This window comes from Bacillus sp. NEAU-242-2, assembly GCF_027853835.1.
In the GTDB taxonomy this organism is placed as follows: Bacteria; Bacillota; Bacilli; order Bacillales; family Bacillaceae; genus Bacillus; species Bacillus velezensis.
In genome coordinates, this window is sequence record NZ_JAPNNY010000008.1 from 1 (window position 1) to 81,930 (window position 81,930).

The window sequence follows — 81,930 nt, forward strand, 5'->3', positions numbered from 1 at the left end:
TCCCGATCCAGAGCTCCATCGGCCCTCATGACACTCGGCATGTTGTAGCTCAGCTCTCCGCCTTTCAGCTGATTCAAAATGTACAGCCGTTTTTGCGCCGAGGAGACGGCATAGTATTCTTTTGCGTCAACGGCCGGGATAGATGTATATGCTGTGTGTTTCATTCCGGTAATCGTTTCTGCCATTTCTTCAATTGTTGGCGACCGGAACACTTCCCGCAGCGGCAGGCTGACCCCCATCACTTTGTGCAGCTTCGCCGTCAGAGTCGTTGCCCGCAGCGAGTGACCGCCGATGTCGAAGAAGTTATCTTTCACGCCGATACGCGGAAGTCCAAGCACCTCTTTCCAGATATGCGCCACCTGCGCTTCCGCCGCTGTACGGGGAGCAACGTATTCGCCCCCTGTTTGCACGCCTCCTTCTGGTGTCGGCAATGCTTTGCGGTCGACTTTTCCGTTTGCCGTGAGCGGAATCGATTCAACAAAAGCCCATTTCACGGGAATCATATAGTCAGGAAGGTTTTTGGCCAGATCTTTCCGTAATGCTGAAGGATCAGTCGCTTTTGAGACGCTGCAGTACGCGCACAATTCATTTTCACCCAAAGCGTTTTTTTGAATAAGGACGGCTGCTTCTCTCACCGCCGGGTGATTGGCCAATATGACCTCAACTTCTTTCGGTTCGATCCGGTAGCCCCTTATTTTCGCCTGATCATCAATGCGGCCGATGTATTCGATTTGCCCGTCCTCACGCAGCCTTGCCAAATCTCCGGTGCGGTACATAACGGCTCCCTCTCTGAACGGATCAGGCAAAAATTTCTCTCCCGTTAAAGCCGGGTTATTCGCATAGCCTCTCCCGGTATTTGCTCCGGAAATATACAGTTCTCCCGCAATGCCCAAGGGCTGAAGCTGTTTGTTCTTGCTGATGACATACATATTGTTATGGCATATCGGTTTTCCGATCGGCGGAAATTCAGGAATATCATCTCCCGGTTGAATGGTATACGTCGACACCACATGAGTTTCTGACGGACCGTAATGATTGTGCAAATGCAAGCCGTGGGTGCGGAGCACTTGCTGAAATAAACGGGATACTGTCAATTGTTCTCCTGCTGTAATCAAATGCTTCACACAGCGCGGAAATGAATATGCATAGCTCTCTTCGCTAAAAAGCATTTTGGCAAAAGCAGTCGGGAAAAAGACGATGTCCGTCTGATGTTTATTAATAAACGAAAACAGCTGAGCCGCGTCCCGCTTTATTGATTCCGGCACGATGTGGAGTGTGCCGCCTCTGAGCAGGGCTGAAAACAGCTCTTGATAGCAGACATCAAATGCCGGAGATGCGTATTGAAGCACATTGGTTTTGAAATCGATGCCTGAGTTTGTAAATTGGTCATACAGCAAATTGGCCATATTTCTATGTTCAAGCAGCACACCCTTCGGTTTCCCCGTCGTTCCTGATGTATAAATAACGTAAAGCAGATCCTCCGCTGTGTTTATCGTCTGCACATTGCTCCCGTCCGGTTCTGTCACCGCTTCTTCTATGAATGTGACAATCTGCGTTGCTGCCTCGGGGACTGACCGGTCTTTCTCTGTTACAACATGAGTGGAGCTGCTGTTTTCAATGATATAGCGGATTCGTTCGGCAGGATGGCTCGGATCAATCGGAACAATGGCACCGCCCGCTTTTAAAATGCCTAAAACAGCAATCGCTAATGATGGTGAACGCCCGGCGATCACAGCCACCGGCTCCTGATGCTTCACACCTCGCTTACGGAGAATCCGCGCCAGTTTATTGGCTGTTTCGTTCAGCTCTTTGTAAGAAATCTCCGCCCCTTCGTATTGAACTGCGATTTCTTGCGGCGTTTGTGCCGCCTGGCGTTCAAACATAGTATGAATCGTTTCGTATTCAGGCTTCTCTGTTCCCCCGGAAAGCGGAGTGAGCAGCTGTTCTTTTTCTTGCTGCGTCAGAAGTTCCATTTCTTCTATTTTGACAGACGGCTGCTGCAAAATTTGGTGAATGAGCTGTTCAAAATGTCCGCGAATCCGCTCTGCCTCTGATTGTCCATATTCATTTTGGTTGAAATCAAAATGAACGGTGAGTTGTTCGCCAGGGATGACAACTACATTAAAATCGTAATGGGTATGTTCTTCTATATGGAAATTCACGATATTTAAATCCGCAGCATCATGGCCCTTTTCGACTTGCTGCTCTATCGGATAATTTTCAAAGATCAGTATATGATCAATTAAGTTTTGCTTTTGTTCCGTTTGGGCCTGAATTTCGTATAAAGGATAGGTATCGTATGATTGGGAAGCCAGAGCGTTTTGTTGAACCATTTGCATCGTATCAGCAAAAGTGCTGTCCTCATCGCAGCGGATGCGAACCGGAATGGTATTGATGAACAGGCCGATCATCTGTTCTACATCAGGAATTTCCGCCGGCCTTCCCGACACGACACTGCCGAAGACAACGTCTGCGGACCCGCTGTATTTCTGTAATAAAACTCCCCATAACGTTTGGATCAACGTGTTTAATGTAACCTGATGCTGATTTGCGATCTGCTGTAATTGTTTTGTCTGTTCGTGATCAAATCGGCAGATCACATTGGCATAGGCGTATTCTTTTTGTTCATGCTGCTCTATTTTATGAAGAAGCGTGGTTTCACCTGTATATCCTTCAAGATACCCGCTCCAGTACCGCTTTGCCGCTCCCTGATCTTGGCGGTCAAGCCACTCGATATAGTCGCTGTAAGGAGCTGCCGATGACGGTTCTGGTTCCCTGCCTTCCTGTAAGGCGCGATAATGATCAAACACTTCCTTCGTGATAAGAGACAGGCACCAGCCATCCATCACAATATGATGGAAGCTCCAAATCAAATGATATTTGCGGTCTTCCATACGGAAAATCGCTATGCGCATCAGCGGATCCCGAGCCAAGTCAAATCCTTTTGCCTTATCTTCTCTTTGATAGGCTGCGATTGCATCCTCTCTCAGGTGCTCCTCTATACCACGCAAATCTGCAAAATGAATTTGCGGTGTTTGCGTTTTATAGACAATTTGTAAAGGAGTATCGTTCCAGCCGCTGTAAAAACGGGTTCTGAGCACGGCGTATGTTTCAAATAATCGTTCAAGGCTTGCTTTAAACCAATCAATCTTTAACTCTCCCTGCAAATCGAACGATGCTTGTTCAAAATAAGAACTTGAGGCCTCGTCCAGCAGGCTGTGGAAGAGCATTCCTTTCTGCATCGGAGTGAGCGGATACACGTTTTCAACCTCACCTGCATGCGGCAGTTGAATGAGGAGCTGATCCAATTCGTCAATGGACATGCCTTTTAACAAAATATCGCTTGGCGTCAGTTCCGATTGTTCTTTATGGACGCAATGCGTAATGATTGTCCGCAGGCGGCTTTGAATCGTTTCCGATAACCGCATGATCGTTTCTTTTGCGTACTGTTTGCTGCTGTAGCTGATCGTAAGCTTCAGCCGGCCGTCGGTGATCATTCCGTTTATATTCAATACATACGGTCTTTCTTGATCTCCGCTTGAGTCTGAACCGCAAGAATAAGAAGATAATTGAACCCCATGCTGCTGTAAATCTTGGTCAAACTGTCCCAGGTAGTTAAAGCTGATCTCAGGATTGAGTTTCGATGGCATTCCGCCGCTTAAGTACCTTGCTATTCCATATCCGATCCCTTTATGCGGAATTTGGCGCAATCCTTCTTTGGTCGTCTTGATATAATCAGAGATCTCTTTGCCCGGATGCGCGTGCAGCACAACCGGATACAGACTTGTAAACCACCCGACCGTGCGGGAGATATCTATATCTTGTATAATCTGTTCTCGGCCGTGTCCCTCTAAATGAATCGGAATTTGTTCCAGTCCTGACCAATGCGATATGGAAAGACCCAGAGAAGTTAAGAGCAAATCGTTTATTTCCGTGTTATAAGCGCGATTCGCTTGTTTTAATAGCAGCTCCGTTTCCTCTTTCGTCCATTCCACAGTTGCTGTTTCACTGTCTTTTGCAGTTGTATGGGTTTCATGAAAATCTTTAGGCAGCGGTTTGACTTCGGTTTGTTCGATCTTTGTCCAATATTCCTGTTCCTGTTTTATGGTTTCACTTTGCGCATATTCTGAAAGTCTCTTAGCCCATAATTGGAAAGAGTCTGTTTTTTGCGGCAGTTGAATCACTCGCCCGTTCTCGGCTTGCTTGTAGCCGCTAACGATATCTTCCAGTAAAATGCGCCATGAAATCCCGTCTATAATCAAATGATGGATGGCAATGAGCAGATGATCTCCATTTGCGCATTGAAACAACCCGGCTTTCATTAACGGCCCATCACTTAAACGCATACTGCTTTGTATCTCATCAGCTTTGGCTTCAATTGTCCGTCCCGGATCGGAATCTTCTTTCAGATTCAGGACTTCTAAGCGGTACAGTCCGCTTTGGGCGATTTCTTCATTCTGTGCCTCGCAGCCATTTTCCGTAGTCCGGAACGTCATGCGGAGCGCATCGTGATGTTCAGCAAGCTTTTGCAGGGTTTGACGAAGCTGCGTTTCCTGAAAACCTTCCGGCGCATGCAGCATGACGGCTTGATTATAATAATGCTGATCTGTCGTTATGTGATCAAAGAACCAATGCTGAATAGGAGTCAGGCTGACTTTTCCTTTGACCTCACCTTGATCGGCTATACGCAGATTCTGCTTGATATGCGGACTCAATTCTGCAATTGTTGCATATTGAAACAAGTCTTTGATTTCCATTTTGTATCCTTGCTGATTTAATCTGGAGGATACTTGAATGGATTTAATGGAATCTCCGCCAAGGGCAAAGAAATTATCAAGAATACTGACGTTTTCAGCGCCTAATACCGATTCCCAGGCAGAAACTAATATTTCTTCCGCTTTTGTTCGGGGAGCTTTATACTCTGCTCTGTCCTGCAGCTCGAAATCCGGAGCCGGCAGCCCTTTTTTGTTTATTTTTCCGTTAGAAGTTAAAGGCATTTCATCAAGCTCGATAAAATAAGCCGGAACCATATAACTTGCAAGGGTATGAGACAATTGTTTCCGGAGCCGGGCAGCCGTTGTTTGCCCGCCGCTTACGTAATATGCACACAATTGTTTAAACCCGTGGACATCCTCTCTGGCTGTAACGACAGCTTCCTTGATCGCTTCTTCTTGAAGCAGTGCCGCCTCGATCTCGCCTAATTCGATACGATAGCCTCTGATTTTCACTTGTTCATCTATTCTGCCCGCATATTCAATGTTTCCGTCCGCCAGCCACTTCGCCAAATCTCCGGTCTTATACATCTTCGCTCCGGGTTCAAACGGGTCATCGACAAATTTCTCTGCCGTTAATTCGGGACGATTCAAATATCCTCTTGCCACACCGGCGCCGCTGATATAGATTTCTCCCGGCACTCCGATCGGTGCGGGTTTCATATTCTCATCAAGAACGTAAATGCTCGTGTTTGCCGCAGCGGTTCCGATCGGTACCGATTCCCGTCTGTCCTTTGCGGCATCATAACGGTAAATCATGCAGCCGACAACGGTTTCCGTCGGTCCGTACTCATTGCATATTTCAACCCGGCCTTCGAACTGTTCATGAATGCTGCGGGCTAACCGGGTGCTTAAGTTTTCCCCGCCCACAATCATTCTTCGGACAGCCGTTTGATCGGCAATGTTCATTTCTTTCAAAACCTGCAAATGGGCCGGAGTCAATTTAATGATATCCACCCTCGGGTCCCTCACAATCGATTCAAGCAGAGCTGTTTTATCTTCTCCGTCATAGACGATGATTGCATTTCCTGTGACAAGCGGCGTGAAAATAGAAGTCACCGTCAGATCAAAAGAAATTGACGAATACAATGGGAAGTTGGCTTTCTCGCCTTTTACATAAACCTCTTTCGCCCACCAAATATAATTGGTCAAGCCTTGGTGCTCGATTAGTACGCCTTTTGGCCGGCCTGTGGAACCTGACGTATAAATGACATATGCCAAATGGCTCACATCATTTATCGGAGCAAGGTCAGAGCCATCTTGGTGATAAGAACTTTCATCATCAAGTAAAACCGTGACGCCTTCATAGGCGAGCTGTTTCCTGACGTCCCGCTGCATTAAAACGATTCCGGCTTGGGAGTCATCCAGCATATACCGGATGCGGTCTTGCGGATATTCCGGATCTATAGGGACATAGGCTCCGCCTGATTTTAAAACGGCAAGGATTCCGACCACCGATTCGATGCTGTTTCTTGTGATGATGGCTACAGGCTGATCCGTCTGGACTCCTTTCGCTCTTAACGTTCGCGCCAGTCGGTTGGCCCGCTTATTGAGCTCTCCGTACGTGAGCTGCCTGTCCTTATCAATGACGGCTGCTTGATCGGGCGTACGCTGCGATTGCTCTTCAAATAATTGATGAACCGGCGTCTGCGGAAACGGCGCGGCCGTGTCGTTAAGCGTCTGCAGAAGGGTTCTTCTTTCGCCTTCCGTTAACAATTCCGCTTGATCCACCCGGATATCCGCATCTGTCACGCCTTGATGCAGGATTTGCATGAAATGTTCCCGAACCCGCTCTATGCTTGCACGATCATACACATTTGCATTGTATTCAAAAGAGATGTTCATCTCGTCGCCCGGTATAACGGTCAAATTAAAATCGTAGTTGGTCTGTTCTTCCATTTGCACGTTGGAAATTTTGATGGATGTTCCGTTTTGGCGGCCTATGCTTTCCATATACTGATCAACCGGATAATTTTCGAATATCATTAAATGTGTAATTAAATCTTGCTTTTGCGTTGTACGCGCTTGAATATCGTACAGCGGGTGCGTCTCAAATTGTTGAGACGCTACAGCCCTTTCCTGCGCCTCTTTCATAAGCTCGGCAAACGTTGTCCCGGCTTCACACCGGAACCGGACGGGAATGGTGTTAATGAATAAGCCGATCATGGTTTCCACGTTTGGAATTCCAGCAGGTCTTCCGGATACAACACTTCCAAACACAACGTCCCGGCTGCGGTTATATTTCTGCAGCAAAACCGCCCATGCCGTCTGCAGCAGCGTGTTCAGCGTGACATGATGCTCGCCTGCCGTCCGCTTCATTTTTGAAGTGAGATCGGAGCTTATGTCACACGTCACTTTTTCAGGAACGTATCGTCCGTCTTCCGCTGCATGGTGATCCTTAGGAAGGCCGGTTTGCTCCTCATATCCCTCTAAGTATTGATCCCAATAAGCCGTGGCCTTTTTCGCATCTTGCCGGCCGAGCCATTCAATATATTGACTGTACGGAGTAATTGATGATTGTTCAGGCTGCTTTTGCTGAAGCAAGGCAAAGTAATTCTCGAATATTTCTTTTGTAATCAGCGGCAGGCACCAGCCGTCCATCAAAATATGGTGGAAGCTCCAGATAAAACGGTATGTCTTTTCATCCGTACGAAGGATGAATAGCCGCATTAACGCGCCTTTTTCTAAGTCGAACCCCCGCATCTTATCTTCTCTGGCATACTGCTGAATCATCGCTTCTTTTTGTGATTCCTTCATCTCTCGTATGTCATTGAATTGAAAACCGATTTTTTTCGTTTTGAATATAATTTGGAGCGGCTGATCCTTCCAGCCTCTGTAAAAATTCGTGCGGAAAATATCATATTTTTGCGATAAGCCGTCCAAGCTTTTTGAAAATGAATCAATCTCCAGATCTCCATGCAGATCAAACATCGTTTGCTGAAAATAAGCACCTGAATTCGGATCAAATAAGCTGTGAAACAGCATGCCCTTCTGCATCGGCGTTAATGGATAAATATTTTCCGCTTCGCCTAATTCACGCGTCTGCTCCAAAAGCTGTTCCAGTTCGTCGATTGAGATATCTTTTAACAGGATGTCACTTGGTGTGAGAGAAGTCTGCTGCCGGCTTACGCAATGCGCAATGACTTCTTGCAGACTTTCTTTCAACCCTTGGGCAAATTGCGCCATAGTAGATCTTTCGTATTGTTTGCTGCTGTAGCTCAGTGTCAGTGATAATGTCCCTTCGGCAATCATGCCGTTCAAATCAAGCACAGCCGTTCTCTCTTGATTTTCGTTCATCGATAACCCTGTGGAATATGGCGATATGCGCAAAGCCTGATGCTTCAGGTCTTGGTCAAATTGTCCCAAATAGTTAAACGATATCTCCGGATTCAGCTGCAGGCTGTCGGCTTCCGGGTGCCCGGATATATATTTGATGATGCTGTAATTCATTCCTTTATCAGGGATGCGGCGCAGCCCTTCTTTTACGATCTTGATCCGCTGCGACAGATCTTTTCCGGCTTCCATCCTCAGGACGACAGGGTACTGGCTTGTGAACCATCCTATCGTGCGGGAAATGTCAGCATCCGGAATAATCGGTTCTCTCCCGTGGCCTTCCAAATTCACGACAATGTCTTCCGTGCCTGTCCACTTGTGAACGGCCAGCCCTAACGAAGTCAGCAGCAGATCGTTGATATCCGTGTTGTAGGCGCGGTTCGCTTGTTTTAATAATTGCTCCGTTTCCTCTTTTGTCCATTGAATCGTCACTTCTTCGCTGTCACTTAATAACGATCCTTCGCTGATAGTGTCCTTAGGCAATGGCTGAGGCTTTATGCTTGAAAGCTCAGTCCAATAAGCAATCTCCTCTTTCATGTCGGTTTCCGCCACATATTTGGACAATTGATCGGCCCAGAATGGAAACGAATCTGTTTTTTGCGGGAGCTGGATCGTTTGTCCGCGTTCTGCCTGCTCATAACCGCTTGCAAAATCTTCGAGCAAAATACGCCAGGATACTCCGTCAATCAGCAAATGATGAATTGCAATCAGCAAATGATCTCCGTCCGGACATTGGAACAAACCGAGCTTCATCAATGGCCCTTTGTCTAATACCATGCTGCTTTGAATCTCATTCGCTTTATCGGCAATCGCTTGAGCCGGATCGGTTTCCCCTTTATAATTCATCACTTCCAGATGGTATAGTTCACTTTCATCTGTTCCTGTAATTCGCGGAGCGTATCCATCCGGCGTTTTTTCAAAAATCATCCTCAAGGCATCGTGATGCGACGCGATCTGTTCCATCGTCCGGCGAAGCGGAGCCTCTTTAAAGCATTCCGCCGAATATAACATGACGGCCTGATTGTAATGGTGTGCATGCGGCATGTTTTGTTCAAAAAACCAATGCTGAATCGGGGTCAGCTTGGTTCCGCCATTCACTTCTCCTTGATCAGCCACCCTGCTGACCGGCGCTACAAACTGACTAAGTTCAGCAATCGAGGGGTGTTTAAACAAATGCTTCATATCAACCTTGTATCCGGCTTGATACAATCTGGATGACACCTGAATTGACTTAATCGAATCTCCGCCAAAATCAAAGAAATTATCCAGAATTCCTATACGTTCTGCCCCTAATACTTCTTGCCAGATAGACGCCAGCAGTTCTTCTATTGTGTTCCGCGGGGCTATGTATTCGTATTCCGCCCGCGTATTTTCGTCAGCAGCAGGCAAAGCTTTCAGATCAATCTTCCCATTGGAAGTGAGCGGAATGCGTTCCAATGGGATAAAGCGGGAGGGAATCATATAATTCGGCAGTTCCCGGGATAATTCTTTTCTGAACTGCGCAGCGGTCAAAGAAGGCTCACCGACATAATAGGCATACAATTGTTTGGCCCCGTCTGCGTCTTCACGCGCGACGACTGCGGCTTCACGAACGTTTTCCAGATTGAACATGGCTGCCTCTACCTCGCCGATCTCAATCCGGTAGCCGCGAATTTTCACTTGATGATCAATCCGCCCTAAATATTCGATTCTTCCATCCGGCAGCCATCTGGCGAGATCCCCAGTTTTATACATCTTTTGACCAGGGACATGCAGATGCTCCACAAATTTTTCCTCCGTCAATTCAGGACGATTGAGGTAGCCGCGGGCCACTCCCGCTCCTCCGACATACAGCTCTCCCGGTACGCCGATCGGCTGGATTTGATGGTGCGCTCCTAAAATATAAGCTTGATGGTTGGCCACCGGGTTGCCGATTGTGATCTGTTCATCAGCGGACTGAACAGGGTGAAATGTAGATACCACGCTGTTTTCTGTCGGTCCGTATTCATTATTGATCCGAATGCGAGGCTGCAGAGAATGGAGCTTCTCAACTGTATCTGTTTCCAGCTGCTCACCGCCTACAACAACATGCTGAACATGGATGAAGTCCTCTGTGTTCATCTGTTCGATCATCGTTTTCAGAAGACGGGGAGAAGTTGAGAAATGAGTAATTCTCTCTTGTTTTATGGCATTTTGAATGGCGAAAGTTTCTTTATTCTCTTCATTAGGCAATAGGTGCAAAGTTGCCCCCGAGATGAGCGGGCCGAAGAAATTTAAAATGAACGCATCAAAAACATACGGGTACAAGACAAGCACGCGATCCGCCGGAGAATGCTTAAAAAACGCCTTCTTCCATTGGAGCGAATTCACAATGCCGCCGTGTTCAACCATGACTCCTTTCGGCTTTCCTGTTGTACCCGACGTATAAATGACATAGGCTAAATGGCTGTGTCCCGCTACTGGTGATAACAATGAGCTATCGGCATGGTATGATGTTTCATCATTCAAATCAATCTCCGGGCCATCAAAGGAGAGACTGTTTTTTAAATGACGCTGAACAAGGAGAACGTCTGCATCCGCATCATGAAGCAAATATTGAAGCCGCTCTTTTGGATATTCAGGATCCAGGGGCACATAAGCGCCCCCTGCCTTCCAAACGGCTATAATGGATACGATCATCTCTAATGAACGATCGGCGAGAATGGCGACTAACGTATCGGGTTGAACCCCGCAATTACGCAATGTTCTTGCCAAACGGTTCGCCTTCTCATTCAGTTCCCTGTACGTCAAATGGTCGTTTTTAAACTTGACGGCCGCATGCTCAGGTGTTCTTTCTGTTTGCTCTTCAAATAATTGATAGACTGTTCTGCTCCCGGAGAAATCTCTGACGGTATCGTTAAAATCAAACAATAGCTTCTGTTTTTCCGCTTCCGGTAAGATCTCTGCCGTGTGGATCGCGGCTTGAGGCTGAAACAGGATCACAGACAGCAGCTGATCCAAATGGGATACAATTTGATTGATATAGCGCTCATCGTACAGGTTGCCGTTATAAAAAAGCTTCAAATGAATCCCGTTGTTCTCCAAATCAAAGTGAAACAGCGTATCGGCTGCAGTATCTTCTTTAAATTGCAAGGAATGAATTTCGTTAAGCGAAACGACGGTATGAATCAACGGCAGATGCTCGTCATTGTATTGCACGCTCAGATGCTGAACCATTTTTCTAAACGGCAGGTTTTGATTTTTCAGAGAATCATTAACGGCTTCTTTCAGCTGTCCGAATACGGTTTTAAATGTACTCTCGTTTGAAAGCGTATTTTTTAAGAGGACAATGTTGTTAACGGCTGACTGGCCGGCTTTTTGCTTCGATACCGTCGGAATGCCAAGAATCAGGCTCGTTTGATCCGTATATTTATATAACAAGCATTCAATACCCGCCAATAAAATCAGATAGGCCGCCATATCGGAATGATTCGCCATTGTCATGATTCTTTGAGATACTTCCGGAGAAAAGGAACGGCAGATGCATTTTTCCTGGTAGCCGGTACGGGCCAACGACGCTTTATCCGCTGCTTTAAAGTAAGGGAATGCGCTTAGTCCGTCTTCTTCATCAAACAGGTTTTCCCAGTACGTTTCTTGGTTTTTAAATACCGACATTGGAGCACCTCATTTTATATAATTTAAAGAAATAATGCTTTTCCCTAAAAGTTCAATTGAATAGAATCAAGCGCGTTCTCTTCTTCCTCATTGCTGCCGCTCAATCCGATATGTTCGATTAGAATGCTTGGCTGTTCCAAAATCGCCGATAGGATGTGTAAGTAGTCGTTTGATAAAACCTCGATTCTGCTTTTCTTAAACAGTTTTTTCGAATATTCAAACAGTCCGTGATAGTTGTCGCGGTCCGCCTGAATCGACAAGGTCAAATCGAATTTCGCAACCGGATGATGAAATGGATACGGCTTGAGTTGAAGAGAATCGAAAGTCAATTCAGCATGATCGAGATTTTGCAGCACAAACATCGTATCGAATAAAGGATTGCGGCTTGAATCTTTTGGAAGATGCAGATGCTGAATTAATTCTTCCAACGGATAGTCTTGATTTTTATAGGCGTTCAGCATGTTTTCTTTTACTTCGTTTAAGTAGGCATCAAATGTTTTACGGCCCGCCGGGTGATTGCGAATGACTAACGTATTGACGAACATTCCCACGACCAGCTCTACATCCAAATGAGTCCGCCCGGCAGATGGCGTTCCTACGATAATATCTTCTTGTCCGCTGTATTTGGATAAAAGAATCGTATAGGCTGCCAATAAAATCATATACAGTGTTGCTCCTGTGTCTTCTTTCATTTGGCTTAAACGCTGTTTCAAGTGTTCTGGTATAAGAAATTCAAATGATTCGCCTTCGTAATCGCGTATGGCAGGTCTCTCATAATCCGCAGGCATATCCAGTACAGGAATATCACCGTGAAACTGATCCAGCCAATACGCTTCCTGGCTCTTGATGTTCCGTTTCTGAATGTCCGATTGCTGCCAAACTGCAAAGTCTTTATATTGAATAGAGAGCGGGTCCGGTTTGTTCCCCTCGTAGATTCGGCTTAAATCTTTCATCAGAATATTGACGGACACACCGTCAGAAATGATATGATGCATATCAACCACAAGCACGTGCCGCGCAGGTTCAATTTCAATCAGTCCGGCCCGCATCAGCGGCGGTTTGGCTAAGTCAAACGCTTTGATGAAATCAAGCACACGGTCTTCCGCTTCTTCTTCGCTTGCTTGAATCCGTTCTATCGTAAAGTCGACGTTCTGATGAATACGCTGTGCCGGCTCGCCTTCATATAAATCAAAGCTGGTCCTCAACGATTCATGACGCGCGATTAATTTTCGGAAAGCGGCGTTTAACCGTTCGGGATCGATCGTCCCTTCCACATTCATGGCACCCGTCATATTGTAAGTCAGCTCGCCGCCTTTTGTGTGACTTAACAAATACATCCGCCTCTGAGCTGAAGAAACCGGATAATATGGCATTTCCTTTGCAGCCGGAATCGGTACATATCGATTTTTGTCCATGTGTAACGCCTTGTCAGCCAATTGTTCAATGGTAGGAAACTTGAATATGTCTTTGAGAGACAGATTCACATCCAGCTCTTTGTGAATTCTGGCGGCTAAGGCAGCCGCTCGGATGGAGTTGCCTCCGAGATCAAAGAAATTATGTTTGATCCCCGCTTGGCTTATTCCGAGCACTTCCTTCCATAAATCTGTCAGTTTGGACTCCGTCTCATTACCCGGCGGAACATATTCAGCTGTCTGCTGCAGACTCGCTTCTGGTGCAGGCAGTGCCTTACGGTTTATTTTCCCGTTGGACGTTAACGGCATATGCTCCAGATGGACAAAATAGGACGGAACCATGTAGTCCGGAAGCTCCGATGACAATTGTTCCCTAAGCTGCGCAGCCGCTATAGGCTTGCCGCTTACGTAATACGCGCATAATTGTTTTAAGCCGTCTTCTTCTTCTTTCACCGTAACCGCGGCTTTTTGCACCGCTTCCGCGTTATGCATTGCTGCTTCAATTTCACCAAGCTCGATTCGGTATCCCCTGATTTTGACTTGTTCATCAACGCGCCCGATATATACAAGATTTCCGTCCTTCAACCGCTTAGCCAAATCCCCTGATTTGTACATCTTCGCTCCCGGGACATACGGGTTTTCAACAAATTTCTCTGCCGTTAAATCCGGACGGTTCCAATACCCTCTGGCAACACCCGGTCCGCTGATATATATTTCGCCGATTACCCCGATCGGAACCAGGTTTCTGCTTGCATCGGCCACATAAATATCCGTGTTGGCAGCCGGAGTGCCGATCGGTACAAATTCCCGCTTGTCCCGTTCTGCGTCGAAGTGATAAATCATACATCCGACGACAGCTTCCGTCGGTCCGTATTCATTGAAAATGTCCAGCCGGCCTTTAAACTGCTCGCTGACACTTTTGGCCAGACGGGTGCTTAAATTTTCTCCGCCGACAATCATTTTCCGTATTGCCGTGCCGCCAGCGATATTCATCTCCTTGATGACGTGCAGATGTGCCGGGGTCAATTTGATCATGTCTATTCTTGAGTCCCGCATAATCTCAGAAAGCACAGCGCTTTTATCTTCGCCGTCAAAGACAATGATGGTATTTCCCGTAACCAGCGGTGTAAATATCGAGGTCACAGTCAGATCGAAAGAGATGGAAGAGTATAATGGGAAGTTGGTTTTCTCACCTCTTACATAAACCTCTTTCGCCCACCAAATATAATCAGCCAGTCCCTGATGCTCAATGAGGACACCTTTTGGATTTCCCGTGGAACCTGACGTATAGATCATGTAGGCCAAATCATGCGCATCGCTGTCCGATTCAAGATTCGAGTGATTCTCATGGTATGAGTTTTCCTCATCCAAAAGCACAACGTCACCATCATACGGTAATTGATCCAGCAGGCTGCGCTGTGTCAACACAACCTCCGCCCTTGAATCTCTCAGGATATATTGGATCCGATCTTCCGGATATTCAGGATCAATGGGCACGTATGCGCCGCCGGCTTTCAGAACAGCCAAAATTCCGACAATCAGTTCGATCCGATGCGGGCAGATGATGGCAACGAATTGATCCGCTTGTACGCCTTTTGTCCGTAACGTCCGCGCCAATCGGTTCGCCCGTTCATTGAGCTGTCTGTACGTATACCGCTCATTGCCAAAAATAACGGCTTCATGATCGGGACTCTGTTCTGCTTGCATTTCAAACCATCGGGTTACTGTTTCGTTATGCGGACACGGCGTCTTTGTGCCATTACACTCCGTCAGCAGTTGATGCCGTTCGGTTTCAGACAGCATAGGAACGGAAGACAATGTCATCTCCGGCTGCTCAACAAGACTGTTTAAAATGGCGGTATAGTGTTTGGTGATCTGTTCAATGGTGTCTTTTGTGAATCGTCCCGGTTTATAATCAAAATGCATCTCTATCTGTTGACCGGCATCTTCGATTGTGAGCATCAAATCATACAAAGAGACCCCTGGATTTCGTTCTTTCACTTTAAATGTACATTCATTGTGCCGGATTTCATGAAATTCAATGTTTTGAAACACAAACATCGTGTTAAACATAGACTGTCCGGTTGTTTCCCGCTGCACATTTAATTTCTCCACAAGCCGGTCGAATGGATAGTCTTGGTTTTCGAAAGCGTCAAGCGTCTGCCGCTTTACTTCTTCCAGATAATCCGTAAACGTTCTATTGGCGTGCGGCTTCGTCCGGATTCCAATGGTTTGTATGAAAATACCGATGATCTTTTCGATATCCGGATGATTTCTTCCTGAAGCAGGCGTGCCAACGACAATGTCTTCTTGTCCCGTATATTTATGAAGCAGCACATTATAGGCGGCCAGAAGCACCGTATAGAGAGTGGTTTCCGCCTTTTGCGCCAAATCTTGAAGCGAACGGATGACATCCGGCTGTAAGGAGCATGTCACACGCTGTCCCTCAGAAGACCGTTCTGCCGCTTTTGAACCGTCTGTCGGCAGGTTAAGGATGGGAATTTCGTCTTGAAATTGTTCCAGCCAATATGTCTCCTGCCGCTTCATAGCATCCTCATTCAGCCGTTGGTTTTGCCATTCTGCGAAATCTTTATATTCAAATTCAATGTCCGGTAATGGTTTCTGATGATATAAAGCCAGCAATTCATTTGTAAGGATGTTGACGGAATAACCGTCCGAAATGATATGATGCATATCGATGAGCAGTTCGGCCTGCTCGTTTTCAATCTTGATCAGCTCTGCACGAACTAACGGAGCTTGGTCCAGGCGGAACGGTTTTACAAACCGGTCTGAATAGGCATCAAATTCGTCCCGGCTCATTGTCCGGACATGAACGTTAAAATCAACTTCGTTTTCAAGTTTCTGAACGATATCGCCATCTATAATGTCGAAATACGTGCGAAACGCTTCGTGCCGCTGCATCACTTGTTGAAGAGATGAGATCAGGGCTTGCTCATCGTACTTCCCTGTTATTGATATTTGGCCGAACATATTTTGCGCCAGCTGATCCGGTTCCAGTTGGTGCAGGAAATATACTCTTTGCTGTGCCGGCGATGTCGGGTAATACGCTTTTTTCTCGGCAGCCTTCATCGGGAGGTGCACGACTTTTGTTTCGTTCTGAATGAAATGTGCTAATTCCTTAACAGTCTGGTGATTGAAAAATTGTCCGATGGAAACATTTTGATGAAATGTCTTCTGAACTTTGGAAAGCATAAGCGTCGCCTGGAGTGAGTTTCCTCCCAGAGCCAGGAAGCGATCTGATCTGCCGACCCGTTCAAGGCCGAAAAGTTCCTCCCAAATCCGCGCCAGCTGCCGCTCCGTTTCATTTACCGGCGCCTCGTAGGCTTCAGTGAAATTTGCTGTATTGCTTCCTATTGAAGAGACCCGCTTCTGGTGTTCGGCATAAAGTGCTTGTAAATCATGCTGTTCTTCATCGGAAAACAGCATCATGGCGTCAAGAGGGATTGAATCTCCCTCAACCATTTTTTGCAGCAATTTTGTAAAACCCGCTCCCCACTTTTTCATGATTTCCGGACTGATGACGTTCGTATTAAAGTCGAAATCAAGAACATATTCTTGATGCGCGTCTGTTATGTTAAGAAATAAATCATACAGGGTGCATTTTACCGGGTATGCAACGGGCTCCGCTTCCGCCTTTCCGAAATGCAGCTTTCGAAAAGGCCTGTCTAAATTAAAGATAATACGCATATCCGGCACTTGATCGTGCGGAAGCTCTCTGGCCACCAGTGTCATCGGGACGGCTTGGTGCCGCATTGCAAGATTCACGCTTTCTTTCATACTGCCAAGATAACCGGTTAAAGTGCTTTCTGAAGTAGACGTGTTCTTCACCGGAATCATATTGACGCAATTTCCAATCAGATCATGCTGTTTCATATGCGATTGACCTGCAGCGGGGACCCCGATCACAAGGCCTGACTGTTTGGTAAGCCGGTGCAGAAAAAGATGAAATGCACCCAGCATCGTCACAAATACGCTATTTTTCATCTGAATGCTTAATGACCTTAAAGCCTCGCTCAATGGCCGTCCAAGCCTGACGGTACACCGGTCTCCCTCATACCCCTTCGGATAACAGACAGAAGCTGCGCTCGGCAGAATTGGCTGCTGTATCGGTTCAGAGAAATGACGCCGCCAATAACGGACCCCTTCTTCATAATGGCCGCTGTCAATCTGTGCCTGCTGCCAGTCTAAGTATTGGCGAAACGAAACATCTGCCTCTTTCGGTGAAATTGGTTTTCCTTGTACAATTGCCGCGTAGTTGCTCTCCAGTTCTTGAACAAAAACGGCGATTGACCATCCATCGGCAATGATATGATGGAACGTGAGCACAATCAGATGTTCATTGTGAGCCGCAGTAAGCACATGGATTCTAAACAAAGGCTTTTGTTCATGGAAATGCAACGGCCGCTTGGCATCTTCTGTCAGCCATTTTTGAATTTCCGACTCCCGATGTTCATGCGGGTGACCGGTAAAATCAATGACTGGTATTTCTATATTCATCCGTTCCTGCACTTGCTGTACCTCGTCATCGGGATGAATCACCGTACGTAAAGCTTCATGACGGTCAACGATATGCCGGACGGCTTGTTTTAATGGCGTATGCTGCAGTTCGCCCTCCACTTTCAGCATAATGGACTGGTTTAAAGCGGCGGAAGCTTCATTCCCGTAATGGGATGCCATAACCAACTGCTTTTGTTCAGGTGAAAGCTCGCGCGTCCCGGACTTTTTACGGCCTCCGCCATCAGGGGAATCCGGGCCTTCCGGAATAAATCCGCCTCGGCGAAGATCCTCCACCGTGTCTTTCACCGCTTGAATAATATTTTCGATATCATCTGCGGTATGCGCGACGGACAAGAAGCAGTTGCGTCCTTCCCACACATAGACACCTTTATAGTTGAGATGGTAAAAGAACAAGTCATTATCAAGCGATGAGACAAACCGGAATAAAGAACCGAATCGAACCATGCGGATAGGCACTTGCGCTAGTTCGAAGCAGCGATTCAGCTCATCGACCAAGTAGGCTGTTTTTTGATTCAGCTGCTCATACAGATGTTCTCCCTCGGTTTGTAAATGACGAAGGACGGCTAATGACATTCTCATGGTAAGCGGATGAGTATTGAAGGTGCCGGCCACAAACGTGCGTTTCGCCTCGTCTTGCGGGTAGGAATCGTCCCCATACTGCCAGGTACCCCCGTCGATCGCATTCATGAACTCAGCTTTTCCGGCAACTACCCCTAACGGCTGTCCGCCGCCGATGATTTTTCCGTAGGTCACTAAATCAGCCTGAATGCCGAACCATTCCTGTGCGCCGCCGAGACCGATCCGAAATCCGGTAATAATTTCATCCATAATCAGAGCTGTTCCGGATTGCTGCGTGATCGCCCGCAATTCTTTCAAAAATGCCCGCGGCTGCAAATCCGGTCTGCGGCTTTGTACCGGTTCCACCAGTACGGCTGCCAATTCATCACCAAGACTGCGGATCACGTCCAGCGAATCGGGATTGTTGTAATGTAAAATAATCAAATCATCCATAAAGCTCTGCAGTATGCCCGGAGCCAGCGGATTCGCAGACGCAGCTCCGCCTTTTGTGCCGGCAACCCCTAATACGCCGTCAAACGTGCCGTGATAAGATCCCGAGAACGCCACGACTTTCTTTCTTCCTGTTGCTGCCCGCGCCAAACGCAGGGCAACCATGACGGCCTCTGTTCCGGAATTATAGAAAGCGACCCTTTCCACCCCGGTACATGTGCGGATCCGGTCGGCAACTTCACCGGCGACATCTGACATCGGGCCGAGCGGAGGCAATGATGAACGGGTTGAATCATCGATAACCTGTGTAATAAAGGAAGGATGATGCCCGAAAAGGTTAACTCCGAACCCCATGGTGATATCGATATATTCATTTCCGTCAATATCCCACATTTTAGAACCGTCAGATCGTTCGGCGATAATCGGGTATACGATTTCCTTCCAATACGAACGGAAGCTGGACAAGTTGCGGTTGTTTGCATGAGCAAATCGGGTGTTGTCTGTATATTGTTTGGAACCTTTCGTTTTATCTGCGTACTTCTTGATGAAATCTTCTAAGTATTGTTTTTGCCGTGCGGTATAGTGTCCCTGATCATGCAGGTTCTGAGGCTGGAAAGGAACATAGGGTTTCGCTTCTTGAGCCGCTTTCTTTTCTGCAGTGACGGCCGGAGGCCCCTGCTTGACAGAAGGAATTGATTTCTCTTGCGCTTTAGCGTATTCTTTCTCATCGGAATGATGTCCGCTGTTTCTCAACAAATTAAAGCTATTTAATTGAGCTTGCAAGGTATCCTGAATTAATTGATTCTGAGAAGCGATTATTTTTTCGAGCATATGCTCTTGATGACCTTCTCTGCGATCCGATTCAGACTGTGCTTCTGAAATGACCTGTATTTCCTGCGCCGGAACATTCTCTTGAGGCGGAGCGGATGCAAAGGACGATGGAACGGTCTCAGCCAAGTAATCTATGACACTTTGAAGGTTGTTCATCGTATCAAAAAAACGATCCATCGGGATGTCTGCCCCAAATTCGTCCGCGATGGCTTTTTTGACCTGTGACAGCATGATGGAATCCATCCCGAGCCCGATAAAATGAGCATTCAGATCGAGTTCCTCCGCTCTGATCCCCGAAGCATTGCTGATTACAGTTTTCAAGAAGGATTCAATGTGCGCCTTCGATTGATTGATATTCAATGCCGCTTCTCCTCTCTTTTCGTCCTCGTTTAAGCGCAATTGGTCAGCTTCAGCCCAGCATCGGCTCCGTTCAAACGGATACAGGGGCAATGGCGTCTTTTGTACAGTTTCACCGGAATAAAGCGCGCGCCAATCGATAACGGCTCCTTGCACAAATAATTCGGCGGCGCGATGCAGCCATGTGATCCGTTCATCTTGCGTACGTAAACGCTGCTTAATCAGTGCGGCTGCTTGTTTATTCAGCTCTTCTTTATGAGCGGGCAGCATTTCCTTCATATTCTTGTAGCCGATGTATACACCGGGAAGGTTTCTGTCTCCCTGAATCAGGCGGGTCAGCTTATCCGATAGTTCTTGTTTACCGGATACAATCATGGCAATGCCATGATCCAAATGAGCCCTGCCCGTACTGGCTGTATAGCAAATGGACTTTAATGAAGCTTGGCTGTCATCCGATACATATTGCCGGTACTGCTGTGCGAGTTCATAGAGTGATTTTTCAGTATGAGCGGATAAAACAAATAGGTGCGGCCCATGTTCATCCTCGGGCGCATACTTACTTTGAGAAATATATTCTTCCAATACCACATGAGCGTTCGTCCCGCTAAAGCCAAATGAGCTGACTCCGCCTCGCAGCGGCTCTTCACCGGATGTGAACGCTGCAGCTTCCTGGTTTACGTAAAATGGTGAAGAGTGAAAATGAATGAGCGGATTAGGTTCATTAAAGTGCACTAACGGCGGATTTTTCTTGTGATTCAGCATGAGGACAGATTTGATCAGCCCGACGATGCCTGCCGCTTCAAACAAATGACCGATGTTCGATTTAACAGAACCAATCGCACAAAATTGTTTTTTTGCCGTATACTTTTCAAACGCTTTACAAAGCCCGTTAAATTCAACCGGATCGCCGAGCTTCGTTCCGGTGCCATGCGCTTCGATGAAAGACAGTGTTTCAGGGGCAATGCCCGCGTCTTTCCAAGCCGTCTCAATGACCTCAGTCTGAGCTGCCGGATTCGGTGCTGTAATCCCGGCGGTTGTTCCGTCTTGATTCAGCGCGCTTCCCTTGATTACGCCGTAAATATGGTCTCCGTCGCGAACAGCATCCTGCAGAGGTTTTAGCAGGACTGCGGCCGCGCCTTCACCTGTGCCAGTACCGTCTGAATCTTTGCTGAACGTTTTCGTGTACCCGTCCGAAGATTCCATATCAAGTCCGATACAGATCGGCAAGAGCGATGTCCGGATACCGCCGGCAAGAGCCATTTCACAATCGCCGGATATTAAAGATTTACATGCCATATGAACCGCGGCAAGCGATGAGGAGCATGCCGTATCCACTGTGACCGCCGGCCCTTTTAAATTTAGGAAATAAGCGATTCGGCTGGCTAACACGGAAGGGAGATTGCCCACGATATATTGATGAAGCTCCTCCGGATAATTCGCAGAAAGGAGACGTTCATAATCGTAGCCCACCTTCGAGTACCCTGCATATACCCCGACACGGCTCCCGTTCATGCTGCCGCCGGCATAGCCCGCATCTTCAATCGCATGCCATACAGACTGCAAAAACAGTCTTTGGTTAGGGTCCATAAACTGAGCCGTTTTAGGAGCTAAACCGAAAAACGAGTAATCAAAGCGGTCGATTTCATCTAAATAGCCGCCCTTCACAAACTGATTCTCATTGATTTCGCTTTGGATGGACTTTAAATAATCCGCCGCATCTTTCAGCCGGGATGCAGGGTATTCTCGAATGCTGTGCTCACCTTTTTCAAGCAGATTCCAAAAATCACTTTTCGTTGATGCTCCTGGGACATTGAGCGACATCCCGATAATGGCGATATCTTTCGGCGTCACATGGCTTGGTTTCGCTGCCGCGTCCTGCTTGATTTCAGCCCGTCTTTCAGACAGATATGCCGCTAAATCAGTGATAGAAGGATACGTAAAGAGATCTGAAACAGCAAGCTCGCGTCCGAATTTCTGTTCTATGCGCTCGGCAATCTGCGATAACTGTAATGAATTTGCTCCCATATCAAAATAACTGTCAGCGAGGTGAACCTTTTTCCCATTGAGCACATCGGAAAAGATAGACAGTAATTCCGTTTCAATTTCATGAATGGGAGTCTGTCCGGATGTTTCCGGGCTGCTCTCCAAACATTCATTGATAGCGGCAGACTCTGTTGCAAAATTCCCTGCCTCATACTGTCTGGCAAGTTCGTAGCGTTTAACCTTTCCGCTGGTTGTTTTAGGGAGTTTTCGGATCGGAAGGACTTCTTTTATGCTCCAGCCGCCCCGCTTGAGCAAATGCTTTTTTATCTCTTTGACAAGCGGTGCGAATTTTTCAGGTGATTTTTTGTAAACAACAAAGAGCACGATTTCTCCGCTTTGTGTCTTTTGATCATATACACCGCAGGCGGCAACTCTTCCTAAGTCAACCTCTTCCATTTCAATCGCGACCCGTTCAATATCGTGCGGGTAGATATTTTTTCCGTTCACGAAAATAATGTCCTTTTCTCTTCCGGTTACGACTAAGTTACCACTTTCACTAATGAATCCGAGGTCTCCCGTTTTTACCCAGCCGTCAGAAGTCAGCGCTTTTTCCGTACTCTCGGGGTTGTTATAATACCCTTGAGTCACATTGTCTCCTTTGATCTGGATATGGCCGATGATTCCGTCTTCTACTCTTTCATTTACTTCATCGGAGATCCGAAGCTGACAATAGTCAATAGGTTGTCCCACTTCGACGAATGAAGCGCAATTTTGATCCTCTTTGCTTACTTTTACAGCTCTTTCACCAAGATTTAAATAGTCACGATGCAAATAAACGGGAACGAATTCTTTACCTAATTTAGAGAATGCTGCGCCGACCGACGCTTCCGCTAAACCGTAAACATTCAAAATGGCGGATCTTTTCAGATTGAATACTGCGCATCTTTTCAAAAATTCGTCACAGAGCTCCGGCAATATCGGTTCTGCACCGTTTGCGATGACCTTGATGTGGGATAAATCCCAGTCTGGTTCGTTTTTCAGAAATTTAAGGAAGTAGTTGTACCCGAAATTTGGAGAGGATAGAATACTGGCTTTATGTTCATGAGCTTTTTTCATCCAAAGAATAGGTCTGCGAATAAATAATTCTGTAGGCATTAGATTTTGATTGATTCCGGTTATGAAGGGAACAAGGTGGCAGGCGATGAGCCCCATATCATGCGTTAAAGGCATCCATGATAAGAAAGAGTCTTTCGAATGAACGGCTAGGGCATTCCCAATGGCGCACGTGTTATGTATTAAGTTGTGATGCGTTAACATGACTCCTTTTGGATCTCCTGTCGATCCTGAAGAAAATTGGATAAAGGCGAGTTCATCCGCATCAGGTTCATAAAACGAAGCGGGGTAATCGTAGGTTTGATCTTGAATGATGTCAGATTTTTCGTTTAATTGATGATGGAAATCCTGTAAATCGTGTTCTGCAGCATATTTCTTTATTTTGTCCAATACTTTTTCAGAGGCAATCAGAAACGGGTGATTTAATATGTTCCAAATGCGCCAGACCTTCAGCTTATGGTCATCATCTTCTCCGATACTGACCGGCACCGGGATCATTCCTCCTAATATACAAGCCCAAAAAGCAACGACAAATGATTTGTTTTCTTGGATTTGAAATACGATTTCCTGCTTCGGCTGAATGCCGATATGCTGTAAATAGCCAAGATACCCTTGCGCCTCTTCAAACAATTGGCGATAAGAGACAACCGTCTCGTTTTTATCGGATTCGATAAAACGGATCCCGCGGTCAGAGATATTGCTTCTTTCCCGAATGACATCTACTAAGGTTTGGAATTGACTGGTATACATAGGTCCCCTCCTGGGCGCTTTATTTTAAAATCCGCAATTCTTCCCAATCCGGAAGCTGTTTAGCCTCGCAAATTAATTTGCATAAATGGATCGAATGTTCGAGCTCTTGTTCTGAGAGCTCATTTTCATGTCTTTCCATTCTCTCTTTCAGCTCTTGGATTTGCGTAAATAATGCCGTCGTCATATTGGAATAAGCCGCTGAATCCTTGTTGTAATTTCGCGCAATGACGGATTGAATCATCAATTTATTCAGTTGTTTTTTGCGTAAACGGACAATATGTTTCTTTCTTTCTGCTGAATTGGAAAGCAAGTGAACATCAGATGTCTGTCCTAAGGGATAAGGTACAATGTGATTCGTTGTTTTTCTCAGCAGACCGGCTAAGACATTGTTCGGACCCATTTCGATGACTTCCGTCACTCCGTGTAAAAGCAAGTAATGCATCGATTCCGTCCATCTTACCGGCATCGTCATGTGCTGCTCGAGATGTTCGCTGATCGAATTTCCGCTGCTGTAAGGGCGTGCAGTGACATTTGAAATGATCGGCCATGCGGCATCCCGGAAGGAATACCGGTGTAATACAGTCTGGAATTGTTCAGATGCTGATCGTATCAGCGAACTGTGAAAAGGCGCACTGACATTCAAATAAGTGTATGCCGCTCCCTTTTCCTCCGCCATCTTGATGACACGTTCCACAGCTTGCCGGTGTCCGGAAATCACATGTTGCTGTTCTGAATTCATGCAGGCTACTCCTGCCGGAAAGTCTTCCGTCGACACTTTCGAACATATTTCCTGCAACGTTTGAAGAGAGAGGTGAGTCACGGCGGCCATCGTCCCCTGCTGCTGAGAATCCGCATTCTGCATAAGAATTCCCCGCTGCCTTACAAGTGTAACGGCATCCTGAAAAGAAAGGGCGCCGGCACAGACAAGCGCTGAATATTCGCCTAAGCTATGACCTGCCAGGAAGCGGGGCTTCACCCCTATTTCCTGCATATACACTTGAAAAGCAATAACACTGACCGTTAAAATAGCGGGCTGCGCGTTCATTGTCTTTGTCAATTCATTCATATCTCCGTTAAAACACAGTTTTTTTACATCCAAGGAGATCGCATCGCTCGCTTCTTCAAACAATCTCTTTGCGAGCACAAAATCATTCCAAAATTGTTTGCCCATTCCTACAAATTGAGACCCTTGTCCAGGAAATAAAAAGGCAAGATTGTTCATGAGATTCCTCCGATCATATTGAACAGAAATACAATATCCTACAAATTATCCCTTTATCTAACATCCTAGCATGATTATAACAAATGTGTATAGAATACTTTCGGAGGAGTTATTGTTCGATTTTACAAACGAATTAGATATATTTATTCATAAAATAAAACATGAGGGTTTCACCGAAAATCAGTCTTAAAGAGAGATGATGAAAAGCCGGAGTGGAGCCTGTTACCGGCTCTTCTTCACTTAGGACGAGCTCTTCATGTTTCATATGTTTTAGGGCTATTGGCATTATTGTGTCAGAAATTACATATTTTCTGTTTATTGTAAAAATTCATTTGTATATCTGTGAAGGATTGTAAACTGATGGCGTTTGATTATAAATGCGGTGCAAGAGATGGATCTGGTGAGGAAAATCTGCAAGGACAAAATACGCCGCAGAACAAGTAAATGACCCAGCCCGGATACCGATTGACGCAGTGAATCGGCCTATTGAGTGAACAAGGTTTTCAGGCATAAAAAAACAGCCGTTCAGAGCGGCTGTTTTTTAAATAGTACAAGAACTATTGAGCGGTATACCCGCCGTCCATGACTACGGCCTGACCTGTGACCCCTTTTGCTTTGTCGCTGGCCAAAAATACGGCGTAATCAGCGATTTCTTTCACTGACAGCAGCCGTTTTTGGGGAACGAGCGGAAAGATGACGTCCTCAAGCACCCGCTCGTACGGTACATTCCTTGTTGCGGAAATGTCCTTTAATTGATTGCGGACAAGCTGAGTGTCCACATATCCCGGACAAAGCGCATTGACGGTAATGCCGTCAGCCGCGCCTTCAAGTGCACCGACTTTCGTTAAACCGATGACGCCGTGCTTGGCGCTGTTATATGCCGCTTTCCCGTGAAAACCGATCAGCCCGTTGACAGACGCCATATTAATGATTCGTCCGAATTGATGTTTTTTCATAATGGGGAATGCATGCTTCATTGCGATAAATGGCGCAGTCAGCATGACACGAATGAGCCGTTCAAACTGTTCGGTGGGAAATTCCTCGATGGGCGCGACATGCTGAATGCCCGCATTATTCACAAGGATATCGAGACGTCCGAATTGTTTCTCGACCGTCTGCAGCATGTCGGCCACTTGCTTTTCATTTGTTACATCGCATGTGATGCTGACTGCCTCACAGCCTTCATCTTTAAGTCCTGCCGCCGCTTCTTTCCCCGCTTGTTCGTTTACATCAGAGATGATGACGGCTGCTCCTTCACGGGCGAATTCTCTTGCAATTTCAAGCCCGATTCCTCCGGCTGCTCCTGTTACAACGGCTGTTTTTTCAATAAGCAATGAATCCATGGCGGCACCTCCTCATTTTGGTCTGACCCCGTTTTTTAACGACTGGCTGACAGTAAAATGACCTTCTGTTTTCTCAAAGACCTCCTCCATTGTTACACCTTCCTGCAGTTCGGTGAGCGTCATACGGCCATCATGAAAATCGAATACAGCCAAATCTGTGATCAGCCGATCGACCACCTGCCTGCCGGTTAAAGGCAGCGTACATTCCGTTCTCACTTTAGATTCCCCATATTTATTAACATGCTCCATAATGACAATAATCCGTTTTGCTCCGTGCACCAGGTCCATGGCGCCGCCCATTCCTTTGATCATTTTTCCGGGGATCATCCAGTTCGCCAAATCTCCCCGTTCGGACACTTCCATCCCGCCGAGAATCGCTACATCAATGTGGCCGCCGCGAATCATGGCAAAGGATTCGGCACTGTCAAAATACGAGGCTCCCTTTACCTCGGTAATGGTTTCTTTTCCCGCATTGATCAGATCGGGGTCCTCCGTTCCTTCCGCCGGATAAGGCCCGATCCCGAGCAAGCCGTTTTCAGACTGAAGCAGGACGTTATAATCATTCGGTATCTCATTGGCTACAAGCGTCGGCATCCCTATCCCCAAGTTCACATTCATTCCGTCCTTTATTTCCTTTACAGCCCGTTTGATCATTCGTTTTCTGCTATCTCTCATTCTGTCAGCCTCCTTTATCATGCTTGCCGGACGGTGCGGCGTTCAATCCGTTTTTCATGAATCCCGCCAAGCAGCACGTGCTGCACAAAAATACCCGGCGTATGAATTTGATCGGGATCAAGCTCTCCGGCATCGACGATTTCTTCAGCCTCTGCAATCGTCACTTTGCCTGCCATTGCAGCGAGCGGATTGAAATTTCTCGCCGTCTTTCTGAACATCAGGTTGCCCAGAGGATCGGCTTTCCAGGCCTTTACGATGGCGGCGTTCCCTGTAATCCCTTTCTCCAGAAGATAGGTGCGCCCGTCAAATGTCTTATGTTCTTTTCCCTCGGCTACTGATGTTCCGACGCCCGCAGGTGTATAAAACGCCGGAATGCCCGCCCCTCCCGCGCGAATTCTTTCTGCGAGCGTTCCTTGGGGCACCAATTCGACTTCCAGCTCTCCGCTTAAAAACTGCCGTTCAAAGGTTTTGTTTTCTCCGACATAGGATGCGACCATTTTTTTGATCTGCCGGTTTGCAAGCAAGAGGCCTAACCCCCAATCATCAACACCGCAGTTATTACTGACAACGGTCAAGTTTTTCACGCCGCTGTCCCTGATCGCGAGAATTAATTGTTCCGGAATGCCGCACAGGCCGAAGCCTCCTGCGATGAGGGTGTCTCCGTCCTTGATCAGTGCAGCAGCATCTTTATAAGAGTCCATCACTTTTCCTTTTCCCATATTCGTTTCCCCTTTCTGTTTTGGCTACACAAGGCCCGTCAGACTGTAAATGGCGATGATGACAAACACAGCGGCTGTTTTAATGACGGTAATGGCAAAGATATCCTTGTAGGATTGGCGGTGGGTCAACCCGGTGACCGCGAGCAGTGTAATGACGGCGCCATTATGCGGAAGAGTGTCCATCCCGCCGGAGGCCATCGAAATCACCCGGTGCATGACCTCCGGTGGGATGTGGAATGTATTGATTGCTTCTGTATACGCTGCTGACATCGTGCTTAAAGCGATGCCCATTCCTCCTGATGCCGATCCTGTAATCCCGGCAAGCGCAGTGGTCGTCACCGCTCCGTTGACGAGCGGATCAGTAAACGTCTGCGATATGCCGCTGCTGACCATTTTAAAGCCGGGAAGCGCCGCAATGATGCCGCCAAATCCGTATTCGGCTCCTGTATTCATCGACGCCAGCAAGGCACCCCCGATGCCCTCATTCAGTCCTTCTTTCAAATTAAAGAGCACTTTTTTCCAATCGAACAAAATCGTTGTCATGATTCCGATGAACAGTGCGAGTTCTACTGACCAGATCGCAGTGACGGAGGAAAGGTCAATCTTCCCGAACGCTTCTAAACCGAGCTGCGCAAAATCAAATCCGTCAGGGTACCAATGCGGGAGCCACATCGTGAAGCATTTGTTCATGACTCCCACAAGGATAAGCGGAACAAAGGCGAGCACTTGCCGCGCGGGGCTGGGTTCTGCCTCCTGCGGTAAAACAGGCGTATGTTTTTCATTAGCCAGACCTGAGGGTTCCTCTGCAGCGGAAACTTCAGATTGAAATCCAGCATAGCCTTCTCCGGCATTGGCCGCTTTTTTGCGCCGGGATTCTAAATAAATCATTCCGGCCGTAAGCACAAATGCTGCACCAATCAGTCCGAGCCAGGGAGCGGCATAAATGTTTGTTTTAAAAAAAGCTGTCGGAATGACATTTTGAATTTGCGGTGTGCCGGGAAGCGCATCCATTGTAAAAGTAAACGCGCCCAATGCAATCGTACCGGGTATCAGACGCTTGGGAATATCAGCTTTAATAAATAGGTTTTTAGCAAACGGATAAATGGCAAACACCGCTACGAAGAGACTGACGCCGCTGTACGTTAAAATCGCACCCATTAAGACGATGGCGAGAATGGCTCTTTTTGCTCCCACAAGCCTGACGATTGTTTTTGCAATCGACTCGGCGAGCCCGGATATTTCAACAACCTTGCCAAAAACGGCCCCTAAAAGAAATACGGGAAAATACAGCTTAATAAATCCTACCATCTTCTCCATAAATATATTCGAGAAGAAAGGAAGTACGAAGCTTGGATCTGTAAGAAGCACGGCAAACAGCGCACAAATCGGGGCGAATAAAATAACTGAAAAGCCCCGGTAAGCCGCAAACATCAGCGTGCCTAATGCCAATAAAATAATAACAATGTCCACAAATCCCCCTCTTTTCTGCTCAAAATTAGTAAGCGCTTACAAAAATCGAGAAAATAAAGCAAAAAACATGCCGATTTTGTACAGTTTCTGAGGCTGAAAAAATGTGCATCATGGTGAATTTTCCGTTTTGGCGAGAGAAAAGGAGACCCTTGCTGCATGATATTGATTGGCTGAGCAGTGAGTTTTTTAGGGACAGTGAGATGGATCAGAAAGGATTTTTGCTTTATAAATATGTATTCTTTTTTCTTTCATTTATTTCCTGCAAGAGGAACCGATAAAATCCGGCCCTCCTGCATGGTCATTCAGCCAAGGACAACCGGAAGCTCTTTGAGCGACCTAAAACCAATGAGCTTCCGGTATTCAAGGCGGTGTGCGGCCAGCCGAAGCTTAGGCATCCGCTCAAACAGTGTGAGAATTGCAATTTGTGCTTCGATGCGCGCTAATGAGGAGCCTATGCAAAAATGGGCGTTCTTTCCGAATGCAAGATGCAGATTCGGTTTTCTTCGGATATCCATTTTATGAGGCTGATCGAATATGCTTGGATCGCGATTGGCCGCTCCTAAAAGGATATATACCTGCTCTCCTTTTTTTATGGTCTTCCCATTTATTTCACAGTCTTCTGAAGCGGTGCGTGCCGTCAGCTGCGCGGGGCTGTCGTAGCGCAGACATTCCTCGACAGCAGTTTCAATAAGCGAGGGGTTTTCTCTCAGTGCGCTAAGCTGTTCAGGGTGTTTCAACAAAGTAAACACACCGTTGCTCATGAGGTTTACCGTCGTCTCGTGTCCGGCTATGACAAGTAAGATACATGTCGCGAGTACTTCGTCTTTTGAAAGCTGTTTCCCCATAATAAACCTGCTGATTAAGTCTTCCTGAGGATGTGCTTTCCGCTCGTGAATCAAATCTCTGAAATATGCAGTCAGCCTGCCTGCGGTGTCGCTTGCTCTGACTAACGTCTTTCTTGACCGGGTAAGATCAATGGCCTGAATGACGTCTGCCGTCCATTGTCTGAATTGATATCTCTCCTCTTTCGGCACTCCGAGTATCTCCGCAATGATGAGGCTTGCCAATGGAAAGGCAAACTCTGAAACAAGGTCTGCGGTTTTTTTGTTTTGGATTTGATCCAACAAGTCATGAACCGTTTCTTTTATACAGGGGCGAAGTGATTCCGCCGTCTTTGCGGTAAATTCTTTACCTATATGCATCCGCATCCGCTTATGGTCTGATTGATTTTTAAATAACAGCATATCGTGCTGGATATGCGATAGATTTTGATATTTCGTTGAAGCTTCCGGAAGAGGAATGCGGTTTTTAAATCGGGTGTCTTTCAAAATCGCTGCCGCTTCTTTATACCCGGTGACATACCAGCCCGGATGTTTTAATATGGTTCCTTTATAAACAGGATCAATGGCACGCAGTTTTTCATAAAACGGGTAAGGGTCATTCCAAAAATCCGAATCCGCATGGAGGGACGGATGTGCAGTCGATAGGCCCGCCGTCATCTTATACCTCCGTATTGCAGGCGGATTGCAGGCCGGCTTTCATTTCTTCAACGGATTCGACTTCAAACCCTAAATCATGGAGCATTTGATGATCCTCTGTTTCATGCTGCCCTGCAGTCGTTAAGTAATCTCCGACGAAAATCGAATTTGCGGCGTAAAGTCCCAGCGGCTGCAGCGAACGAAGGTTGACTTCCCGGCCTCCTGAGATACGGATTTCTTTTGACGGATTGATAAAACGGAATAAGGCGAGCACTTTTAGGCAATACACCGGATGTAATTCGCTTACCCCTTCTAACGGAGTTCCGTCAATCGCATGCAGAAAATTAACCGGGATGCTGTCGGCGTCAAGCGCTTTTAAGCTGTTCGCCATATCAATGACGTCCTGTTTCGTTTCTTTCATGCCGACGATGACACCCGAACAAGGCGACATCCCCGATTGTTTCGCCGTTTCCACTGTATTGACCCTGTCGTCATACGTGTGGGAGGTCGTAATGTTTGAGTGATTCCTTTGTGATGTATTGATGTTATGATTGTACCGGTCTACTCCTGCCTGTTTCAGGCGCTCTGCCTGTTCCGGCTTCAGCAGACCGAGGCATGCGCAGATTTTTAAACCGTACGTTTCTTTAATTTCTTTGACAGCATCAACAACTTGATCTACTTCTCTGTTCGACGGTCCCCGCCCGCTGGCGACGATGCAGTATGTCCCTATATTCAGGTCGTGGGCGCGTTTTGCCCCCTTAAGCAATATATGCTTATCCACCATCCGATAAGACTCGATCGGCGCTTTTGATATTGAAGATTGTGAACAGTACCCGCAATTTTCCGGACACAGGCCTGATTTTGCATTCATAATCATATTCAGCTTTACTTTTTTTCCGTAAAATCGTTTTCTGATATGAAAAGCGGCATGCATCAGCAATAAAAGATCCTCATCAGGACAATTTAAAATGGCCAGCGCTTCTTGATTCGTTACTTCCGCCCCGTCCAGCACTCTCTCTGCAAGATCCATCCATTGATTCATGTTTATCTCCCCATTTGTGTCAGATTCATGAAAGAGGAAACATCTATATGTTTCTCAATCATGTGTTGAATGTTTTCCGGTGAAACGTGATCCAGCTTCGGTGTGATTCCCAAAATCGGAACTTTGCATAATGTTTCAATCATGCTCGGGTTTGTCTTCTCGTCCAGCCCCGGCCTGTTCCTTACGCCGTTGATCATAATGCCGAGAACCTCTATTCCCATGTTTTTCGCATATTCAACGGTTAAATATGTGTGGTTGATGGTTCCGAGATCAGGCCTGGCGACAATCACTGCCGGTAATTCCAAGGCTTTTATCAGATCACTGACTAAGTAATTTTCACCAAGCGGAACGGAAATGCCGCCTGCCCCCTCGACGATGAAACACTCATGACGATTTTTGATCTTACTCCAGTGGGCCATGACTTCATCCATGCTCACGGATTCCCCCTCAAGCAAGGCGGCCGTGTACGGCGCAAGCGGCTCTTTCCATTCAAATGGCGTGATTTCTTCATGAGACAGTGCGGTTTGTGACATGTTTTTCAACAGCGAGGTGTCACTTTCCGGATGAGTCCGCGGCACGCCGCTTAAAAACGGCTTAAACACTCCGATATCCGCCTGTTTCTGCCTGAATGCCGCGGCAAGTCCGCAAGAAACGATGGTTTTTCCGACGCCGGTATCGGTTCCTGTGACAAAAAAACTTCTCATTTGTTTATATTCAGCTCTTTTCTAATGGAATCAAATGCTTCTGTCAGCTCGTCTATGTCCTGTAAGCTGCGATCCGCCGTAACGGTCAGCCTGATTCTGCTTTCGCCTTCCGGAACGGCGGGCGGGCGGATGGCCGGGGCGCAGATTCCCTTTTTCTCCAGCAGCGCAGCGGCTGAAACCGCTGTTTTTGCATCACCGATGATAACGGGGATAATCGGTGTATCCCCGCCTCTTACGATAAAGCCCATATCGGCCAGACGCGTTTTTATCTTTTTGACAGACGACTGCAGCTCACGGCGCGTATCGTGCATATCTGATATGAGGTCAAATGCCGTATGCGAAGCCGCACAAATTGACGGCGGGAGGGCCGTCTGAAAAATAAACGTCCTCGCCTGATTCAGCAAAAAATCAATGAAAATGTTTGATCCCGCGGCAAAACCGCCTTCCGTTCCGACTGCTTTGCTTAATGTGCCGATGACAACATCAGGACAAACACCGAAATAGTCACTGGTTCCCCCGCCGTTTTCCCCGAGTACACCGGTTGCATGCGCGTCATCTGCTATCACAAATGCCTGGTACTGCTTTGCAAGCGCCATTATTCGGTCAAGAGGCGCGATGGTGCCGTCCATGCTGAAAACGCCGTCTGTGACGATAAAGCGGCGGTTCCGAGTCTGGACGGAGGCAAGTTTTTTCTCAAGATCAGCCATATCAATATGGCGGTACACGATGGTTTCCGCTTTTGATAAACGGCAGCCGTCAACAATGCTCGCATGGTTCAGTTGATCGCTTAAAATGACATCGCCTTTTTGAGGCAGTGAGGCAAGCACGCCGATATTCGCCAAGTAACCGCTTGAAAATAATAAAGCCGCTTCCGTCTGTTTAAAGTCCGCGATTGTTTGTTCAAGTTTTTCGTGCCACACAGTATTTCCTGTCGTTAACCGTGAGCCGCCGCTTCCCGCTCCGAACCGGCTCAGCGCTGTTTGCGCGGCTGTGATCAGCCGTTCATCTTTTGACAGGCCTAAATAGTCATTGGACGCCCAGGTCTGCCGCTTTTGCCCCTTGGTTTTAAGAGCGGTTTCCTGTGTTCGCAGCGTCCGATACAGCCCGTCTCTTTTCACTGCATCGAGCCTTCCGAGGAGCCATCCGTCAAAATCCACGGCCGGTCACCTCGGCTATCGCTTCTTTCATAATGGAGATCATGGCTTGTAACTGGTCGGTTGTGCTGGCGAGCGGCGGAAGAAAGGCGATGACGTCACCGAGCGGCCGTGTCAGCATACCCAGCTCTCTCATTTTCAAGGACACCTTGTACCCCATCCGCTTTTCAGGCGGATAAGGCTGTTTTGTCCCCTTATCCTGCACAAGCTCTATGCCGCACATCAAACCGAGCTGGCGGACATCGCCGACATGAGGAAGCTGCTTCAGATCATGAAGAAATTTCGCAGCCGTTTTTGATTTTTCGGCGACTCGTTCAACGATGCGCTCTGATTCGAATAAACGCAGATTTTCAATTGCCGCGGCACAGCCAAGCTGATTTCCTGTATAGGAATGGCCGTGGAAAAATGTTTTCATTTTGTCGTAGTCATCGTAGAATGCTTCATAAATGGCTTCTGTGGCAAACGTCACAGCGATCGGCAAATAGCCTCCCGTAATGCCTTTCCCTGCCGCCATCAAGTCCGGCTGGACATTTTCATGCTCACAGGCAAACATTTTTCCGGTGCGGCCGAACCCCGTCGCCACTTCGTCAACGATCATTAACACATCATATGCCGTACACAGCTTTCGTACGCCTGCCAGAAAGCCTTCAGGCATGACGATCATCCCGGATGCGCCTTGCACCATCGATTCAATCGTAAGTGCGGCAATCTCTTCGTGGTGCTTTGCAAGCAGCTGTTCGAGCGCGTGAAGGCATTCATCCCGGCACTGTACGGGGTCACCGCTTTCAGATCTGTATACATAAGGAATCGGGACTTTGTAGCTTTCAAACATCAGCGGGCCGTACACATGGTGGAAGAGTTCAATGGAGCCGACGCTGACGGCTCCGATCGTATCGCCGTGATAGCCGTTCTGCATCGAAATAAACGTCTGCTTCTTAGGTCTCCCTACGTTTTTCCAGTATTGAAAGGCCATTTTCAGAGCGATTTCCATTGCTTCCGCTCCGCTGTCGGAGTAAAAAACGCGTGTCAGCTTTTCCGGTGTGATGCCCGTCAGCATCTCCGCAAGTTCTGTTGCGGGAACGTTCGTCATACCCAGCAAAGTCGAATGAGCGATTTTTTCAAGCTGTTTTTGAATCGCTTCATCCATTTCTTTTTTGCGGTGGCCGTGTACATTGAGCCATACTGAAGAAAAGCCGTCATAATATTCTTTGCCGCTGATGTCTTTCAGCATGATCCCGTTTCCGCTTTCAATGATTAACGGATCTTCATCGTAATCTTTCATTTGTGTGAAAGGCAGCCAAAGATGCTGTTTGCTTTTTTCAATCATTGATTGTTTCATATGTTCTCCTCCCGCTGAATGAATACAGGCTGCTTCTCTAAAAAATGGATACAGCTCTCCGTATCTATGGAGCCATCAGTAAAGAAAACCCGGCATCCGCTTTCATCTCCGGCATTCTTCATCTTGGCAATCCGCTGATATCCCAGCTTCTTTGCGGCAACGTAGCCTGTTATGTAATCAGGGTCATCTGACCAGCACAATTCGGCAATAATTCCCGGATGTGCGCAAACTTTTGCCGCGATGGCATGTGCTTCTTTTATTCGTGAATTTTCCGGCATGTTGTGAGTAAAAGCCCATTTTTGAAAATCATGTGACGGCCAATCCACTCGGGATACCCGCACACCTCTATTCCCTCTGCAGTCAATGCGTTTTCCTGCCCGGATATCAAACAGGACCGCTCCTCTTGCTTCTGCATATTCCGCAATGTTTTCGTACGCTTTCTCGATCATGTGCGGAGGAATCCCCGCCTTTTGCAGAAGCTTGCGGGCGATTGCTTGTCCTTTTTCCGGCGTGTCTGTTTGATGGAAGGCAACCGGCAAAGGGCGGATCGTTTCGATCGGTTCATGAACGCTTTCAAGCTGAATCTGCATAAAATCAGGTATCCCTCTTGAGTGCGAGAAGCCTTTATGTAATAAGCCATCTACCGCTTCCTGTAAACCGCTGTAAGTGATGAGCCGTTCTCCGCCGGAAATGTGTTTTCCGCCCTGCTCATGGGGGGCGTTTCGGGAAGCTCTCATTCTGACGCTGTAATAGGTCTCTTCCCGCATGAAATTTCCCTCCTTTCTTTCACTTTGAAATTTAATGTTAACCAAAATAATAAAAGGTTAACACTTATACAGAATATTAGTGTTTCACGCTTAATATGTCAACCTAAACTACAAAACTGTTAACTTAATGAGTTTTACAAAGCCTCATTACGTTTTCATGTTTTGTTCATATTTTAGTAATTGTTTATTCAACACTGTCCGCTAAAGTAATCCATATCAACAAATAGGACAGCGATCCGCATCTTACTTATGAAGGGAGGTCAAAACCGGATGCCGTTATGCTGAAAGAAAAAGTAAAGACAGCAGGCCGTTTTTGCACCGTGGGCGCCGGCAATACGCTGATCGATTTTGGTGTCTTCTTTCTTCTCACCGCTTGCCTTGTCCCCTATCTGCCGGCGCAGATCTGCTCCTATTCGGCAGGGATCATCAACAGCTATGTGTGGAACCGGAAGTGGACGTTTCGTGTAAAGCGCAAGGCTGGCGGGAAAGAGATCGTGCGCTTTCTCATCATTAATCTTGCCGCGTCGGGAATCACCTTTTTGCTGCTGTACGAGTTTCAAAAAGGCGGCTGTTCGCTTTTGGTGAGTAAGCTCGCCGCCACTATCGGCGGAATGATGATGAATTTTATCGGAAACCGAATCTGGGTATTTGGAGATTCGCTGAAAAACATACAGGATCAGGAGTGAAGATGAATGAGAAAAAAAGTGAGAAAAGCGGTCATCCCCGCAGCGGGTTTAGGAACGAGATTTCTGCCGGCGACAAAGGCGCAGCCGAAAGAAATGCTGCCGATCGTCGACAAACCGGCCATCCAGTACATTGTCGAAGAAGCAAGAGAGTCAGGAATTGAAGATATACTGATTATTACAGGGAGAAACAAACGCTCGATTGAAGATCATTTTGACCGGTCGGCGGAGTTGGAAATCAATCTTGAGGAAAAAGGCAAGTCAGAGACGCTGAAGGAAATGCAGCGGATTGCCGATTTGGCCAATATTCATTACATCCGTCAGAAAGAACCGCTCGGACTAGGCCATGCGGTGCTGTGTGCGGAGCATTTTATCGGAGATGAGCCTTTTGCCGTTCTATTAGGTGATGATATTATGGTATCTGACACTCCCGCTCTTTCACAGCTCATAGACGTCTATAACCAACACGGCACAGAAACGATCGGCGTACAGCCCGTCGATCCTGCTGATGTCAGCAAATATGGTATTATACAGACGGGGCGGCAGAGCGGTCATGTGTACCGGGTTGAGGATCTGATTGAGAAACCGGCCGTTGAAAAGGCGCCCTCTCATATTGCCGTGTTGGGCCGTTACATATTAACCCCTGCCATTTTTAAAGCGCTGAAGACGATCGGAAGAGGCGCGGGCAACGAAATCCAATTGACAGACGCGCTGCGCGAAGTATGCCGCACCCGAAGCATTTACGCGCGGGAGCTTGAAGGAAGCCGGTTTGATATAGGAGATAAGTTCGGCTGTTTTAAGGCCGGCACGGAGATCGGGCTTCTGCGGGAAGAAATGAGATCGAAACTTTTAGCTTATTTAGAAGAGGTGTTAAAAAGAGAATCTGAAGAAATCGTGCGTTAAAAAATAATTTGTAACCATTTTGCTTGTCAATCAGTCATATAATTGGGTAAAAAGATAAAGAGGTTGTGAACAGTGTGGGCAATTTTATTAGTGAAATATTATCCTGGCTGACAAGTATGGGCTATTTAGGGATTGCGCTCGGATTAATGATTGAAATCATTCCGAGTGAAATCGTTCTGGCTTACGGAGGCTATATGGTGTCAGAAGGCACGATCAGCTTTATCGGCGCCATTGTCGCCGGTGTGATCGGGGGAACGATCGCGCAGTGCTTTATTTACTGGATCGCCCGTTATGGGGGACGGCCGTTTTTGGACAAGTACGGCAAGTACTTACTTCTGAAAAAGCATCATGTTGATGTTGCGGAAAACTGGTTTCGCCGTTACGGCGCCGGCGTTGTGTTCTCGGCGCGGTTTATCCCGGTCGTCAGACATGCGATTTCCATCCCGGCCGGCCTTGCGAAAATGCCTCTTTCCAAGTTTGTCATATTGACGACGCTTGCCATTATTCCGTGGTCTGTCATTTTCGTTTATCTCGGGTATCAGCTCGGGGGACAGTGGAAAGACGTAGACAGCTATGCCGGAATGTATACAACTCCGATCATTATATTGGCTCTCGTATTTATTGTTGTTTATTTTGTTGTGAAGAAAATGAGATCAAGACTGTGAAAAAAGACTGCATAAGAACGGCTGCGAGCCGGATCTATGCAGTCTTTTTTATTTATACCGGGTATACGGGGTGTTTCCGGTGTGTGAATGTCAGTTGTTTGGACATGTAAGCAGTGAGGCGTTTATTGAGTTCTTCCCGCAAGGAATCAGCAGGAACAATGCCGTCAATCACCATTTCAGAGGCAAGCCGGTAAAGGTTAATATCTTCCTTATATTCATCACGCTTTTCTTGAATAAAAGCCGGCCTTTCTTCAGGGGCCAGCTCGCTGATTTTGTTTGCGTAGACCGCATTCACCGCTGCTTCAGGACCCATTACGGCAATTTGCGCAGTCGGAAGCGCTAAACAGCAGTCCGGTTCAAAAGCAGGCCCCGCCATCGCGTATAATCCGGCACCGTAGGCTTTTCTGACGATAACGGAAAGCTTCGGAACAGTCGCTTCCGCCATTGCGGAGATCATTTTTGCGCCATGCCTGATGATGCCCGCCTGCTCAACCTTCGTTCCGATCATGAATCCGGGAATGTCTGCTAAAAACAGAAGCGGAATATGGAATGCGTCGCACAAAGCGATAAATTTTGCGGCTTTATCCGCCGAATCGAGAAATAAAACTCCGCCTTTGACACGCGGCTGATTGGCGATAATGCCGACCGGCTGTCCGTGAATCCGCGCAAGCCCCGTTATTAATTCCTGCGCAAATAACGGTTTAATCTCAAAAAATGAGTCTTCATCAATGACACGTTCAATTAAATCCATCATGTTGAACGGTGCGTTTTGATGTGCCGGGATGACATCTGAGAGCGGTTTTTCAAAAGCTTTCGGGTTCTTAGATTTGTTGACGGGCGCTTTTTCAGTATAATTTGCCGGAAAGTAGCTGAGATATGTCTGCGCCATCATGATTGCTTCCTGTTCCGTCGGGGCGAGGAGATCACCGCAGCCTGATACGGAACAATGCATACGGGCGCCGCCCATTTCTTCAAGCGATACTTTCTCGCCGATCACCATTTCTGCCATGCGCGGGGAACCTAAGTACATGGATGCATTGCCTTCGACCATAATGACAATGTCGCAAAAGGCCGGAATGTAAGCGCCGCCCGCAGCGGAAGGACCGAACAATAAACAGATTTGCGGAATGCGGCCCGACAGCTTTACTTGATTATAAAAGATGCGGCCGGCTCCCCTTCTGCCCGGGAACATGTCAACCTGATCCGTAATTCTCGCACCTGCGGAATCGACTAAGTACAAGAGCGGACACTGAAGCTTCTCCGCCGTCTCCTGAATGCGGATGATTTTTTCCACCGTTTTCGCGCCCCACGAGCCCGCCTTTACGGTTGAGTCGTTTGCCATCACACAAACGGTTCTGCCGCCGATGGTTCCGATCCCGGTAACGACCCCGTCAGCCGGCAGTCCGTCTGACATGCACTCGGCGAAAAAAGCGTCTTCAACGGATATGCCGTCATCGAATAAAAGCTTCAGCCTGTCTCTTACAAAAAGTTTTCCCTTCTTTTCGTTGCTTGCATGATATTTCGCGGCTCCTCCCTTTTCAATCGTTTTGCTGCGTGTCTGCCGTTCTTTTTCGTAATCCATCCGAGTCCCTCCATGTTTTATTTTCCTTTGTATTCAGGGGGTCTTTTTTCTTTAAAAGCGCGCAGGCCCTCTTCTCTGTCAAGTGTAGGGATGACTTGTTCATATGCTTTTCGTTCGATTTCGAGCCCTGTATTGAGATCTGTCTCCAGACCCTTGTTTATCGCGGATTTTGCTTGTCTGACGGCGATCGGCCCATTAGCGGCGATGCGGCCGGCCAGTGCTTTTGCTTTTTCCATAAGTTCATCGGCTTCACAAACATGCTCGATCAGCTTCATGTCTTTTCCCTCTTCGGCAGAAAGCCTTCGGCCGGTATAGATCAATTCTTTTGCCGCGCCGGGGCCGATAAGCCGGGGCAGTCTCTGCGTTCCGCCCGCCCCGGGAATGATTGCAAGCCCTGTTTCAGGAAGGCCGAGGCCCGCCCGGCTGACGGCTGTTCTGATATCGCAGGCGAGAGCGAGTTCAAGGCCTCCTCCGACAGCGGTTCCGTTCAGCGCTGCAATGACCGGCTGCGGGAGAGCTTCAATGGATGCAGCCGTTTCACCGATACGCCTGACGCTTTTCTTAACTTGTTCATGATTCATCCCCGCTCTCTCTTTTAAATCAGCGCCGGCGCAAAATGTGTTTCCGGAGCCGGTGAGAATGACACAGCGAATGGATGGCGAGTTTTTGATGTCTTCAATCACACGCTGTAAATGATCAATCATTTCTGAAGACAGTGAGTTGGCCGCATGCGGGCGGTTCAGCGTGATCAGACCGATCGTTTCTTGACAGACGGAATACAAGACGCAATCTCCCATGGCTTCTCCTTTCTCATTTCGTTCTGAATGCCTGCAGGTTTCTGCTTGGCAGATCTTTGCCTATTTTATCCGCGATCCAGTCGGCGGCATAAAGAAGTTTATTCATGTCCGTCCCGGTATCAATCCCCATTTGTTCGAGCATATAAATGACGTCTTCTGTGGCGGCGTTTCCTGCTGATCCCGGAGCATACGGACAGCCGCCAAGCCCGCCTGAGGAAGTATCGAAGGATGTAATCCCCATATCAAGAGCTGGAATGATATTCGCTAGAGCCGTTCCTCTTGTATCATGGAAATGGAGTGCGATTTTTGAGGCGGGAATTCTCGGCAAAAGGGCTTCAAGCACGGCTATGACCTGCAAGGGGTTTGCCGCGCCGATTGTGTCGCCGAGCGATATTTCATCAACATCCATTTCGAGCAGGGTGTCTGACAGGCGGATGACTTGTTCGACCGGCACGTTCTGTTCGTACGGACAGCCGAACACAGTAGACAGATAAGCTCTCGTCGCCATTTTTTCAGCTTTTGCTTCAGTAATAACCCGCCTGAGCTCTTGAACGGTCCGGTCAATCGGTTTGTTTACGTTTTTTTGGTTATGGGTTTCGCTTGCAGATAAAAATACACAGGCCTGATCGATTCCGCCTTCTGCAGCATGCTCCAGTCCGATGAGGTTCGGAACGAGAGCCGCGTAGACCGTATGTTCAGATCTGGCAATGCCTTTTGCGACGTCCAGGCTGTCACGAAGAGCCGGAATCCATCTCGGATGCACGAATGATGTCACTTCGATATAGGGAAGGCCTGTTTTTGACAGCATATTGATCCACTCAATCTTATCTTCTGTATCCACCCACGCCGATTCATTCTGCAAGCCGTCACGCGGTCCTACTTCATTGATGCGGACATGTTTCGGACAGTTCATGCTGCACCTCCCGTTTTATTGAAGTTCAATCAGGACCTCTCCTTCATCAGTGAAATCACCTTCTGATTTTTTCACTTCTTTCACCGTACCCGCTGCATCAGCGATAATCGGAATTTCCATTTTCATAGATTCCAAGATGGCCACTTCCTGCCCTTCTTCAATGACATCACCCGGCTTCACATGAATTTTCCACAGGTTTCCCGCCATCTGAATTTTTATGACGCTCATTTTGACGCCCCCTCGTTCATTGTTTGTAAAAAACCGGTTGTTGCCTCACCCTTTTCAAACACTTCTGAATGGGCAATTTTTGTCAGCAGCGGAATGTTGGTTTTAATCCCTTCTACATGATATTCGCCAAGGGCGGTTTTCAGTTGTTCAATGGCCTGTTTTCTCGTATTCGCCGTGACGATCATTTTGGCAATCATCGGATCGTAAAACGGAGAAATGACGCTTCCCTTTTCGACGGCGCATTCGTGTCGCACTGACGGGTGTCTTAAAACGGAAAAAGACAAGATGGTACCGGGTGACGGGTAAAAGGTGACCGGATCTTCCGCATAGATCCGCACTTCTATCGCATGACCGCGGTGATTGATATCTTTCTGCGAGAAAGTCAGCGCCTGCCCGGCGGCGATTTTCAGCTGTTCTTCCACAAGATCCAGTCCTGTAATTTCTTCTGTCACCGGATGCTCCACTTGCAGTCTTGTGTTCATCTCTAAAAAATAGATTTGTTTCTTTTGGTCGACGAGAAATTCTATTGTGCCTGCATTTTGGTAGCCGATCGATTTAGCGGCTTTAACGGCGGTTTCACCGAGTCTTTGTCTTAATTCATCGTCAACAAACGGCGACGGCGCTTCTTCTATCACTTTTTGGTGGCGCCTTTGTACTGAACAGTCACGTTCAAACAGATGAACGGTGTTTCCGAAAGAATCTGCGAGAATCTGAATTTCAATATGACGGGCATTTTCAATGACCTTTTCCATATACATTGCGCCGTCTCCAAAAAAGGACGCGGCCCGCTTTTGATTGCCTTCGAACGCTTTGGCCAGCTCTTCTTCTGAATGTACGATCTGCATGCCGATTCCGCCTCCCCCTGCAGACGCTTTCAGCATGACCGGAAAGCCGATGGCACGGGCTTCGGCTAAGGCGGAGTGAACATCGGGCAATGGCTCTGAAACACCGGGAACGATCGGGACCTTTGCTTTTTGCATCGTTTTTCGGGCCTCTATCTTGCTGCCCATCTTGGCGATGATATCACCGGGCGGGCCGATAAATGTGATTTGTTCCTTCCGGCAGCGTTCGGCGAACAGGCTGTTTTCTGACAGCAGCCCGTAGCCCGGATGAATGGCGTCCGCTCCGGCGGATTTGGCGGCTTCTATGATTCTGTCGATATGTAAATAGCTTTCATTTACTCTCGATTTACCGATCGGATAGGCCTCATCAGCCTCTTTTACATGCAGCGCGTCCCGGTCGGCTTCTGAATACACAGCTGCCGAGGGGATGCCGAGACGTTTGCAGGTGCGGATAATTCTTAAGGCGATTTCTCCTCTGTTGGCAATCAGGACTTTTTTAAACAAATGTGAAGCACTCCTTTTTCATTAAGTTAATTTGAGCTCTTCAATCGTTTTTTCCCGCAGCTTGAATTTCTGAATTTTTCCTGAGGCTGTCATTGGATATTCATCTGTAAACAAAACATACCTGGGGACTTTATAGCGGGCGATATGTTCTTTGCAAAAGGTTCTGATGTCTTCTGCGGAAGCGGTTTGTCCGTCTTTGAGCCTGACCCACGCCGCGGCCTCTTCTCCGTATTTCGGATCAGGCACGCCGACGACCTGAACGTCTGCTACTGCGGGATGCCGATATAACATTTCCTCAATTTCGCGCGGATAGATATTTTCGCCGCCCCTGATCAGCATGTCTTTCAGACGGCCCGTGATTTTGCAGTACCCGTCCTCGTCCATGACCGCCAAATCACCGGTATGCAGCCAGCCGTCTTTGTCTATCGCTTCTTCGGTCGCTTCTTGATTTTTATAGTAACCTTTCATGACATGATATCCGCGGGTGCAGAGCTCTCCTTGTTCACCCCGGTCGGCTTCTCCGGATGTTCCGGGCCGAACGATTCTGACTTCGATATGGGGAAGTGCGCGCCCCGCTGTTTCCACTCTTCTTTCAAACGAATCATCCGTTCTTGTCTGCGTAATGACAGGTGATGCTTCGGTCTGTCCGTAGGCAATGGTAATGTCGGTCATCCCCATTTTGCCGATCACTTCTCTCATGACTTCCGCCGGGCATGGCGAGCCTGCCATAATCCCGGTTCGGACGTGGGAAAGATCATATTCAGAAAAACGGCTGTCATTTAGGAGGGCGATAAACATCGTCGGTACACCGTGCAGAGCCGTGCAGGCTTCTTGCTCCACCGTTTTCAGAACGGCCGGCGGAGAAAACTGTTCGATCGGAATCATCGCCGCACCCGCGGAAACACACGCCAGCACGCCGAGCACACACCCGAAGCAGTGGAAAAACGGCACGGGAATACATAAACGGTCACTTGAAGTAAGCTTCATGCATTCTGCGATATTGGCCGCGTTATTTACGATATTAAAATGTGAGAGCATAACGCCTTTCGGAAATCCGGTCGTACCTGATGTATATTGCATATGAATGCAATCATCCTTTTTCAGGCTGTCCATCCTTCCGTCAAGCGCTGCATCCGTTACAGCTTCGCCATCCTTCAGCAAAGAATCCCAGCGGTGCATCCCGGGCGGACTTTTATCACCGATATATAACACCGTCCGTAAAAAGGGGTAACGTTTCGAACGCAGCCTGCCGTGCTCACAAGTTTTCAGCTCCGGAATCAGCTTATTCACCATCTCAACATAAGATGTCTGCCGGTAGGAATCCATGATTATCAGGGCCGAGACGTCTGAATGCGCCAGCAGGTAATCGAGTTCTGCGATTTGAAAATTTGTATTAATGGTGACCAGAACAGCGCCGATTTTCGCCGTTGCAAATTGCGCCGCGAGCCATTCCGGTATGTTGGATGCCCATATGGCCACATGATCTCCTTTTTCAACTCCCAGCTTCATCAGCCCTTTTGCGGTTTGCCGGCATAACCGGTCAAACTCGGCATACGTATAACGAAGGCCGCGCTCAGGGTAAACAACCGCTTCATGATCCGGAAAAAGCTCCGCGGTCCGCTCAAGCAGCTTTCCGGCTGTTAAATGGATAAGTTCAGCCATATGACCTGCCCCCTTCCATCCCTGTCTTAGTAAACGTTTTCATTTCACTTCAAAAGCTGTCTTGCGATGACCATTCTTTGAATTTCTGATGTTCCTTCTCCAATCTCCATCAGCTTTGCGTCACGAAGCATACGTTCGACACCGCATTCCTTCATATAACCGGAACCGCCATGAATTTGGATGGCCTGAAGGCAGGTTCTGACGGCCATTTCTGAAGCATAAAGCTTGGCGAATGCCGCTTCTTTCGTAAATGGCAGGTTTTGATCCTTCAGCCATGCCGCTTTAAGCACCATTTGTCTGGCAAGGTCAATTTCCATCGCCATATCGGCCAGCTTAAATTGAATGGCTTGAAATGACGATATCGGACTGCCGAACTGCTTGCGTTCCTTCGCATATGACAGCGACGCCTCCAGTGCGCCTTGAGCGATACCGACAGCCAGTGCCGCAATCGAGATCCGCCCGCCGTCTAATGTATATAAAAATTGTTTAAAGCCTTTTTCAGGATCACCGAGCAGGTTATCGGCAGGCACCCTGACATCCTCCAGCACAAGCTCGGCCGTATCCGATCCTCTCACACCCATCTTGTCGTACGGATTTGTGATCGTAAATCCCGGTGTGTCTGTCGGGACGATGAGAGCTGAAATGATCGGTTTTCCGGCGGAGTTCTTTCCCGTAACGGCGGTGACAATGACCGTGCGGGCGTAATTTGCGTTTGTGATCCAGCATTTTTCTCCGTTTATCACATAGTCATCGCCCTTTTTCTCGGCTTTTGTCTGGGTGCCGCCGGCATCTGAACCGGCATTCGGCTCTGTCAGCCCGAATGATCCGAGCGCTTTTCCCGAAGCAAGCGGAATAAGATGTTCTTGCTTTTGCTGTTCAGTACCGAAATAGTATAATGGGCTTGCGCCGAGTGACACGGCTGCCGCGTAGCTCAGCCCCGTGCTGCCGCAGGCTTTTCCGATTTCTTCAACCGCTGCTGCATATGAAATGGTGTCACCGCCCGCCCCGCCGTATTCTTCCGGAAACGGAATTCCGAGCAGCCCGAGTTCGCCTATTTTTTTAAATGTGTCTATCGGGAAGACGGCTGATTGATCAACCTCATGGGCTTTCGGGGCAATTTCATTTTTGGCGAAATCTCTGACCATTTCGCGCACCATCTGCTGTTCTTTTGTCAGTTGAAAATTCATTAACCTTCCTCCTTCTGCTGCTTTCTACATTTTATTAATGGGGGTCTTTATTCATTCCATCCAAATAAAGTCTGAACATTCGGACTCATCCATCGCAAAAAAACTGACAGCGCGGCAACTGTCAGTTTTATTAATAATGGCTATTTAATCGTCCGTTTTGCGGAGGGACGGCTCTCATGGTGAAGCCTGTCAACGGAAGTAACGATATAGGTGCAGGCTTCTTTCCCCCGAATATCAGTATCTGAAAATGTCTGCGTCCGTGACGATGTTTTTCTGGCTGTATCCACTAAATAAGGCTGCTTTCCCTTTTCTGCGCGGTAAATGGCGTAATAAGCCGTTTTTTTACCGTTGGATTTCGCATCTTCGATATAGAGTGTATGGCCTGAAGCGTTCTTCTCCGCCCGTTTGACAGACGGTTTTTTTAAAGCCGACTGTCCGAGCCAAGGCATCTCGGGAATTAATGCGGGCCGGCTGTACATGTCATTGATCAAACGGTTTTTCACATCGAGCGGATTACGGTTTAAATCCTTTAAACTGAAATGCATGCTGCCTTTTATCCATGCTGATCCTCTGTTTAGAGTAATCTGTCTTCCGTATTCCCCCGGGTCGGCCCAGGCCGGATCAGTATTGTTGTTGATTTTATAAGCTGCCTGCCCGATATATAAATGCACCGGCCGATTGTTCACTTCTTTTCCCCACCAATCCGCTAAGACGTCATATGCCGCCGCTTTAAATCCGATACTCCAGTAAATTTGCGGTGCGATGTAATCAATGTATCCTTTTTGGATCCATTCTCTTGTATCAGCATATAAGTCATCGTAGTTCCGCACCCCGGCGGCCGTTTCGGAGCCTGTCGGGTCATCTGCGGCATTTCTCCATACGCCGAACGGGCTGATTCCGAATTTGACATAAGGTTTTTCTCGTTTGATGGTTTGGTTGATTTCTTTTACAAGCTGGTTGACGTTATCCCTGCGCCAGTCATCAATTGATGCAAAGTGAGCTTTTCCGTACCGTTCGTATTCCGCCTGATCGGGGAATTCCTGTCCGGCAATTTTATAAGGATAAAAATAATCATCCATATGAACCGCATCAATGTCATAACGGCTGACCACCTCTTTGATTCCATCCGTTATAAATTGTCTTACTTCCGGAATTCCAGGATTATAGTACAGCTGTTTTCCGTATGCAGCGACCCAGTCCGGATGAGAACGCGCGGGATGATCGTCTGAAAGCGCATTCAAATTTGTGTGATTCATCGTGATCCGGTAAGGATTGAACCAAGCGTGAAATTCAAGATTCCGTTTATGTGTCTCTTCAACTAAAAAAGCAAGCGGGTCGTAGCCGGGATTTTTGCCTTGGGTTCCTGTCAGATACTCTGACCAAGGCCCGTAATCTGATGGATAAAAAGCATCAGCCGCAGGCTTAATTTGGACGATAACGGCGTTCATCCCCATCTCCTGAACGTCATCCAGCAGCTTGCTGTATTCTCTTTTTTGCTCTTCCGGTGACAGCCCTTTTTTAGAGGGCCAGTCGATATTAGTGACAGACGCGATCCATACGGCTCTCATTTCTCTCTCCGGCTGAGTGCCGCTTGCTTGTGCGGATGCTGAGAACGTAAAGATGCCGGCTGTCAGTACAACGGCCAAAAACCATATCATGCTAAAACGGCAGCTTTTCATGTTTTTCCCCCTCTCTGCTTTACGGTATTCCGAAGCATTCCGGGCGGTGAATCAGAAAGCCCGCTTTGCTCCTCTCAGCCTAAAAGGGAAAGAAAAAAGTCCTAAAGCGAATCAAAACGCTTCAGGACTTTTTATGTTTTATGGCGGCGAGCACGTCAATGACCTTCGTTCCGACGCCGACGCATGTTTCAAGAATGGCCTGCGCTCCGGCAATGGACAAAATGAAAATAACCGGATGCGCATAGCGGGGCCAGACCAAATAGCAGATGCCGATCAATATGGCGCACCAGACGCCCGCACACCAATAACATTGCAGCATATAACCGAATGCGGAGGAAGGGACTTTTTTTTGGACGGCGCGCCCGTTTTGATCGACGGTTTTTTCTTGCTTTATAAAGGGTTTTCTTATGAATTCCGTAATCTTATCAAATACGATCAAATGGGTCAGCCGGTAGCTGGCAAGAATAATCATTACATACGTAAGCCAAGATAGGTTCGTCATCTCAAAGCCTCCAAAAAAAACTGAGTTTGATTCCCCTATCTTGCCCTTTGACTTCTTCAGTCATTCTGCCGGATGTTACAGATTCCGCGCCAAGCGTCTTCCGCTGTTTGCGATGATGTCCAGTATGACCTCGGCATTTTTGTGTGCAAACTCGGGTTCAAACATATCTTTATGGGCTCCCTCGCCTTGATATTCCTGGTAGAGTCCCGTTGTGGCGCCTTCCCATTTTTTCGGCTCAGGCTCAGCATTTTGCTCTTCCTTTAAGCCGGCCTCGATAAAATGGAGGTTTGCCGCGATTTGGCCGTCATTTATCAGTTCCGCCCAGTACGTTTGATATCGCTCTGTTTTTCTGATGACCGCTTCCCTGACGGCTTCCGGGACATTTTCGGCTGTTGCGTTTGTTGGCTGCGGCGGCAGTGCGTCAAGCTTTCTGTACGCGTCTGCGATAATGACGTCGCTGATTTCTAAGCCTCGCTTTTCCATCGCTTTTGCAGCCTCGAATGCCGTATTGCCGCCTGCCGAATATCCGAAGAGGATATAAGGGCCTTCCGGCTGGATTTCTAGCATTTTATCAATGTATTGTTCCATTCTGCTGTCTTCTTCAATAAAGTTAAAACCGTACACAGCAGCCCGTCCATTTAATGCCGCCGCCAGATCTTTAAAGAAAATGCCGAAACCTGAGATAGGCGGAAAACAGAAAAGATTGCGGCCTTTCGGCTGATTCAGTCTGCTGATATGCTGTTCGGCAGCTTCTGACAGTGTGTTTGAATACAGCTTTTCAGCCAATTGTTCAATTGTCGGATATTCAAATATCATTTCAATCGGGACGTCCATCTGCTGCCTGGTCTTCAGCTGATGAATCACTTGCAATGCTTTCAAAGAATGGCCGCCCAGCTCAAAGAAGTCATCCTGTATGCCCAGCTCTCCGCAGCCGAGGATCGGCGTCCAAATGTCGATCAGCTCACGCTCTACCCAGTTTCGTGGCGGAACGGCTTTTGATGAAGCTTTTTTCCGTTCCGGCGCAGGCAGCCCGCGGCGGTCCACTTTGCCGTTTGCGGTAAGCGGCATACGGTCAAGCTTAATCACATACTGCGGAATCATATAGTCGGGAAGCGACCTGGCCAATAGGGATCGAATGGCTCTTTCTTCAGCATGTGCGCCTGTATAATACGCACAAAGGGTTGCTTCTTGTCCTTCGTCTGACACGATGACTGCAGCTTCCCTGATTCCATCAATTTCAGTCAGCCGCGCTTCAATTTCGGCCGGCTCGATACGCTTCCCGCGAATCTTGAATTGACGGTCGATACGGCTGATGTATCCGATGCTTCCATCCGGCAGCCAGTGTGCCAAATCCCCTGTTCTGTAAATCTTTTCTTCAGGATGAACCGGATGGCTGACAAACGCTTCACTTGTTAAGTCAGGCCTGTTTAAATAGCCTTTGGCAACCCCGTCCCCGCCGACACAAAGCTCACCGGGCACGCCGATCGGCGCAAGTCCGCCATTTTTATCAATGATATACGCGGTTGAATTGCTGATCGGTTTTCCGATTGGGATCGGCTGAGAAAAATCGTGCCTGATTTCGTAAAAGGTAGAAAATGTCGTATTTTCCGTCGGCCCGTATATGTTATAAAGGCTGAGATTCGGACAGCGGTGTCTGACCTTATTGATGAGCGCCGGGGACAATGCTTCTCCGCCGACATATAAGGTGTGCAATCCGGAAAACATCTCCGGATCCGCCTGGGCAAACTGGTTAAAGAGCGCCGTCGTCAAAAACAGAATCGTAATACGATTGGAACAAAGATAATTGCCGAACCTCTCAGGGGCAAGCATTGTCGTGCGGTCAACCACATGAAGGCACGCTCCGTTCAATAGCGCTCCGAAGATTTCAAACGTCACTGCGTCAAAACCGATGGACCCTGTCAGAATGAGACGGTCCGTCGTGCCGGCTGACGTGTAATTGCTGTTTGACACGAGCGATACGACGTTGCGGTTGGAAATCATTACGCCCTTCGGTTTTCCTGTTGAACCGGATGTATACATAATATAGGCAAGGTCCTCAGGTGACGTTACGGTATTCAGTTTTCCCGCCTCAGCTGTTTGTTTTTCAGCTGCAGCCGGGATAGAGATGATGTGAGAAAAGTCAACGTCAGTCTCAATCCCTTTTTGTACCGTTAACAGCTGTGCTCCGCTCTCAGTGAGCATATCGGCGATCCTGTCGGATGGCAGTTCTGCATCGAGCGGAAGGTACGTCCCTCCCGCTTTCAATACAGCGAGAACAGCGATAATAAATTCCGGTGAGCGTTCGGCAAGAATCCCGGCAATTCCTTTTGGCGCCAAACCGTTTTCCAGCAGGATGCGGGCGAACGCAGTTGACCGTTCATCGAGCTCCCGGTACGTCATCGTCAGCCCGCCGGCGTGAAGCGCCTGATGATCCGGGGTTTTCTTCACCTGTCGGCTGAACAGGCTGATGATGCTTTCGTCTCTTTCATAAATTGTTTTCGTGTCATTAAATTCGCCGATTATTCTTGATTTTTCCTTTTGTCCGAGCATCGGAAGCCGATCAGCAGGAACATCGGGATTGAAGGCGGCGCCGCGCAGCGCTTCTTCCAAGTGTCCTTTTACGCTCTCTATCCATACTTCGTCATAAACGTTCGCATTGTAGCTGAATTTGATGATCAGCTCATCGCCGGGCGCTATGATGAGGTTAAAATCGTAGCCCGATTGTTCCGAAACATTGACATTCCCGATCCGGAACGGTGCATCCGATTCCTTTTCCGCGTCTCTCATCTGCTGCTGAATCGGATAATTTTCAAACACGATGATATGGTCGATTAAATCCTGTTTCAGCTCAGTCTGAGATTGGATGTCAGCAAGCGGATGATAACTGAACGCCTCTGAATCAAGCATTTCTTTCTGGCTGCGGCCCAGCAGTTCTCTAAAGCTTTCATCACCCGTTTTAATGCGTACCGGCACGGTATTGATAAACAGCCCGATCATGCTTTCCACGCCGTCAATGACGGAAGGCCGCCCTGATACGACAGCGCCGAATACGGCATCGTCCGTCCGGTTGTAGCGCTGCAGCATCAGGCCCCATACAGTCTGCATAAGAACAGCGAGCGTAGCGCCCTCTTCTTTGGCGATGGTTTTCAGCCTGTCTGTCAGATTTTGATCTAAAGAAAACAGGAGCTCTTTCTTACGGTAGCCTTTTTCCTGGGGACGGGCCGATATTTTCGGGAGTCCTGAGGGTGTCTCGCAGCCTGCTAAATATCCTTTCCAATACTCAGAAGCCGCGTCTTTGTCCTGATCAGTCAGCCATGTAATATACGTGCTGTAAGGCTTTGCGGGCGCCAATGTGACGGGTGAGTCTGATTCAATCGCCCGGTACATATGCATGAATTCCTGAAGGACGATACCGAGGCACCAGCCGTCCATAAGGATGTGATGGTGGCTCCAGACGCATACATATTTTTCGTCAGCCGTTTTAAACAAAGACACACGCATCAGCATATCCTTTTGCAAGTCAAAGCCTTTTAAGCGGTCACGTTCCTTAAATCGCTGTAAGTAGGCGCTCTGTTCCGCTTCATCCAAATGTGTAAGATCTTCGCGGTGCAGCCGGAATTCCCGCTCACGCAGCACGACTTGGCGGGGGCCGTTCAGCTGAGCGACATGAGGTAAAAAAACCGTTCTGAAAATATCGTGGCGGCTGATGACAGACTGTACGCTTTGCTCAAACAATTCCGGACGAAGCCGGCCTTTTATGGTGAAGACGGATTGCTCGATATATGCAGCCCCCTCCTTTTGCAGAAAGGAATGAAAAAGCATTCCTTCCTGCATTCGGCTGAGGGGATAAATATTTTGGATATTTTTTGTTTTGTCCATGTGTTCCTCCCGCTCGGTTTAGTGGAAGCTGAGTAAGTCGGCAATATCCTGCAAGGCTTCCTCAGTCAGCTCCCGATCATCAAAGTCACTGACGGTCTTCTCCGTATCGGTTTTGCTGAGGCAGTGTTCCGACAGTTTCAGGAGATAATACCGGCAGCTTTCGGACAGCCGTTCGATCGTACCTTGCCGGAAGCGTTCCGTTTCATAGGAAATGCTGACGGTCATCCGGCCTTTCGCCGCAATCGCGCTGATTTCAAGTGACTGCTCCCGTTTCCATGTATCTGTCACATCATCTCCGCCTCCCAAAGGAGAAAACTGAAACGCGTCAGGCTGTTCCGTTTCTGCCGGATTCCCGCCGGGCGCATCGAATTGTCCGAGATAATTAAAGCTGATCTCCGGTGCTTTCCCGAAAGTCATCCCGGCAAGCTTCGGCGGTGTTAAATATTTGAGGACGCCGTATCCGTTCCCTTTATCCGGAATGCGCCGCAATGTGTCTTTAACGGTTTTCAATGTGCGAATTTCATATTCTTCAAGAGGTTCATAAACTCCGCTCCGGACAAGCACCGGGTAAATGGAAGTGAACCACCCCACTGTCCTGCTGATGTCCGCACCTGCCTGCTCCGATTGGCGTCCGTGTCCTTCAAGGGCGATTTTCAAAGCGTGCCGCGGCGACCACTTTTGAACGGCAAGCACAGCGGAAGCCAACAGCATATCTTGCGTATCCGTATTGTAGGCGCTGTGCACATCTTTCAACAGGGCGTCCGTTTCACTTTCTGTCAGAGTGAAGGATACCGTGTTCCGTTTTTTTGCAGGAGTTTGAGATAGACCTGCCTGCTCGTAAGGAAGACTTTCTGTTTCATAGTGTTCAATCTCCCGCCAATACTCCGCCTGCTGAAGAAGCTGTCTGCTTTCGGCATAATCGGCCAGCTGCTCCGTATATGTTTTGAATGACATGGTTTTCGGAGGGAGTGTGATTTCCTGACCAGAGGCGGCCTGCTCATAAGCAGAAGCCAAGTCCTCCAATAAAATCCGCCATGATATCCCGTCGACAGCGAGATGATGGACGGTCAGAAACAAGTAATCTTCTGCTTCAGAGCGGAACAGCCCCGCCTGTACCAGCGGCCCGTTCTCCAAATCCATGTTTCTCTGAAGCTCTGCGACGCGGCGTTTTATAACACGTTCCTTCTCATGCTCATCGCCTTCCGTTTCTAATATGGTCATGTTGTAAAGCTGCTCATCTGCGAGGTCAGCCGGTCTGTTGAAGAGGAGAAGACCTTTCTCTTCGTCTTTTTTGCAGACAAGGCGCAAGGCATCATGATGAACGGTAATGGCTTTTAACGTTTTCCTCAGAGCCTCTTCATCTATTGAATTTGTTCTCGTCAGCATGACGGACTGGTTAAAATGATTTGCTTCCTTCATGTCTTGTGTGAAGAACCATTTGTGAACCGGCGACCACTTCACTTCTCCTTCTGCGGGAGCTTGGCTGACCGGCTGCCGCTCTGTACGGACATAAGGAGCCAGCTCTCTAATTGTCGGCCGGCTGAAAATATCTTTTACGGCGATCTGTTTTCCTGCCTGATGTAATCGGGCTGATACTTGCAGGGCTTTGATGGAATCGCCGCCCAGTTCAAAAAATGATTGATCCGCGGCAATGTTTTCAGTTCCGAGCACTTCGCTCCAAATCGCGGAAAGCTCTTTTTCCAAGTCGCTTTCAGGCTCCGTAAATGCCCGTCCGGTGTGCGCTTTTTTCCGCGGCTCAGGAAGCGCGCGGCGGTCAAGCTTCCCGTTCGGTGTGACAGGCAGGGCTTCAAGTGTTTCAAAGAATGCCGGCACCATATAAGCGGGCATTTCATTTCTGAGTGCCTGCTGCACGGTTTCACTTTCTGTTCCTTCTTCTGTCACGATATAAGCGCATAGTTCCGTTTGGCCTGCTGATGCGGACAGAGCGGTAACGGCTGCTTCCTTGACACCTTTTATGCCTGTTAAGGCCGATTCAATTTCTTTCAGTTCCACCCGGTAGCCTCTGATTTTGACTTGCTCGTCCATTCGGCCGATATATTGCAGCGTGCCGTCCGGCAGCCATTTTGCCAGATCGCCCGTGCGGTACATGCGCCGGTTCTTGTGGAACGGGTCTTGGACAAAGGCTTGGGCCGTTTGCTTAGGAAGATTGCGGTACCCTCTTGCAAGGCCGGAACCCGAAATGCAAAGTTCTCCCGTTACACCGATCGGCTGCGGGTGATCCCCGTTTAAAATATAAACGTGTGAATGCTCAATCGGACGGCCGATCGTAATGTTCTCACTTTGTTCTATATGTCTTGCCGCTGTAGTGGCGACGCTGTTTTCCGTCGGGCCGTACTCATTGGCAAGCTCCGTGTGAGGACAAACTGATAAACTGCGGCTGATAATGTTTTGGTCGACAGCTTCTCCAGCTAATGTGACAATTCTGAGAGACTCTGCATCCCCCGGCTCCAGTACGTCAAGCAGTGTACGGTACAGTACGGGAACAATGATCATGTGAGTGATGCGGTAAGATGCAAGATAGTGTTTAATGGCAAGAATATCTCTTGCTTCATCTTCAGCTGGAACGGCCGCCTTCGCACCTGAAATCAGCGGTGTGAACATACTTGTTACAAAACCGTCAAAGGAAAATGAAAAAAGCTGAAGAACTGTATCTTTCTCATTCAGATCATAAAATCCGCTGCGCCATTGAAGGGTTTTGCTGACGGAACGATGTTCGACCATAACCCCTTTCGGCCTGCCTGTCGTCCCGGACGTGTAAATGATGTAAGCCAAATCTTCCGGTGCTGATAATGGCTGAACCGGTGATGCGTCTTGTTCTTGGATATCCTCCAGTGCGAGCACTTCACCTTTAAAATGATCAGGCACTTGATCTATCGCGCCGTGTACGGTAAGGAGAAGCGCTGTGCCGCTGTCTGAAATGATATATCGCTTGCGTTCCTCCGGGTATTCAGGATCTATCGGGACGTAGGCGCCCCCGGCTTTCCAAACCCCGAAGACTGCGGCGACTTGTTCCGGTGATCTTGGTATCACAATGCCGACGGCGGCATTCGGTCCGATCTGCCGTTTTTGCAGAGCTCTGGCGATTTTATTCGACCATTCATCTAATTCTTTATATGTGACCAACGTTTCCCCGCTGATAAGGGCTGCCGCATCCGGTGTTTTTCGCGCCTGAGTGATGAACAGTTCATGAACTGTTTTTTCAGGCAGCTGTTTATCCGTCATGCCGTTAAAGTCCGAAAGAATTCGGTCCCGTTCCGCAGCAGTCAGCATGCTGATCGCTTGTATAGAAGTTTCCGGTTCACGGACAATGTGTTCAAGCATCGTCATAAAGTGGGAAGCCCAGCGCTGCATCGTTTCTTTCCGGAATAAAGACGCCGCATATTCAAACAGAAAATGAATCTGTCCCCCGCCTTCAGAAGCCTGCAAAGTGACATCAAATTTGGAAACCGGACGGGACACGTTCGCAGGCTGAATATGCAAACCGTCCAACAGCAATTCCTCATGTTCCATATTCTGAACGACAAGCATGGCATCAAACAGCGGATTACGGCTTGTGTCCCGCTGCACGCCGATCCGCTCCACAAGCTCTTCAAACGGGTAGTCCTGATGTTCATACGCCTCAAGCGCCGCCTGGCGGACTTCCGCCAAATAATCGGTGAACCGTTTGTCTCCTTTCGGCTCCGTTCTGATGGCAAGCGTGTTGACGAACATCCCGAGAATCGGTTCAAGGTCTTTGTGCGGACGCCCGGCAATCGGCGAGCCGACGATGATGTCTTCCTGCCCGCTCAATCGCGCGAGTAACGTATTGTACGCGGCGAGAAGCACCATATACAAAGTGGAGCTGTGATCCCGGGCGATGCGGTGAAGGCCGGATGCCGTTTCAGCGTCAAGCGTGCACGATACGCTGCCGCCCGCAAAGCTTCTGACCGCCGGACGGGGCTTGTCAGCCGGAAGCTCAAGCACCGGAAGCTCTCCTTCAAGCCGCTTCAGCCAATAGGCTTCCTGCTTCTGGTACCCTTCTTTCTCCTGAAACGACCGCTGCCAGACGGCATAGTCTTTATATTGAAGGCGCATCGGCGCAAGCGAACGGCCTGCGTACAGCTCGCTGAATTCTTTAATCAATGTGTTGACGGACACACCGTCAGAAATAATATGATGCATATCCGTTAATAAAAGGTGACGTTCATCCGATTCTTTCACGAGGGCCGCACGGAAGAGCGGCGCTTCCTCCAGACAAAACGGCCGGACGAATGCGTCAGCTGACTCGGCCTCATCAAGCTGAAACGGCACGCTGTCATGGATGCGCTGCACCGGTTCGCCGTCAGGCCCCGTTTCAAAGGACGTTCTGAGCGACTCATGCCGCTCAACAAGCTGCCGGAACGTCTCCTCCAGCCGGCCGCGGTCAAGCGGGCCCGTCAGTTCCAGCACAGCCGGCATATTGTAGCCGACACCGCCGTCTTCAAGCTGTTGGAGCACATACATCCGTTTCTGCGCCGAAGACACCGGGTAGGTGTCCTGTTTTTTCGCAGGCTGAATCGCTTCATACGAGCTTTCTTCCAAGTCCTGAATAACCGAAGCAAGCTCTTCCACCGTCGGCCGGGCGAAGATGTCCTGTAACGGCACCTGAACACCGAACTCTTTGGCGATGCGGGAGACGAGAGCCGTCGCTTTTAACGAATGGCCTCCCCGCTCAAAAAAGTGATCCCGGATGCCGACGGGGCCGTTTTTCAGCACCTCTTCCCAAAGGGCGCAAAGCTTCATTTCCGTGACGTTCCGCGGGGCGGTGTACGCCTGTCTGTCTGCCGCTCCGCCGGGAGCCGGCAGCGCGCGGCGGTCAAGCTTTCCGCTCGGCGTGACCGGCCACTCGGAGGCGTGTTGCAAGCTCCGCCCGCACGTCATCGCTTTTTCGTCCTTCAATATAGGCGTAAAGTGCGGTTTCGCCGTGTTCGGTCCGGGCGGTGACTGCCGCCTCACGAATGCCGTCAATGCGCCGGATCGCCGCTTCGATTTCTCCCGGTTCAATCCGGTAGCCGCGGACTTTCACTTGTCCGTCTGAACGCCCGAGCCATTCAACAAGGCCGTCTTCTGTCCAGCGTGCGATATCGCCCGTCTGATACATGCGTTCTCCCGGGTAAAACGGATCATCGAGAAAGCGCTCCTCCGTCAGCTCAGGCCGGTTCAGATAGCCGCGGGCCACCCCTGTCCCCGCGATATACAGCTCTCCGATACAGCCCGGCGGCAGAAGCTGTCTCTTTTGATTTAAAATATACAGCCGCATGTTATGTCCGGAAATGCCGATCGGAACATTGTGAAATTCCTTTCCTTGCGGCAAATCAAAGTACGCCGCTTCTACCGTCGCTTCCGTCGGACCGTAGGAATTTGTCAATTCCGTTCCCGGCAGAAGGTCATAAAAACGGGAAACCAAGTGAGGGCCCAATTGTTCGCCGCCGGCAAAAACCCTTTTTAAGCAGGTCTTTTTGATCGGCTGTTTTCTGGAATTTATATATTCCAAGAAAGCATGAAGCATGGATGGCACAAAATGAGCTGCCGTTATGCGGTTTTTCTCCAATGCGTTCAGTATCATTTCAGGGTCTTTCTCGCCGCCTTGCGGAAGGAGAAAAACAGAAGCTCCCGCGATCGGCCACCAAAACAGCTCCCAAATCGAAGCATCGAAAGAGTATGATGTTTTATGCAAAATGGTGTCGGAATCCTTTAATCCATAACGCGTTTGCAGCGAGTATAAAAAGTTTACGGCTGACTGATGTTCAACCTGCACGCCTTTTGGGCGTCCCGTAGAACCGGATGTATAGATGATATAAGCCAATGAATCAGGTTTCACCGGAACATTGGGGTTGGCCGCAGCTTCCGGGTTTCCTGTTTGCCCGCTTTTCAGAGAGATCGTTTCTCCCTCAAAAAGATCTGGTGCGAAAAGTTCTGGTTCTGCCAGTAAGAATTTCACGCCGCTGTCTTTCAGTAAAAAGCGAATCCGCTCTTCCGGATAATCCGGATCAATCGGCAGATATGCACCGCCTGCTTTTAAGACAGCGTAAATGCCGATCAGCATGTCAGGAGAACGCCGGCCCATAATGGCAGTTTTATCCTCCAGCCTTATTCCCCGCTTGATCAGCCGGTGCGCAAGCTCATTCGCTCTTTCGTTCAGCTCCTGATACGTAATCGAAATGTCATCAGTTAAAATCGCCGGACGGTCCGGCGTTTTTTCCGCCTGTTGTTCCAGCAGCTCATGAAGAGACTGATGAAGCGGAAACGCTGTTTTCTGCAAGGGGCTGAAAGCGTGAAGCAGAGATACTTCTTCTTTTTCTGACAAAACAGAAATATCGTCTAATTCCAAACCCGGATCAGCTGCGGCTTTTTCGGCAAGTGTCGTGAAAAATTCCGCCCATTTTCGAATCGTTTTTCTCTCAAACAAATCGGTGCTGTATTCAAACTGGCAGTACAATTCACCGGCGTTTTCGGAGATGTACAGCGATAAGTCAAATTTAGAAATCGGCAGGCTGACGTCTGCCGGCTGCAGTTCAAGTCCGGCTGCCCTTAGCTTCTGCTGTTCCATATTTTGCAGCGCAAATGTTGTGTCAAACAGCGGATTTCGGGACATGTCCCGCGGCACACCGAGCTTATCGACGAGCTCTTCTAACGGGTAATCCTGATGTTCGTAAGCCTCAAGCGCTGTTTGGCGAATTTCCTTTAAATATTCTTTGAACGTCATGCTTCCGTCGGGACGCGTCCTGAAAGCGAGCGTATTGACAAACATGCCCAGAACGGCGTCAAGGTCGGCATGAGGCCTTCCTGCAATCGGAGACCCGACAATCATATCTTCCTGTCCGCTTAAACGGGCTAACAGAACCGTGTACACACCGAGCAGCGTCATATAAAGTGTGCATTTGTTTTCTTTCGCCAGCTTTTTCAACTGTGCTGTATGTTTTTCGCTGATGACAAATGACACCCGGTCACCGGAAAAGCTCCGCACCGGGGGACGCGGCTTATCAGCCGGCAATTCAAGCACGGGAATCTCCCCGGCAAGCCGGTTCAGCCAGTACTCTTCTTGTTTCCGATATGCGGCGCCCGCCATAAATGATTGCTGCCAGACGGCATAATCTTTGTATTGAATCCGTAACGGCGGCAGACTTCTCTCAGCATACAGCTCACTGAATTCACGTATCAAAAGATTGACGGATACGCCGTCTGAAATAATATGATGCATGTCAGCTAAAAGCAGATGCCGGTCTTTTTCTATTTGGACAAATCCCGCCCGGAAAAGAGGCGCTTTGCCGAGATCGAACGGCCGGATAAACGCTTCGGCTGATTGTTCTTTTGTAAATGCAAACGGCACTTCGTCATGAATCCTCTGCACAGGCCGGCCGTTTATTTCTTCAAAGGACGTTCTGAGCGGTTCATGCCGCCGGATCAGCTCCTTGAACACGGCTTCCATCCTGTCTCGGTCAAACGGCCCCTTCACCTCTAAAACGGCTGGAATGTTATAGCTGACACCGCCATTTTCAAGCTGGTGAAGGACATACATCCGTTTTTGAGCGGATGAGACAGGATAGGTTTCTTTTGCTTCTGTTTTTTCTATGGATGCGAACGGATTCTCTTCTGCTTCACCGATGATTTTGGCGAGTTCTTCTACAGTCGGATAGCTGAAGACATCACTCAGCGGGATTTGCACGCTGCACTCTTTAGCTATTTTTGCAACGAGTGCCGTCGCCTTTAATGAATGGCCGCCAAGCTCGAAAAAGTGATCGTGAACGCCGATCGGGCCGGTTTGAAGCTCTTCTTCCCATATGCGGGTAAGCTTCAGTTCGGTCACATTCCGGGGAGCTGTATATCGACGGCCCGCTGCGTACGCCGAAGCTTCCGGAAGGGCCCGCTGATCGACTTTGCCGTTCGCAGTGAGCGGAATCGCGTCAACGAAAGCCCATTTGACCGGAATCATATAATCAGGCAGCTCTTTGGCCAAATCACTTCGCAGCTGAGAAGGATCAGTCGCTTGTGAGACGGTGCAGTAGGCGCATAATTCATTTTCGCCCGACTCATTCGTTTGAATCAGCACGGCAGCTTCTTTCACGGCATGATGATTTGCCAGAACGGTTTCAATTTCTTTCGGTTCAATCCGGTACCCTCTGATCTTCACTTGATCATCTGTCCGGCCGATGTATTCCATTTGGCCGTCCGCACGCAGTCTTGCCAAATCTCCGGTCCGGTACATGACGGCGCCCTTTCTGAACGGATCCGGCAAAAATTTCTCTTCCGTCAGCGCCGGATTGTTCACATAGCCTCTTCCTGTATTCGCTCCGGAAATATACAATTCTCCCGCAATTCCGAGAGGCTGAAGCTGTCTGTTTTTGCTGAGAATATACATCTTATTATGATGGATCGGTTTCCCGATCGGCGGATGTTCAGGTATGTCATCTCCCGCAGAAATCGTATACGTTGAAACCACATGGGTTTCTGACGGGCCGTAATGATTATGCAAATGCATACCGTGTAAACGGAGCGTCTGCCTGAACAAACGTGAGATAGTCAGCTGCTCCCCGGCCGTAATGACATGCTTCACACAGCGGGGAAAAGACTGTGCATAACCTTCTTCATTGAAAAGCATCTTGACAAACGCAGTCGGGAAAAACACCACTTCCGTTTTGTGCTGATCGATAAACGAATACAGCTGAGAAACATCCCGTTTGATTGATTCGGGCACGATACAAAGGGTGCCGCCGCTTAAGAGTACTGAAAATAACTCCTGATAGCAGACGTCAAACGCCAAAGATGCGTACTGCAGCACATTTGTGCAAAAATCAATGTCTGTGTTCGTCAATTGGTCAGAAAGAAGGTTGGCCATATTTTTATGTTCGAGCAGCACGCCCTTCGGTTTCCCTGTCGTACCGGATGTATAAATCATATAAAGGAGGTCGTCCGCCGTATTAATGGATTGCACATTGCTTCCGTCCGCTTCCGTCCCGGCCTCTTCTATATATGTAACCTGCAGCGTTTGTTCCGCGGGGAGTGACTGATGCCGCTCTGTTACAACATGGATGCAGCCGCTGTTTTCAATAACATATCGGATACGCTCCTTTGGACTGCCGGGATCTATCGGGACAAAGGCGCCGCCTGCTTTTAAAATACCGAGAACGGCCGCCGCTAAAGAAGGGGAACGGCCGAGCATGATGCCTACCGGCTCCTCCCGCTTTAATCCGCGTTTTTGCAGCAGACGGGCCAGCTTATTAGCCGATTCATTCAGCTCTTTGTACGTCACTGACCCGTCTTCATACCGGATCGCGATTTGATCCGGCGTTTGTGCGGCCTGCCGTTCAAACATCGCATGAATCGTGTCATACTCAGGCTTTTCAGTTTCTTCAGAAATCGGAGCAAGCAGCTGCTCTTTTTCCTCAGGAGTGATGATTACAAGCTTATCCGGCGTGATATCAGGTTTGTCGAGAATCTGGGAAACGATATGTGTCAAATGACCTTTGATATTTTCGATAAATTGGCGGTCATACACGCTTGAATCGTATCTCATTTTCAAATGAATCTCGTCACCCGGCGCCACCATAAGATAAAAACTGTAATTGGTTTCGTCTTCCATGCTGAAATCATGGATGTGAAAAAGGTCTTTCGTTTCCCCGTTGCTGTTCAGCACATCGAGCTCCTGTTCAACCGGATAATTCTCAAAGACGAGAATATGGTCAATTAAGCCTTGTTTTACCTGTGAATTCGCCTGTATATCATAAAGCGGATGATAGCTGTATGCCTGTCCTTTCAAAGCGTCCTTTTGCACGTTTTTGATCAGCTTTTGAAACGGGATGTCCGCCCCGCTGATCCGGACAGGCACGGTATTAATGAACAGGCCGATCATTCGCTCGATGCCTTCGATTTCAGACGGCCTTCCGGAAATAACAGAACCAAAAACCGCATCTTCTGTCTGGTTATACGCCTGAAGCAAAATGCCCCAGAGCGTGTGGAAAATGGTGCTCAGCGTGACCTCTTCTTTCACGGCCAGATCTTTCAGCTTAGCCGTGTCCTCTTTTGAAAAGGAAAACGTCACTTCTTCTTGTCTGCTTTCGCCGGCTTTTTTCTGCTTCGGCAGAACAGTCTGCTGCTCAAAGCCTTCAAGGTATCGTTCCCAGTACGAAGCGGCTTTTTCTTTATCTTGCTCCATCAGCCACTTGATGTAGGTCCCGTACGGCACAGCGGGCTCAAGCGTTAACGGTGTCCGGCGAAGCCGCGAGGCATATATCTGGAAGAACTCTTTCAGCACGATCCCGAGACACCAGCCATCCATAATAATGTGATGAAAACTCCAAATGCACGTATATTCACATTCTCCGGTTTGAAGCAGCATCACCCGCATCAGCATGTCTTTTTGCAGGTGAAATCCTTTCTTTCGGTCTCTTCGTTTGGCTTCTTCAATATGCTTGATTTGATCAGCCTTGTTTAAATTGGTGAGATTTTCCTCAATGATGCTGACGTTCCGCTCTTTTAATACGACCTGCTGCGGCACTGACACGTTCTGGCTGATAAAGATCGTTCTGAAAATATCATGTCTTTCGAAAAGGGCATGAACGCTCTCTTCAAACACGCGGGTGTCAACCTTCCCTGTTATTGAAAAAGAGGCCTGTTCGGCGTAAGCCTGTGATTCCTTTTGCAGGAGGGAATGAAAAAGCATTCCTTCCTGCATATAAGACAGCGGATAAATATCCTGAATTGCATTCTTTTTTGTCATGTTATAATCTCCCCGTCGCCTTTTTCTACAGTTCCTCGACAAAACTCGCTATGCTGTCCAAATCATCAGATGTTAACGTTTTGCTGCTAAAATCACTAACGGTTTTTTCTGCTTCCTCTTTGCCGGTGCAGTGCGCCATAATATCACGCAAATATTGCTGTAAAGTTTGCAGCAGCTGTTCCATCGTTTCTTTGCGGAAGCGGCTCGGCGGATAGCTCAAACTGAAGTGCAGTTTATGTTGTGCTGCCATCGCGCTCATTTCCACCGCTTGTTCCCGCTGCCATGTCGGCGTGATGTCGTGCCCGCTCGCAAGACCGGATAAACTGAATGTGTGCTGATCTTCTGTATCATTGAATTGCCCTAAATAGTTAAAGCTGATTTCAGGCGCTTGTCTGAAGCGGATTGTTTTTTGTTCAGACGGTGTCATGTATTTTAAAATGCCGTAGCCTATTCCTTTATCCGGTATTCTTCCGAGTGTGTCTTTGACCGTTTTTACAGCCGTTCCAAGCTCAGCGCCTGCTGTGTTCAAGTCAATGAGCACCGGGTACATGGAGGTAAACCAGCCTACGGTGCGGCTGATGTCGAGCTCCGGCATGATGTGCTCTCTCCCGTGCCCTTCCATCGCGATGCGCAGTCTGCCGCCCCCTGTCCAGTCCCGTAAAGCCAAAGCTGCGGCAGTCAGAAGAATATCTTGCGTATCGGTATGGTAGGCCCGGTTGACCTGCTGAAGCAAAACGGACGTTTCTTCTTCTGTAAGCGTAAAGCTTACCGTTTGCCGAACGCTGTCGGCTCCCGTCTGATGCTGCGGTTTTTCATAAGGAAGTTCGGCGGCTGTTTCTTCTTCAATAAAACGCCAATATTCTTCTTCACGCATCAGCTTGCTGCTTTTTGCGTATTCTGAAAGCCTTACGGCGTATTGCTTAAACGAATCGGTCTTTGGCGGAAGCTGGACCGGCTGACCTTTTACGGCTTGAGTGTAAGCGGCAGATAAATCCTCCAGCAGAATACGCCATGACACTCCGTCAACCGCCAGGTGATGTACGGTGATGAATAAATAATCCCCTGACCGGGTTTTGAACCATCCGGCTTTTAATAACGGCCCTTTTTCAATATCCATCCGCTGTTGGAGCGCAGCCACTTCATCTTCTATTTCTCTTTCCCAAGTATCTGTCTCAGACAGATCCCAAATGTCCAAGCTGTACAGTTCTTCTTTTTGAATACCGTGATTGATTTGTCTGATACTTTCGTTTTCTGCACTGACGGTGATCCGGAGTGCATCATGATGAATGACAAGATGCTCCAAAGCTTGTTTGAGCGGCTGTTTATGCAATGCGTCAGAGCTGAACATCATGACGGACTGATTGAAATGATTTCTGTTTTCCATCCGCTGTGATAAAAACCAGTGCTGAACGGGTGTCCAAGGTATGTCTCCTTCCACCGGCCGCTGATCGATGACTCTTTCCGCTTTCCGGATAAGAGGCGCGAGTTCCTTAATGGACGGATGCCGGAATAAGTCACTTGCCGTCATTTTCCACCCGTAGCGTCCGAGCCGTGCGGCAACTTGCAGCGCTTTGATTGAATCGCCGCCCAACTCAAAAAATGAGTCTTCAATCCCGACTTGTTTTGTGCCGAGCACTTCCTGCCAGATCACGGAAAGCTGTTCTTCAAGCTCATTGCGGGGAGCTGTGTATGCGGTTTGAAGCGCGAGCTCCGGTTCGGGCAGATTTTTCCGATCCAATTTACCGTTCGGCGTAAGCGGCAGCTTCTCAAGTTCCATCATATAGGCCGGAACCATGTAATTCGGCAGTTGCTTAGAAAGTGAAGAACGCACTTTTTCTGTATCCATGTCCGCCTGCAGACTCATATATGCGATCAGTTCTTTATTGCCGGACTGCCCGGTTCTGACTGACACGGCAGCTTCTTTCACGCCGTCCAGGCTCCTTAGTGCGGCTTCAATCTCTCCCAGCTCGACCCGATAACCGCGGATTTTCACTTGATCATCCATCCGTCCGGCATATTCAATCGTTCCGTCCGGCAGCCAGCGGGCTAAATCCCCGGTGCGGTACATCCGTTCTCCGGGAACAAAAGGATTAGGGACAAATTTTTCTTCCGTCAGCTCAGGGCGGCCGAAATATCCTCTTGCCACACCGTCTCCGCCTGTGCATAATTCACCGATGACGCCGATCGGCTGCGGTGTTCCCCTGCTGTTTATGATATATGCGGTTGAATTTCCGACAGGGCGGCCGATCGGGATTGAATGATCGTATGATTGTTCAATCAAAAAGCAAGTCGAGAACGTCGTGTTTTCAGTCGGCCCGTATCCATTCCATACCGAGAGATACGGCAGCGCATTCCGAACCCGGTTTACATGACTTGGGGACAGTGCTTCCCCGCCGATAATCAATCGGGATAATCCGGAAAACACGTATTCATTTTGTTCTGATAGATGATTGAACAAAGACGATGTCAGCCACAGTGTCGTAATGCCGTTTTGCTGTATAAATGTTTCCAGAACATCAGAGTCGAGATAGGTTTCCTGGTCACTTACATATAAAGAAGCGCCGTTTAAAAGCGGACCGAATATTTCAAATGTCGTTACATCAAATCCTAATGATGAAGTAAACAACAGTCTGTCTTCCGGCGTAAAATCAATATAATTGCTGTTTTTCACAAGGCGGATCACGCTTCGCTGTTCAATCATGACGCCTTTTGGCGCACCTGTTGACCCGGACGTATAAATCATGTAGGCCAACGATTCAGGTCCGCCGAGCGGTTCGGGATTTTCCGAACTCAAGCCGGCCTTTGTTTGAATATCCTCTATGAATAAACGTTTTCCTGAAAGCGGCAGACCGTCAAGTTTATCAGATTGGAGAAGAATATCAGCTTTACAGTCTTTAAGCATCCATTCAGCCCGTTCCCGAGGCACATCGTCACCGATAGGCAAGTAGGCGCCTCCCGCTTTTAATATTCCGAGGATTCCGGAAGCAAGCTCTATTGTGCGTCCGGTTAATAAGGCGACAACGCTTTCCGGACCGACGCCATTTGATCGGAGAGCCGCCGCTATTCTGTTAGCCCGTTCGTTCAGCTCACGGTATGTCAAGATTTGTCCATCATATACAACTGCCCGGGCATCGGGGGTTTCTTCAGCCTGCCGCTCAAATAAACGGCTGATGGTTTCGTGTCTTGGGTAATCGCTTTTCGTCTGATTAAACTGATAAATGACGCGATTTGTTTCAGCATCATCCAGTACGTGAATGTCACCAAGCGGTATTGTTTGGTCTTCAATTACTTTTGTAAGAATTCGGGTAAAGTAAGAAAGCCATTTTTCGATTGTCTGTTTTTGATAGATATCTGTATTGAATTCAAAATCAAAGCTGATGGAACCGTCAGACCCTTCTGACGCGTAAAGCGTGGCATCAAACTTTGCGGTTTTATGACTTGTATCCGCAGCTTGAGTCAAATGCAGCTCATTTAAATTCAGGGATTCACGCTCCATATTTTGGAGCACAAACATCACGTCAAACAGCGGATTGCGGCTTGTGTCCCGCTGCACGCCGAGCCGTTCCACCAGCTCTTCAAACGGGTAGTCCTGATGCTCATACGCCTCAAGCGCCGCCTGGCGGACTTCCGCCAAGTAATCGGTAAACCGTTTGTCTCCTTTCGGCTCCGTTCTGATGGCAAGCGTGTTGACGAACATGCCGAGAATCGGTTCAAGGTCTTTGTGCGGACGCCCGGCAATCGGCGAGCCGACGATGATGTCTTCCTGCCCGCTCAATCTCGCGAGTAACGTATTGTACGCGGCGAGAAGCACCATATACAAAGTGGAGCCGTAATCCCGGGCGATGCGGTGAAGGCCGGATGCCGTTTCAGCGTCAAGCGTGCACGATACGCTGCCGCCCGCAAAGCTTCTGACAGTCGGACGGGGCTTGTCAGCCGGAAGCTCAAGCACCGGAAGCTCTCCTTCGAGCCGCTTCAGCCAATACGCTTCCTGCTTCTGATACCCTTCTTTCTCCTGAAACGACCGCTGCCAGACGGCATAGTCTTTATATTGAAGGCGCATCGGCGCAAGCGAACGGCCTGCGTACAGCTCGCCGAATTCTTTAATCAAGGTGTTGACGGACACACCGTCAGAAATAATATGATGCATATCCGTTAATAAAAGATGGCGTTCGTCCGATTCTTTCACGAGGGCCGCACGGAAGAGCGGCGCTTCCTCCAGACAAAACGGCCGGATGAATGCGTCAGCTGACTCGGCCTCATCGAGCTGAAACGGCACGCTGTCATGGATGCGCTGCACCGGTTCGCCGTCAGGCCCCGTTTCAAAGGACGTTCTGAGCGACTCGTGCCGCTCCACAAGCTGCCGGAACGTCTCCTCCAGCCGGACACGGTCAAGCGGGCCCGTCAGTTCCAGCACAGCCGGCATATTGTAGCCGACACCGCCGTCTTCAAGCTGCTGGAGCACATACATCCGTTTCTGCGCCGAAGACACCGGGTAGGTATCTTGTGTTTGCGCAGGCTGAATCGCTTCATACGGGCTCTCTTCCAATTCCTGAATAACCGAAGCGAGCTCTTCCACCGTCGGCCGGGCGAAGATGTCCTGTAACGGCACCTGAACACCGAACTCCTTGGCGATGCGGGATACGAGAGCCGTCGCTTTTAACGAATGGCCTCCCCGCTCAAAAAAGTGATCCCGGATGCCGACGGGGCCGTTTTTCAGCACCTCTTCCCAAAGGGTGCAAAGCTTCATTTCCGTGACGTTCCGCGGGGCGGTGTACGCCTGTCTGTCTGCCGCTCCGCCGGGAGCCGGCAGCGCGCGGCGGTCAAGCTTTCCGCTCGGCGTGACCGGCCATTCGCTCATCTTTATGAACTGAGCCGGCATCATGTAGGCCGGAAGGCGTGTTGCAAGCTCCGCCCGCACGTCATCGCTTTTTCGTCCTTCAATATAGGCGTAAAGTGCGGTTTCGCCGTGTTCGGTCCGGGCGGTGACCGCCGCCTCACGAATGCCGTCAATTCGCCGGATCGCCGCTTCGATTTCTCCCGGTTCAATCCGGTAGCCGCGGACTTTCACTTGTCCGTCTGAACGCCCGAGCCATTCAACAAGGCCGTCTTCTGTCCAGCGTGCGATATCGCCCGTCTGATACATGCGTTCTCCCGGATAAAACGGATCATCGAGAAAGCGCTCCTCCGTCAGCTCAGGGCGGTTCAGATAGCCCCGGGCCACGCCGGTCCCCGCGATGTACAGCTCTCCTGCCACGCCCGCAGGCTGGACGGTTCCCCCGCCGTCTAACACATAAAGACGGGCACCCGGAACGGGTTTTCCGATCGGAAGCCGCGTCCGTCCGCTGTCCCGTTTTCGATCACAGACGTAAAAGGCCGCATCGACCGTCGCTTCCGTCGGCCCGTAGCCGTGAATAAGCACGGTCTCCGGCAGAAGATCGGCAAACCGGGCAGCCGTAAGCGGGGAAAGAGCTTCCCCTCCGGCAAACACGCGTGTCAGTGTTCTGCCGAGGCGTGTTCTTGTTTCTGCAGGCTCAGTTTCCAGCGCGTCTAAAAAGCTGTTGACCATCGCCGGAATAAAATGTGCGGTCGTCACCTTTTCAGAAGAAAAAGCTTCAATCATCCGCACTGGATCTTTCTCCCAGCCGGCCGGAAGCAGATACACGGAGGCGCCGGATATCGTCCACCAAAACAATTGCCAGATGGAGGCGTCGAATGAAAAGGATGATTTCAGCACGATAATATCCTCTTCCGTTAACGGAAACTGCCCTTGCATCCCTGATAAAAAGGCGGCGGCTTGACGGTGTTCAACAGCCACTCCCTTCGGTGTTCCCGTCGAACCGGACGTATAAATGATATAAGCGAGCGAATCAGCATCCGCTTCGTCAGAGACAGCCCCTGTCTCCGTCTCACTTGTCAGAGCAGAAAGAGACACTTCTAGCGTTTCGCCGGAAAAACCGGAAACGGATAACCCCGGCTGTGCAAGCAGGAGACAAGCGCCGCAGTCATCGAGCATATAGCGCAGCCTGTCCTCAGGATAGTCAGGGTCAAGCGGCACATAGGCGCCGCCCGCTTTTAACACGGCAAGCACAGAAACCGCCATCTCCGGCGAGCGTTCGGCGAGTACGCCGACCATGCTTTCTTTGCGGACGCCTTTTTGTCGGAGCCGGACGGCGAGCCTGTCCGTGTACTGATCGAGCTCGGCGTACGTCAGCATACCGTCCGGAAAACGGAGCGCCGGACGATGCGGCGAAAGCGCGGCGCGGCGGGCAAACAGCCCGTGAAGCGTCGGAGCCGGCGGTTCAACCGTTTCTGTATGGTTAAATGCATCCATCATACTTCTGGCTTCACACGCATCCAGCAATGCGATCTCGGAAGCGCCGATTTCAGGGTCGGAAATGACTGAGTTCACCATATGCCGTAAAAATGTTTCGATATTCTTCATAAAAACATCGTCGTATATACCGGTATCAAATTTTAAGCGGATATAAAGAGAATTGCCCGGAATCACCTTTATGCTGCATCCGTAGTTTGTGACTTCTTCCATCGTGAAATCCTCTACCGCAAAATCAAATGAACCGGCCTGACTCACATTTTCAATTTCACGCTGGGCCGGCACATTTTCAAACACGATAATATGGTCAAACAGCGCTTGCTTCAGAGGGCTTTGCGCCTGAATGTCATACAGCGGATAATAGCTGTAAGCTTCTGCTTGCAGCGTCTCCTGCTGCAAATGCCTGACAAGCTCCAGAAAAGAAAATGAACCGCTTTTCACCCGTACGGGAATCGTATTAATAAACAGTCCCACCATTTTTTCCACGCCTGCGAGATCCGACGGCCGGCCGGAAACGACAGAACCGAAAACGGCATCATCACAGCGGCTGACACGCTGCAGCAAAATGCCCCACAGTGCCTGGAACACTGTATTCAGCGTTGCTCCAGCCCTTGCCGCAATGTTCTTCAGCTCATTTGTCTGCTCTTCAGAAATGGTGAAAACCGCCTGCTCAAGTTCGCCGTTTGGTTCCGCGGATTTTTTCGGAAGAGACGCCGATTGCTCAAGATCGGCAAGTCTCGTTTTCCAAAAAATCTCAGCTTCTTTACGATCCTGCTTCATGAGCCATTTAATATACTTCCCATATGGCTGAACAGGCTCGAGAGACGGAAGCCGTCCGTCTCCCAGAGATTGATAGATCATCAGAAATTCCTTCATGACAATTCCGAAGCACCAGCCATCCATGACAATATGATGATGGCTCCATATACAAACATAGCGTTCAGGCGCTTTTTTCAAAATGGAGACTCTCATGAGAGGATCTGATTGCAAATCAAAGCCTTTATCTTTATCTTCTTTTCTGAACCGGTCGGCATATTTGTCTTGCGCCTTCTCGTCCAAATGAGAAATATCATGAAACTGAACGCGGCTCGGCCTGTTTTTCAGCACGACTTGGCGGGGCTTTGCCACATTCTTGTGAATAAATGTCGTACGGAAAATATCGTATCGTTCAAAAACAGCATCTATACTTTTTTGGAATCGTTCCCGGTCAAGCTGTCCGCTGATCGTAAACACCGCTTGTTCGAAGTAGGCTCTTGAGTCATGATCCAACAGAGAATGAAAAAGCATGCCCTCCTGCATAAAAGCCAAAGGATATATATCTTGTATTTCCGGTTGCTGCCCCATTGCGCCACTCCTTTTCTATAGTTTGTTGACGGCTCCCATAATGTCATTCAGATCTTCCAGCGTTAACTCCTCGTCACTGAAATCAGCGGCGCTCCATTCACGCTCCTCTTTTCCTGTGCAATGCGTGATGATCTGCTTGAGAAAGGTATGAAAATATCCCGTCAAAACTTCAATCGTTTCTTTTTGATACTGAAAACGGTTGTACACGACATGCATGCTGAGACATTCCGACGATACGGAGCCGCTGATATCAAGTGTGTACGGGCGTTCCCAGTCTGGGCTGACTTCATTTCCCGCTTTTACGGGAGAAACACCGAAGCCGCTGGAACGGATTTCCCGGTCAAACTGTCCCAGATAGTTAAAACTGATTTCAGGAGAATCAGATTCAGTCTCTCCCCAGAGTTTGCTTATATATTTCAGCACCCCGTATCCCGCTCCTTTATGCGGTATGCGGCGCATCATGTCTTTTGTCCGCTTAATGTGATAACCGAGACGCTCACCGTCATCAGGCTGATCTTGAAAACTTGCGTCAACCAATACCGGATAAATTGACGTAAACCAGCCGATGGTTCTGCTGATATCAAGATGCTCCAGGTGCTCTTCCCTTCCGTGGCCTTCCATGCTGATTTTGAATGCCTCGTTTCCGGTCCATCTGTTCAGCGCAAGGCTTAACGCGGCAAGCAATAATTCGCCCGTCTCTGTTGTGTATGCTCTGTTCGCTTCCGTTAACAGCTGCTCGGTCTCCTGTTTTGTCAATGTAACGGTCATCACATCTGTATCTTTCAGAAGATTGGAAGAGATACGGGCATCTTTCGGAAGCGGTTTGACCGCCGCTTTTTCTCTTTCGGACCAGTAGTCTGCTTCCTGTAACAGCCGGCGGCTTTTTGCATAATCAGAGATTTGCTTTGCGTAAGTCTGATAGGAATCGGTTTTCGCCGGAAGCGCGGTTTCTTTTCCTTCGAGCGCCTGCCTGTAGCACGCGGTGAGATCTTCAAATAAAATCCTCCATGACACTCCGTCAATGACAAGGTGATGAATGGAAAGCAGCAGATGATCGCCATCAGCGGCATGAAATAAGCCGACAGCTACGAGCGGACCCGTCTCCAGCCGAATGGAAGTTTGAATACGGGCGGCCGCCTGTTCAATTGCGGCGTGCTCCTCTTGTAATGAACCTTTCTCTCTTACGTCATGCGTTTCAAACGTAAAGAGTTCTTCTTCAGAAAGGTTTTCCGCTCTGTTATATTGAATCACCGATCCGTTTTGCGTGCCGCATACCATCCGTAATGCGTCATGATGAACCGCGAGCTGTGCCAGCGCTTTTCTCATAGCAGATTCATTGATTCTGTCTGCACTGCGGAGCATAACGGACTGATTAAAATGATCATGCGGCAATGATTGCGAAAAGAACCAGTGCTGGATCGGCGTCAGCGGCACGTCTCCCGTGACGGGAGACTGATCAATCACGCGGCGGACTTTCCGGAGCCGCATCGACACTTCTCCCAGTGTCTGATGCTCGAACAGCTCGCGGACGGTCGTTTCATAGCCCTGCTGTTTCAGCCTCGCACATACTTGCAGCGCTTTAATCGAATCCCCGCCGAGATGGAAGAAATGAGCATTGGGGCCGAGTCCTTCAACACCTAAGAGTTCTTCCCAGATGTCAGCCATCATTTCTTCAGTTTCATTTCTCAGGCTGATATCATCTCCAAGGCTTTCATTTAATTCAGGCTGCGGGAGTGCCTTCTCGTCCAGCTTCCCATTCGCCGTCAAAGGCAGTTCATCAAGCTCTATCAAGCGGGCGGGAATCATATATTCCGGCAGAAAAGCTCTGAGAGAGGCCTGAATCTCTGCTTCTTTTATTTTTTCGTTCCCGTGTATGACCGCGTATGCGTAAATGGAGTGCTGACCGTGCTGATCAGCACGTGTGATCACGGCGGCCTCTTTCACGAAGGAAAGCTCCTGCAGCGCTGATTTTATTTCTCCCAGCTCAATTCTGTGGCCTCTGACTTTTACTTGCGCATCTATCCGCCCGACATATTCCAGCTCGCCATTTGAGAGTCTTTTGGCAATATCGCCCGTTCGGTAGAGCCGCATGCCGGTATTGTGCGGATTCGTGATGAACCGGGAGGCGGTTAAATCATCCCTGTTTACATATCCCCTCGCGACGCCTTCCCCGCCGATATAAAGCTCACCTGGAATTCCGATCGGCTGCGGATTCATATAGGCGTCCATGACAAAAGCATGAAGGGTTTCCAGCGGTCTGCCGATATTGCTTTTATTTCTCTCAATATCATCCATCTTCAGTTTTTTGCATGTGACGTGAACCGTGGTTTCCGTAATGCCGTACATATTAACAAGCTCCGTCTCCGGGTACTTCTCTTTCCAGCTTTTCAGCATGCCGGGCTGAAGCGCTTCTCCGCCGAAAATGACATATCGAAGCTTCAGCTTGTCCGCATGCCCGGCCTCTTCATGAATGAGTCCGGAAAAAGCCGTCGGCGTTTGATTCAGCACCGTTACGCCTTCACTTTGCAGCAGCTGCCGGTACAAATGCGGATCACGGGCTGTTTCTTTCGGCACGATAACTACCTTTCCGCCGTATAAGAGCGCGCCGAATATTTCCCAGACAGAAAAATCAAAACAATAGGAGTGGAACAGCGTCCAGACGTCTCCAGAGCCGAAATCAAACGGCAGTCCTTTATGTGTGATAAGGCTGATGACATTGCGGTGTTCCGTCATAACGCCTTTCGGTTTTCCGGTTGTGCCCGATGTGTAAATCACGTAAGCCGGCTGTTCAGGCGTTATCATTTCTTTCGTTCTGTCTGCTGAAACGGATTCAGGCTTATCAATGTATAATACCGGCAGCCCGTCCATTCCGGATATCCCAAGACCCGATTGCGTCAACAGAACACGCGCGCCGCTGTCAGTCAGCATAAATGAAATCCGCTCGTCCGGATAGTCAGGATCAATCGGCAGATAAGCCCCTCCCGCTTTTAAAATACCGAGAATCCCAATCAGCATATCCGGGGATCGTTCGGTCATAATTCCGACAATCTGTCCGGAGCGGATGCCGTTTTCCGACAGCATATCAGCGATTCGATCCGCCTTGTCATTGAGCTCGCGGTAGGTGAGACGCTCATCGGACATAACGGCTGCAATTTGATCCGGCATTTTTTCCGCCTGTGCTTCAAATAAACTGACGATCGTCTCATGCTTCGGATACTCAGCTGTTTGATTTTCCGCTTGAAGAAGCATCTGCCGCTCGTTTGTGTCCAGCAAATGAATGTCAGACAGCTTCTGCTCATCATCCGATGCGATTTGTCCTAAAAGCTCTTTAAAATGACCGGCCCACCGTTCGATCGTATCTTTTTCAAACAACGCGGTACTGTATTCAAAATGAAAATCCAGTGAGCCGTCCGGCTGTTCCTCGGCATGAAGCGTCAAGTCGAATTTTGAAATGTCATGTTTCACTGCATGTGAAGAAACGGATAAGCCCGGAAGGTTCACTTTGAAATCATCACTGTTTTGCAAAACGAGCATGGCATCAAACAGCGGATTGCGATTGACTTCCCGGTGTGTATCAAGCTTTTGGGCAAGTTCTTCAAACGGGAAGTCCTGATGTTCGGCTGCGCCGAGGGCAAGCATTTTCACCTCTTCTAAATAAGCGCGGAATGTCTTATCCCCTTTCGGCCTGCTTCTCATTGCTACGGTATTTACAAACATGCCGATGACCCCATCAAGCTCAGCGCGGCTTCTGCCGGCCGCAGGTGAACCGACGATAATGTCTTCCTGCCCGCTCAATTTAGAAAGGAACAAGGAGTAGCCTGCCAAAAGAATCATATACAGCGTCGAACCCGTCTCATCCATAAGCCGGCGCAAATTCTCCGCCGTTTCTTTTTGAAGGCGCGTTCGTACAACGGACCCGCTGAAATCAGGAAGCTGCGGGCGCTTTTTATCGAGCGGCAGATCAAGAACGGGAATGTTTTCCCCGATCGCATCCAGCCAATACCGCTCATGTCTTTTGAATTCTTCAGCGGCGAACCGCTCATGCTGCCAGACGGAAAAATCTTTGTACTGAAGTTTTAACGGCCGCAGCTCTTTTCCTCTGTACAAATCCGTCAATTCTTGAATCAGAACGCTCATTGACACACCGTCTACGATAAGATGATGCATATCAAGCAGCAGAAAATGACGTTCTTCAGTGGCTTTGGCTAAAGTCACTCTCAAAAGCGGCGCTTGTTCCACGTCAAACGGCTTGACGAAAGTTTCCATTGTCGCTTGAAGAAGTGTCCCGGATGGCATGTGAATCTCTGTGAGATCGAGATCGACATGTGAATGTATGTGCTGCATCGGCTCCCCGTTTCGCAAAACAAATGATGTGCGTAACGCTTCATGCCTTTGTAACAGCGCTGAAAAGGCTTCGTGCAGACGATCACGGTTGAGTCTGCCGCTCAGCTCCAGACAAGCGGGCATATGATAGCCCGTACTGTCCGCCGCAAGCTGATGAAGGGCATAGAGCCTTTTTTGCGCAAAAGATAGCGGGTACAAGTCCTTTGCCTCCGCAGGCATGATTTCTGCATATTCTCCTCTTTTCCTCTGTTCTAGGAAGCGGGCCATGCTCTCGATAGTCGGATGTTCAAAAACATGGCGGACGGCAAGTTCAATTTGCAGCCGTTTATGTATCTTTGAAACAAGCGACGCGGCTTTCAGCGACTGTCCGCCGATTTGGAAGAAATCATCTCTCATACTGATGTGTTCCCGTTTCAGCACTTCTTGCCAAATAGACAGCAGCTCAGTCTCAAGCATTGTGCGCGGAGCTTGATAATCACCGGTTCTCTCGGCTTCTTTCGGCTCAGGAAGTGCGGCCCGGTCAAGTTTTCCGCTCACAGACAGCGGCATTTCCGTCAATTTGGTAAAGCTTCCCGGGATCATATAAGCAGGTAATCTCCCGGCCAATTCGGCATGAGGATCAAATGTCACACCGACGTTTTCCAGTACGACATAAGCTGCAAGCTCCTGTTCCCCGTCCGCCGTTTTGCGCACGGTGACTGCCGCCTCTTTTACCCCGGACAGACTTCTGAGTGCCGTTTCGATTTCTCCTAATTCAATTCTGTAACCTCTTACCTTCACCTGATCGTCAAAGCGTCCCATGTATTCAATCGTTCCGTCCGGTAAAAATCGGGCTGCATCTCCCGTTCTGTACAACCGTTCACCTTTACGAAACGGATGAGGGGTAAAGACTTTGTCCGTCAGCTCTTTTTGCTGAAAATATCCGTCCGCCAGACCTTTTCCGGAAATACACAGTTCACCGACGGCTCCGACCGGCTGCAGCCGATCTCCGTGCATCATATAGACAGAAGTGTTGGCAATCGGGCGCCCGATCGTAATCCGGCTGCTTTTTTGCAGGTTGCGCAGAATCGTCGTGGCCACACTGTTTTCCGTCGGTCCGTATTCATTCAGCAGCTCGGCATTCGGGCATATGTTGCGGCTCGCTTCCACGATATCAGGGGTGGCCGCTTCCCCGGCAAATGTCACCGCCCGAAGCGTCTGCGCATCCTTTTTCGTCAGCGAATCAAGCAGAACGCGATACAGAGACGGAACGATCAGAAGATGGCTCACTCCGTGGCGGGCGATTTTCTGTTTTATTGAAAGGACGTCTTTCGCATCATCTTCATCAGTTAACAGTACACAGGCGCCCGACAGAAGCGGAGTGAAAAGACTCGTTAATGACCCGTCAAATACGTATGAAAAAAGATGAAGCGCTATGTCTCCTTCTGTCATCCCGTATTCTTCACGCCGCCATTGCAATGTATTGCTGATCGCTTTGTGTTGTACAAGCACCCCTTTCGGCCGGCCTGTCGTTCCGGAAGTGTAAATGACATACGCCCAATTTCCGCTGTCAGACACCGGCGGAAGCGGTGCGGTCTGCTGGGAAACCGTTTCCTCCATGATGACGACGCTGCCCTTGAAATGCGGCGGAATGAGGGGGAGCAGGTCTTTTTCAGTCAGGAGCAGTGAGGCTTCACTGTCTCTCAGTAAAAATGAAATCCGTTCAGGCGGAAATTCCGCATCAATCGGCATATAGGCGCTGCCCGACTTCCAAATTCCGAGCAGAGCGGCAACCGTACTCATTGATCGGCGCAGCATAACAGCGGTGATCTGATCGGAACGGGCGCCTTTTTCCCTTAACGCATGGGCAATCTGATTCGCCCGCTGATTTAATTTTTTGTAGCTCCAGCTTACTCCGTTATATCTCAACGCCTCTTGGTCAGGCGTTATTGCCGCCTGTTCTTCAAACAGCCCATGAACGGTTGTCTCAGGGTACGGACGGTTCGTTTCGTTAAACGAATGAATCAGGGCTTCTTCCTCCGGAGGTACGAGACTGATGCTTGATAAAAGCCTGTCCGGATCTTCCGTTACACAGGAGATGACCTCCAGAATATGCCCTTTGATCCGTTTCATGTCTTCCCGATCGTAGATGCCCGCATTGTAGCTGAATTTCACATAAAACTCTTCTCCCGGAACGATGACGACGTTAAGATCGTAATTGGTTTCTTCCGCCATCGAAAAGTTTTCAAGTGAGAGCGCACTGCTTTCCGTTTGCTGCCAGCCGTTTACCGCAGCCTGCATCTGAACCGGATAATTTTCAAAGACCAGGATATGGTTCAAGAGATCTTTTTGCAGACCGCTCTCGTTTTGGATGTCATAAAGCGGATAATAGCTGTGCTCTTCCGCAGCGAGTGACTCTTTTTGCACCTTTTTGAGAAGAGAAGAAAAAGTCATATCACCAGCCGCGCGCACCCTTACCGGCACGGTATTGATAAACAGTCCGGCCATGGATTCAATGCCGCTGATAGCTGACGGCCTGCCGGAAACAACTGAACCGAAGACGGCATCTTCAGTCCCGTTGTAACGATGGAGAAGCAGACCCCAAATGCCCGTAAATATAGTATTCAGCGTGACCCCGATGCCTCGGGCAATGTCTGTCAGTTTTTGCACGGTTTCAGGCTCAAGGGAAAATTGAAAATGCTCAGATGCATAACAGTTTTTCGCCGGCTTATTCTTCGTTTGCGGAACGGAAACGGTTTCTCCGTAATCTTCCAAGCAGCGCGACCAGAACGCTGACGTCTCTTCTTTATTCCGGCTTCGGAGCCATTTGATATAAGTGCTGTAAGGAGCCGGACTGCCGAGGTTTACAGACCTGTTGTTTCGGATCGCATAATACATGCTGAAGAAATCTTTCAGTACAAGGCCCAAGCTCCAGCCGTCCATCATAATGTGATGATGAGTCCAAACGCATGTATGGCGGTTTTCTCCCGTTTGAAAAAGAGTCAAGCGCATTAAGGGGCCTTTTTGCAGATCAAACCCCTTATGCCGGTCGTTTTCCTTAAATTCGTCAATGATGCTTTGCTGCCGTTCTTCCGAATAGTCTGAAATGTTCTCAGTCTGTACGGCAGTGTCACGGAGTGAAAGGACAACCTGCTGCGGCCCTTCAAGGTCAGGCACTTCTTTTATGAAAATCGTTCTGAAAATATCATAACGGCTGACAAGCATATCCAGACTTTTTTGGAATGTATCAATGCATAAATCCCCGCTGACTGTAAACGAAATCTGCTCGACATATGCGTTTGATCCGGAATCCAGAAGCGAATGAAACAGCATGCCTTCCTGCATATATGATAAAGGGTAAATATCTTGAATTTCTGTCGCTTGTGTCACGAATGCCACACACCTTTTTATGAAATTAAAGTCCTTTTACGAGATCTTCAATGCTTGATAGTGCTTGAGCGGTCAATTCTGTATGGCTGTAATCCGTTAATGTTTTTTCCCGCTCTTTCTTGCCGGAACAATGGGCGATGATGTCCTCGAGGTGAGTATGGAAACGATTCATGAAGAACTCGATTGCCCCCGGTGCAAATACATCGGTATAAACGGCTTTTACCTCCAGTTGCCCGGCCGCCACCATCGCGTTAATATCCAGATCAAACTCGCGGATGCGCCCGGATGCTATATCATGCTGCGGCTTGAACGGTGACATCTTCAGCGTCCCCTCAAGACCGTCAAACGCACCGAGATAGTTAAAGCTTATTTCTGGGTCTTTATAAAGAATGTTTCGCGAATATCTCAGCAGCCCGTAGCCGGTTCCGTGATGAGGAACCCGTCTCATCATGTCTTTTACCGTCTTTATGCGGTGCGCGGTTTTTTCGCCTGAGCCGTCCGGCACTCTCATATCCAAAAGCACCGGGTAAACAGATGTAAACCAGCCTGCCGTTCTTGACATATCAATGTCAGGAATATGCCCTTGGCGTCCGTGTCCTTCAGTGCTGATAAGCATCTGTTCGGAACCCGTCCACTCATGAAGCGCCATTCCAAGCGCCGTTAAAAGCAATTCATGAACATCCGTTCCGTATGCCTGCTGTGTTTCCAACAGCAGCTGCTTCGTGACTTCGCTGCTTAATATCCACGATGCAGTGTGCGCGTTTTCCTGCAATCGTCCGGCGTTTTCATCAGTTATTTTCGGCAGCGGCGCTGTTTTACCAGACATCACGCTGTCCCAGTATGCGGCTTCCTCCAGCAATGCTTTGCTCTTGGAAATGTCAAAAAGCTCTTCAGCATACTTTATATAAGAATCGCTTTTCGGCGGCAGTTCGATTTGTTTGCCGTCCAATGCCTGCTGATAAGCTGTCTGCAGATCTTCAAGCAATATCCTCCATGACACGCCGTCCGTGATAAGGTGATGAATCGTGATAAGCAGATGGTCGGCTTCTTTCAGCCTGAACACTCCGAGATGAAGAAGAGGGCCTTGATCAAGGCGCATAGCCTGCTGTATTTCTTTTTCCTCAGCGGCTATCCGTTTTTCCGGCTGTGTTTCTTCTGAAAGATCTATGACGTTAAGCGTAAAGATTTCTTCATGCTGCTCTGTGATTCCGCGGTTATATTGAACAACTTCCCCATGCTCATTTTCAGTGAAAGTCATTCGCAGCGCATCATGATGTTCTGTCAGCGCGCAAACCGCCTGATACAGCGCATCTATTTCGAGGCTGTCTTTACTGCACAGCATGACTGATTGGTTATAATGAAGCTCAAACGCACCCGGCTCCTCAAAAAATCTCTGCTGGATCGGTGTCAGCGGAGCGCTTCCTTCTATCGGGCCCTGATCAGCCGTTGCAACAGCCGGCGTGAGGTGTTTCGCGAGTTCTGCAATCGTCGGGAACTGAAACAAATCGCGGATCGACATGTTCCAGCCTTCTCCGGCGAGTCGGGCTGACACTTGAAGCGCCTTAATGGAATCTCCCCCAAGCTCAAAGAAAGAGTGATGAATTCCCGCTTTCTGAATATGAAGCACATCTTCCCAAATCCGGCATAACATCGCCTGTTTTTCATCGCCGGGCGCGACAAATGCCTGTGATGAATGTATCTCTTCTGCCGGCAATGCCGATTTATCAAGTTTGCCGTTCAGTGTCAGGGGCATGCTGTCTAAACCGATAATATGAGACGGCATCATATAAGCCGGGAGCTCCTGCATAAGAGACTGGCGGAGTGATGAGATATCGGCCTCTTTAGGAACGATGTATGCCGCTAACCGGGCTTGTCCTTCGGCATCTTTCATCACGGTAACAGCCGCTTCTTTGACTTGATCGTGTTTCAAAAGCACACTTTCTATTTCTCCCGTCTCAATTCTGTATCCCCTGATCTTCACCTGCTTATCAATCCGCCCTTGAAAACGAAGAGTTCCATCCGGCAGCCAGCAAGCCTGATCTCCGGTTCTGTAAAGCGTTTCTCCCGTTTGTAACGGGTCACTGAATGCGTCCTCTGTCAGCTCAGGCTGTCCCCAATATCCTTTGGCGACGCCGGCGCCCCCGATATACAGCTCTCCGAAAACGCCGATCGGCTGGACCTGTTTGTCTTTGTTTAAGATGTACATTTGCACATTCGGAAGCGGAACACCGATCGGCACATCATCTTCCCGCGGCTCTTCGCTCATTCCGGCTTCATAATACGAAGAGTCAATTGTCGCTTCTGTTACACCGTAGCTGTTAATGATCCGCATTTCTTTCCCAAAGCGTTCATGAAGCGTATAAAAATCTTGCGACTTGATCATATCTGAACCAAGTACCAGTATTTTTACGCTTTGCAGCGCGAGTTTCCGGCGGTATATATATTCCATAAACGGAACAATCAGCGCGGGTGTCGACTCCATAAACGTGATACGGTGCTGATCAATGAGCCGATAAAGCTGCTGCGGCTCAAGCCGGACGTCATCCGGACAAATGACAAGCGTTCCCCCGTTTAGCAGGGCGCGTGCAAGATCCCCTGAAAATACATCAAATGAGAAACTCGCCATCTGCAGCACTCTGACCGGTATAAGATCAAGCTCATAAATCCTGCGCCATGCAAGTGCTGCATGCGTAAAGCTGCGATTTCTGACTTCGACTCCCTTCGGCGTTCCCGTTGTTCCCGAAGTATATATGATATATGCGGTATCATCCGGTGACGCTGCCGGCTGAATATTCTTTGCAGAAATATCGTATTGATCTTCATAATCAAGCTGAATGAGAAATAAATTGTGATCCGTCAGCTGTGAAGCAAGTTCTTTGTATTCTGACTGCACCATCAAGACGGATGCCGCGCTGTCTTTTAATAAATAGCGAATCCGTTCCTCAGGATAATGGGAGTCAACCGGTATATACGCCCCTCCCGATTTCATGACGGCAAGAACACTGACGATCGCTTCAATCGAACGGTTTGCTAATATGGCTGCTCTTTTTCCCGGACCGAATCCATTTTTCTGCAGTGTTCGGGCAAGACGGTTTGCCCGCTCATTGAGCTGCAAATAGCTGATCTGTTGTGCTCCTTCAATAACAGCGGTCTGATGAGGCGTTTCTTCTGCTTTCTCTTCAAACAGCTGGTGAAACAGTTTGTGTTTTTCCATGAATTCGGTTTGTGTGTTATTAAACTCAATCAGTAACTTTTGTTTTTCTTCTTCATCCAAAATGTCAGCTTTCGATAGTGTGACTTCCGGTTCGGCGGCAACATGGCGCAAGAGATTCAGTAAGTGGCCCATCCAGCGTTCAATCGTTTCTTTCATAAAAAGCTCGGTGCTGAATTCCATCTCAAAGCGGATGTTTCCGTCGGATTCAGCCGCTGATAAGGTCAGGTCAAAACTTGATACATCATGTTCGGTATGCTCTGATCGTGACGCCTTCAGACCGGCCAGATTTATCTCCTCTCGCTCCATATTCTGAAGAATAAACATCGCGTCAAACAGCGGATTGCGGCTCATGTCCCGCTGCACGCCGAGCCGTTCCACCAGCTCTTCAAACGGGTAGTCCTGATGCTCATACGCCTCAAGCGCCGCCTGGCGGACTTCCGCCAAATAATCGGTAAACCGTTTGTCCCCCTTCGGCTCCGTTCTGATGGCGAGCGTGTTGACGAACATGCCGAGAATCGGTTCAAGGTCTTTGTGCGGACGCCCGGCAATCGGCGAGCCGACAATGATGTCTTCCTGCCCGCTCAATCTCGCGAGTAACGTATTGTACGCGGCGAGAAGCACCATATACAAAGTGGAGCCGTGATCCCGGGCGATGCGGTGAAGGCCGAATGCCGTTTCAGCGTCAAGCGTGCACGATACGCTGCCGCCCGCAAAGCTTCTGACAGCCGGACGGGGCTTGTCAGCCGGAAGCTCCAGCACCGGAAGCTCTCCTTCTAGCCGCTTCAGCCAATACGCTTCCTGCTTCTGATACCCTTCTTTCTCCTGAAACGACCGCTGCCAGACGGCATAGTCTTTATATTGAAGGCGCATCGGCGCAAGCGAACGGCCTGCGTACAGCTCGC

The 81,930-nt window shown here is 48.8% G+C and carries 29 protein-coding genes and 1 pseudogene; 3 read left to right on the forward strand and 27 right to left on the reverse strand.

Annotation, left to right across the window (positions count from 1 at the left end; all coding sequences use genetic code 11):
* The 13 genes from bamB to OWN49_RS18115 all read right to left on the reverse strand — a co-directional run.
* A partial coding sequence (gene bamB / locus OWN49_RS18055) for a bacillomycin D non-ribosomal peptide synthetase BamB (protein ID WP_270908866.1) occupies positions 1–11,738 on the reverse strand: 11,738 nt, incomplete at its 3' end.
* A 44-nt stretch (positions 11,739–11,782) separates the two neighbouring features.
* The gene (bamA, locus tag OWN49_RS18060; RefSeq protein ID WP_176283349.1) at positions 11,783–23,731 is read right to left on the reverse strand and encodes a bacillomycin D hybrid PKS/NRPS BamA; all 11,949 of its coding nucleotides are present in this window, start codon (positions 23,729–23,731) and stop codon (positions 11,783–11,785) included.
* Positions 23,732–23,750: 19 nt separating this feature from the next.
* Positions 23,751–24,953: a bacillomycin D biosynthesis malonyl-CoA transacylase BamD gene (gene bamD / locus OWN49_RS18065; RefSeq protein WP_077722405.1), complete on the reverse strand. Its 1,203-nt coding sequence runs from the start codon at positions 24,951–24,953 to the stop codon at positions 23,751–23,753.
* Positions 24,954–25,510: 557 nt separating this feature from the next.
* Positions 25,511–26,296: a 3-hydroxybutyrate dehydrogenase gene (locus OWN49_RS18070; protein ID WP_077722406.1), complete on the reverse strand. Its 786-nt coding sequence runs from the start codon at positions 26,294–26,296 to the stop codon at positions 25,511–25,513.
* Positions 26,297–26,308: 12 nt separating this feature from the next.
* Positions 26,309–26,971: a CoA transferase subunit B gene (locus OWN49_RS18075; protein ID WP_007410136.1), complete on the reverse strand. Its 663-nt coding sequence runs from the start codon at positions 26,969–26,971 to the stop codon at positions 26,309–26,311.
* A 17-nt stretch (positions 26,972–26,988) separates the two neighbouring features.
* A complete protein-coding gene (locus OWN49_RS18080) occupies positions 26,989–27,690 on the reverse strand; it encodes a CoA transferase subunit A (RefSeq protein ID WP_003153920.1) in 702 nt (233 codons plus the stop codon).
* Positions 27,691–27,714: 24 nt separating this feature from the next.
* Positions 27,715–29,160 carry a GntP family permease gene (locus OWN49_RS18085; protein ID WP_077722407.1) on the reverse strand — a complete coding sequence of 482 codons (1,446 nt, stop codon included), beginning with the start codon at positions 29,158–29,160 and terminating at the stop codon, positions 27,715–27,717.
* Between the two features lie 302 nt (positions 29,161–29,462).
* Complete coding sequence (locus tag OWN49_RS18090) at positions 29,463–30,659, reverse strand: cytochrome P450 (protein WP_077722408.1); 1,197 nt, start codon at positions 30,657–30,659, stop codon at positions 29,463–29,465.
* A gap of 1 nt (position 30,660) precedes the next feature.
* Positions 30,661–31,680, reverse strand: a complete 1,020-nt coding sequence (gene bioB / locus OWN49_RS18095) for a biotin synthase BioB (protein WP_003153914.1) — start codon at positions 31,678–31,680, stop codon at positions 30,661–30,663.
* 2 nt (positions 31,681–31,682) lie between these two features.
* Positions 31,683–32,384, reverse strand: coding sequence for a dethiobiotin synthase (gene bioD / locus OWN49_RS18100; RefSeq protein ID WP_077722409.1), 702 nt, complete (start codon positions 32,382–32,384; stop codon positions 31,683–31,685).
* Positions 32,381–33,541 carry an 8-amino-7-oxononanoate synthase gene (bioF, locus tag OWN49_RS18105; protein ID WP_003153909.1) on the reverse strand — a complete coding sequence of 387 codons (1,161 nt, stop codon included), beginning with the start codon at positions 33,539–33,541 and terminating at the stop codon, positions 32,381–32,383. The genes bioD and bioF overlap by 4 nt, the downstream gene beginning before the upstream one ends.
* Positions 33,531–34,877, reverse strand: coding sequence for an adenosylmethionine--8-amino-7-oxononanoate transaminase (gene bioA / locus OWN49_RS18110; protein WP_077722410.1), 1,347 nt, complete (start codon positions 34,875–34,877; stop codon positions 33,531–33,533). The genes bioF and bioA overlap by 11 nt, the downstream gene beginning before the upstream one ends.
* On the reverse strand, positions 34,874–35,644 hold the full coding sequence (locus tag OWN49_RS18115) for a 6-carboxyhexanoate--CoA ligase (protein ID WP_077722411.1): 771 nt from the start codon (positions 35,642–35,644) through the stop codon (positions 34,874–34,876). The genes bioA and OWN49_RS18115 overlap by 4 nt, the downstream gene beginning before the upstream one ends.
* Before the next feature lie 278 nt (positions 35,645–35,922).
* Between OWN49_RS18115 and OWN49_RS18120 the strand changes: the two genes are divergently transcribed.
* The 3 genes from OWN49_RS18120 to OWN49_RS18130 all read left to right on the forward strand — a co-directional run bounded on the left by OWN49_RS18120 (position 35,923) and on the right by OWN49_RS18130 (position 37,895).
* Positions 35,923–36,330: a GtrA family protein gene (locus OWN49_RS18120; protein WP_077722412.1), complete on the forward strand. Its 408-nt coding sequence runs from the start codon at positions 35,923–35,925 to the stop codon at positions 36,328–36,330.
* A 6-nt stretch (positions 36,331–36,336) separates the two neighbouring features.
* On the forward strand, positions 36,337–37,230 hold the full coding sequence (galU, locus tag OWN49_RS18125; protein ID WP_176283350.1) for a UTP--glucose-1-phosphate uridylyltransferase GalU: 894 nt from the start codon (positions 36,337–36,339) through the stop codon (positions 37,228–37,230).
* A 74-nt stretch (positions 37,231–37,304) separates the two neighbouring features.
* The gene (locus tag OWN49_RS18130; protein ID WP_007410125.1) at positions 37,305–37,895 is read left to right on the forward strand and encodes a DedA family protein; all 591 of its coding nucleotides are present in this window, start codon (positions 37,305–37,307) and stop codon (positions 37,893–37,895) included.
* A 52-nt stretch (positions 37,896–37,947) separates the two neighbouring features.
* On the opposite strand, the gene OWN49_RS18135 is transcribed toward OWN49_RS18130, so the two are convergent.
* The 14 genes and pseudogenes from OWN49_RS18135 to OWN49_RS18200 all read right to left on the reverse strand — a co-directional run.
* Positions 37,948–39,477 carry an acyl-CoA carboxylase subunit beta gene (locus tag OWN49_RS18135; RefSeq protein ID WP_007410124.1) on the reverse strand — a complete coding sequence of 510 codons (1,530 nt, stop codon included), beginning with the start codon at positions 39,475–39,477 and terminating at the stop codon, positions 37,948–37,950.
* Positions 39,478–39,494: 17 nt separating this feature from the next.
* Positions 39,495–40,274: an enoyl-CoA hydratase gene (locus tag OWN49_RS18140; protein WP_058906072.1), complete on the reverse strand. Its 780-nt coding sequence runs from the start codon at positions 40,272–40,274 to the stop codon at positions 39,495–39,497.
* Between the two features lie 13 nt (positions 40,275–40,287).
* Positions 40,288–41,187, reverse strand: a complete 900-nt coding sequence (locus OWN49_RS18145) for a hydroxymethylglutaryl-CoA lyase (RefSeq protein WP_102422651.1) — start codon at positions 41,185–41,187, stop codon at positions 40,288–40,290.
* Between the two features lie 15 nt (positions 41,188–41,202).
* Entirely contained in the window at positions 41,203–41,415 is a 213-nt protein-coding gene (locus OWN49_RS18150) for an acetyl-CoA carboxylase biotin carboxyl carrier protein subunit (protein WP_007410121.1), read from the reverse strand.
* The gene (locus tag OWN49_RS18155) at positions 41,412–42,761 is read right to left on the reverse strand and encodes an acetyl-CoA carboxylase biotin carboxylase subunit (protein WP_166706237.1); all 1,350 of its coding nucleotides are present in this window, start codon (positions 42,759–42,761) and stop codon (positions 41,412–41,414) included. Before OWN49_RS18155 ends, OWN49_RS18150 begins: the two co-directional genes overlap by 4 nt.
* Positions 42,762–42,782: 21 nt before the next feature.
* Entirely contained in the window at positions 42,783–44,423 is a 1,641-nt protein-coding gene (locus tag OWN49_RS18160; protein WP_176283351.1) for an AMP-binding protein, read from the reverse strand.
* 44 nt (positions 44,424–44,467) lie between these two features.
* A complete protein-coding gene (locus OWN49_RS18165) occupies positions 44,468–45,610 on the reverse strand; it encodes an acyl-CoA dehydrogenase family protein (protein WP_003153894.1) in 1,143 nt (380 codons plus the stop codon).
* A 140-nt stretch (positions 45,611–45,750) separates the two neighbouring features.
* Positions 45,751–47,289, reverse strand: coding sequence for a glycoside hydrolase family 10 protein (locus tag OWN49_RS18170; protein WP_176283352.1), 1,539 nt, complete (start codon positions 47,287–47,289; stop codon positions 45,751–45,753).
* A 121-nt stretch (positions 47,290–47,410) separates the two neighbouring features.
* Positions 47,411–47,791, reverse strand: coding sequence for a DUF1360 domain-containing protein (locus OWN49_RS18175; RefSeq protein WP_003153891.1), 381 nt, complete (start codon positions 47,789–47,791; stop codon positions 47,411–47,413).
* A gap of 75 nt (positions 47,792–47,866) precedes the next feature.
* Positions 47,867–51,670 (reverse strand): non-ribosomal peptide synthetase, encoded by a 3,804-nt coding sequence (locus OWN49_RS18180; protein ID WP_176283353.1) that lies wholly within the window; start codon positions 51,668–51,670, stop codon positions 47,867–47,869.
* Between the two features lie 18 nt (positions 51,671–51,688).
* A pseudogene (locus OWN49_RS18185) lies at positions 51,689–62,426 on the reverse strand (amino acid adenylation domain-containing protein).
* Positions 62,427–62,451: 25 nt separating this feature from the next.
* Entirely contained in the window at positions 62,452–70,101 is a 7,650-nt protein-coding gene (locus tag OWN49_RS18190) for a non-ribosomal peptide synthetase (RefSeq protein ID WP_176283355.1), read from the reverse strand.
* 15 nt (positions 70,102–70,116) lie between these two features.
* Positions 70,117–77,814 carry a non-ribosomal peptide synthetase gene (locus tag OWN49_RS18195; protein WP_176283356.1) on the reverse strand — a complete coding sequence of 2,566 codons (7,698 nt, stop codon included), beginning with the start codon at positions 77,812–77,814 and terminating at the stop codon, positions 70,117–70,119.
* 25 nt (positions 77,815–77,839) lie between these two features.
* Positions 77,840–81,930: amino acid adenylation domain-containing protein (locus tag OWN49_RS18200; RefSeq protein ID WP_270908867.1), on the reverse strand; the 4,091-nt coding region annotated here is incomplete at its 5' end.

Coding starts and splice junctions, on each gene's coding strand:
- OWN49_RS18160 (WP_176283351.1), bottom strand. CDS start 44,423: ATGGCTGAACTTATCCATTTAACAGCCGGAAAGCTGCTTGAGCGGACC.
- OWN49_RS18070 (WP_077722406.1), bottom strand. CDS start 26,296: ATGGATTCATTGCTTATTGAAAAAACAGCCGTTGTAACAGGAGCAGCC.
- OWN49_RS18140 (WP_058906072.1), bottom strand. CDS start 40,274: ATGGGAGATTGCGTCTTGTATTCCGTCTGTCAAGAAACGATCGGTCTG.
- OWN49_RS18165 (WP_003153894.1), bottom strand. CDS start 45,610: ATGAATTTTCAACTGACAAAAGAACAGCAGATGGTGCGCGAAATGGTC.
- OWN49_RS18180 (WP_176283353.1), bottom strand. CDS start 51,670: ATGGACAAAACAAAAAATATCCAAAATATTTATCCCCTCAGCCGAATG.
- OWN49_RS18135 (WP_007410124.1), bottom strand. CDS start 39,477: ATGGATTACGAAAAAGAACGGCAGACACGCAGCAAAACGATTGAAAAG.
- bioB (WP_003153914.1), bottom strand. CDS start 31,680: ATGAATCAATGGATGGATCTTGCAGAGAGAGTGCTGGACGGGGCGGAA.
- bamD (WP_077722405.1), bottom strand. CDS start 24,953: ATGAACAATCTTGCCTTTTTATTTCCTGGACAAGGGTCTCAATTTGTA.
- OWN49_RS18190 (WP_176283355.1), bottom strand. CDS start 70,101: ATGGGGCAGCAACCGGAAATACAAGATATATATCCTTTGGCTTTTATG.
- OWN49_RS18175 (WP_003153891.1), bottom strand. CDS start 47,791: ATGACGAACCTATCTTGGCTTACGTATGTAATGATTATTCTTGCCAGC.
- OWN49_RS18145 (WP_102422651.1), bottom strand. CDS start 41,187: ATGAACTGTCCGAAACATGTCCGCATCAATGAAGTAGGACCGCGTGAC.
- bamA (WP_176283349.1), bottom strand. CDS start 23,731: ATGTATACCAGTCAATTCCAAACCTTAGTAGATGTCATTCGGGAAAGA.
- OWN49_RS18150 (WP_007410121.1), bottom strand. CDS start 41,415: ATGAGCGTCATAAAAATTCAGATGGCGGGAAACCTGTGGAAAATTCAT.
- OWN49_RS18080 (WP_003153920.1), bottom strand. CDS start 27,690: ATGGGAAAAGGAAAAGTGATGGACTCTTATAAAGATGCTGCTGCACTG.
- OWN49_RS18170 (WP_176283352.1), bottom strand. CDS start 47,289: ATGAAAAGCTGCCGTTTTAGCATGATATGGTTTTTGGCCGTTGTACTG.
- bioA (WP_077722410.1), bottom strand. CDS start 34,877: ATGAAACAATCAATGATTGAAAAAAGCAAACAGCATCTTTGGCTGCCT.
- bioD (WP_077722409.1), bottom strand. CDS start 32,384: ATGAGAAGTTTTTTTGTCACAGGAACCGATACCGGCGTCGGAAAAACC.
- OWN49_RS18120 (WP_077722412.1), top strand. CDS start 35,923: ATGCTGAAAGAAAAAGTAAAGACAGCAGGCCGTTTTTGCACCGTGGGC.
- OWN49_RS18090 (WP_077722408.1), bottom strand. CDS start 30,659: ATGACGGCGGGCCTATCGACTGCACATCCGTCCCTCCATGCGGATTCG.
- galU (WP_176283350.1), top strand. CDS start 36,337: ATGAGAAAAAAAGTGAGAAAAGCGGTCATCCCCGCAGCGGGTTTAGGA.
- OWN49_RS18075 (WP_007410136.1), bottom strand. CDS start 26,971: ATGAGAGATAGCAGAAAACGAATGATCAAACGGGCTGTAAAGGAAATA.
- OWN49_RS18115 (WP_077722411.1), bottom strand. CDS start 35,644: ATGCGGGAAGAGACCTATTACAGCGTCAGAATGAGAGCTTCCCGAAAC.